102 protein-coding genes and 1 pseudogene are annotated in these 115,343 nt (G+C 35.0%); 85 read left to right on the top strand and 18 right to left on the bottom strand.

The features are described from left to right. The first annotated feature begins 489 nt into the window (after nucleotides 1–489). Entirely contained in the window at nucleotides 490–1,386 is an 897-nt protein-coding gene (gene rocF / locus NCCP28_RS19840) for an arginase (protein WP_248562964.1), read from the top strand. Nucleotides 1,387–1,510: 124 nt separating this feature from the next. Here rocF and NCCP28_RS19835 read toward each other — a convergent pair whose 3' ends face one another. Next, nucleotides 1,511–1,672 carry an aspartyl-phosphate phosphatase Spo0E family protein gene (locus tag NCCP28_RS19835; RefSeq protein ID WP_248562963.1) on the bottom strand — a complete coding sequence of 54 codons (162 nt, stop codon included), beginning with the start codon at nucleotides 1,670–1,672 and terminating at the stop codon, nucleotides 1,511–1,513. A 296-nt stretch (nucleotides 1,673–1,968) separates the two neighbouring features. On the opposite strand from NCCP28_RS19835, the gene sigW reads away from it, so the two are divergent. The 20 genes and pseudogenes from sigW to NCCP28_RS19740 all read left to right on the top strand — a co-directional run bounded on the left by sigW (nucleotide 1,969) and on the right by NCCP28_RS19740 (nucleotide 22,335). Then, entirely contained in the window at nucleotides 1,969–2,532 is a 564-nt protein-coding gene (gene sigW / locus NCCP28_RS19830) for an RNA polymerase sigma factor SigW (protein ID WP_248562962.1), read from the top strand. A 17-nt stretch (nucleotides 2,533–2,549) separates the two neighbouring features. Continuing rightward, on the top strand, nucleotides 2,550–3,200 hold the full coding sequence (locus NCCP28_RS19825; RefSeq protein WP_248562961.1) for an anti-sigma factor family protein: 651 nt from the start codon (nucleotides 2,550–2,552) through the stop codon (nucleotides 3,198–3,200). Nucleotides 3,201–3,417: 217 nt separating this feature from the next. Beyond that, nucleotides 3,418–4,239 carry a diadenylate cyclase CdaA gene (cdaA, locus tag NCCP28_RS19820; protein ID WP_248562960.1) on the top strand — a complete coding sequence of 274 codons (822 nt, stop codon included), beginning with the start codon at nucleotides 3,418–3,420 and terminating at the stop codon, nucleotides 4,237–4,239. Then, on the top strand, nucleotides 4,236–5,684 hold the full coding sequence (locus NCCP28_RS19815; protein WP_248562959.1) for a CdaR family protein: 1,449 nt from the start codon (nucleotides 4,236–4,238) through the stop codon (nucleotides 5,682–5,684). The genes cdaA and NCCP28_RS19815 overlap by 4 nt, the downstream gene beginning before the upstream one ends. Before the next feature lie 38 nt (nucleotides 5,685–5,722). Continuing rightward, nucleotides 5,723–7,075: a phosphoglucosamine mutase gene (gene glmM / locus NCCP28_RS19810; protein WP_248562958.1), complete on the top strand. Its 1,353-nt coding sequence runs from the start codon at nucleotides 5,723–5,725 to the stop codon at nucleotides 7,073–7,075. A gap of 575 nt (nucleotides 7,076–7,650) precedes the next feature. After that, nucleotides 7,651–9,453 (top strand): glutamine--fructose-6-phosphate transaminase (isomerizing), encoded by a 1,803-nt coding sequence (gene glmS / locus NCCP28_RS19805; protein WP_248562957.1) that lies wholly within the window; start codon nucleotides 7,651–7,653, stop codon nucleotides 9,451–9,453. Between the two features lie 583 nt (nucleotides 9,454–10,036). Then, nucleotides 10,037–11,098 (top strand): iron-siderophore ABC transporter substrate-binding protein, encoded by a 1,062-nt coding sequence (locus NCCP28_RS19800; RefSeq protein WP_248562956.1) that lies wholly within the window; start codon nucleotides 10,037–10,039, stop codon nucleotides 11,096–11,098. Further along, the gene (locus NCCP28_RS19795) at nucleotides 11,091–12,131 is read left to right on the top strand and encodes a FecCD family ABC transporter permease (protein ID WP_248562972.1); all 1,041 of its coding nucleotides are present in this window, start codon (nucleotides 11,091–11,093) and stop codon (nucleotides 12,129–12,131) included. Before NCCP28_RS19800 ends, NCCP28_RS19795 begins: the two co-directional genes overlap by 8 nt. Further along, entirely contained in the window at nucleotides 12,128–13,165 is a 1,038-nt protein-coding gene (locus NCCP28_RS19790; protein ID WP_248562955.1) for a FecCD family ABC transporter permease, read from the top strand. Before NCCP28_RS19795 ends, NCCP28_RS19790 begins: the two co-directional genes overlap by 4 nt. Then, a complete protein-coding gene (locus NCCP28_RS19785; RefSeq protein ID WP_248562954.1) occupies nucleotides 13,165–13,968 on the top strand; it encodes an ABC transporter ATP-binding protein in 804 nt (267 codons plus the stop codon). Before NCCP28_RS19790 ends, NCCP28_RS19785 begins: the two co-directional genes overlap by 1 nt. 466 nt (nucleotides 13,969–14,434) lie before the next feature. Then, entirely contained in the window at nucleotides 14,435–14,806 is a 372-nt protein-coding gene (locus NCCP28_RS19780) for an iron chaperone (protein WP_248562953.1), read from the top strand. Between the two features lie 11 nt (nucleotides 14,807–14,817). After that, a pseudogene (locus tag NCCP28_RS23990) lies at nucleotides 14,818–14,976 on the top strand (GntR family transcriptional regulator); the annotation flags it as partial. A 180-nt stretch (nucleotides 14,977–15,156) separates the two neighbouring features. Continuing rightward, the gene (locus NCCP28_RS23910) at nucleotides 15,157–15,363 is read left to right on the top strand and encodes a hypothetical protein (protein WP_375709432.1); all 207 of its coding nucleotides are present in this window, start codon (nucleotides 15,157–15,159) and stop codon (nucleotides 15,361–15,363) included. Nucleotides 15,364–15,553: 190 nt separating this feature from the next. Further along, nucleotides 15,554–16,900, top strand: a complete 1,347-nt coding sequence (gene brnQ, locus NCCP28_RS19770) for a branched-chain amino acid transport system II carrier protein (RefSeq protein WP_248562952.1) — start codon at nucleotides 15,554–15,556, stop codon at nucleotides 16,898–16,900. 402 nt (nucleotides 16,901–17,302) lie between these two features. Next, a complete protein-coding gene (locus NCCP28_RS19765) occupies nucleotides 17,303–18,187 on the top strand; it encodes an SDR family oxidoreductase (RefSeq protein ID WP_248562951.1) in 885 nt (294 codons plus the stop codon). A 498-nt stretch (nucleotides 18,188–18,685) separates the two neighbouring features. Then, a complete protein-coding gene (locus NCCP28_RS19760; RefSeq protein ID WP_248562950.1) occupies nucleotides 18,686–19,111 on the top strand; it encodes a DMT family transporter in 426 nt (141 codons plus the stop codon). Between the two features lie 24 nt (nucleotides 19,112–19,135). Beyond that, a complete protein-coding gene (locus NCCP28_RS19755) occupies nucleotides 19,136–19,834 on the top strand; it encodes a Crp/Fnr family transcriptional regulator (protein WP_248562949.1) in 699 nt (232 codons plus the stop codon). Nucleotides 19,835–19,857: 23 nt separating this feature from the next. After that, the gene (locus NCCP28_RS19750) at nucleotides 19,858–20,337 is read left to right on the top strand and encodes a DMT family transporter (RefSeq protein WP_248562948.1); all 480 of its coding nucleotides are present in this window, start codon (nucleotides 19,858–19,860) and stop codon (nucleotides 20,335–20,337) included. A gap of 276 nt (nucleotides 20,338–20,613) precedes the next feature. Next, the gene (locus NCCP28_RS19745) at nucleotides 20,614–20,811 is read left to right on the top strand and encodes a hypothetical protein (RefSeq protein WP_248562947.1); all 198 of its coding nucleotides are present in this window, start codon (nucleotides 20,614–20,616) and stop codon (nucleotides 20,809–20,811) included. Nucleotides 20,812–21,129: 318 nt separating this feature from the next. Then, entirely contained in the window at nucleotides 21,130–22,335 is a 1,206-nt protein-coding gene (locus NCCP28_RS19740) for an MFS transporter (RefSeq protein WP_248562946.1), read from the top strand. 313 nt (nucleotides 22,336–22,648) lie between these two features. On the opposite strand, the gene NCCP28_RS19735 is transcribed toward NCCP28_RS19740, so the two are convergent. The 3 genes from NCCP28_RS19735 to NCCP28_RS19725 form a co-directional block, all read right to left on the bottom strand. Then, nucleotides 22,649–23,263: a cupin domain-containing protein gene (locus NCCP28_RS19735; RefSeq protein WP_248562945.1), complete on the bottom strand. Its 615-nt coding sequence runs from the start codon at nucleotides 23,261–23,263 to the stop codon at nucleotides 22,649–22,651. Between the two features lie 323 nt (nucleotides 23,264–23,586). Beyond that, the gene (cysI, locus tag NCCP28_RS19730) at nucleotides 23,587–25,305 is read right to left on the bottom strand and encodes an assimilatory sulfite reductase (NADPH) hemoprotein subunit (protein ID WP_248562944.1); all 1,719 of its coding nucleotides are present in this window, start codon (nucleotides 25,303–25,305) and stop codon (nucleotides 23,587–23,589) included. A gap of 24 nt (nucleotides 25,306–25,329) precedes the next feature. Next, nucleotides 25,330–27,156 carry an assimilatory sulfite reductase (NADPH) flavoprotein subunit gene (locus tag NCCP28_RS19725; protein ID WP_248562971.1) on the bottom strand — a complete coding sequence of 609 codons (1,827 nt, stop codon included), beginning with the start codon at nucleotides 27,154–27,156 and terminating at the stop codon, nucleotides 25,330–25,332. A 320-nt stretch (nucleotides 27,157–27,476) separates the two neighbouring features. Between NCCP28_RS19725 and NCCP28_RS19720 the strand changes: the two genes are divergently transcribed. The 13 genes from NCCP28_RS19720 to NCCP28_RS19660 all read left to right on the top strand — a co-directional run bounded on the left by NCCP28_RS19720 (nucleotide 27,477) and on the right by NCCP28_RS19660 (nucleotide 42,233). Next, complete coding sequence (locus NCCP28_RS19720) at nucleotides 27,477–28,367, top strand: LysR family transcriptional regulator (protein ID WP_248562943.1); 891 nt, start codon at nucleotides 27,477–27,479, stop codon at nucleotides 28,365–28,367. 145 nt (nucleotides 28,368–28,512) lie between these two features. Then, the gene (locus tag NCCP28_RS19715) at nucleotides 28,513–29,097 is read left to right on the top strand and encodes an ECF transporter S component (RefSeq protein ID WP_248562942.1); all 585 of its coding nucleotides are present in this window, start codon (nucleotides 28,513–28,515) and stop codon (nucleotides 29,095–29,097) included. Between the two features lie 405 nt (nucleotides 29,098–29,502). Continuing rightward, on the top strand, nucleotides 29,503–30,210 hold the full coding sequence (locus NCCP28_RS19710; protein WP_248562970.1) for a phosphoadenylyl-sulfate reductase: 708 nt from the start codon (nucleotides 29,503–29,505) through the stop codon (nucleotides 30,208–30,210). Nucleotides 30,211–30,226: 16 nt separating this feature from the next. Beyond that, entirely contained in the window at nucleotides 30,227–31,303 is a 1,077-nt protein-coding gene (locus NCCP28_RS19705; protein WP_248562941.1) for a sulfate permease, read from the top strand. A gap of 68 nt (nucleotides 31,304–31,371) precedes the next feature. Next, the gene (sat, locus tag NCCP28_RS19700) at nucleotides 31,372–32,520 is read left to right on the top strand and encodes a sulfate adenylyltransferase (protein ID WP_248562940.1); all 1,149 of its coding nucleotides are present in this window, start codon (nucleotides 31,372–31,374) and stop codon (nucleotides 32,518–32,520) included. A gap of 21 nt (nucleotides 32,521–32,541) precedes the next feature. Next, nucleotides 32,542–33,150: an adenylyl-sulfate kinase gene (gene cysC / locus NCCP28_RS19695; RefSeq protein ID WP_248562939.1), complete on the top strand. Its 609-nt coding sequence runs from the start codon at nucleotides 32,542–32,544 to the stop codon at nucleotides 33,148–33,150. A gap of 134 nt (nucleotides 33,151–33,284) precedes the next feature. After that, the gene (cobA, locus tag NCCP28_RS19690; protein WP_248562938.1) at nucleotides 33,285–34,055 is read left to right on the top strand and encodes a uroporphyrinogen-III C-methyltransferase; all 771 of its coding nucleotides are present in this window, start codon (nucleotides 33,285–33,287) and stop codon (nucleotides 34,053–34,055) included. Then, nucleotides 34,055–34,813: a sirohydrochlorin chelatase gene (locus tag NCCP28_RS19685; protein ID WP_248562937.1), complete on the top strand. Its 759-nt coding sequence runs from the start codon at nucleotides 34,055–34,057 to the stop codon at nucleotides 34,811–34,813. Before cobA ends, NCCP28_RS19685 begins: the two co-directional genes overlap by 1 nt. After that, nucleotides 34,794–35,399, top strand: coding sequence for an NAD(P)-dependent oxidoreductase (locus tag NCCP28_RS19680; RefSeq protein ID WP_248562936.1), 606 nt, complete (start codon nucleotides 34,794–34,796; stop codon nucleotides 35,397–35,399). Before NCCP28_RS19685 ends, NCCP28_RS19680 begins: the two co-directional genes overlap by 20 nt. Nucleotides 35,400–35,635: 236 nt before the next feature. Further along, nucleotides 35,636–38,386, top strand: coding sequence for a hybrid sensor histidine kinase/response regulator (locus tag NCCP28_RS19675; protein WP_248562935.1), 2,751 nt, complete (start codon nucleotides 35,636–35,638; stop codon nucleotides 38,384–38,386). Next, nucleotides 38,387–39,250 (top strand): CheR family methyltransferase, encoded by an 864-nt coding sequence (locus NCCP28_RS19670; RefSeq protein WP_248562934.1) that lies wholly within the window; start codon nucleotides 38,387–38,389, stop codon nucleotides 39,248–39,250. Further along, nucleotides 39,204–41,261, top strand: coding sequence for a PAS domain S-box protein (locus NCCP28_RS19665; RefSeq protein ID WP_248562933.1), 2,058 nt, complete (start codon nucleotides 39,204–39,206; stop codon nucleotides 41,259–41,261). Before NCCP28_RS19670 ends, NCCP28_RS19665 begins: the two co-directional genes overlap by 47 nt. A 33-nt stretch (nucleotides 41,262–41,294) precedes the next feature. Further along, a complete protein-coding gene (locus NCCP28_RS19660) occupies nucleotides 41,295–42,233 on the top strand; it encodes a sugar ABC transporter substrate-binding protein (protein ID WP_248562932.1) in 939 nt (312 codons plus the stop codon). 159 nt (nucleotides 42,234–42,392) lie between these two features. Here the strand turns inward: NCCP28_RS19660 and NCCP28_RS19655 are convergent, their stop codons facing one another. Together NCCP28_RS19655 and NCCP28_RS19650 are read right to left on the bottom strand one after the other, a co-directional pair. Continuing rightward, entirely contained in the window at nucleotides 42,393–43,574 is a 1,182-nt protein-coding gene (locus NCCP28_RS19655) for a DHH family phosphoesterase (protein ID WP_248562931.1), read from the bottom strand. 133 nt (nucleotides 43,575–43,707) lie between these two features. After that, entirely contained in the window at nucleotides 43,708–45,792 is a 2,085-nt protein-coding gene (locus NCCP28_RS19650; protein ID WP_248562930.1) for a helix-turn-helix domain-containing protein, read from the bottom strand. Nucleotides 45,793–45,975: 183 nt separating this feature from the next. Between NCCP28_RS19650 and NCCP28_RS19645 the strand changes: the two genes are divergently transcribed. The 3 genes from NCCP28_RS19645 (at nucleotide 45,976) to NCCP28_RS19635 (ending at nucleotide 50,048) form a co-directional block, all read left to right on the top strand. Further along, on the top strand, nucleotides 45,976–47,214 hold the full coding sequence (locus NCCP28_RS19645; protein WP_248562929.1) for an MFS transporter: 1,239 nt from the start codon (nucleotides 45,976–45,978) through the stop codon (nucleotides 47,212–47,214). Between the two features lie 38 nt (nucleotides 47,215–47,252). Next, nucleotides 47,253–48,686 carry an amidohydrolase gene (locus NCCP28_RS19640; protein WP_248562928.1) on the top strand — a complete coding sequence of 478 codons (1,434 nt, stop codon included), beginning with the start codon at nucleotides 47,253–47,255 and terminating at the stop codon, nucleotides 48,684–48,686. A gap of 168 nt (nucleotides 48,687–48,854) precedes the next feature. Beyond that, nucleotides 48,855–50,048, top strand: a complete 1,194-nt coding sequence (locus NCCP28_RS19635) for an MFS transporter (protein WP_248562927.1) — start codon at nucleotides 48,855–48,857, stop codon at nucleotides 50,046–50,048. Nucleotides 50,049–50,129: 81 nt separating this feature from the next. On the opposite strand, the gene NCCP28_RS19630 is transcribed toward NCCP28_RS19635, so the two are convergent. From NCCP28_RS19630 to NCCP28_RS19605, 6 genes are all read right to left on the bottom strand, one after another. Beyond that, entirely contained in the window at nucleotides 50,130–50,789 is a 660-nt protein-coding gene (locus tag NCCP28_RS19630) for a DUF4352 domain-containing protein (protein WP_248562926.1), read from the bottom strand. Between the two features lie 85 nt (nucleotides 50,790–50,874). Then, complete coding sequence (locus NCCP28_RS19625; protein ID WP_248562925.1) at nucleotides 50,875–52,245, bottom strand: alkaline phosphatase; 1,371 nt, start codon at nucleotides 52,243–52,245, stop codon at nucleotides 50,875–50,877. A 189-nt stretch (nucleotides 52,246–52,434) separates the two neighbouring features. After that, entirely contained in the window at nucleotides 52,435–54,327 is a 1,893-nt protein-coding gene (gene shc, locus NCCP28_RS19620) for a squalene--hopene cyclase (protein WP_248562924.1), read from the bottom strand. A gap of 235 nt (nucleotides 54,328–54,562) precedes the next feature. Next, a complete protein-coding gene (locus NCCP28_RS19615) occupies nucleotides 54,563–56,857 on the bottom strand; it encodes a thiamine pyrophosphate-dependent enzyme (RefSeq protein ID WP_248562923.1) in 2,295 nt (764 codons plus the stop codon). Then, a complete protein-coding gene (locus tag NCCP28_RS19610) occupies nucleotides 56,857–57,873 on the bottom strand; it encodes a 2-oxoacid:acceptor oxidoreductase family protein (protein ID WP_248562922.1) in 1,017 nt (338 codons plus the stop codon). Before NCCP28_RS19610 ends, NCCP28_RS19615 begins: the two co-directional genes overlap by 1 nt. A gap of 467 nt (nucleotides 57,874–58,340) precedes the next feature. Further along, complete coding sequence (locus tag NCCP28_RS19605) at nucleotides 58,341–59,309, bottom strand: substrate-binding domain-containing protein (RefSeq protein ID WP_248562921.1); 969 nt, start codon at nucleotides 59,307–59,309, stop codon at nucleotides 58,341–58,343. A gap of 196 nt (nucleotides 59,310–59,505) precedes the next feature. Here NCCP28_RS19605 and modA point away from each other — a divergent pair, with 196 nt between their 5' ends. From modA to NCCP28_RS19510, 19 genes are all read left to right on the top strand, one after another. Beyond that, nucleotides 59,506–60,297: a molybdate ABC transporter substrate-binding protein gene (gene modA / locus NCCP28_RS19600; RefSeq protein ID WP_248562920.1), complete on the top strand. Its 792-nt coding sequence runs from the start codon at nucleotides 59,506–59,508 to the stop codon at nucleotides 60,295–60,297. 65 nt (nucleotides 60,298–60,362) lie between these two features. After that, the gene (gene modB, locus NCCP28_RS19595; protein WP_248562919.1) at nucleotides 60,363–61,040 is read left to right on the top strand and encodes a molybdate ABC transporter permease subunit; all 678 of its coding nucleotides are present in this window, start codon (nucleotides 60,363–60,365) and stop codon (nucleotides 61,038–61,040) included. Between the two features lie 24 nt (nucleotides 61,041–61,064). Then, nucleotides 61,065–61,703 carry an ATP-binding cassette domain-containing protein gene (locus tag NCCP28_RS19590; protein ID WP_248562918.1) on the top strand — a complete coding sequence of 213 codons (639 nt, stop codon included), beginning with the start codon at nucleotides 61,065–61,067 and terminating at the stop codon, nucleotides 61,701–61,703. Between the two features lie 569 nt (nucleotides 61,704–62,272). Next, nucleotides 62,273–63,649, top strand: coding sequence for a nitrogenase cofactor biosynthesis protein NifB (gene nifB, locus NCCP28_RS19585; protein ID WP_248562917.1), 1,377 nt, complete (start codon nucleotides 62,273–62,275; stop codon nucleotides 63,647–63,649). Between the two features lie 39 nt (nucleotides 63,650–63,688). Next, nucleotides 63,689–64,564, top strand: coding sequence for a nitrogenase iron protein (gene nifH, locus NCCP28_RS19580; protein WP_248562916.1), 876 nt, complete (start codon nucleotides 63,689–63,691; stop codon nucleotides 64,562–64,564). A gap of 33 nt (nucleotides 64,565–64,597) precedes the next feature. Continuing rightward, nucleotides 64,598–66,031 (top strand): nitrogenase molybdenum-iron protein alpha chain, encoded by a 1,434-nt coding sequence (gene nifD, locus NCCP28_RS19575; RefSeq protein ID WP_248562915.1) that lies wholly within the window; start codon nucleotides 64,598–64,600, stop codon nucleotides 66,029–66,031. A 20-nt stretch (nucleotides 66,032–66,051) separates the two neighbouring features. Further along, on the top strand, nucleotides 66,052–67,581 hold the full coding sequence (gene nifK, locus NCCP28_RS19570) for a nitrogenase molybdenum-iron protein subunit beta (RefSeq protein WP_248562914.1): 1,530 nt from the start codon (nucleotides 66,052–66,054) through the stop codon (nucleotides 67,579–67,581). 85 nt (nucleotides 67,582–67,666) lie between these two features. After that, a complete protein-coding gene (gene nifE / locus NCCP28_RS19565; protein ID WP_248562913.1) occupies nucleotides 67,667–69,019 on the top strand; it encodes a nitrogenase iron-molybdenum cofactor biosynthesis protein NifE in 1,353 nt (450 codons plus the stop codon). A 3-nt stretch (nucleotides 69,020–69,022) separates the two neighbouring features. Continuing rightward, on the top strand, nucleotides 69,023–70,315 hold the full coding sequence (nifN, locus tag NCCP28_RS19560; RefSeq protein WP_248562912.1) for a nitrogenase iron-molybdenum cofactor biosynthesis protein NifN: 1,293 nt from the start codon (nucleotides 69,023–69,025) through the stop codon (nucleotides 70,313–70,315). 14 nt (nucleotides 70,316–70,329) lie between these two features. Continuing rightward, nucleotides 70,330–70,719 (top strand): NifB/NifX family molybdenum-iron cluster-binding protein, encoded by a 390-nt coding sequence (locus tag NCCP28_RS19555; RefSeq protein ID WP_248562911.1) that lies wholly within the window; start codon nucleotides 70,330–70,332, stop codon nucleotides 70,717–70,719. Nucleotides 70,720–70,745: 26 nt separating this feature from the next. After that, nucleotides 70,746–71,519 carry a HesA/MoeB/ThiF family protein gene (locus tag NCCP28_RS19550; protein ID WP_248562910.1) on the top strand — a complete coding sequence of 258 codons (774 nt, stop codon included), beginning with the start codon at nucleotides 70,746–70,748 and terminating at the stop codon, nucleotides 71,517–71,519. Beyond that, on the top strand, nucleotides 71,512–71,838 hold the full coding sequence (locus NCCP28_RS19545) for a nitrogenase-stabilizing/protective protein NifW (protein WP_248562909.1): 327 nt from the start codon (nucleotides 71,512–71,514) through the stop codon (nucleotides 71,836–71,838). Before NCCP28_RS19550 ends, NCCP28_RS19545 begins: the two co-directional genes overlap by 8 nt. Beyond that, a complete protein-coding gene (locus NCCP28_RS19540) occupies nucleotides 71,838–72,149 on the top strand; it encodes a hypothetical protein (RefSeq protein ID WP_248562908.1) in 312 nt (103 codons plus the stop codon). Before NCCP28_RS19545 ends, NCCP28_RS19540 begins: the two co-directional genes overlap by 1 nt. Before the next feature lie 25 nt (nucleotides 72,150–72,174). Beyond that, nucleotides 72,175–73,299 (top strand): homocitrate synthase/isopropylmalate synthase family protein, encoded by a 1,125-nt coding sequence (locus tag NCCP28_RS19535; protein WP_248562907.1) that lies wholly within the window; start codon nucleotides 72,175–72,177, stop codon nucleotides 73,297–73,299. A 136-nt stretch (nucleotides 73,300–73,435) separates the two neighbouring features. Beyond that, entirely contained in the window at nucleotides 73,436–73,903 is a 468-nt protein-coding gene (locus NCCP28_RS19530; RefSeq protein ID WP_248562906.1) for a flavodoxin, read from the top strand. Further along, the gene (locus tag NCCP28_RS19525; RefSeq protein WP_248562905.1) at nucleotides 73,893–74,786 is read left to right on the top strand and encodes a beta propeller repeat protein; all 894 of its coding nucleotides are present in this window, start codon (nucleotides 73,893–73,895) and stop codon (nucleotides 74,784–74,786) included. The genes NCCP28_RS19530 and NCCP28_RS19525 overlap by 11 nt, the downstream gene beginning before the upstream one ends. A 17-nt stretch (nucleotides 74,787–74,803) precedes the next feature. Next, complete coding sequence (locus tag NCCP28_RS19520; RefSeq protein ID WP_248562904.1) at nucleotides 74,804–75,262, top strand: flavodoxin; 459 nt, start codon at nucleotides 74,804–74,806, stop codon at nucleotides 75,260–75,262. A 242-nt stretch (nucleotides 75,263–75,504) separates the two neighbouring features. Next, nucleotides 75,505–76,392 carry an SMP-30/gluconolactonase/LRE family protein gene (locus NCCP28_RS19515; protein WP_248562903.1) on the top strand — a complete coding sequence of 296 codons (888 nt, stop codon included), beginning with the start codon at nucleotides 75,505–75,507 and terminating at the stop codon, nucleotides 76,390–76,392. A gap of 174 nt (nucleotides 76,393–76,566) precedes the next feature. After that, the gene (locus NCCP28_RS19510) at nucleotides 76,567–77,592 is read left to right on the top strand and encodes a DUF3231 family protein (RefSeq protein ID WP_248562902.1); all 1,026 of its coding nucleotides are present in this window, start codon (nucleotides 76,567–76,569) and stop codon (nucleotides 77,590–77,592) included. Nucleotides 77,593–77,739: 147 nt separating this feature from the next. Here the strand turns inward: NCCP28_RS19510 and NCCP28_RS19505 are convergent, their stop codons facing one another. After that, the gene (locus NCCP28_RS19505) at nucleotides 77,740–78,474 is read right to left on the bottom strand and encodes a MurR/RpiR family transcriptional regulator (protein WP_248562901.1); all 735 of its coding nucleotides are present in this window, start codon (nucleotides 78,472–78,474) and stop codon (nucleotides 77,740–77,742) included. Between the two features lie 432 nt (nucleotides 78,475–78,906). On the opposite strand from NCCP28_RS19505, the gene NCCP28_RS19500 reads away from it, so the two are divergent. The 6 genes from NCCP28_RS19500 (at nucleotide 78,907) to trhO (ending at nucleotide 84,000) form a co-directional block, all read left to right on the top strand. Beyond that, nucleotides 78,907–79,209 carry a PTS sugar transporter subunit IIB gene (locus NCCP28_RS19500; RefSeq protein ID WP_248562900.1) on the top strand — a complete coding sequence of 101 codons (303 nt, stop codon included), beginning with the start codon at nucleotides 78,907–78,909 and terminating at the stop codon, nucleotides 79,207–79,209. 88 nt (nucleotides 79,210–79,297) lie between these two features. Then, the gene (locus tag NCCP28_RS19495) at nucleotides 79,298–80,641 is read left to right on the top strand and encodes a PTS sugar transporter subunit IIC (protein ID WP_248562899.1); all 1,344 of its coding nucleotides are present in this window, start codon (nucleotides 79,298–79,300) and stop codon (nucleotides 80,639–80,641) included. Nucleotides 80,642–80,653: 12 nt separating this feature from the next. After that, a complete protein-coding gene (locus NCCP28_RS19490) occupies nucleotides 80,654–80,890 on the top strand; it encodes a hypothetical protein (protein ID WP_248562898.1) in 237 nt (78 codons plus the stop codon). A gap of 141 nt (nucleotides 80,891–81,031) precedes the next feature. Next, on the top strand, nucleotides 81,032–81,931 hold the full coding sequence (locus tag NCCP28_RS19485; protein WP_248562897.1) for a DMT family transporter: 900 nt from the start codon (nucleotides 81,032–81,034) through the stop codon (nucleotides 81,929–81,931). Between the two features lie 281 nt (nucleotides 81,932–82,212). Then, the gene (locus NCCP28_RS19480) at nucleotides 82,213–82,890 is read left to right on the top strand and encodes a DUF975 family protein (protein ID WP_248562896.1); all 678 of its coding nucleotides are present in this window, start codon (nucleotides 82,213–82,215) and stop codon (nucleotides 82,888–82,890) included. 144 nt (nucleotides 82,891–83,034) lie between these two features. Beyond that, nucleotides 83,035–84,000 (top strand): oxygen-dependent tRNA uridine(34) hydroxylase TrhO, encoded by a 966-nt coding sequence (trhO, locus tag NCCP28_RS19475; protein ID WP_248562895.1) that lies wholly within the window; start codon nucleotides 83,035–83,037, stop codon nucleotides 83,998–84,000. 68 nt (nucleotides 84,001–84,068) lie between these two features. On the opposite strand, the gene NCCP28_RS19470 is transcribed toward trhO, so the two are convergent. Beyond that, the gene (locus NCCP28_RS19470; RefSeq protein WP_248562894.1) at nucleotides 84,069–84,758 is read right to left on the bottom strand and encodes a metal-dependent hydrolase; all 690 of its coding nucleotides are present in this window, start codon (nucleotides 84,756–84,758) and stop codon (nucleotides 84,069–84,071) included. A gap of 299 nt (nucleotides 84,759–85,057) precedes the next feature. Here NCCP28_RS19470 and NCCP28_RS19465 point away from each other — a divergent pair, with 299 nt between their 5' ends. From NCCP28_RS19465 to NCCP28_RS19420, 10 genes are all read left to right on the top strand, one after another. Further along, nucleotides 85,058–85,507, top strand: a complete 450-nt coding sequence (locus NCCP28_RS19465) for a hypothetical protein (protein ID WP_248562893.1) — start codon at nucleotides 85,058–85,060, stop codon at nucleotides 85,505–85,507. A 174-nt stretch (nucleotides 85,508–85,681) separates the two neighbouring features. Next, on the top strand, nucleotides 85,682–86,341 hold the full coding sequence (locus tag NCCP28_RS19460; RefSeq protein WP_248562969.1) for a sugar transferase: 660 nt from the start codon (nucleotides 85,682–85,684) through the stop codon (nucleotides 86,339–86,341). Then, on the top strand, nucleotides 86,342–87,778 hold the full coding sequence (gene tuaB / locus NCCP28_RS19455; protein ID WP_248562892.1) for a teichuronic acid biosynthesis protein TuaB: 1,437 nt from the start codon (nucleotides 86,342–86,344) through the stop codon (nucleotides 87,776–87,778). Between the two features lie 24 nt (nucleotides 87,779–87,802). Further along, nucleotides 87,803–89,038 carry a teichuronic acid biosynthesis protein TuaC gene (gene tuaC, locus NCCP28_RS19450; protein WP_248562891.1) on the top strand — a complete coding sequence of 412 codons (1,236 nt, stop codon included), beginning with the start codon at nucleotides 87,803–87,805 and terminating at the stop codon, nucleotides 89,036–89,038. A gap of 86 nt (nucleotides 89,039–89,124) precedes the next feature. Next, nucleotides 89,125–90,066 (top strand): NAD-dependent epimerase/dehydratase family protein, encoded by a 942-nt coding sequence (locus NCCP28_RS19445; RefSeq protein ID WP_248562890.1) that lies wholly within the window; start codon nucleotides 89,125–89,127, stop codon nucleotides 90,064–90,066. Between the two features lie 19 nt (nucleotides 90,067–90,085). Continuing rightward, nucleotides 90,086–91,534 carry a teichuronic acid biosynthesis protein TuaE gene (tuaE, locus tag NCCP28_RS19440; RefSeq protein WP_248562889.1) on the top strand — a complete coding sequence of 483 codons (1,449 nt, stop codon included), beginning with the start codon at nucleotides 90,086–90,088 and terminating at the stop codon, nucleotides 91,532–91,534. A 1-nt stretch (nucleotide 91,535) separates the two neighbouring features. After that, entirely contained in the window at nucleotides 91,536–92,213 is a 678-nt protein-coding gene (locus NCCP28_RS19435) for a hypothetical protein (protein ID WP_248562888.1), read from the top strand. A gap of 7 nt (nucleotides 92,214–92,220) precedes the next feature. Beyond that, complete coding sequence (gene tuaG / locus NCCP28_RS19430) at nucleotides 92,221–92,979, top strand: teichuronic acid biosynthesis protein TuaG (protein WP_375709431.1); 759 nt, start codon at nucleotides 92,221–92,223, stop codon at nucleotides 92,977–92,979. Nucleotides 92,980–93,004: 25 nt separating this feature from the next. Continuing rightward, a complete protein-coding gene (gene tuaH / locus NCCP28_RS19425) occupies nucleotides 93,005–94,168 on the top strand; it encodes a teichuronic acid biosynthesis protein TuaH (RefSeq protein WP_248562887.1) in 1,164 nt (387 codons plus the stop codon). 207 nt (nucleotides 94,169–94,375) lie between these two features. Further along, nucleotides 94,376–95,764 carry a protoporphyrinogen oxidase gene (locus NCCP28_RS19420; RefSeq protein WP_248562886.1) on the top strand — a complete coding sequence of 463 codons (1,389 nt, stop codon included), beginning with the start codon at nucleotides 94,376–94,378 and terminating at the stop codon, nucleotides 95,762–95,764. Nucleotides 95,765–95,954: 190 nt separating this feature from the next. On the opposite strand, the gene NCCP28_RS19415 is transcribed toward NCCP28_RS19420, so the two are convergent. Further along, nucleotides 95,955–96,683, bottom strand: coding sequence for a TspO/MBR family protein (locus NCCP28_RS19415; RefSeq protein ID WP_248562885.1), 729 nt, complete (start codon nucleotides 96,681–96,683; stop codon nucleotides 95,955–95,957). A 204-nt stretch (nucleotides 96,684–96,887) separates the two neighbouring features. Here NCCP28_RS19415 and NCCP28_RS19410 point away from each other — a divergent pair, with 204 nt between their 5' ends. Then, a complete protein-coding gene (locus NCCP28_RS19410; protein ID WP_248562884.1) occupies nucleotides 96,888–98,480 on the top strand; it encodes a histidine kinase N-terminal 7TM domain-containing diguanylate cyclase in 1,593 nt (530 codons plus the stop codon). Between the two features lie 86 nt (nucleotides 98,481–98,566). On the opposite strand, the gene NCCP28_RS19405 is transcribed toward NCCP28_RS19410, so the two are convergent. Continuing rightward, nucleotides 98,567–99,520 (bottom strand): ABC transporter substrate-binding protein, encoded by a 954-nt coding sequence (locus NCCP28_RS19405; RefSeq protein WP_248562883.1) that lies wholly within the window; start codon nucleotides 99,518–99,520, stop codon nucleotides 98,567–98,569. A gap of 269 nt (nucleotides 99,521–99,789) precedes the next feature. Between NCCP28_RS19405 and NCCP28_RS19400 the strand changes: the two genes are divergently transcribed. From NCCP28_RS19400 to murB, 4 genes are all read left to right on the top strand, one after another. Continuing rightward, nucleotides 99,790–100,824 carry a FecCD family ABC transporter permease gene (locus NCCP28_RS19400; RefSeq protein WP_248562882.1) on the top strand — a complete coding sequence of 345 codons (1,035 nt, stop codon included), beginning with the start codon at nucleotides 99,790–99,792 and terminating at the stop codon, nucleotides 100,822–100,824. Then, nucleotides 100,825–101,844, top strand: coding sequence for a FecCD family ABC transporter permease (locus NCCP28_RS19395; RefSeq protein WP_248562881.1), 1,020 nt, complete (start codon nucleotides 100,825–100,827; stop codon nucleotides 101,842–101,844). A gap of 14 nt (nucleotides 101,845–101,858) precedes the next feature. After that, a complete protein-coding gene (locus NCCP28_RS19390) occupies nucleotides 101,859–102,698 on the top strand; it encodes an ABC transporter ATP-binding protein (RefSeq protein WP_248562880.1) in 840 nt (279 codons plus the stop codon). Between the two features lie 284 nt (nucleotides 102,699–102,982). After that, nucleotides 102,983–103,897 carry a UDP-N-acetylmuramate dehydrogenase gene (gene murB, locus NCCP28_RS19385; RefSeq protein WP_248562879.1) on the top strand — a complete coding sequence of 305 codons (915 nt, stop codon included), beginning with the start codon at nucleotides 102,983–102,985 and terminating at the stop codon, nucleotides 103,895–103,897. 52 nt (nucleotides 103,898–103,949) lie between these two features. Here the strand turns inward: murB and NCCP28_RS19380 are convergent, their stop codons facing one another. Then, a complete protein-coding gene (locus NCCP28_RS19380) occupies nucleotides 103,950–104,573 on the bottom strand; it encodes a VanZ family protein (protein ID WP_248562967.1) in 624 nt (207 codons plus the stop codon). A 252-nt stretch (nucleotides 104,574–104,825) separates the two neighbouring features. Between NCCP28_RS19380 and NCCP28_RS19375 the strand changes: the two genes are divergently transcribed. From NCCP28_RS19375 to ilvD, 6 genes are all read left to right on the top strand, one after another. After that, nucleotides 104,826–105,725: an aldo/keto reductase gene (locus NCCP28_RS19375; RefSeq protein ID WP_248562966.1), complete on the top strand. Its 900-nt coding sequence runs from the start codon at nucleotides 104,826–104,828 to the stop codon at nucleotides 105,723–105,725. A 161-nt stretch (nucleotides 105,726–105,886) separates the two neighbouring features. Beyond that, the gene (locus NCCP28_RS19370) at nucleotides 105,887–106,477 is read left to right on the top strand and encodes a molybdenum cofactor guanylyltransferase (RefSeq protein ID WP_248562878.1); all 591 of its coding nucleotides are present in this window, start codon (nucleotides 105,887–105,889) and stop codon (nucleotides 106,475–106,477) included. 301 nt (nucleotides 106,478–106,778) lie between these two features. Then, the gene (locus tag NCCP28_RS19365; RefSeq protein ID WP_248562877.1) at nucleotides 106,779–108,041 is read left to right on the top strand and encodes a molybdopterin molybdotransferase MoeA; all 1,263 of its coding nucleotides are present in this window, start codon (nucleotides 106,779–106,781) and stop codon (nucleotides 108,039–108,041) included. Then, the gene (gene mobB, locus NCCP28_RS19360) at nucleotides 108,038–108,511 is read left to right on the top strand and encodes a molybdopterin-guanine dinucleotide biosynthesis protein B (protein ID WP_248562876.1); all 474 of its coding nucleotides are present in this window, start codon (nucleotides 108,038–108,040) and stop codon (nucleotides 108,509–108,511) included. Before NCCP28_RS19365 ends, mobB begins: the two co-directional genes overlap by 4 nt. Before the next feature lie 158 nt (nucleotides 108,512–108,669). Then, nucleotides 108,670–109,803 carry an alpha-hydroxy acid oxidase gene (locus NCCP28_RS19355; RefSeq protein WP_248562875.1) on the top strand — a complete coding sequence of 378 codons (1,134 nt, stop codon included), beginning with the start codon at nucleotides 108,670–108,672 and terminating at the stop codon, nucleotides 109,801–109,803. Between the two features lie 372 nt (nucleotides 109,804–110,175). After that, the gene (gene ilvD / locus NCCP28_RS19350) at nucleotides 110,176–111,852 is read left to right on the top strand and encodes a dihydroxy-acid dehydratase (protein WP_248562874.1); all 1,677 of its coding nucleotides are present in this window, start codon (nucleotides 110,176–110,178) and stop codon (nucleotides 111,850–111,852) included. Between the two features lie 58 nt (nucleotides 111,853–111,910). Here the strand turns inward: ilvD and NCCP28_RS19345 are convergent, their stop codons facing one another. Beyond that, complete coding sequence (locus NCCP28_RS19345; RefSeq protein WP_375709430.1) at nucleotides 111,911–112,936, bottom strand: AI-2E family transporter; 1,026 nt, start codon at nucleotides 112,934–112,936, stop codon at nucleotides 111,911–111,913. Nucleotides 112,937–113,271: 335 nt separating this feature from the next. On the opposite strand from NCCP28_RS19345, the gene NCCP28_RS19340 reads away from it, so the two are divergent. Both NCCP28_RS19340 and NCCP28_RS19335 read left to right on the top strand, forming a co-directional pair. Continuing rightward, nucleotides 113,272–113,664, top strand: a complete 393-nt coding sequence (locus tag NCCP28_RS19340; RefSeq protein ID WP_248562873.1) for a MerR family transcriptional regulator — start codon at nucleotides 113,272–113,274, stop codon at nucleotides 113,662–113,664. A 44-nt stretch (nucleotides 113,665–113,708) separates the two neighbouring features. Then, on the top strand, nucleotides 113,709–115,010 hold the full coding sequence (locus NCCP28_RS19335; RefSeq protein WP_248562872.1) for a hemolysin family protein: 1,302 nt from the start codon (nucleotides 113,709–113,711) through the stop codon (nucleotides 115,008–115,010). The last annotated feature ends 333 nt before the right edge of the window (nucleotides 115,011–115,343 follow it).

Here is a 115,343-nt window from a genome sequence, read left to right as displayed (position 1 = left end):
AAGATTAAATAATTATACTGCTTTTCGACATGGTTTTTAACCTTTCTGTCACCAATTGTGCAGATAGAAACAGGTTGCTTTTCTATTGTTTTATGAGTTGAACCATAGTTTTATCAAATCTTTTTTGCAACTATTTTGCTGAGTTATATTTAAAAATTTTAAATGGATATATACTCAGTTGTAGAAGTGGAAATATGAGCAAAAAGAAATAAATATCATTTTTACATTAGTTAGGTGATGGTGCCATTAGCTACAAGATGTTAAGTCTAAACTTTAATTGCGGAAGTTGAGATATGCACTTTAACTTATAAAAGATAAAGGTTCTTTTTAACTAAAAATGTGAATATGAACAAATAAGAGGCAATTTAAAAACTGATGAAAAATCTTACAGGAAATTTGCGTGTATAATAAGATGAAATGTTGAGTAGAGTCAATTTAATGAAAGAAGGTACAATTGAAGGAAATAATTGTATAGTGAGGATGGTCTGGATGAAGAAGATATCTATAATCGGAATGCCGATGGATCTTGGGCAAATGCGAAGAGGAGTAGATATGGGGCCTAGTGCTATTCGTTATGCTGGTATTAATGAAAGATTAACGAGTTTATTTCATTTTGTTGAAGACTTGGGAGATATAACAGTTGGAAGGCCAGAATTATCAATAGACAAAGAGAATAATCTTCGAAACCTTGATTTAATAGCAGAAAAAAGCGAATTGCTAGCTAATGTGGTGAAAAAGGTTGTAGAGGCAGGTTCATTCCCATTAGTGCTAGGGGGAGATCATAGTATCGCTATAGGGTCTTTAGCAGGTGTTTGCAAACATTATCAAAAACTAGGTGTAATTTGGTATGATGCCCATGGAGATTTGAATACCGCTGAGACTTCCCCCTCTGGTAATATACATGGTATGCCTTTAGCAGCTAGTTTAGGTCTTGGGCATAAGCTACTAACAAATGTAGGGGGATACTGTCCAAAAGTAAAGCCGGAGAATATCGTCCTAATTGGAGCAAGGGCGCTTGATGAAGGTGAAAAAATATTAATTAAAAATAAGGGAATAAAAGTATACACTATGCATGAAATTGATCGTTTAGGCATGACTAAAGTGATGGAAGAGACGATAGGGTATTTAAAAGAGAAAACAGATGGGGTGCATTTATCTTTAGATTTAGATAGTTTAGATCCTCATGATGCACCTGGAGTTGGCACACCTGTTACTGGTGGAATAAGCTATCGTGAAAGTCATCTGGCGATGGAAATGCTGGCAGAAGCTAATATTATCACCTCTGCAGAGTTTGTAGAAGTGAACCCAATTCTTGATGAAAAAAACAAAACAGCTGCTTTAGCTGTTGCTTTAATGGGTTCATTATTTGGCGAGAAGCTGCTATAGGGAAATGGGAAGCCTCTTTATAAAAATAAGAATGTACATTCATATAAGATTAATTATTTGACTATTCCTATATGAATGTAAATTCCGAAAATAAAATGGATGTTTTCAGATTTATATAGCTATATTATATTTTTGCGCGCAGGAGATTTTCATATTTATTCAATAGCTCATCTAGCCTTATGCTTATGTCAATTACTTTTGGATGGGAAAATGATGTATGTTTTGCAAGATAGACCATTTCCTTTCGGTGTTCCTCTATATCCTTTAATAAATTTTTTTCGAACATATTCTTCCCCCTCCTATCAATGAAAGAAAATCCGCTGTTTTTTCTTGATTTTAGCATAATATTACTTTTTTTTTAACCAGTATTAAAAATTTTAAACATAGTGAACATGAATTTGTTAAAATAATAATAAATCTAAAATGAAAAACTTCTATATTTATTTGTATTCTTCCCTTTTATTAGGATGAAAATAACAAGTTAAAAAATAAATACATATAAAGATTAAATAAAAAAGATGAAACCTTTTCCGCTATCGATACGTAATATCGATTAGCCGCATTTAGAGCGGGGGTAAATAGATGGAAGCATTAGTAAAAAAAAGGATTAAGCAAGTATTAAAAGGTGATCAGAACGCATTTGGGGAAATAATTGAGCTTTATAAAGATAGAGTATTCCAGATCTGCTATAGAATGCTTGGGAATCGCCATGAGGCAGAAGATATGGCACAGGAAGCCTTTATTCGCGCATATGTTAATATAAACAGATTTAATATAGAATTGAAGTTTTCGACATGGCTATATCGAATAGCAACTAATTTGTGTATAGATCGGATAAGGAAAAAGAAGCCAGATTATTATTTGGATGCAGAGGTTCCAGGTACAGAAGGGCTAAATATGTATTCGCAAATACCAGCAAATACAAAATTGCCAGAAGAAGATGTCGAGAGCCTAGAATTGCAGACTATGATTCAACAAGAAATCTCAAAGTTGCCAGAAAAGTATCGAGCCGTTATAGTATTAAAATATATCGAAGAACTTTCTTTGAATGAGATAAGCGAAATATTAGAGCTTCCCTTAGGGACAGTAAAGACGAGAATTCACAGAGGAAGAGAAGCATTAAGAAAACAATTACGGTATGTCTGATAAAGAAGGTGAAATATTTGACTTGTCCAACAAGAATTATAGAATATATGCATGAATATTTGGACGAAGAAATAGATGTCAATCATAGAGAAGAGTTGAAAAAGCATTTAAAGGAATGTGAAGAATGCGCTATTCATTTTCATCAATTAAAGAAAACTATTGCATTGGTGCAAAGTACTTCCCATATACAAGCGCCAGCTAGTTTTACCGAAAATGTTATGGCGATGCTGCCAAAAGAGCAAAAAAGGGCAACCTTTAAAAGGTGGATAAGGCATCATCCTCTCGTGGCGGCAGCTTCTTTGTTTATGCTTTTAATGGTATCTAGCCTATTATCTGTATGGAATGAAGATCACCAATTCTCCGTTTCTAAACAGGAGGATATTATAGTAGAAGGTGATACAGCTATTGTGCCAGAAGGTAAGGTAATAAAAGGTGATATTGTTGTTCGTAATGGCAATATAGAGATACAGGGACAAGTTGATGGCAATGTTACAGTAATCAATGGCGAAAAATACATGGCATCAGCAAGCCAGGTAACTGGAGAGATTAAAGAAGTAAATGAAGTATTTGAATGGGTCTGGTTTTATATGAAAAAGACAGTGAATGATACCATTAGTGTATTTCATAAGGATGACGTGAAGGAAGAAAATAGTCTCCCTGCATATTAATTGTAGGGAGTTTTTCTTTATGAAATAATAAAAAGTGAAATATGTTTTTTCTATAGAAGATAGACGTATAATAAGATGAGGAATGACATTTTTATAAGGATTATTCGACTGGTAAGATGTCTAGATTGGTGTTAAAACAGAAAATGATATAATATGATAATGGTAGGTTAAAGCTAAAAAACTACATTGGAAATATATATACTTTGGAGGAAGGAAAATGTCGTTTGCAGATTTCCCTTTTTTAAAATATTTAGCGAATACAGTAGACATTCTCCTTGTGTGGTATGTCATATATAAAATTATTATGGTAATAAGGGGCACTAAGGCTGTACAAGTATTAAAAGGAATATTTGTTATCCTTATTGTGAAATTATTAAGTGATTATTTACATTTACAAACATTAAGCTGGATGATGGAGCAGGTTATTCTTTGGGGAGCCTTGGCTATTATCATTATCTTTCAGCCGGAATTAAGACGCGCTCTTGAACAATTAGGAAGAGGGAAGTTCTTTTCTAGGAGTGGCATGCAAGAAGAGGAGCGGCAGGAGCATATTATTGAATCCATTGTCAAGGCAGTTGACTATATGGCTAAGCGACGAATAGGGGCACTTATATCTTTAGAAAGAGAAACAGGGATGAGCGACTATATTGAAACAGGCATACCCTTAGATTCTAAAATCTCCTCTGAGCTATTAATTAATATTTTTATTCCAAATACTCCTTTGCATGATGGAGCAGTTATTATTCAAAGGGCAAGTATTGCAGCAGCAGCATGCTACCTTCCTTTATCAGAGAGTCCTTTTATTTCGAAGGAGCTAGGAACAAGGCACCGCGCGGCTTTAGGGATTAGCGAGGTGACTGACAGCATAACCATTGTTGTGTCAGAAGAAACTGGTGCAATATCTTTAACAAAAAACGGAGAGTTACATCGGGATTTAAAGTTAGATGCATTCAGGGAACTGTTGTCTAGCGCAATCATTATACCTTCTACCAAACAAGCTTCCTCTACTATGTGGGGCTGGAAGGGGAAGAAAAAATGAATAAATTTTTTGATCGAATTGTGGAAAATAATTGGTTTATGAAGATTATCGCATTTGCACTTGCACTTTTATTGTTTATATCTGTATATGATAAAAACGAAGATAGCAGCGATATAAATGTTCCTGGAAATGATGCTACAGAAGTAGTAAAGGATATTCCGGTAAAAGTATACTATGATACGAAGAATGTAGTGGTAGCAGGTGTTCCTAAAACAGTGGATGTAACGTTAAAGGGACCAAAAAGCCATGTGCAAGTTGCAAAACAGTCAAAGGACTTTGAAGTGTATGTAAACTTGGCAAATGCAGATATTGGCGAAAAAAAAGTAAAGCTGCAAGTTAAAGACTTGTCTGATAAACTAGAAGCCGAGGTTAATCCTAGTACAGTTAAAGTGACAGTCAAAGAAAAGGTGACTAAAGAATTTAATGTGGAAGCAGAGTTTAGCAATAATTCTATTGCTTCCGGTTATGCGGCAGGCTCAGCTGAATTAGATTCTAATACGGTTAAAATAACTGGCGCAAAAGATGAGATAGATAAAATTGCTTATGTGAAGGCAAATGTTGAAATAGATGGGTCCACAACAGAAACGATTGAGCAGGAAGCTGAAATTTCAGTATTAGACAGCAGTTTAAATAAGTTGGATGTACAGGTAGAACCAGAAACAGTGAAAGTGACGATCCCTGTTAAAAGGGTAAGCAAAAAGGTTCCAATTAATATTGTAAAAAAAGGCTCCCTTCCTAAAAATGTTATATTAGAATCAATTACTTTGGATAAGGAAGAGGCTACAATTACTGGTTCGGAAAGTGTGTTAAAAGATGTTGACAGCACACGAGTAGAAGTAGAGTTAAGCAAAATAACAAAAGATCAAACTTTATCTTTGCCTGTTATTATCTCTAATGGTGTAAAAACAGTTGATCCAGAGCTAGTAAATGTTAATGTAAAGGTAAATATAAAGGAAGAGGAATCGAACGAGCAAGAGAATGAAAAATCTGCTGATAATGGTAACTCAAATACCGAAGAGACAGATCAATCTGAAGAAGATGGGTCAAGTAATACAACGGATGAAACAAGTGATGCAAATGATAACACAACTGATGAGTCAAACGATGATACTGCAATAGATGATAATGAGGCAGAGGAAGCTACTAGCAGTGAACAAACTAGTGCAAAAACATTGGAGAGTGTGCCGATTAGTATAAAAGGCCTTGATGCTGAGCTTTTAGGAGATATGAAGACTCCTTCAAATGGGAATACAGATATAGAAGTAACAGCAAAAGAATCTATACTCAAAAATGTTACAAAATCTAGTTTTACTTTATATATAGATGTTAGCAACTTGGGCGAAGGTGAACATGAAGTTAACATAAAAGCCAATGGTCCAAACGATGTAGAATGGAGTTTAGCGAATAAAGTAGCCACTATCGCTATTACAAAGAAGGATTCTTAATTTAGGGTTTATCATAGTTAGAAGGAGCGATTATTTAAATGGGTAAATATTTCGGGACGGACGGAGTACGAGGAATTGCAAACAGTGAACTAACACCAGAAATTGCGTTTAAGCTTGGGAGATGTGGTGGTTTTGTATTAACGAAAGATCATGATCGGCCCAAAGTATTAATTGGCCGCGATACCCGCATTTCTGGACATATGCTAGAAGGTGCACTTGTTGCAGGGTTATTATCAATTGGAGCTGAGGTAATGCGCTTAGGAGTTATTTCAACGCCCGGTGTATCCTATTTGACTAAGGTGTTGGGAGCACAAGCGGGTGTAATGATTTCAGCTTCGCACAACCCTGTGAGTGATAATGGCATTAAGTTCTTTGGACCAGATGGATTTAAACTTTCTGATGATCAAGAATTGGAAATTGAAAGTCTTATTGATCAGGAACAAGATAATCTACCAAGACCAGTAGGCGGGAACTTAGGTCAAGTGAATGATTATTTTGAAGGCGGACAAAAATATCTGCAATTTTTAAAACAAACGGTAGACGAAGATTTCACCGGCATTCATATTGCTTTAGACTGTGCACATGGTGCAACCTCATCTTTAGCAATGCACTTATTTGCAGATTTGGATGCTGACATCTCCACAATGGGTGCTTCACCTAATGGATTAAATATTAATGATGGAGTTGGCTCTACTCATCCAGAGGCATTAGCAGCATTTGTGAAACAAAAAGAAGCAGATGTAGGCCTTGCTTTTGATGGGGACGGAGATCGGTTGATTGCTGTAGATGAAAATGGCCAAATTGTTGATGGCGACCAAATTATGTATATATGTGCAAAGTATATGAAAGAAACAAATCGTTTAAAACATAATACGGTGGTTTCGACGGTTATGAGCAACCTAGGTTTTTATAAGGCTTTAGAGTCACATCAGATAGCAAGTATACCAACAGCAGTTGGAGATAGATATGTTGTAGAAGAAATGAGGAAAAAGGGCTTTAACTTAGGTGGAGAACAATCAGGACATATTATTTTCCTTGATTACAACACAACTGGAGACGGTTTATTAACAGGTCTGCAGCTGGTTAATATTATGAAAGCGACAAAAAAGACACTTTCAGAACTTGCTGGAGAAATGAAAAAATTCCCGCAAAAATTAGTTAATATTAAAGTTACAGATAAATATCATGTGGCAGATAATGATAAAGTAAAAGAAGTAATTGCGAAAGTCGAGCAAGAAATGAATGGAAACGGCAGAATTTTAGTTCGACCTTCTGGAACCGAACCACTAGTGCGCGTAATGGCAGAAGCGCCAACCGAAGACCTGTGCTTAGCCTATGTAAACATTATCTCAGAAGTAGTAGAGAAGGAAATGGGCTTAAAAGACAAGTGATTGTATAAAAAGGCTGATGTTTGCTTAAAAATGCTTATGGCTAGTACTTTCTTTTTTAGAATATGATGGCAAGCACGAAAAAAGCACTTTTGCATACAGTAGAGGGTGAAGGGAATTCTATCAAGAAGATTTCCATCACCCTGTTTTTTATTAAAAAGAGAAGGGGGAATATGTCCGTAGAGGCAAAGTAGTCTTATTTTATGTCCCGTTTAGATAGTATTTGACGGATGCTTTCTATGTGATGTATGATTAACTTGCTTTTGTAAAAAAGCTCTATTTTAAAAAAAAGGGGGATAGAAAGAAACATAAATAAATAAATAAATAAAGCGCCTGGACTAGTAATGGACGAAACGAAAACTAGTTGACGAGGAGGAGGTTTATCGATTTTTCGGCGGATGCCTCCCGGTTGTATTAGCCAATCGAAAGTTCTTCTTTAAAACATTAAGGTAACTTAATGCACAAAGAGAAGGGCATGCTAATAATGACGCAAGCATAAAACTATATCAGAGATAGGGGAGCAAGTTTGTCCCCAGAAAATGTGACTTCTTGCTCCCCTAGAACGGAGGAAAAGAAGAATGTGTGGAATAGTTGGATATATAGGAAATAATGATGCGAAAGAGATTTTGTTAAAAGGCTTAGAAAAGCTTGAATATAGAGGATATGATTCTGCTGGTATTGCAGTAAGCAATGAAGAAGGCGTACATGTATTTAAGGAAAAAGGCCGTATTGCTGATTTGCGCAAGATAGTGGATGACGAAGTTTTTGCACCAACTGGAATTGGCCATACACGCTGGGCAACACATGGTGTTCCAAGCCAAGTAAATGCACATCCACATAAAAGCGCATCAGGCCGCTTTACCATTGTGCATAATGGTGTAATTGAAAACTACGATTTATTGAAAAAGGAATATTTGCCAAATCAAGAATTAAAAAGTGATACGGATACAGAAGTAGTTGTACAATTAATTGAGCATTTTGTTGAAAATGGCATGAATATCAAAGCGGCATTTGTGCAAACATTAAAATTATTAAAAGGTTCTTATGCGATTGCTTTATTAGATGATCAAAATAAAGAGGTTATTTATGTAGCAAAAAATAAAAGTCCATTATTAGTTGGCTTGGGGGATAGCTTCAATGTTGTTGCAAGTGATGCAATGGCTATGCTGCAAGTTACTAATAAATATGTGGAACTGGTGGATAAAGAAATCGTTATTGTTGAAAAAAGTGGCATCAGTATTGAAACATTGGATGGAGAAGTTATTTCCCGGGAAGCATACACAGCAGAATTGGATGCTAGTGATATTGAAAAGGGAACATACCCTCATTATATGTTAAAAGAAATTGATGAACAGCCTTTGGCAATCCGCAAAATTATTCAAGAATATCAAGGTCAAGATGGCAAACTTACAATTGATTCAGCAATTGTAGAAGCGGTAAAAAATGCAGACCGATTGTATATTATTGCTGCGGGAACTAGTTATCATGCTGGACTTCTAGGCAAACAGTTTATTGAAAAATCAGCTAAAATTCCTGTAGAAGTACATGTTGCAAGCGAGTTTGGCTACAATATGCCATTGCTTTCAGAAAAACCGTTGTTTATCTTTATTACGCAAAGTGGAGAAACAGCTGACAGCAGAGCCGTGCTTGTGCATGTAAAGGAATTGGGCTATCCAACCCTTACGATTACAAATGTGCCTGGTTCCACTTTATCCCGTGAAGCAGATCATACGCTATTGCTGTATGCTGGCCCAGAAATTGCAGTTGCCTCAACTAAAGCATACACAGCGCAAATGGCTGTTCTTTCTATCCTTGCAGATGTAACAGCGAAAAGCAAAGGCTATGAGCCGGAATTTGATTTGATTCATGAGCTGGGAATTATTGCGAATGCAATGGAAGTTATCTTTGAAGAAAAAGAAGATATCGAAAAAATTGCATCAGAATATTTAGCGACAACACGCAATGCATTTTTTATTGGCCGCGGAATTGACTTCTATGTTGGCTTAGAAGGATCTTTAAAGTTAAAAGAAATCTCTTATATTCAAGCAGAAGGTTTTGCAGGTGGCGAATTAAAGCATGGCACAATTGCTTTAATTGAAGATGGAACACCTATTATCGCATTAGCAACACAAGAAAGTGTTAACTTAAGCATTCGCGGAAATGTGAAAGAAGTAGTTGCCCGTGGAGCAAACCCTTGCATCATTTCCATGAAGGGTCTGGAAATGGAAGGCGACCGCTTTATCGTTCCAGCAGTGCATGAAATGTTAACACCCCTTATCTCTGTAGTACCCTTGCAATTAATTGCCTACTACGCAGCACTTCATAGAGGCTGTGATGTAGATAAACCACGCAACTTGGCTAAGTCAGTTACAGTGGAATAAGCTATTTGGTTTAATATACAGTTTTTGTAGATTTGAAATAAAGTCGAGCAGCATTTCCCCTTTAGATAGGATTATCTAAAGGGTTTTTTTATATTCAAAAGAGTGAGAACAGCTAAATTTGATAAATGGATTAGTGAAGGTCAAGGGGGCAGGCATTGATATAGATTATACGCCTTGTCTGCATATTCAAGATGTCTCTTTGAAAGGTAGCTTAAGAGATTACTCTCCATTTATCTAATGGCTGACGGCGCAGCATTCCCCCTTTAATTCTGGATGTTCATTTTAAAAGGGCTTATAACTCGTTTAAAACTCATCAAACAAATCATGTGCCATATCCGACAGAGGAAAACATAATTTATTAGAAAATGCATCCTATTTTATCCGACAGATAACTTTATTAAAATAGCAGAAATAAGGAAGTTCTCTACATAGTTCTTCCCCAAAAATGCGTAAGAGCCATTCTTCGATCTTTATTGACAGAAAAATTAAAAACAAGTATTATATTTGAGAATGATAATCATTAGTTATTATAGTTATTCAGAATTAATTAAAACTATACTTTGTAACAAGAGAGGGCTTACATATGCGTAGAAAAAGAAAAATGTCATTTATGCTAATGTTACTATTTTCAGTTGTGGCAATCCTATCAATAGTAGGTTGTTCAAATCAGTCAGAATCTGATGAAACAAAATCTGCTTCTTCAAAAACAGATTCTAAAACAGCAAATTCCGAATATCCAATCAAAATTAAACATGCTTTAGGGGAAACAGTCATTGAAAGTAAACCAAAACGCGTAGTTACGATTCAATGGGGAAATCAGGATGTTGCTTTAGCTCTTAATGTTGTTCCTGTAGGTTTTTCAGCAGCCAATTTTGGTGTGCAAGATGATAGTGGTCTTTTACCATGGACAGCAGAAAAATTAAAGGAACTTGATGTAAAGAATCCTAATGTTTTCCATGATACAGATGGTCTTGATTTTGAAGCTATTTCAGATGCGAAACCAGATGTCATTCTTGCTGCTTACTCTGGTATCACACAAGAAGATTATGATACGCTTTCTAAAATTGCTCCTGTTGTTGCATATCCAAAAGCAGCTTGGGCAACAACATGGCGCGAACAAGTTGAATTGAGTGCAACAGGTATGGGCATGAAAAAAGAAGGCGAACAGCTAATTAAAGATACCGAAGATATGATAAAAGAAAAATTAAGCAAATATCCTCAAATCAAAGGAAAAAAAGTTGTTTGGGTGAATTTCTCAGCGAAAGATTTATCTAAGCTACATATTTATACACCAATTGATGCACGTGTTTCATTCTTAGGAGAATTAGGCTTGGAGTATCCAGAAAGTGTTACAGAACAAATTAAAGATCCTAACAGTTATTCTCTAGAATTAAGTGCTGAAAATGTTGAGGCTCTTTATGATGCTGATGTAATTGTTGGATATGGTGACGATGATTTATATAAAACCATTAAAGAAGATCCATTACTTGGAAAAATCCCTGCTGTTAAAAGAGGTTCAGTAGCATTTATCGCAAGTGATACACCTTTAGTTGCTGCGGGAACACCAACACCGCTTTCAATCGCCTATACGATTGATGATTACTTAGAGTTAATAGGCGGAGCTATTGATAAGATCGATGAGTAGTTTCTCTGCTTCAAAACATAAGCAACTAGAATTGCATATGCCAAGAAATTTTAATCTTATAATTATCATTTCTATTATTTTATTAATTGCATGTATAGTAGCCTCGCTTTCTTTAGGTGCTCGTGTAGTAAGTTTCCAGGAATTAATAGATGGTTTATTTAATCCGAATAAAGATTCCTATGGTGCAAATGTAGTACGTAAACGACTTTCACGAACCATTTTCAGCTTATTTTGCGGGGCGGCATTAGGCGTAGCTGGAGCATTGATGCAAGCTGTTACTCGAAATCCACTTGCGGACCCTAGCATACTAGGTGTTAATACTGGTTCTGCATTATTTGTCGTTTGCGGACTTGCATTCTGGAACATTAGTACGGCTAATCAATATATTTGGTTAGCATTAATAGGAGCAGCATTAACTGCGGCATTCGTATTTGGAATTGGTTCGATGGGAAGAGGTGGAGCTACGCCAATTAAATTAGTTTTAGCTGGAGCTGCTACAAGTGCAGCTCTTTCATCTCTTGTCACAGCTATTATGATTCCCAATTCTTACGCAATGGATCAATTCAGATTTTGGCAAGTAGGAAGCGTTGGTTCTGCCACTTGGAATTCAATCACAACATTTCTTCCTTTTTTAATTATTGGAATTTTGATAGCATTTATTACGGCTCCATCTCTTAATGCTCTTGCATTAGGAGATGAGGTTGCGTCAGGACTTGGTGTTTGCCCAGGGTTTTTACGACTTGGAGCGGCCGTTGGAGGTGTTGTCTTGTGTGGAGCAGCTACTGCATTAGCAGGTCCCATTGGATTTATTGGCCTTTTGTCTACACATCTGATGCGTCTTATTCTTGGTTCTGATTTGCGATTTGTAATCCCTATGTCCGCAATTGCAGGAGCTATTATTTTAACATTATCTGATGTACTGGGAAGACTCATTGCTAATCCTGGAGAACTTGAAGTTGGTGTAGTCACAGCGTTTATAGGTGCACCAATACTTATCATATTAGCTAAGAAATCGAAAGTGCGGTCATTATGAAAAATCAATCTGCTGAAGTTAAATTTATTATGACAGGCATGCGGCAAAGGCGTCGGCGTTGGGTACTTGTTACGTGCTTACTTACGATACTAGCTGGTATCCTTTGCTGTGCTATGCTTTTGCTGGGGAACACAATCTACCCTATTCAAGAGGTCATTCGATCACTTTCAGGGGAACAAATTGCAGGTGTTTCTTTTGCAGTAAATACAATACGTTTTCCAAGAATGTTAGCGGGGCTTTTTTCAGGTTTCGCTTTCGGTATTGCAGGATACATTTTTCAAACAATGTTGCGAAATCCACTTGCGAATCCAAACGTATTAGGCATTACATCTGGTTCAAGTGTTGCAGCTGTTGTATGTATCACTGTGTTTCATACAAGCAACACAATTGTTTCTATTGCTTCGATTATTGGGGGGCTTATTACCGTATTCGTTATGTATTTACTATCTCGAGGAAAATCTTTTTCAATTGGCCGATTAATTCTTATTGGAATAGGGATACAAGCTATGCTTGATGCGGCAATATCCTATCTTCTATTAGTTGGCGCACAACAAGATATTCCAGCAGCACTTAGATGGCTTAACGGTAGCCTCAATGGCTCTCAAATAGAAGAATTGCCTCCATTGATGATAACGGTTATAATCTTTACCCCCATTGTTATCCTATTAGGAAAAGATTTAAATATGTTAGAACTTGGTGAGCAAATGGCCTCTTCTCTTGGTGTTGCTACAGATAAGACAAGAATATTGCTTATTGTAAGTTCTGTCTTAATGATTGCCATTGCTACAGCTACAACGGGTCCGATTGCCTTTGTCTCTTTTCTTGCAGGACCAATTGCTAATAGATTAGCTGGTATTAGCTTCTCGAATATTCTGCCAGCAGGTCTTGTAGGTGCTAACTTAGTTTTAGTAGCAGATTTAATTGGACAATTTGCTTTTGAATATAGGTTCCCTGTAGGCATCATAACTGGATTACTTGGAGCACCATATTTAATCTTTTTATTAATCCGAATGAATCGAAAGGGAGAATTATAATGGAAACAACACATAGTTTTCGAGCCGAAAAGGTCATATCGGGATATGATAATAAAACGATTATACACGGTGTTGAACTTGAAATACCAAGCAATAAAATAAGCGTTATTATTGGAGCGAATGGCTGTGGGAAATCTACGCTTCTAAAAACGTTAGCCAAACTTATTAAACCTTCGTCTGGAGAAATCACGCTTGATGGAAAAGCAATTAGCAAAATTCCACCGAAGCAATTGGCTCGAATTCTAGGCATTTTACCTCAATCCCCGGTTGTTCCAGAAGGAATAACAGTAACAGATTTAATTGGCCGAGGAAGATTCCCTCACCAATCTTTACTAGGAGGATGGTCGAAAAAGGATTATGAAGCTGTTGCTGAGGCGATGGAAATTATGAATATCACTGAATTTGCAAATCATGATATTGATGAGCTGTCAGGCGGTCAAAGGCAACGTGTTTGGATTGCTATGGCGCTAGCGCAGCAAACGGATATTTTATTTCTTGATGAGCCGACAACTTTTCTCGATATCACTTATCAAGTGGAAATTTTAGATTTGCTGACAGACCTTAATCGAAAATACGGTACGACAATTGTTATGGTTCTTCATGATATCAATCTATCAGCGCGTTATGCAGATTATATTTTTGCACTTCAAAAAGGAAAACTTGTAGGGGAGGGAGAGCCATCAGATATTATTACAAGCACATTAGTAAAAGAGATTTTTGGACTTGATTGCATCGTGATTAATGACCCGATTTCAGCTACCCCTTTAGTGGTGCCAAAAGGCAGATATCACGTTAAAGCGTAGATTCTAAATACAATAATCTTAAAATCATCATAATTTTATGAATAAAAATCTTCAAGCTTGAAAGGGGGTATGAAAATACTTAACAACAAACTTGGAGTTTTTTTATGGGCATAAGATGTCGTTTTTAAATAAAGATATGCCATTTTGTATAAAGTCACAATGAAATACGGGGAAGAAAATTACAGAAATACTAATTCAATCCATCTTTTTATAAAAATCAAATCTATTCCAAAAATAAACCCACGTATTTTAATCATTTTTCTTTAAAAATGCGGGGGTTTTCTCTAATGTAAGATCAGCTTTCATAGCATTCTTTTAATCAAACTTTACTCCAAAGCAACATTTGTGTAGAGTTGAAATAAAGTTTAACCGTTTTGAAAAAAGATTAACTATTTTTAAAAAAAGTTGCACCGTTTCACCCTGTTGGATATGATTACACATAATTTTTATTTTAGGAGAGAATGATATGGAAGTTTTTGCAGAGTATTTAGCGCATATTGATAACCCGCAACATCGAGATCGAACGGAAGAAGTTTTAGCTTGGGTCACCAGGGAATTTACCAATTTAAAGCCAAAAATTGCGTGGAATCAGCCTATGTTTACCGATCATGGCACATTTATTATTGGTTTTAGCGTAGCGAAACATCATTTGGCTGTTGCTCCTGAAAGTGCAGGGATTATTCATTTTTCTGAGGAAATTGTGCAGGCTGGCTATGATCATACCAAACAGTTGGTACGTATCCAGTGGGATAGCCCAGTTAATTTCTCATTGCTTGAGAGAATGATTGAGTTTAATATTTTGGATAAGGCAGACTGTTCAACTTTTTGGCGGAAATAAAAAGAAGAATTATGGAAAAAGAATACTTCACTGATTCTTCCATTCCAGATGAAATTTCACTGGCTAAAGAATTTGCTTGCAGCCGAATGACCATGAAAAAGATTTTAGATGTACTTGTTATGGAAGGAGTGCTTTATCGTAAGCGGGGACACAGAACATTTATTGTAAAATAAAAAATAGAAAGCAAAATAGTTTTATACGAAGTGTTGATGAAGAACCCTATGTTTTGGAAGATACATATATGCCGAATGATTTAATCAGTGGCCTTACAGAGGAATCCTTCACTTTTCTATATACCAACAATTACTACTTTTGCAAAGGAAAACTATTTTACTGTTTATAAATAAGAAATAAAAGGAAGAAAGGACTTTTCACAAGTCCTTCCATTTCAGCTTATTAGCATCACTAAAGGGGAAGGGATTTTAAATGTTAATGATGAATTGTATCCAATACATAAAGGAACTCATTTTATTCTTCCAAGCAAGGTGAAGGAGTTTTCTATTGATGGAGATGTAACAGCAATTGTTTCACATCTGTCAAAGGTATTGGGTGAATAATTACTCTGTGAAAACACGATGAAAATTTTTACTTTTTCATCGTATTTTTTATGGGGAAATTAGCTATATATTGTTTTTTGAATTTAATATGTATTCAGAAAAACAATATATTAAAAAAATATATTGTATACATGCTCTTTTTTCTGTATTATCAAATTTATATGTCAATTTTGATAAGGAGTAGTAGACTATGCAGCAGAGAGTTTCTTTTTCAACGTATGCACTTATTGGAACCATGTTGTTTGGCATGTTTTTTGGTGCGGGCAATTTAATTTTTCCAATTCAGCTTGGCCAATTAGCAGGAACAAACTTTTGGTCTGCTTTAATTGGATTTTTAGTAACAGCAATTGGTCTTCCCTTTTTAGGAATACTTGCCATAGGATTATCAGGAAGCAACGGATTACGGGAACTATCTAATCGCGTGCATCCGGTATTTGGGTTAATATTTTCTTTGGGGCTTTATTTAACAATAGGACCTTTTTTTGCCATCCCTCGCACAGCTACAGTTCCATTTGTAGTGGGATTGCAGCCATTTGTATCAGCAGAGCATATTACTTTTATGCTTGCGGCTTTTAGTTTTGTTTTCTTTTTATTGGTATATTATTTTTCTCTTAACCCGGCAAAAATTATGGATTATATCGGCAAGTACTTAACACCAGCTTTCCTTGTCTTTTTATTTGTGTTGATTATTACGAGTATTATCAATCCAATGGGAAGTTTTAAAGAGCCAATTGGAGATTATGCAAATAACTCTTTTATGAATGGCTTTAAAGAGGGATACAATACGATGGACGCCCTTGCATCCCTCGCTTTTGGCATTGTGGTAATCAATGCTATAAAAAATCAAGGAATAACCAATGTCAAAGATATTGCAAAAACGACTTGGAAATCTGGGGTTTTTGCGATGCTTTTAATGATGATTATTTATGGGTTCATTACTTATATGGGAGCTGCAAGTGTACAGGCTATTGGTACATTTGATAATGGAGGGCTGATATTTGCAGCAGTAGCGAAACATTATTTCGGTTCCTTTGGCGGAATATTGCTTGCTATTATTATCGTGCTTGCTTGTTTAAAAACTAGTATTGGCTTAATCACATCCTGCAGTGAATTTTTTCATGAAGTATTTCCGAAAATTAGCTATAAGGGTTTTGTTTTTATCCTTTGTTTCGTTTCTTTCTTATTTGCTAATTTAGGTTTAGATAATATTATTCAATTCGCTGTTCCTGTTTTAATGTTTCTTTATCCATTAGCGATTGTTCTAATCTTTTTAGCATTAGGATCTCCGCTTTTTAAAGGAAAAAGAAGTGTTTATGCAACAGCTATGTTTTTCACATTTTTAGTAAGTATGCTTGATGGTTATCAAGCATTAATCGGCAGTATTCCAGCTGCAAAGCTTGCAATTTTTGATCAAATTGGAGCTTTCTATAAAAGTACGCTTCCATTCTATGAATTGGGGCTTGGCTGGATACTTCCAGCGATAATTGGTGTAGTGATAGGGTCTATGCTTAGCTTTAAGAAACGCTCTATAACATAATATAGCTAAATCACTGCCTCTTTAGTTTTTTGCTAAAGAGGCCATTTTTATCTCGCATTAACGGGCTTTTGACCCTTACCTTAAGATGATGAGAGAAAAGGAGAAATCTAGGTGGGGGAAAAACTGTCCGTAAAAGTCTGATTGGTTTATCTAACAATCAGTGGCAGATGAAAAACTCTCATTACAAATATGCTGGAAAAAGTAATGTTCCAGATAAGTCAGTAAATTTAACTTTCCCAGAATAATATACAATCTATAAAAGACTGCAGAAAAAATCTGATTTTTTTCTGCAGTCTTTTTTGGTTTATCAAAAATAGAAAGGGGAAAACAAAAAAAGAATCTTAAGTAAACAGAAAATGAGATCTAAATGAATGCCATTCTACTTACAAAAGGAGAGATAAAATGACTCAACCAAAAACTCCATTAACCCAGCATTATAGCGGGGAGTATCCTAAACAATATCAAGAACCCCCAGCTATTCAAGGAAAAATGGAGCCTGTCCCAGACTGTGGAGAAAAAACCTATAAAGGTACAGGCAAATTAAAAGGGAGAAAAGCGCTGATAACTGGCGGCGATTCAGGGATTGGACGTGCAGCAGCTATTGCTTATGCTAGAGAAGGAGCCGATATTGTTTTAAACTATTTGCCGGAAGAACAGCCAGATGCAGAAGAAGTAAAGCAATTAATTGAAGCAGAGGGTCGCAAGGCTGTGCTTATCCCTGGCGATTTAAGTGATGAGGCTTTTTGCAAAGACCTTGTAGACAAGGCGTATGCTGAACTGGATGGATTAGATGTGCTTGCACTAGTTGCCGGAAAACAGCAGGCGGTAGAAGATATTGCAGACCTTACAACAGAGCAGATTCGCAAAACATTTGAGGTAAATGTTTTTTCTTTATATTGGATAGTGAAAGCAGCTATGCCTTACTTACCAGAAGGGGCATCTATCATCACCACAACTTCTGTTCAAGGCTATAATCCAAGTCCTAATCTACTTGATTATGCAGCAACTAAATTTGCGATAACTGGATTTACGCGAGGATTGGCAAAACAAGTAGCTTCAAAAGGCATTCGGGTAAATTCTGTTGCTCCAGGACCTATTTGGACACCGCTGCAGATTTCTGGGGGACAACCTAGTGATGTTATTCCAACATTTGGACAAGAAACACCATTAAAGCGTGGCGGCCAGCCTGTGGAGCTATCAAGTGTGTATGTGTTCTTAGCTTCAACAGAATCTAGCTATGTAACAGCACAGGTGTATGGGGTTACTGGTGGAATAGAGTTAGCATAAAGCAGGATTTAGCCTTTCTGTTTTTGCTGTATCTTCAAGCTTTTTTATTGAATAGTTTCAGACTATTTTCAAACGCTCATTTTCCATTAGCCTGAACAGTTAGCAGAATAAATGTTGTCTATACTTTGAGGCATGTTTTAGTTTCTAAAACATGCCTTTTAATTTTGGATAAGTTAAATTGTATATTAATAATTGAATAAAATGGAAAAGGAACTTTCTATAACCACTATCTATCTGTTGTGGATTTTTTCTTTTAAATACATAGACCATACTTATAATACAAATAATTAGTAAAGCTATATTATTGAGATTAAAAAAGCTATTTACTATCACCTCCTTATTTTGCTGAAAAAATCATAACTTTTTATTTAATTGAAAAATTTGATAAGGTCCTTTAATAAAACCTTAATCTTAAATATGGTTTTAGGACATATGTCCTTTTCCATTTATAAGCCTTTATTATTTAATAGAAAAGAAGTCGGATTTGGAGAGTGTAAAATGAAGGGAAGTATATTTGCAGTATTAGGGGGAGCTTTTATTACTATTCAAGGTGTTGCCAACACAGCCATTAGTGAAAGTATTGGCACATGGCAAGCTGCAGCACTTACACAATTAACGGGATTTATTGCAGCATTATTAGTATTATTGGTTATAAAAGATGGCAAGTGGACGCAAATAAAGCGTGTAAAGCCATTGTACCTATTTGGCGGGACTTTTGCGGCTATCGTTATTTTTAGTAATGTAAAAGGAATACAGTTGATTGGAGTTACCCTTACCATTGCTGTTTTGTTAATTGCCCAGTTAGGCATCACATTTTTAGTGGATGGAAAAGGCTGGTTTGGCGTAAAGAAACAAAAAATGGCGTTACCTCAATTTTTAGGCATTGCTATGATGATAGCTGGTGTATTAATATTAAGCTTTTAAAAAATGGAACAATATGACCTTTAGGTGGGAAAAATGAAAAATAAGGAAATTATAAATAATTATTTAAGAAAATATAAAATAGAGTCGGTTTTTCCCGAGGAAGTGCAGCACTTATTATCTTTAGTTAGTTTTGTTGAAGGAGAAGTGATTTGTTCTCAAGGACAATTGGCTGAAAATTTATATATTTTAGTAGAAGGAAAAATTAAAGTATACACCACTTCAGCAGAAGGAAGAACATTAATCTTGTCCTTTAAAAACCCTGTTGAAATAATTGGAGATATTGAATATATAAGAGGGATTGATATTATTAATACGGTTGAGGCAGTTTCAGCTGTTTCAATGATTAGCATCTCGTATGTAGTGCTCAAAAAATACGCGAAAGATTATGCGCCGCTATTAAATTTTCTTCTTGATATCATTACAAAAAAGTTTCAGTTGAAAAATAGTTCTTTAACCTTTAATCTTTTTTATTCTGTTGAAGTAAGGCTGGCTAGTTATCTATTATCTGTCTCTTCACAAGAAACGGACTTCCCAGAGGAAGATAAGGGGAGCATTGTCTATATAAGAGATGCAGCAAATTTAATTGGCACAAGTTATCGTCATGTGAATCGTGTTATCCAAAAGTTTTTGGCAGATGGACTGATTGAAAGACAAAAAGGATTTATTTATGTGAAAAACCGAGAAGGGCTAAAACAAATAGCTGGAGATAATATATATGAATAAATAAAACATTAGGAGATATAAACATGATTATTGGAATAGTTTTATCCATAATTGCAGGTTCCCTTGTAGGTTTGCAAAATATCTTTAACAGTAAAGTAAATGAGCACACAGGCTCTTGGACAACAACAACTATCGTTTTGGGCATGGGCTTTTTAGCTTCTTTCACAATTGGTTTTATAGCAGAAGGAAAGCAGCTGTTTTCTTTAGAAAATATGCAAGTATGGTATTGGTTCAGCGGATTAATTGGAGTAGGCGTTGTTACATGTGTAACAAAAGGAGTTAGGCTTTTAGGACCAACTTATGCTATATCTATTGTTTTAATTTCACAGTTAGCATTTGCTTTGCTGCTAGATTCAATGGGATGGATGGGATTAGAGAAAGTTCCCTTTACTTCTAAGCAATTAGTTGGTGTCCTTATTTTAGCTGGAGGAGTCTTTTTGTTCAAATTTGGAGGCAATGGTGCCTTTATTTTTGCCAAAAAACGAACAGAGCAATCTGAGTGAAAGAGCATCCCTATAGATATAAAAAATGAGGAAATTTTAAAATTCTACTTTGGGAGGAACGGAAATCCGCCTAATTATTTTTGGCGATGCAGGCAGCCTATTTGTTGAACCTTATAAAAAGGTTTGGCTTGCTGCCGTATTAGCCAGCATTTTTTCACATTGACGCATAAGAATCATTATGGTAAAATTTGATTAATTAATCAAATAAAAAAATGAATGATCAATTATAATGGAATCTAATTATTGGGGAAAAGAAAGGAAGCAGGTGACAAATAGATGAAATGGTTAGAAAAACTTTTAAATTGGATGTTAGTGATAGGATTACTATTATTGGCAGGAAGAATAATTACGGCAGTATGCATGTTTTTTAACGTTTCCTTTACAAGTTTTTTTAAAGATTATAGTATTATTTCAATTATTATTTTGCTTATTGGTTTATTAGGTACACAAGTGATGAAAACTAATAAGCAATAATTGTTGAAAAACCATTATTTTACTATTTTTTCTGCACCATTACTTGAAATGTATAAAAAAACATTGTATGATGAGACTACACAAAATGAAAGGGTGACCATGGGGCGATGATCTACTAATCTTGTTTTAAAAATACATTCGAAAAAAATCGAAGTCATTTTTGAATAGGATTAGTCTATACTTTCTTAGAAAAAAGGTAATCATAACCCTACTGCTGTTTTGCATTGGGCCCTTTTTAAGCGGTTTGAGAAATCCTATCCAATTATGACGGATAGGATTTTTTATTGTCTAATAAAGAGAGAAAAAGGGGAGAAACCTATGACAAAAGAACAAAAAAGAAAACTGTTCATATTAATGATTAATATGTTTATTGCGATAGGCAGCTTTGGGATTGTTATTCCCATTTTGCCCCAGTATTTAATGTCTATCAATCAAGGGGGAACAGCAGCTGGGCTAATGGTGGCTATTTTTGCCGGTGCTCAGCTAGTGTTTTCTCCCATAGCTGGGAAGTGGACCGATCAATATGGACGCAGAAAAATGATTATTTACGGTTTGGCTGGATTAACAGCTTCCATGTTTATCTTTTATATATTTGATAATATTTGGTGGCTTTATGTTTCGCGAGTTGTTGGCGGTGTGGGAGCCGCTTTATTAGTCCCTGCAATATTTGCATATGTGGCTGATATTACAACAATTGATCAAAGAGCAAGGGGGAATAGTCTTGTGTCGGCAGCTATGTCATTAGGCATAGTAATTGGCCCAGGCATAGGCGGTTTTTTAACAAAGTTTGGATTGAAGGCCCCTTTTTTAATTTCAGCTTTGGTATCCTTAGTTGCGGTTATCTTTTCTATTATTATCTTAGAAGAAAGCCAAAAGGCAGGAGCTCAAGGAGGAACGCATGCACTAGATAATGAGTCTATGGCAAAAAAGATGGTGCGTTCTGTTAAAATGCCTTATTTTATCCCACTTGTCATTACACTTGTGATGAGTTTTGGATTAATGGCATATGAATCAGTTTTAGGTCTTTTTGTAGATAATCAATATGGAGCAACACCTCAAGAAATTGCTGTAATGATTACCGCAACCGGAATCATTAGTGTTATTGTTCAGCTTTTTGTGGTAGATCGAATTGTTGGGCGTATTGGTGAAGCAAATGTTTTAATATTATTTTTGGGAGTTGCAGCTGTTGGCTTTATGCTGTCATTATTGGCATCAAGTTATGGAGTGTTTTTTGGTGTCACTCTTTTAATATTTCTTGCAACATCTATTCTTAGGCCAGTGCTTAACACACTTATTTCGAAGCTTGCAGATAATGAACAAGGCTTTGCGATGGGGATGAATAATGCCTATATGAGTATCGGGAATGTTCTTGGTCCTTTGCTTGCCGGCATCATTTATGATGTGAATATTATGTATCCTTTTGTCTTGGGGCTTGTTCTGATTACATTAACATTGTTTGGATCAATTGCTTGGCAAAAACGAATGTCTAAAAAGAATCAGAAAATCAATATAGCAGAATCATAATATAAGGTAGAAATAGTAATAGATTATCTTAGATTTGTTTTTCTTATCGTTAGCAAATAAAAGGAATTATGCTGGGAGTTATAGCATAATTCCTTTTATTGTGGATTTATTTAAAAATGAGCCTATTTTAATTCTTCCTAAAATCGCTGTTTGCTCATTTCCCTTATAAAATCATTGGCAAAAGCTGCTTTTTACTTTCCGAAGCTTATCATTATCTCTAATAAAAGGCTCAAGTTGATTTTTTTGTTTTCGTTTTTTTTCATAAAATTCCTTTTGTTTTATATAAATTTATTTATGAAAGGGCAGATAATCTTTAATTATTAGGTTGGGAGTAATAAGAAGTTTGATATGGATGCACAGGCTGATATGTCATTGGATGCTGGTTATAATAGCTTCTTCTAGTCTGGTCACACCCGGCAGGAGGTCCTAAAATGACGGAATCATAAATAGGTTCAACTGCTTTTTTATAATAATTCTCTTGTATACAATAAGCCCTATTTAGAACATCTGCAGGTATAAAACGTAGAAAGTCTGATCCATATACAATATCCGGTGTGGGCTGATCAAAGATAGTGAGGATATGGGTATTGTTTTGAAGTGCGATAATCCAGTGAAACCATCCCTTTGGAAATTGAGATACTTGCCCTGGTTTGAGATGGTAAGTAAGCAATTTTTGTGTAAATGGATTGAAGACAGATGTTAGTGCTTCGCCACTGATTACAAATACTAGCTCTGTAACATTTGTGTGCCAATGAGGCTGAATAATAATGCCTTGGCTTAAATGAACATTAAAAAAACCCGTTTGAATATTTGGAAGTTGTTCGGAAAAAAGTTGAGTGATATAGTTGTTTGAATCCCGTTTATAATTAACCACTTTAGTGGAATCACCAAAAAGTTGATAAGATGGGGATTGCTTATCGTGTTTCATGCTGTCTCCTCCTTATAAATAAGTTGAAATAGAAAACTAAAGCAATAAAAAATGCTGGATAGTCGTTTCATGGTAAATATACACAGGATAAGTTTGGACTATGATTAAAAGGAAGGAGAACTGTTAGTTAATTTTGGGAAAAATAGGAGCTCGAAATGAACAATTAGACTTTTACTGTCCAGCAATGGAGGATAAATGACAAGTTAATGAGTAAATATGTTTAAGCTTAAATGAGAGTAAGATGTTTGTTATTGTTAGACTAAAAAACCTCCCTTTGTGGAGTGGACCACTCTACAAAGGGAGGCTTGAGGAGTTTTTATTAATTAATCATGAAAATTAGTACCATCAGTAACGGCTTTAACAACACCTGCGCGGATAACAAAATCTCCAAAGTGTTCACCTTCAAGACGTTCTTTTGCGAAGCGAGGAAGAAGAGCGCGCAATTCATTTAGAATGTCTTCTTCGCCAACATTTTCTCTGTAAAGTTTGCTTAAGCGGCTGCCGTCATATGCAGCGCCTAGATACATATTATATTTCCCAGGAGATTTTCCGATAAAAGCAATTTCTCCGAGGGCATGGCGCGCGCATCCGTTTGGACAGCCTGTCATGCGAATAGTAATTTCTTCATCACGAAGACCATTCTCATTAACAATCTCTTCAATTTTTGTGATTAATGTTGGCAAGTATCTTTCAGCTTCTGCCATTGCTAAACCGCAAGTTGGAAGAGAAGCACAAGCGATAGAGCTGCGGCGAAGCGCTGAATGGTGTTGACCATCTGTTAGGCCATATTGATCCATTAAATCACTAATTTTTTTCTTTTTCTGGCTGGAAATATTGGCGATTACTAAGTTTTGATTACCTGTTAAGCGGAAGTCGCCGTTATGGATTTTTGCAATTTCACGTAAGCCTGTTTTTAATTGATAGCCTTTGTAGTCAGCAACACGGCCGCCTTCAACAAATAATGTGAAGTGCCATTTTCCATTAATTCCTTTTATCCAGCCGTAGCGATCTGTATTATGTTCAAATTTATAAGATTTAGCTTCTTCTAGTTTCCAGCCTAAACGATTTTCTAATTCTTCTACTACATTTTCTAAACCTAGGCGGTCAACTGTGTATTTAAAACGAGCATTTTTACGAACTGAACGATTACCATAGTCTCGTTGAATGGTAATGACTTTTTCAGCTAATTCCAATATCTTATCTGGTGTACAGAATCCGATTACTTTAGCTAATTGAGGATAGGTAGCTTTATCCCCATGTGTCATTCCCATTCCTCCTCCAATTGCCACATTGAATCCGATAAGTTTGTCTTCTTCAACAATTGCAATAAGACCTAAATCTTGAGAGAAAACATCGATATCATTGGCTGGAGGTAAAGCGATGCCGATTTTGAATTTTCTTGGTAAATAAAGAGGTCCATACATTGGTTCTACTTCTTCTTGTTCAGGAGTAGAAAGAACTTTTTCTTCATCTAGCCATAATTCATGATACGCTCTTGTGCGCGGCAACAAATAATCACTTAATTTTTTAGACCATTCAAAAACCTCTGCATGCAACTGAGATTGATATGGATTTGGATTGCACATAACATTGCGGTTTACGTCTCCGCATGCTGCGATAGTATCTAAAAGAGAAGCATGAATTTCTTGAATAGTTTTTTTCATATTCCATTTAAGGATTCCATGCATTTGGAATGCTTGTCTTGTTGATAGTTTTAATGTTTGGTTTCCGTACTTTTCAGCCAGCGCATCCATAACCAGCCATTGCTCAGGTGTTGAGACACCTCCTGGCGTACGTACGCGCAGCATAAACTGGTAGGCAGGTTCTAACTTTTGTTTTTGGCGCTCGTTGCGCAAGTCTCTATCATCTTGCAAATAGCTGCCATGGAATTTCATTAGGCGATTATCGTCTTCTGAGATGCCGGAGCTAAGGGGTTCAAGCATCGACTCGTGTAATGTTCCGCGAAGGTAGTTGCTCTCCTCTTTAATGCGCTCTACATCACTTGGCGATCCTTCTGGTGCTTTTAATATTGGGTTAACCATTTGAAAAACTCCTTTCGGTAGAAATCAGTAAACATCTCGCTGATAACGTTTTGTCTGCTGCATGGAGGCAATGTATTCTTCTGCTTTTTCTCTGCTTAAGTTGCCTTCTTTTTCAACAATATCAATAAGGGTTTTATGAACATCGTGGGCCATATGTTTTTCATCTCCACAGATGTAAACAACTGCTCCTTCTTCTAGCCAACTAAATAATTCTTTACTATTTTCAAGCATACGGTGTTGAACGTATACTTTTTTCTCACTATCACGTGAAAAAGCAACATCCATTTTTGTCAGAACATCATCTTTGATAAGGTTTTGCCATTCTGTTTGATAAAGGAAGTCAGTAACAAAATGTTGATCACCAAAGAATAACCATGATTTTCCTTGTGCGCCTAGTTCTTCTCTTTCTTGCATAAACGCGCGGAATGGTGCAATACCTGTGCCAGGTCCGACCATAATGATTGGTGTCTCTGGATTTTCAGGAAGCTTAAAGTTTTGGTTATGCTGAATATAGATTGGCAATGTGTCTCCTGGCTGAAGGCGATCAGCACAAAGAATGGAGCAAACTCCTTCTCTATCTCTGTTATTTGATTCGTAGCGCACAGCTCCTATCGTTAAATGCACTTCATCTGGATTAGCCGAATAACTGCTTGCAATTGAATAAAGACGTGCTGGTATTTTTCTAAGAATATTGACAAAGTCTTGTGCAGAGGCGCTAAAAGTTCCAAAGTCTTGCACTAAATCGAGCAGGTCCCGACCATAGATATATGCTTTAAGCTTATCAACGTTTTCCGTAGAAACAAGTTCTAAAAGCTCTTTATTGCTTGATAGCTTTGCAGCTTGCTCAAGCAAAGGTTTTGTTAAAACAGTTATTTCAAAATTAGAGATAAGCGCATCTCTTAGTGAACGAACATCTCCTTGTTTATTAACTGTTACAATCTCTTCAGGAGAAAAGTTTAATGCTTCTAAAAGTATGTCCACAAGGTTAGGATTATTTTCCGGATAAATGCCAAGCGCATCTCCAGGCTGATAAGTTAAATTAGATCCCTCAAGGGATAATTCAATATGAAGAGTTTGTTTATCAGAACCTCTGCCATTTAAATTAATAATATCAAGAACTTCTGCTTTAAACGGATTAGTTCTTGAATATACCGATTCAGCAGCAGGAGCACTGCTTTCATTTGTTTGCAAACCTGGATTCTCAACTGTTGCTACGCTAAGTTGAGCCAGTACATCATTAAACCATTCTTCGCTTGGCTCATCATAATCTAGATCACAATCTACACGATTCGTTATTCGAGTAGCGCCAAGTTCTTCTAAACGCTGATCAAATTCCTTTCCTGTTTCACAGAAGAATTCGTAGGAACTGTCTCCTAAAGATAAAACGGAAAAGTTAAGCTCATCTAGTTTTGGAGCACGTTTGCCATGCAGGAATTCATGAAAAGTTATCGCATTGTCAGGTGGATCTCCTTCTCCATGTGTGCTGACAACAATAAGTAGATTTTTAATCTTTTTCAAATTATTTGGTTTAAAGTCATTCATGGAAGAGACGGTTACATTAAAACCTTTTTCTGTTAAAGCTTTTCCTTTACTTTCAGCAATGCCTTGTGCAGTGCCTGTTTGTGATCCATAAAGGATAGTAATTTCTTTAGAGATTGCTTTTGCGTTAGCCTCATTAGCTTGAGAGCTTGCCGTTGCCTGTGTTTCGTTTTCTGCTACCATTGAGCTTTGTGCTGCTGTTAGATAGCCGCTTAGCCAAATTTTTTGTGTTGCTGTTAAATTTGGAAGCAATTGATTGAGTAGTTCAACTTGTTCTTGATTAAATGGACTGTTTGTTACTTGAAGCTGCAACATGATCACCTCACAAAAGATATAGACAATATAAGCATCTTATCCCGCAACTTGCAGGAGCAAAGCAAATAAGAACATTAATAGTTAAATAAAGAAACGTCCGATTTTTCTCAACATTTATTTTATAATGAAAATGGGAATATGTCATTAATATTTTAATTAATCCAATCAGACAAATCGGAATTAAAGGTCTTAAAAAATAAGTTTCTTTATTATAAAAAAATTATTATTATAATGTACTTTACTGGAAGAATTAGAATTAGTAAAATACATATAATTTATCATAACTATAAAAAAAATTAATAGTTAGGGGAGATAGTATGCAATACGATGCTTTGAAAACATTTGTCACTCTTGTTGAAGTGAAAAATTTCACAAAAACAGCAGAAAAACTCCTTATGTCTCAGCCAAGTGTAAGCTTACATATTAAAAACCTAGAAAGAGATTTCCAAACAAAGTTATTCGAACGCTCCCCTAAGTCATTAAAAATTACTCCAACTGGTGAGCTGTTATACGACTGTGCACTGCAAATGATTTCTATTTATGAACAAACACGGCAAAGTATTTTAGAACATCATCATTCTATTAAGGGAGAATTAAAGATTGGAGCAAGCTTTACTATTGGGGAATATATTTTGCCAACAATATTATTGGATCTGCAGAATAAATATCCAAGTTTAAAGTTAGAGGTAGTAATTGGTAATACAGAAGAAATTGTTCAATTAGTTCGTCTTTTTCAAGTTGATATTGGATTAATTGAAGGACAGACGAATGAAAAAGATTTATCTGTGCATGCTTTTATGGAAGACGAGTTATTTATGGTTTCCTCTAACTGTCATAGATTGGCCAAGAAGGGGAAAGTGGAGATATCCGATTTGCAAAATGAGTATTGGATAACACGAGAGGTTGGTTCTGGAACTAGAGAATATTTAGATCATGTTCTAAGGTCCAATGGTTTAAAGGCAAAATCATTTCTGACTATCAGCAGCAACCAAGGGATTAAAGAAACCCTTATAAGGGGAAAAGGGCTCTCCCTTTTATCTCATAGTGTTATTGAAAGGGATGTTCAACAAAAAAGCCTTTCCATTGTAAAGCTGAAAAACCAATCATTTATTCGCACACTGTCTTATGTGTATTCCCCGATCATGAAGGATAAAAAGAATGTGAAAATATTTATAGAAGCATTATCCGAAGTGTATACAAATAAATGAGAAATGAATAATTAGCAAGGGAGAAAAATTTTTCTGACTTCATTTTCTATTTATAGTAGAATAACAATGGTAATTTTTAATAACGGCTTCATTTATGAAACAAAATCAATTAATTTATGATGGCCTTAGCAAAAGGAGTATCCAGATGAAAAAAAAGAATAAAACTTTTCGCCTTGCTTTATTAGGAATGTTTTCAGCAATTATCGTTCTGCAAACAACAATCCCGCTTCTTGGTTTGATTCCAATTGGACCACTTAGTTTAACAGTGATTCAAGTTACTGTTATTATTGCAGCTATTGTATTAGGTCCTCGTGACGGAGCAATTATTGGAGGAGTATGGGGAATTATTACTTTTGTACGAGCCTATACTTTTCCAACAAGCCCTATTGCGCCTATTATTTTTACAAATCCATTTATTTCTGTTTTGCCGCGCATATTAATAGGTATAGTAGCAGGATATATTTACCACAAGGCGCTGAAAAGTAAAATGAACGATACAGGAGCTATGAGCATTGCCGGGGTAGCCGGGTCATTAACGAACACTGTGCTAGTATTAGGACTAATTTATTTATTTTACCGCAAACCATACGCTAACTATATGGAAATGGATGTTAGCCAGCTATTGCCAGCCTTGCTTGGTATTGTTGGAACAAATGGTGTGACAGAAGCAATCCTTTCAGGTATACTTGTTCCAATTATCGCAAAACCATTATTAAAAACACGAAAATAGCAGTTCCATTAAAAAAAGTAATTTCCGCTTAAAAACAGGAAATTTTTTCATGTGTTTTTCATAAGCTACTTTATATAGAATAAAAAATAGGAGATCTTCTCTTATTTTTTAATCAAATCAATTCCGACTAAACAACTAGTAAAACTTATTGACAATAATAGCAATTGTGATAAAATTTAGAAAAAACAATGCTTTTCAAGAGCGACACAGGAAATTGGCCCTATGGCCTCCAACAGCTTGTAAATGATGCAGGGTGCTAAAATTAACAAATGTTTATCTTTCCAAGTCGGGAAGTTTTTTTTATGATTCAGCATGAGGGACAAATTGCTTGTAATAAAAGAGCAATGTTATTATGTCAAATAGTAGTTTTTTGATAAAGGAAGGGAGCATTGTAAATTGGGGCAAATATTAACATATGAAACTATCGATGATTTGAAAGAAATTCCTTTTTCAATAGATAATGACACAAAAGGTGCACTAGAAGTAATAAAATGGGCATATGACACGTATGGCGATCAAATAGTTTATGCATGCAGCTTTGGAATTGAAGGTATTGTGCTAATAGATTTAATATCTAAAGTAAAAAAGGATGCCAAGATTGTCTTTTTAGATACAGATGTTCATTTTCAAGAAACATATGAATTAATTGACAAAGTAAAAGATAAGTATCCAGATCTGCAAATAGAAATGAAAAAACCAGAATTAACACTGGAAGAACAAGCAGAACAATATGGGGATGAGCTTTGGAAAACAGCTCCAAATAAATGTTGTGAAATTCGCAAAGTCACTCCATTAAATGAGGTTCTTTCAGGATCGATTGCTTGGCTTTCTGGTTTGAGAAGAGAACAGTCTGAAACAAGAAAAAATACACAGTTTATCAATAAAGACAATAAATTCAAATCTGTTAAAGTCTGCCCGCTTATTCATTGGACGTGGAAAGATGTATGGAGATATGCCCATAAACAACAGTTGGATTACAATGTATTGCATGACAGAGGGTATCCGAGCATTGGCTGCAAAACATGTACACAAGCGGCCATTAATATGGATGATTTAAGATCAGGAAGATGGTCTGGCAAAGGGAAAACAGAATGTGGTCTACATTTACAATGATTCGAGGACTTGAAAAATGATCTTAATCTTAGCAGGCATCATGTCACTATTTTTTGCAATGAATATCGGAGCTAGCGGCGCTGCGGCGAGTATGGGAGTAGCATACGGATCCGGCGCCATCCCAAATAAAAGAATAGCACTTCTTATTTGTGCAATAGCTATCTTTTTAGGTGCTGTAATAGGGGGAAGTGAAGTAGTTAAAACAATTGGAGAGGGATTAATTCCTAGTTCTCTTTTAAATGCAGAAATTGTTTTGATTATATTATCCTCTGCTGCGATAGCATTATTTATAGCAAATTTAATGGGAATTCCTCTTTCTACTAGTGAAATAACGGTAGGAAGTGTAGTTGGGGTAGGAGTTGCCTACAAAAGCCTTTTTGCAGGGCACATTTTATGGATAGTTCTGTTTTGGCTGCTCGTTCCTTTAGTTGCATTTGGAATAGCTTTTTTTGCAGGCAAACTGATGAATAAGTATGAGCAAAAACTAAAATGGCTTCAAGTTGGCAAAAATGAAAAATATTTATCTGTTTTTGTCATAATTGTTGGTTTTCTTGAGGCATTTTCTGCCGGCATGAATAACGTAGCAAATGCTATTGGCCCGTTAGTTGGGGCAGAATTAATTCCTATTAAGACAGGAATAATTGTTGGCGGGTTTTTTATTGCCATTGGTGCTTTTCTTTTAGGTGGAAGAGTATTGCAGACAAACGGAAAAAAAATCGTCCGTTTCAGCAAATTAGAAGGCGGCGTTATTTCTGGAACTGGATCAACTCTTGTTATCATCTCTTCCATATATGGATTGCCAGTACCTTTAACACAAGTTACGAGTACGGCTATTATGGGAATTGGCGTAGCAAAGAATGGGATAGGCATGTTGAAAAAACAAGTGATTAACCGTATATTAAAAGTATGGGTTGTTTCTCCAGTATTATCTCTAGTTATTTCTTATGGGCTAGTGCAGCTATTTATTGAATCAGATTTCTTTAATGTATTTATACTACTTAGTGTAGTAGTAGCTACGTTAGGTTTAATCAGTTTAGTGAAATCAATTAGAGAAGACAGCAGATCCGTGTATGAAGAAGGTGGCGGAATCTAATCAATTTCGACTGTAATTCATAGTAAAACACTATAAATACTTAATAATAATAAATGAGGTGTAGAGAAATGGCATTGAGCAAACCACATGGCGGTACATTAATTAATTTATGGGAACCTGAATATAAGTTTAACGGTTCAGAAAAAGAATTGGAAATCGATGTAATAGCACTTAGTGATTTGGAACTGATTGGGAATGGCGCTTATAGCCCATTAACAGGATTTTTAACAAGAAAAGACTATGAATCCGTTGTGGAAAACATGCGTTTAGCAGATGGGACAGTTTGGAGTATTCCCATTACATTGCCTGTTACGGAAGAAAGCATAAAAGGAATTGAAACAAAGGATACAGTAAAGCTTACATTTAATGGTGAAGTTTATGGTGTCCTTCAAGTAGAAGATATTTATGTGCCTGATAAAATTACAGAAGCTACTTCTGTTTATAGAACAGATGATATGGAACACCCTGGGGTAAAGAAAATGTTTGAAAGAGGAAATGTTTATCTTGGTGGTTCTATTAAATTAACTAAAAAAGTGGAGAAAACAGAATTCACTAGCTACTATTTAGATCCACAAGAAACAAGAGCTGTTTTTCAAGAAAAAGGCTGGAAAACAGTGGTTGGTTTTCAGACAAGAAACCCTGTTCACCGCGCACATGAATATATCCAAAAAAGTGCTTTAGAAATAGTAGATGGCTTATTTTTAAATCCTCTTGTTGGAGAAACAAAATCAGATGATATTCCAGCAGATGTACGTATGGAAAGCTATCAAGTATTGCTGAAAAATTATTATCCAGAAGATCGTGTATTCTTGGCAGTATTCCCTGCTGCAATGAGATATGCTGGACCAAGAGAAGCAATTTTTCATGCTATGGTAAGAAAAAATTATGGCTGTACTCACTTTATTGTTGGTCGTGACCATGCTGGAGTAGGAAACTATTATGGCACATATGATGCACAAAAAATATTTGACAACTTTACAGCAGAAGAGTTAGGGATTAATTTATTATTCTTTGAACATAGCTTCTATTGCAAAAAATGTGAGAACATGGCATCAACAAAAACATGTCCACATGGCAGTGAACATCATGAAATACTATCTGGCACTAAAGTTCGTCAATTATTAAGAGCTGGAGAAATTCCACCAAGCACATTTAGCCGCAAAGAAGTCGTTGAAGTATTAATCAAAGGATTGAAAAACCAACAAGTTCATTCTTAAAAGCAATGGGGGACAACCAAAGTGGGGAAAAGTACAAATATCACATGGCATGATCAAACAGTGACGAAACAGCAAAGAAGAGAAAAAAATAAACATCATAGCTGCGTTCTTTGGTTTACAGGTCTGTCTGGTTCTGGTAAATCTACTGTGGCAAATGCGGTAGCAAAACGCTTATTTGATGATCGGATTAATAGTTATGTTTTAGATGGAGATAATATTCGTTTTGGCATCAATAAAGATTTAGGATTTTCTGAAGAAGATCGCAAGGAAAATATTAGACGAATTGGCGAAGTCAGCAAATTATTTGTTGATAGTGGACAAGTGGTATTAACTGCATTTATTTCTCCTTTTAGAGAAGATCGCGATAAAGTAAGAGAATTGCTAACTGAAGATGAATTTATTGAAATTTATATAAAATGCTCTCTTGAAGCATGTGAAGCAAGAGATCCAAAGGGACTTTATGAAAAGGCGCGTCAAGGAATCATTAAAGATTTCACAGGCATCAGTTCTCCATATGAAGAGCCAAATAATCCCGAGATCGTTGTGGATACGGAAGAAAATTCCATTGAGGAATGTGTAGAATTAATTGTAAACTACTTAAAAGATAGAAACTTTTATATTGCTGAATAATTGTTAGAATAAGGGAACTGTTTACTACTGAGCAGTAGAGAGATATTAATTTCGCTGCTAAAAGGAGGCAGTTCCTTTGTTTATAGGATGAAAAAAGAAAAAGAGAAAAAAGGGAAGAGATAGGAGGGGGAGTTATGGGGAAAGTATATTTGGTTGGAGCAGGTCCTGGTGATCCAGATTTAATTACAGTAAAAGGCTTAAAGTGCATTAAGCTTGCAGATGTCATTTTATATGATCGTCTTGTCAATAAAGAATTGTTGGAGTACGCAAAACCAAAGGCAGAGCTTATCTACTGCGGCAAGCTTCCAAATCACCATATCATGAAACAGGAATTAATTAATCAACTACTTGTTAAGCATGCGAAAAAAGGGAAAATCGTTACGAGGTTAAAGGGAGGAGATCCTTTCGTTTTTGGGAGAGGCGGAGAAGAAGCAGAAGAATTAGCCAAAAATCAAATTCCTTTTGAAGTTGTTCCTGGAATTACAGCAGGTATTGCAGCACCTAGCTATGCGGGAATTCCTGTTACCCATAGAGATTATGGATCTTCCTTTGCTTTTGTTACAGGGCATACTAAAGAGGGAGAAGATGATATAAAATGGGAAGCACTTGCATCCATTGATACACTTGCCATTTATATGGGAGTGAAAAATCTGCCCTCTATTCAAGAACAACTATTGAGGCACGGTAAAAAACCTTCAACACCAGTTGCTTTAATTAATTGGGGAACGACGACTGTACAGAAAACAGTTGTAACGAACCTTTCTGATGTGATAGAAGATGCCCAAAAGGAAAAGATAGCAAATCCATGTATGATTATTGTAGGAGAAGTAGTGCGCATGAGGGAGAAAATCAGCTGGTTCGAAGAATCTTTTCTTGAAACTTTACCGAAAGAAGTGGTTTTATAATGGAGGCCGTTTTATATATATGTCATGGAAGCCGAATAAAAGAAGCAAGTGATCAGGCCATCTCCTTTATAAAAAGGTGTATGGAAAATGAGGAGTTTCCTATTCAGGAGTATTCTTTTTTAGAACTGTCCGAGCCTACGATTGAACAAGCCTTTTTTCAATGCATAAAAAAAGGAGCTACTGTCATTCATGTTATTCCTGTTCTTTTATTAACGGCCGCTCATGCTAAAATAGATATACCAGAAGTATTGGGGAAATTATCCGAAGAATATCCGGAAATTGAAATTCGTTATGGACGTCCAATTGGAGTCCATAAAAAGATGATAGAGATTGTTGTAGAAAAGATAAAAAAATCTTCTCTATTGGATAAAAAGGATTTATTAGTGCTATTAGTTGGCAGAGGGAGCAGCGATCCGGAAGTAAAACAAGATTTAGGAGATATCGCGGCATTAGTAGAAGCTCAATTACCCGGGATTTCTGTTAAAGACTGTTATTTAACTGCAGCAGAACCAAGTTTTATAGAAGGAATAGAGTATGCTAACTCCTCTTCTTATCAAAACATTTTAGTTATTCCATATTTGCTTTTTACAGGAATTTTGATGAAATCTATGAAGAAAACAATAAAAGAGCTTGCCGATTCTGATAAAATATACGAATTAGCTCCTTATTTAGGATATCATCCTTTTATAGCAGATATTTTAAACGAAAGATTAAAAGAAGTTGCAAAGGAAGACGTATATGTATCCATTAAACATTAATATGAGGGGCAAGGAATGCGTAATAATAGGCGGCGGAAAAATAGCCTATCGCAAAACATCCCCTCTTATTAGTGGCGGGGCAATGGTAACCATCATAAGTCCTGAAGTTTGTTCGGAAATTGAGAATCTGGCTTTAGAAGGGAAGGTTAAGCTAAAAAAAAGACACCCTTTAGAGGATGATTTTCAATCTGCCTTTTATGTTATTGCAGCAACAAATAATGAGAAGGTAAATGCTGAAATTACAACCAAGTTGGAGAAAACAAAACTGGTCCTTAATGCTTCATCTGTAGATAAAGGAAATTGTCATGTTCCTGCAAGTTTTAAAAAAGGAAAGCTGTTGTTAACAGTTTCGACAAGTGGGGCCAGTCCTATGCTCGCTAAAAAGATAAGAGATCAATGGTCTGCTCTTTATGACGATAACTTTGAACACTATGTAGATTTTTTATATGAGGCAAGAGAACAAATAAAGCAGCTAAATATACCGTCTGCTCGTAAAAAATATTTGCTGCAAGAAATAATCGATGAAAAATATTTAGATTCCATAGAGAATAGACAATTTTTTCTCATCAGTCTTAAAAACTTTTAACTCGTTTTAAGTTAAAAGTTTTTTGTGTTTTTTAATATGAAATATACAGAATATTCTTTGGTATTATACTAACATTATATTGAATGATTTGTATTCTCTGTAATATAATTTTGGTAAGAAATATCTCGTTTTTAATAAAGATAATAAAAAAGAGAACTAAATACAAACTATCTTAAAACTCTTTGATTCTAACTTTTTATGCTCATTAGAATCTTGTATGTGGAAAGGGAGGTTAAATGAAATTTAGTACAAAGCTTTATGGTGGATTAGGAATTATATTTATTTTAATAATGATTCTTATTGCAGTACTTATGAGTATGTTAAAACAACAAAATGTTAAAATGCACGTTATCGTAAATGAATTATCTGAGAGAATTAGAGTTACTGCAATTATTAAAAATGAAATAAACAATATGAGCAGAGAAGCAATGGAAATTTCAATAAACCCTTCTGAAAAAGCACTGCTAGATACTTTAAATGATTGGGAAGAGTCTAGAACAAACATTGCCTCATCTTTAGGGGCGCTAAAGGAAATGGATAAAAGGAAGCAGACACAGGAATTGATTATGAAGTTTTCTACCATTTTTCAAACATATGAAGAAGATGGACAGGAACTTATCTATAAATATAAAAGGAATATGGGGCAAGAGTCAGATGTTATAAAAGCGCTACCAAGCAATCAAGATAAGGAACGGCTTTTGCAAATTGTCAATATACTCTCTACTTTGCAAGAACAGGAAATGAAAGATGAGCTTTTCCGAACACAAGGGACATATAATATAGCAGTCAAAATTATATATATTTATGTTTTTATCGGTATTTTTTTGAGTGTTGCTATAGCAATTTGGATTATAAAAGGAATGACCAGAAACCTTTACCGTGTCGCTTCAGTGATGTCTAGCGTTGCATATAATCAAGGAACGGAATTTCCGAGAGTTTCTATAAAGACCAAAGATGAAATCGGAAGGATTGCAGAGGCATATAATGAAATGGCAATAGCTTTAGAGCAACATTCACAGCAAGAAAAAGAACTAAAGATAAAAGCTGAGGAACAGAGTTGGCATGATTCTAAACTTGCAGAAATCACGTCTGCTTTTCCATGTGCAGAAGACTTTAATTCTTTAGCCAATTTATTTATCAACCAAGTAACTCCGACGATAGAAGCTCAATATGGTGTATTTTATATTAAGGAAGGTACAGGAGAGCTGCAGCGTTTAGAAAAAGTTGCTTCCTATGGTTTTGCTGAGAATGCTAGTACGAATAAACAAAGTTTTCTTTTAGGAGAAAAATTGATAGGGCAATGTGCTTTAGAAAATAGACCGATTAACCTTACTCATATACCAGATGATTATATTAAGTTAGAATCAGGGTTAGGCAGTGCTGCTCCTAGAAATATTTATATTCTTCCCATTGAATTTGAAGGAGAAGTATTAGGAGTCATAGAAGTTGCCTCACTTAAAGTATTCAGTCTAATACAACAAAAGTTATTAAAAATGATAATTGGGCATTTAGGCATTACTATTAATAGTATTAGAAATCGCATGCAAGTAAAAAAACTTCTGGAAGAATCCCAAGCGCTGACAGAAGAACTGCAAAGCCAATCAGAAGAGCTGCAAGCGCAGCAGGAAGAACTGATTGCTATTAATGAAGAGCTGGAAGTACAGTATAAAACATCGGAACAGAAAAATGAAGAGTTAGAAAAACTTAGTGTGATATTAGAGGAAAAGGCTCACCAGCTTGTGCTTAGTTCCCAGTATAAAACAGAATTTCTTGCAAATATGTCCCATGAACTTAGAACGCCTCTAAACAGCATGCTAATACTTGCTCAAATGCTGCTGGAAAAGGCAAATGATAATCTTACATTAAAACAATTGGAATATTTGCAGACGATAAATTCATCTGGTAATGATCTGCTGCATCTAATAAATGAGATATTAGATTTAGCAAAAATAGAGACAGGGAAAATAGATATAATTGAAGGAGAAGTAAGGCTAGAATCTATTAAAGAGTTTGCAGAGAAACAATTTTGCCATTTAGCCGAAAAAAAGGGCCTTGAGTTTAAAGTGGCGTTACATAAGGATCTATCTCCTTTTATATATACAGATGAGCACCGTCTGAAACAAATAATCTCTAATTTATTGGCTAATGCCTTTAAATTTACTACTAAAGGCAGTGTTACATTATATATTGAAGAAGTGGGCTATTCTATTCCGGATAATAGTAAAGTATTGGAGGCGGCAGATTCGGCCATTACTTTTACTGTGAAAGATACAGGAATAGGCATTCCAAAAGAGAAGCAGAACTTTATATTTGGCGCATTTCATCAGGCTGATGGGACCACTAGCCGCAAATATGGAGGAACTGGGCTGGGATTGTCTATATGCAAAGAAATCTCTAACTTGCTTGGAGGGGCTATTCGTGTAGAGAGTGAGGAGGGAAGAGGGAGTTCGTTTATACTTTATTTACCGTATAAATCAAAAAGCCAATCTAAACCTATATTTTCATCACAAAAAGAAATAGCGGTCAGCGGGGAAAATACAGAAAGTTTTATGATGGAGGCAAAAGATTTTCTTTTTAATAAAGAAATAGAAAATGAATCTGTTTTATTAGTTAAAGGAAAAAAAATCCTGATTGTGGATGACGATATGAGAAATATTTTTTCACTTTCTGCTGTATTAGAAGATTATGAAATGGAAGTGCTATTTGCGGAAAATGGCCGAGAAGGCTTGGAAGTATTGATGGCAAATCAGGATATTGACCTTATCTTAATGGATATTATGATGCCGGAAATGGATGGCTTTGAAACCATGACGAAAATCAGAAGTATGCCAGAGTTTCAAAATCTTCCTATTATAGCCTTAACAGCAAAAGCGATGAAACATAACCGAGAGCAGTGTATAGAGGCAGGAGCATCTGATTATATAAGCAAACCAATAAATATAAAGCAATTATACTCTTTAATTCAAGTATGGCTTTATAGAAGTTAGGTGGGAAAAGATATTACCGAATATTTTAATAAACAAGCAGTAGAAAATAATGATCTGGAAAAAATTGAAATTGAATTATTATTAGAAGGCATTTACCGATACTATGGATATGATTTTCGAAACTATGCCTTTCCTTTTCTTAAAAGAAGAATTATGTATCGAATAGGGGCAGAAAACTTATCCAGTATTTCAGCATTGCAGGAGAAAGTATTTCAAAATTCTATAATGATGAAGAAGTTATTGTCAGATTTTTCTATCTCTGTAACAGAAATGTTTCGAGATCCAGAGTTTTTTTTGACGCTTCGAAAAAAAATTATTCCGATAATAAGAAATTATCCTTTTATACGAATATGGCATGTCGGATGTGCTTCAGGTGAAGAAGTTTATTCTATGGCCATCATGCTAAGCGAGGAAGGAATATTAAATAAAACAAGGATTTATGCAACAGACATAAATAATATTGCTTTGGAAAAGGCAAAGCTGGGAAGTTTTCCCCTAGAAAAAATGCAGTTATATACAAAAAATTATATAAAAGCCGGCGGGACAAATGAATTTTCTGAGTATTATGCAGTCAAAAATAATGCAGCAGAATTTCGTCCCTTTTTAAAGGAAAATGTGTTGTTTACACAACATAACTTAACTACAGATCAAACATTTAATGATTTTCATATTATTATATGCAGAAATGTTATGATCTATTTTAATAAAAGTCTCCAAAATGATGTTCATCAATTACTATATAATAGTCTAGTACTTTCAGGTTTTCTTGGTTTGGGTAAAAGGGAAGAGGTGAGATATACAGATTATGCAGGAAATTATGAAGAATACGATACCAGTGAAAAGATATACCGAAAAATCAACTAATTCTAATGTAGCAGAAGTTATGCATATCTTAATGGTTGATGACCTGAAAGAAAACCTGCTTGCTCTTGAGGCAGTTTTAAGTGCACCTAATATTCACTTAGTCAGCGCCAAATCAGGAGAAGAAGCATTAAAGAGAATACTGCAATATGATTTTGCAGTAATTCTTCTTGATGTTCAAATGCCTGGGATAAATGGCTTTGAAACAGCGAGACTAATAAAAGAGAGAAAAAAATCAAGAAATATTCCTATTATTTTTATTACGGCTATAAGCCAAGATGTAGATCATATTACACAAGGTTATGAAGTGGGAGCAATAGATTATATTGTTAAACCTTTTAATCCAGAAGCTTTAAGAAGCAAGGTAGAACAATTTGTCAATATCTATAAAAATCACACAAGAAGCCTAAAAAAAATCGAAAGAGAAAGTTCTATTGAAAGAGAAAAGATAAATCTTGAGTTAAACGTTACAAAAGTAAATTTGCACAAACACGAAGCTTTATCAAAAGTGATACAAGATACGCTGCAAGATACTATTGTAACATTTAATGAAGAAGGTTATATTTTATCGGTAAATCCAATGGCTGAAAAGATGTTTGGCTACAAGGATTCAGAATTAATTGGAACACATATAGCAATTCTCCTTGATTCCACAGGGGAAATTGAAAAAGATAAAACGGCAAATGCATTACATTATTTTATGAACAAATCTTCTGTTGGAAAAATAGTTGAAATTATCGCAAAACGTAAAGATAATGATACTTTTCCTGCAGATATTCATATTGGGGATGCCATGCTGGAAGATTATCATATTTTTGTCTGCACTATTCGCGATATTACAGAGCGGAAAGAAATGGAGAAAATTAAAGAAGCCTATTTGGATAAATTAGAGCAAATGGTGGAAGAGCGGACCCTTGATTTATTATTGGTTAATGATAAGTTAACAAAAGAAATGAAGGAGCGAAATAAGGTAGCGGATGACCTGTTATTGTCAGAAGGTCGCTTTAAACAAATTTTTGAAGCAAGTCCCTGTCAGATGGCAATTTTCTCTATACAAGAGGGGAATTTTATTGCGGTAAATAATAACTGGGCAATTCATACTGGCTATAATCTCGATGAATTAAATAATGCGAATTGTCAGTGGGGAATTTTTCAAGAAGATAAGGAAGAATTCAGACAGATTGTCGGAAATGAATGGATTACGCCAATGAACAATAAAAAGGTAACATACAAAACGAAGGATAAATCAATAAGGTATGCTCTATTGTCGACAGAAACAATTATGATTGAGAACAGAAATTGTGTTCTAATTGCCTTAAACGATATTACGGAAAGAATACGTATGGAAAAGGAAATATATAAGTTAGATAGATTAAATTTAGTAGGAGAAATGGCAGCAGGAATTGCCCATGAGATTCGCAATCCTATGACGACTGTTCACGGTTTTTTGCAAATGGGTAAATTAAATAACCAGCAGTTATCAGTGGAACATTTGGATTTAATGATAGATGAGTTAGACAGAGCAAATAAAATTATTAAGGAATTTCTAACCTTAGCTAAAAATAAGACGAGTGACAGAAAAATTCAATCCCTCAATGATATTATTGAAATCATTTATCCCCTCTTAAATGCAGAAGCTCTTTTATCTGGCAAGCGGGTATTGCTTCAATTAGAAAAGTGTCCGATGTTATACCTAGATGAAAAAGAAATTCGTCAACTCTTATTAAATATTGCTCTAAATGGTTTAGAATCAATGGCTAATGAAGGGGTTTTAACGATTAAAACTTATATCGAACAAGAAAATGTAATTCTACAAATTTGCGATACCGGTAAAGGAATAGGAGATGATGTTTTAGATAAAATAGGAACTCCATTTTTTACAACAAAGGATAATGGCACAGGATTAGGATTGGCTGTGTGCTATAGTATTGCAGAGCGACATAATGCGAAGATAAAAATTGATACAAGCAATAAAGGAACTATATTTTCTATTTGTTTTGCTTTAGAAAAGTAAGATGAAAGTTTTATTAGGATAGGAGAATAGCAGTTGAAAAAAAAATGGTTCATTTTATTGATCTGTTTTGTTTTTTTAGGTGGATTATGCAGTTATATAATATTAGAAATAAATCAAAAAAAAACGAAGATAGCAGTAGTGCTAAAAGGTACAAAGGCAGATTATTGGCGTATATTATCAGCTGGCATAGAAAAAGCATTTGATAATTACGGAGCAGAGGGAGAGTTTTTGGCAACAGACAATACAGAGGGGGATCAGCTTGATATTCTGAAAAAGGTATTAAAAGAAAAACCAGACGCATTAATATTTTCTCCTGAAAATCCTAAGCAGTCTATTCCGATATTAGAGGAGTATAAAAAAAATGATATTCCTGTTTTCCTTGTTGATACAAATCTAGATTGGGCAGATAAAACTTCCTTTATTGGAACAGACAATAACAAGTTAGGAGAAAAAGCAGGTGAATTGCTTGCCGCCATGTCTCAGCCGACAGATAAAGTATTGCTTATTGGGTTTATTTCACAGGATAACGTAAGTGAAGATAGAATAAAAGGAGCAAAGGAAGCTTTAAGTAATGCAGGTATTCATACAATTATCAAAGAAGTAGTGAGAAATAAAGAAATGAATATGGAGCTGACGAAAATTGTAGAAGCAAATCCAAAAGTAAAGGGAATATTTGCTGTGGATGATGATACAGCTCTCCAAATTATGAACATATTAAAGAAAAAGAATTGGAATATTCCAGTAGTAGGAGCTGACGGAATAGTAAAAATGGTGGAAAATATTGAAAACGGCACGCTGCAAGCTACTATTGCCCAAAATCCTTATGATATGGGGTTTATTAGCGCAGAGAATGCGCTGAAAGTAATAAATGGGGGGAAAGTAAAAAAAGAGATTGATAGCGATGTAGATATTATTACAATAGATAACGCAAAAAGTAAAATAGATTTTCTGGAAAAGTTAATACAGAATTAAAATAAAATGAAGAGAAATTTAAATAAATATAGCTATATTTATTACTAGTACTTCAAAATGGCTGTAATGATGGGAAGTTTCCATTATTTTAGGCCTTCCTTCAGTTCGTTAGGAATAAATTTAGATCCATTCTGAAGTACTAGTTATTGTTAAGGATGATTAATTTTTTTTCTTTACATATCCCATTAAATAATTAATAAATTTATAATCTTTTGCCAACCATGCACCATGATTTCGTTTTAGGTAGCTTTCTCCTTCTAGGAAGGTAGAGAACGTTACTGGCAATTGTTTTTTCTTCTGCTCAATAACCCATTCTTTATTATTTAAAGGGTATAGATAAAAGTGTTCCTCTGCTTTATTTTCATATATGGAACCTAATAGAGATTCCTTTATGTTATATGTATTTTTTCTTGCATCTTCCCTTACAGGTTCAAGTGAGAAAGTATTTAAGACAAAATCTTTGTAGGCCTCCGCAGTTAAAGTGCATCCAGATGCTTTTGCATGTCCGCCACCGCCATATTTTCCAGCAATTTGTGAAACATCGACTGTATCATGGATTGTTCGAAAACCTACTTTTTTTCCACCCATATTTAAAATGGCAATATAATCTAAATGAGGGTATTCCTTGCCAAGCTCATTTCCCAATTCCGAATGATAAGATTCTGCATAAACGATACCAGCGAAAAATCCATTAATTTCTGTTTGTACAAGCTCTCTTCGTTTGCGGCGGATATAGCGCTCGATTTTAGTGTCTTCAAGCTCTAATAGTTTTTCCTCAAATTCATCAAAATAAAAGTGATTGCTATTTTTGAGTCGGTCAATCATTTTTTCTTCAAATTCACTCATAGAGATAAGAAAAAATAAGGCATTTAGCTTTTTAGCCTGTTGGTTATCATTTTTCTCCCAATCCCATGTGTCATATTGTCTGACAAGTTCTACAAATTCTGCAATGCAATTGGAAGGCTCAAGAAGATTATGCTGAATAAGATATTCGTAAAATAATGATGTTGCCGAAGTTAAGTGCCCATCTGCATCCTCCACAGATACATATCCCCATTCATGGTCATTGAAATGCAGTGCCGTTTTATGGTGATCAATTAATTGGATTTTCCCCCCTTTTTTATAAAATGCTTCTAGTTTTTTTCTGTTCTCTTCATTAACTGAAAGATCTGTGATAAATAAAAAAAGATGTTCTGTTTCATGCTGAAGAAATTTCTCTACTTCTTGATTTAAGCTGGAAATGGAATTATAGCGGACTTCTACTTGGTCTGCAAAAGCAAGCTTAGCGAGAATACCACAGCCTATTCCATCTAAATCATTATGTGATAATAGTTTGTACATTTTTTTCACCTCTGCCCAATAGTATAATCTAATATGAAAAAAATAGAACAGATTGTTGCATATTTATTTACTTATTTTTATATTTGGTGAATAGTTAGCGGTTCTAAATCATAAATCATCCCTATGGAATTTTTTAATAGGTTTCACTTAAATGACATGCTAATAGCAGTGTAAGCCAGTCATTAGGATCATCAAGATTTACGGAAAGAATCTCCTCAATTTTTTTGATGCGGTGATAAAGGGTATTTGGATGAATATGTAATCGTTCTGCTGTTATGGAAGTGGAACGGTTTGCTGCAATATAGGTTTTTAGTGTTGTTTCTAAATCACTAGCTAGCGCCTTTGGGGTTTGCAGCGGTGATAGTACTTCTTGAATAAATAATTTTATGTCCTTAGGTTGCTGATTTAGAAATAATCGGTTGATTCCAATATTTTCATACTTTAAGAGGCCAGATAAATTACGACTGTTAAGATAAAGTAAGGATTTATTTGCTTCTTCTGCACTTTTAGAAATGTTTTCCAATCCTGTATAAAGCCCTCCCACTCCACCGATAACAACTTTAGGATAGTTATTTTTCCACCAGTTTATAGATGTTTTTAACTTTTTTATAATAAGTTCCCTGCTTTCTTCGTTAGTCACGTTGATAATTATAGTTACTTTATCGTGAAATCCAAATATCAGGTTTTCTGAGGAACCTATTTCTTTGCTAATAGAAGCAATTAAACGTCTTAAATAGGTTTCGTGCTTTTGGGTAGTATGTGTAGATTCTTTAAGTTGAAGAACTGAAACAAATAATGGCTTTTCAGGTGAAAGGCCAAATTTTTTGGATTTTTCGATTAGCAAAACGGGTTCTTTATATTGAATAAGTTCATTAAAGAATTCATAGCTTTTTTTATAGTGCATATCCGTGGCAGAATAAGTATTAACCATCTTTAAAGCAACCAAAGCTCCACCTTGCTCTAATATTACTGTATCTAGAGTTTGCAGTGGGCGACTTAGCTTAACGATAAAGAGGCCAATAGGAATGCCTTCGTTTATGATTGGATAAAGGTGATATTTATTTTCGTTTATAGTGGTGTCTAATGGTTCGATGTGATTTTCCCAACCTTTAGGCAATTGAGCTTCCTCAAATTTAAAAGGAGCTAAATTTGAATGGGGATACCATTCATTTTGAGTTAAATCGTACAGAAATACAGGCGATTTTATCATCCGTTCGACTGTTTTCGAAACTTTGACTAAATTTGTATCATTTAAGGAAAGTTTAGTAAAAGCTTCGTGGATTTCGTTGCGTTTTACAAGATAATCATTTGTTTGCCGGAGCTCTGAGAATAATCTTGCATTTGTAATGGCAATGGCAGCTTGATCAGCGAAACCTTGAAGCCGACGCAGATCCTCCTTGCTTAAGGGACGCTTTTTCTTAAATTGATGAACAATCATCACGCCAAGTTTCGTTTGATTCATGCTGACAGGCACAGCCATTGAGGTCTGATTAATAGTTGTTTCCAAATTTGCGATAGCACTCATTAAAGAGGAATAGTTCTTTGGTTTTAAGTTGCTGATGGCCTCATTCGCTTGTGCTGAGTTATAAATGCGTCCTTGTCCACTATCAAAAACCTTCCCTGCTATTCCTTCTCCTATACTAGTTTTAAAATCATAAATGGATGGTCCCATTCCAATGCTTGCTTTTGGAACAAGTTTTTGTGACTCAGGATCATAGAGGGTCAAAAAGCCACGATCAACTGCTGGAATAACAGACAAAACATTTTTCATAATGTTGTCTAACAGCTGATTTAAATCAAGCATGGAGGTGAGCGATCGCAAACCCTCTAGCCAAGCATCATGCTCTTGCCATTGTTTGGCTAATTTTCTGCTTAGTAGCCTATAGCGAATTTGCATAACAAAATAGTTCGAATCATCCTCTGAGAGTGGTCTATCTGTACGAACGAAAGATCTTACCTTTATTGCTTCAGGATCATCTGTTTCAAATATGTACATCTGACTGTTGGTTTTATAATCATAGAAGGTTATATATGCATGGTAATCTTTTCCTTCTATCTGATTCCATGGCAAGTGATGAAAAAGCTGTTCATTTTCTGCTGATAGATCATTTGTCTCCTCCAACAAAATCCAACTCATATAAGAATCTAATGTCCAGACATAAAAAGTGAATTGATTAAACCTTTTATTGAGAAAAAAATCTTTAGTATTTTGTGACATAATCTAGTCTCCTTTTGTTATAAAAACTAACAAAAATCACTATTAATTATGCCACCGATTGGAGGAATACACAATGGAATTTTGAATACATTGTATATTCTGATAATGACTTTACATGCGATGTTAATTAAAATTTAATTATCTTGAATTTCAAGCTAATAAGTGAAGGGGAGTGATGGTGTAATGAAGGGAAATTCTGAAGCATCAAATAGTAGAATGCTCTTGACGGTACTTTTTTTTGGATGGATTGTCTCCTATATCGATCGGACAACAATTAGTCTTGCGATTGTGCAAATAGGAACAGATTTATCTTTAGATGCGTCAAAGTTAGGAATAGTTTTGAGCGCTTTTTTTATGGGATATGCTTTTATGCAAATACCTGGTGGCTTTCTTGCAGACCGTTTTGGTTCTCGTAGAGTTATTGTTATTGCTGTTTTAGTTTGGTCTGTATTTACAGCGTTAACAGGCTTAGCTTGGTCACTTTCTTCCTTAATTCTTATCCGTTTTTTATTTGGTATTGGAGAAGGGGGATACCCGGCTGCAAGTACAAAGGCAATATCAGATTATTTTCCAATGGATAAACGGACAAAGGCACAATCGACGATGATGTCTTCTAATGCATTAGGCGGCGCTCTTGCCCCGATTATTTGTGCACCATTGCTGGTTGCATTAGGATGGCGACATGTTTTTTGGGTGGTATCCCTTTTAGGTATTGTTGTTATTGTTTGGTTTCTGCTAGCTACTAGACAAAAAGGGCAATACTCTAATTCAGAACAGAAATATAAGCCTACAAAAGAGGAATATAGTGAGCTTCTTCGCAAGGCTTATTTATGGAAAGTAGTATTAATTTTTTTCTTTGTAAATATAACCAATTGGGGTTTATCTTCTTGGATGCCTTCCTATTTGATTCAAGCAATGGGAATAGATCTTAAATCGGTAGGGTTGCTTAGCGCCATTCCATCCTTTTTTATGGCGTTAGGGATGATTATTAGTGGAAGAGTCATTAATAGAATTGGAAATTATGCAAAATATGGCGTTGTTGCTGGGGTATTACTGGTAGGAGGGCTATTATATTTGACAGCACTTTCCTCTAGTGTTATTCAAGTCATCATCTATCAAAGTATTGCATTTACTTTTATGTCTTTTATTATGACCTTTATTTTCACATTGCCGCATCGAATGATAAAGCAAAAAGTAGTGGGAACAGCATTTGGGGTTTTAAACTTTGGTGGACAAGCAGCAGGAATTTTATCTCCAATGATTATGGGTGCGCTTATCTCTGCATCTGGTGGATCTTATAAAAGTGCATTTTTATTTTTAACGACATGTTGCCTAATTGCTGCAATCATTGCTTGCTTATTGCCTTCACCTAAAAGAAGTAGCATGCTTCAAAAAGATTTAACAGGAGATATAGTTGGATAGTTTTTTTCTGAAAATTCACAAAGACTGAGGGTGTTTATATGGGAAAACAAGAAATTATAAGCTGGATTGACGAAAACAAATTATTTTTTGAGGATATGGCTAAAAAAATATGGGGAAATCCAGAGGTAGGCTATACAGAAAGTTTCGCATCTGAACTGCAAATTAAAGCACTAGAGAAGGCTGGTTTTCGCCTAACTACAGGATTGGGGGATATAAGTACAGCTTTTGTTGCAGAATACGGGGAAGGCAAACCTATAATTGGGATATTAGGAGAATTTGATGCACTTCCTGGTTTATCTCAACAAGTAAGCACAACGTATAAACCAGTTGTGCCAAATGGGCCTGGCCATGGCTGTGGCCATAACTTACTAGGAACAGCAGGTGTGGAAGCAGTCCTTGCGCTTAAGGAACAGATGGAAGCAGAAATGCTTACAGGAACTATTCGTTATTATGGATGCCCTGCAGAGGAGCTTTTGTCAGGAAAAACATATATGGCGCGCGCAGGTGTGTTTGATGATATAGATTGTTCTTTAACCTGGCATCCTGGGACCTTTAATATGACGACTAATTCTAGCATGCAGGCATTAACAGGAATAGAATTTTATTTTTCAGGAAGAACAGCTCATGCAGGAGCAGCACCACATCTTGGCCGAAGTGCATTAGATGCAGTAGAGCTTATGAATGTAGGAGCGAATTATTTGCGTGAGCATGTTCCAGATGGCAGCAGGATACAGTATCAAATTACAAATGGAGGCTTGGCTCCTAATATTGTGCCGGACAAGGCGAGTGTTTATTATTTCTTGCGTGGAGCGAACAGAAGACAAGTGGGAGAAATAACGGAGCGATTAATAAAAGTGGCTCAAGGTGCTGCAATGATGACAGAAACAACAGTGAAATGGGAAATTAAAGCTGGCTGCTATGATACGCTGCCTAATAAAGCACTAAATGAGCTAATGTTTAATCAGGCGAGCAAAGCAGGGAAAATGGAATTTACCCAAATGGAAGAACGATTTGCAGAAGAGCTTTGCCAAACGCTAGATTCCTCCTTATTAGAAGATGCTAAGAAAAATAAATTTGGTCTTAATGGGGAAAAGGCTCTTGATCCAGAGTTTTATCATATTACAAAAATGTATGGAATGACGATGGGAGGATCATCGGATGTCGGAGATGTATCCTGGATTGCTCCGATGGGACAAATTATGACAACATGCGCTCCATTAGGAGTACAATTTCATACATGGCAGGCAACAGCTTCCTTTGGGTCATCCATTGGGATAAAGGGAATGCATCATGCTGCAAAGATAATGGCATTAGCTTCGTATGACTTGCTTTTAAATCAAGATGGAGCACTTGAAAAAGCCAAAAGTGAATTTGTCAAAAATACAAGTGGAATTACCTATGAACCAGGTATTCCAGTTGATATACATCCACCTATGCAGAAAACAGATACAGCCGCAGTATCGGCTATTTAATTAGATTATTACTAAATAAAGATAAAAGGGCAAAAGCGTCATCTTAGTTGATGGCGTTTTTTCTTTCTATAATTTCATCTCTTTTTTGACAATTAGCAGGAAAGCCCTTTTTTTATAGAAAGATAAGGTATGATAAAAAGAGAAATTAGTGATGGATAAAGAGGAGGGATGTTAACCTTGACTCGGAAAAAAGATATGTATATTTATATTATCGCGTTTTTTGCTGTATCATTAAATTTGCGAATTGGCATTACCTCCATTTCTCCTGTTTTAGAAATAATTCGGCATGATTTGCATTTAAGCAATTTTATTGTCAGTTTTTTACCTTCCATTCCTGTTTTATGTATGGGTATATTTGCATTGTTTACAGGATATGTAACTGAAAAATGGGGGGCAGAAAAGGCTATTGCTGGCTGTTTGCTTCTAATAGGGGGAGCGACCTTTATAAGAGGCATAGCTTATTATACATGGGTTTTACTTATTACTTCTTTACTAATCGGCATAGGAATTGCACTTGCAGGATCATTATTGTCGGGAGTTATTAAAAAAAAATATCCGTCTAAGATTGGTGTAATGATTGGTATATACTCGGTTGGAATGGGATTGGGAGCATCATTAAGTGCAGGATTAACAATTGACCTGCAGCAATTATTCAACCAATCATGGAATCATGCTCTTGCTGTGTGGGGAATATTGGCTATTTTGGCTTTTCTTTTGTGGTCATATGCAATAAAGGGAGGAAAAGAGCAGAAGGAAACCTTAAATGTTGCAGTTAAACTCCCATTTAAAAATAAAAAGGCATGGGCCATTACCATCTTTTTCGGAATTCAATCAGGAATATTTTATTCTGCCACCACATGGATTGCTTCTATAGCACAAAGTATGGGCTTTACCGGTAAGGAGGCAGGAACGATTGTAACCGTTTTGGCGTTTATTCAAATGACCTGCTCATTTTTTGTCCCCATATTGGTGGATTATTTGCAAAATAGAAATTTATTTATATATATTAGTGCGTTCTTAACATTTATTGGCTTATTGCTGCTTGCCTTTGGGTTAGCTTCACCTTGGATTTCTGCAATTTTAATTGGAGTAGGAATCGGCGGGCTGTTTCCTATTGCTTTAATGCTGCCATTAAATAAAACAGAAACAGCAGAAGATGCAAGTGCATGGACAGCTCTTATGCAGCTGGGGGGATATCTTTTAGGGGGGATTCTTCCTATTGTGTTAGGACTGATTCGTGATGTAGCCAATACTGATACACACGTGTTTTTAGTATTAGTATTGCTTAGCCTTATGCTTATTCCTTTATCCTTGTATATTGGCAGGGACAAAAAAAGTACCGAAATGGCTCATGCTTCATAAAAAGAAACAGGCTGCGTAAAAATGACTAACAAGCATTAGCTGATAAACAGTCATTTTTATGCAGCCTGATAATACTCGATTTTAAAAGGATAGGTCTATGCTTTTTGCATCAGCAAGCTTTATATGTTTTTCATTAAATACATCGCTTGTCTTAATTTTTACTGAGTTTATATTAGATTTTTTCAAAATGAATCCGAGTGCCCCTTTTCTTGTTTCATTTGGCTTTAAGGGATTATTTACGTTTTCTAAATAGATATCTTGATCCCAAGTAATTTGTTCTCCTATATCTGTTTTTAGGTATGCAGTGGGTGCAAAATAGCGTATTTCGTCAGAAGTGTTTTTAACTTCAACCAAAAATTTAATAAAGGTGAATTGTTCATCATGTGTATAGCTGTGATAAAAATCTGTCAGGCTGTAATCTGGTTTATAGTCAATCAGTTTTGCTTCCAGGATTTTTAATTCGACGGCTTCTGTTTTATGTAAATTATTTACATTTGTTATTTTTTTTAATGTAGCTTCCCCTTTATTGCTGCGAATAGTTTGTCCGGGCATTACTAAAGTGCGATCATCAATTACTTGGGGGTTGGCAGGATAATCTTTATAGTAAGCTGGAGTAGTTGTTTTTGCAGAATTGCTTTTTGCTGAAGAGACTTCTGAAAGTAAGTAATTATCTTCTTTATAAGAAGAACACCCAGATAGTAAAAACAAACAGATAAAAATTAAAGTTAGCATTTTTTTCATCCTATATACCTCCTAAAAATAGAAAAGGAAGTCTTCTTAAGGAAATGTTAAAAAGACTTCCTGCCCATTTATGATTATTTCTCTATTATTTATCTTTTATAGTGACTTTCGCACCCATCAATTGGAAAAGAAGTTTTGCATGATCGGTATTATCCTTTTGTCCGGCAAAAAGATCACTTTTGGGTCCATATGCATATACAGGCACATCTTCACCAGTATGTCCGCCAGTTGTCCAGCCAGTGTTTGATCGAGTATTAAAAATGTCTTCAATAGCATTATCGATAGTTGTAAAATTTTTGCTGTCGGCAGCATCTTGGACAGATTGTATTTCCTTTTTCGTCAAAGAAAGTGCAATGTATTTTTTGAGAGTCTTTTCTACATTTTCTCCTTTGAGAATTTGTTCAGCTATAAAGTCAGGCGTTTTTTTGGCAGCTTTTATTGGTTCTGCATGCCAGTTATAATCTCCGTTAGCTGCAATAGAGAATCCCCCGGTAGAGTGATCTGCTGTAGCGACAACTAATGTATTTTTATCTTTTTGAGCAAATTCTATTGCTGCTTTATAGGCTTTTTCAAAGTCCTCCATTTCACTCATAGCCCCAACAATGTCATTATCATGGCCAGCCCAATCGATTTGGCTTCCTTCTACCATTAAGAAAAATCCTTTTTTATTCTCTTTTAAACGGTTGATTGCTGATTTTGTCATTTCCTCTAATGAAGGAGTATTTTTATTGCGGTCTATCATTTTTGGCAAGCCAGCATCTGCAAATAAACCGATTACTTGATTATCTTTATTATTTAATAAGCTATTGCGATTATCCACATAACTGAAGCCATCCTTTTTAAACTCTTTTATTAGATTTCGATCTGCACGGATAAATAAGTTTTTTCCGCCCCCTAATAAAACGTCTATTTTATGTTTGCCCAAGATACGTTCATCAAAATAATCATCAGCTATACTATTCATATTTTTTCTGCTAATATCATGTGCTCCAAATGCAGCAGGTGTTGCATGAGTAATCTCTGAAGTTGCTACGAGACCAGTAGATTTTCCCTTTTCTTTTGCTGCTTCCAATACTGTTTTAACAGCTGATTCATCATTATCTACTGCTATAGCATTATTGTAAGTTTTGATGCCAGCAGACATAGCCGTAGCAGCAGAGGCTGAATCTGTAACATTTTGAGCAGGATCTTCTGGATAGGTCATTTGTTGTCCTACTAAATAAGAGTCAAAATAAGTTTTTTCGGCGATTTTTGTTTTAGGATTATCTTTGAGATAACGATATGCAGAAGTATAGGAGACTCCCATTCCGTCACCAATTAGAAAAATAATATTTTTTGGTTGTTTAGCTTGTCCTTTTGCTTCGGCAAAAGAAGGCGGCATGGCTAAACTTGAAAATGATAAAGATGAAATAACCGCAATTGGCAAAAACCTTTTTTTCCATGATTTTAGTAACATTTTATCCCTCCAAAATATGTATTACTTGTTATATTATCTAGGAAGGATATTAATAGAATTTAAAGAAAAGGTTTAAAGAGAGTAAATATTTTTAATTTATTGTAAATTTAAAATCAGTAAATAGGAGAAAAAGAAAGCGTGTAAAGGGAATTAGCCATACTAACTCCCTTTAATAGCAAAGAATATGTGCTATAGATTTTCTGATATATTTTTATAGAAGTGAGAGAGCGCAAGTAAGGGGAAAATTTTATTATAGCTTTCATAATAAATATAAAATTGTGTAGGCAAACCAATTCCTGTTGGATAAAGAATGCTTTTTTGTTCCTTGTTTTTCTTTAGCAAATAGTTGATGCCTTTTATCACAGTGTCACTTTTTCCTTCTCCTGCAGCAATCAATGCATCGACGGCCCATGCTGTTTGAGAATCAGTACTAAAAGATAGGGGAATATAGCGGAGTTTTTCGCAGCTTTGGCAAGATTCTCCCCAGCCTCCGTCCTCCCGTTGAATAGTTTTTAGCCACTGAATGGCTTTTTTTATGCTTTTATCCTTTTGATTTATACCAACTGCTCTTAATCCTGTAATTGCGGCCCAAGTTCCATAAATATAGCAGACGCCCCAGCGACCGTACCAAGAGCCATCCTTATTTTGATTAGAGTATAGCCAATTGATTCCTCTTTTAACTTTGGAATGAGAATGATTAAAATCGGCAAAGTTTCCAAGGAACTCTAATATGCGGCCAGTTAAATCTGCTGTAGAAGGATCGACAGCGGCATCTTTGGCGTTTTCAATAGGAACATATTGAAGTAATTCCCAATTGGTGTTTTTTTCAAAAGCTCCCCAGCCCCCATCCCTGTTTTGCATGGACAGTAAATAATTAACGCCCGTTTTCCAAGCATAATAGACTGAGTGATTATTAGCGGCTGTTGGTTTTAATGCGCGTAATACTGCAGATGTATCATCATTATCAGGATTATTTGTATTAATGGCGGAAAACCCCCACCCTCCAGGAAGTGTATGTGGATTATGAATAGACCAATCTGCTTTTTTTGTATGCTGTTTATCCAGAAGATAGGTGACCGCATTCTTTATTGTTTTCGAGTCGCTAGGAAGTTGAGCTTCTTGCAGGCTGTAGCAGATTAATGCAGTATCCCAAATAGTAGAAGTAGAATTTTCAAGATGTGTATTATTTTCATTGCTTTTAATAAGAGAAAAAAGACCAGAAATCGCTTTTTTAATCATTATAGAGTTCTTATTGTAGCCCTGGGCTAATAAGCCATATATCATAAAAAAAGTTGCGCTAGCATAACTGTATAATGTTCCATCTTCTTCTATACGATCCAATATATATTTTTCTGCATATATATAGCCAAGGTTATGCATATAAACAGGGAGTGCGCCTGCTTTTTTTATTTCTTTCCAAAAAAAAGACAGGGGAGATCGGTTATCTTCTAATTCCAATAGTGGTAGAGAATAGTTGGGGTTATTTGGAAAAAGGTCTTTTAAATTTGGTGTATTATCATTGGTTATTGTATATTTTTTATTGGAAACAATCAGCATCGGAATGAAATGAATGCGAGCATAAGAGCTAAATTGAAAGAAATTAATAGGCTGATAAGTTGGAAGAAGCAAAAAAGTCATAGGAATATAAATCATATTAGACCAGGGATACATACCATTTACTGATAACATCCAGCGAATCATAAAATGGCACTTTTCCAATCCGCCGTGTGCTATAATATACGATCTGGCTTGCTGCATTTTCTTATCTTCCTTTTTGCAATAACCGGAATATAAAAGAGCAGTGTAGGCAATTACTGTTGAAGAAAGATTTCCATTCGTTTCGTCTTTATAGGCCTTCCAATATCCTTTATTCGTTTGCGTTTTTTTTAAAGTATTCACTAATTTAACAATGGTCTCTTCATAATCTGTTATATTTAATGCTCTGCAGGTAATAATAAAAAAGGCATCTGTCATTAAGCTTCCTTGAAAAAGAAATCTCCAAGAACCATCTATATGCTGAAGCTGAATTAGTTCTTCTTTTCTTTGAGAAATATCCTTTTGAATGGTTTTTAAATTAACCAATCTAACACCTCCAGAGGGCTATTACAGGATGAACTTGAAAAAAAGCACCTCCAAATAATAGTTATTCCATATATAGATATGCAAATGCAGAAGATATTCATGTATAGAATCGTATCTGTTATTACTTTTATTGAATAATTAAGGGACGATATGCCGATTTTCTTCTATATGCAAAGAGGGTAGAAACATGTCAGGAATGCAACATTGTTTCTACCCTCTTAAGCATAATTTTTTTTTATAAATAAGGATTTTCATTTTTCATTTTTAACTTTGTCCAACGTTTTTCCACTTCACTAGTAAAATCAATTAGCATTTCTTTATTTTCTTCTTTTAGTAGATGTTTTGTTTTTCCCATAAACTTTAACCATTCTGTCAAAGGGGTTTTTTTATCTTTTTCTTCCGGATTATAGGTTATGGCAGTCAGCCCATTTTCTACTTCGTATAAAGGGAAGAAGCAGGAATTTACAGCAGCTTCTACTACTTTTGTTCCAAAACGATCCTCTGTTTTCCAATTTGCTGGACAAGTTATTAGCAATTTTCCATAAACAGTCCCGACATTTTGAGCATACCATTGCGCTTTAGCTGCTTTTTTGATTAAATCTTGTGGAAAGGCCTCAGATCCTGTAAATACATAAGGCATATTGGTAGCAGCCATAATTTGGGCTGTATCTTTATGATGAAATGCTTTTCCTTTTTGTGCACGGCCCACGTTGCTTGTACTAGTCATATGACCAATTGGAGTAGAGTAGGACATTTGCGAACCTGTATTCATATAACCCTCATTATCATATTCTAACATGATTAGATTATGGTTTCTTAAAGCAGTGCCGATAGCGGAACCCATCCCAATATCCATTCCTCCATCTCCTGTCACCATAATAAAGGTTGTGTTTTCTGCAATTTGAATTTCTCCTCTTTTTTGCAGTTCTAAAAGTGCTTCAACAGTCCCTGATAATGTTGCTGGTCCATTTTGGAACAAATTATGCATCATTGTTTGTCTGTGGGAAGTATGAGGATAGGCTGTTGTGACAACATATGCACAACCTGTTTGAAATAAGACGACAATATCTCCTTCTATACCTTTGAAAAATAATTCTAGGCCACTTAAAATGCCGCATCCAGGACATGCGCCATGACCTGGAGCAAAGCGATTTGGTTTGCTGGTCAGGGCACGCAATGGAGGCACTTTTACTTTTAGTGAGTTAACCTCTTCGTTTGAAGATATCTCTATTAAACCAGAATTATATACATCTCCATATTGTGGTTCCATAATAGGTTTGATTTTGTTTTCTTCTGTTCCTATATATTGGCCATAATAATCAAATGGTTTTTCTGCAAGACCATTGTCCAAAGCCTCGAGTGCCATGTTGAAAAATGCTTCTGCATCATCAGCATAAAAGTCCTTGCCTCCCAATCCAAATACTCTGCTTAGCACAATAGTATGGTTGTTAGGATCTTCTTGAATAGCAGACTTTACTTCATGAGTTAAATTAGGGCCGTTTCCGCCATATGAATCCGCTCTCTCTCCGATTAAAAGAGATTTGACACTTTGCAAAGCTTTTCTAATTTCTCCAGAAGGAAATGGGCGAATTATATTTGGGCTTATTATACCGGCTTTAATCCCTTGTTTTCGTAATCGATCTACTGCATCTTTAGCAGTTTCTGCTGCCGAGTTCAATAAGAATAAGGCCACTTCTGCATCCTCCATTTTATATAAATCGACTAATGGATAAGAGCGCCCAGAAATCTGTTCGAATTGTTTGGAAATTTCATTGTAGATATCTTTAGCTGCGTACATTGCCTGTGATTGCTGGTAATGATTGTTCAGTAAATCATCCCCATTCATATGGGCGCCGATTGTAATCGGTTTTTTGGAATCTCGAATAGCTGGATATTCGGTCGGACAAGGACCTACAAATTCTTGTACAACTTTCCTATCTTCAAAGTAATGTACTTTTCTTTTTTGATGAGAAGTAAAAAAACCATCGTAAGCGACAATTACTGGTAAACGGACCTTTGCATGTTCTGCAATTTTTAATGCCATAATATTCATGTCATAAACTGCCTGAGGAGTTCTTGCGGTAATGATAACCCAACCGGTATTTAATGCATAATACAAATCAGAATGATCTCCTCTAATATCCAAGGGCCCGCTTATAGACCGGGTAACTAGATTCAGAACCATTGGATAACGAGTTCCAGATTGTACCGGCATTTGTTCAAGCATATACATAAAACCATTTGCACTAGTTGCATTGATAACACGTGCTCCTGTTGCTGATGCCCCGTAGCAAATGCCGGCAGATCCATGCTCGCCATCAGCAGGTATTAATTTAATATCATGTTCCCCTCTTGTTTTCATTTGATCGAGATATTGTGCTACTTCAGTGGAGGGAGTGATAGGGAAATAGCCCATTATGTGATAGTTTATTTGGGCTGCAGCCATTGCAGCCATTTCATTTCCCGACTCAAAAGTGGTTAATTGAACAGGCGCATTTTTGATGAGCAAATCATTTTCTAAAATGGACATTATAAACAACCCCCTGTAGTAACATAAGGAAATTCTTGTTTTACTTGCTCTGCTTCTGCAAATTGTTCTGTTTCCCGAATACCGCTTAGAGCGCTTGTTGGGCATGCCTCTACACATTTTAGGCAACCTTTGCAATATTGATAGTCAATTCCTTTAAGAGACATGATAGTGCGTCCTCGCTTATTTACTTTTTTATCCCATACAAAACAAAGGTCTGGACAAACGGCGTCACACGAGGCACAGCTTATGCAGCTTTCTTTGTCGAATTTTGGGATGAAGCCTTGGCGTGATCCGCTTAAGTCTTTTATTAGACTATTGCCCTGTGCCAATATAACGCCGCCTATTTGTTGTGTGTTATAGCCAAGTAGAGAGCGGGGTCTTGAAAATGCTATGGTACGGGCATTCGCAGTTGTTTCATACGTTTTAAATTTCACTTCATTGTAGCCTCTATCAAATGTGCGGATATTTGCTTCTACTAAATGCGGATATTTTTTTTCGAACGTTTTTGTTATTACTTTACGCAGTGCCTCCGGATCAAGAAAATCACATATGCGAAATAATGCTCCCAGCATTGCTGTATTAACGCGTGTTTTTTCTTTTACTGCAATTTGAAGTGCGTCAACTATAGCTAATTTTCCATATTTTAGATTCAAATCGTTTTTTACTGAGTCAAAGTCTCTTGCTGTGTTGACAAGGACAATTCCATTTGGATTTAGGCCGCTGATTACATCAACTGATTTGTATAAGGCTTCATGAAAAATGCCAATAACATGAGGCTCTTCAATTGGACTATGCGCTCTGATTTCCGTTTCAGGATCACAGAAGCGAATAAAGCTTTTTACAGGTGAGCCCTTTTTTTCAGAACCATATGAGGAAAAGTTGGATCCATTAAGTCCAAGGCCAAGCACCCCTGACTCTGCCAGCATTTTTCCTGCTAGGTTTGCTCCTAGTCCACCGATAGATTCTAATCGAATTTCATAAAAGCCAAGCTCATTTTTGGTTGGTAAGATAGACAAAAAAATTCCCCCCTCGTAGAATTGTTAACTTAAGTTTAAGTAATTTTTTTAGCTTTACGCCAAATAGACAGAAAATTTAAAAAACATCATAGTTGTTATTCTAAAGGATAAGTCTTCCTAAATCTGTGACAAATATCGTAACTTTCTAAGAAGAAGGGAGGATGGCATAGGAAAATCTCTAAAAAATAAGTCTTTATATAAAAAGGCTGTTTTTTCAAAGTTTATTGCTTTCAGCACAAGAAAATGGGAAAGAAATGCGCATATACCTAGACTCCTGCGGGAAAAGCGAAAAGGGGGAGATCTTGTAGAAGAGCAGTGACGAGAAGGCTTGATGCTCAACTGGGGAAAGCGATGTGTATGCAGGATCCGGATTTAAAAAGCAACCATTTATATGAAAACAGCCTATAAAAAAACTGTTTTGATAAATGAAACTGCTTAGAGCAATTTAGATTCATCAAAACAATTTTTTATTGTTCATAAACAATTTTCCCTGTACTTGTAACATCGTAGCCAATAGCTTGTAATTCTTCTTTTAGCTGCTGAGAGTTCAGTAGAATGGATAGAAGCTTGATAAGCTCATAATTTTGTTCCGTTTTTAGAATAACCAGATCATAGTCCTCTTTGATTAGGGGGATGAAATCGATGCCTTTGGAATAATGAGAAGCTCTTTCTATACCTATTCCAGCATCTGCTTTTCCTTGAGTTATAATAGCGGCAACGCTGTAGTGGCTTGTACATTCATATTGGTATCCATTAACACTATTTTTATTAATTTTATTAATTCTCAGTTGTTCATCCAATAAAACGCGGGCACCAGATCCTATTTCTCTATTGACTATTTTTATATCACTGCGATCTAAATGGGACCAAGTTCTAATATTTTTGGGATTGCCTTTTTCTACATATAAACCAGCTTGCCTTGTTATAAAGCGGATAACAATATAAGAGTGGCTTACTAAAAGTTTTTTTACATAAGGAATATTATAGCTGTTTGTTTCCCCATCATATAAGTGAGTGCTAACAATATCTGCATCACCCTTATACATAGCCAGCAATCCATTCAGGCTCCCTATATAGGAACGAAGAGGACGATATGATTTGCTTGTTTGCTCGATATGTTTTGCGAGGATGTCCAAACAATTATCTTGTCCGCTGATAATAATGGGACGATGCTTCATCTTAGTAAATGGATCAAAAATATGATTTTGCTGCGGATTCGTAACTCTGATTTGAGTAGGCATCTGTTCCGCTGCATTTTTTGATATTTCCATGGAGCCTTTTTTAAATGCTTCTAGATCAGCAGCATCAATACGCATTTGGCGCCCCACCCTAAATGCTTTAAGCTCTCCCTTTTTTATCAAGTCATAGACGGTTAATTTTGAAACTTTTAAAATCTCAGCAATTTCTTCTGTAGTAAAGGATTCACCTGTGTTCATTCCATAATCCTCCGAAAAAAATCTATTTTTTTTTATTTTACCATTTACTAACACATCAATCACATTTATAATCACGTTAACTAATTATAAATAAGTATAACTAGTTATTTATGAATAAAAATAAATAATTATTTGATAAAATTAGTTATATTAAGTTATGTTTAGTTATAAATAAAAATTAATCGGGGGAATTTTTATGAAGAAAAAAGTTTTTGCACTATTATTGACTGTGTTGTTTGCCGTTGCTTTGATTGGATGCGGAAATCAGGAAAATGCCTCAAAACAAAAGAATAAAAAAGAAGAAATAGAGTTGAAAGTTTCTGCTGCAGCCAGTTTAACAGATGCAATGAGTGATTTACAAAAAGCATTCCAGAAAGAATATTCAGGGGTTAAGTTTACAAATAATTTCGGCAGTTCTGGCACTTTAGCACAGCAGATTGAGCAAGGCGCACCTGCAGATATTTTTTTATCGGCTGATCAAAAGTGGATGGATGCATTAGCTGAAAAGAAAATGATTGCAGAAGATACGAGAAAAGATTTTTCTGGGAATAAGATTGTATTAATTGCAGGGAAGGGCAGTGACATTAAAATTGATTCCTTTGAAAAATTAACTGATAAAATTGGACAGATTGCCATTGGGGATCCAGAAAGCGTACCCGCAGGATCATATACAAAAGAAGCATTAGAAAAGATAGGGAAGTGGAAAAAATTAGAAAAACATTTTGTTTATGGAAGTGATGTTGCACAAACGCTGAAATATGTAGAGTCGGGTAATACAGATATTGGATTTGTGTATTCAAGTGACGCTCTTTTGTCCGATAAAGTCAAAGTATTAGCAGAAGCAGATCCAACATGGCATAAATCAATCGTTTATCCAGGTGCTGTACTGAAAGATACGAAAAACTTTGATGAGGCAAAGGCTTTTATTGAATTTTTGAATACGGATGAAGCACAAAAGATATTAAGAAATTATGGATTTTCTAAATAAAGTGATATAAAAAGACTGATTACTTTTAAAGCAAAGGGATGGAAAACAAGGAGTTAATAAAAGATATGAATTATACACCTCTTATTTTATCGCTGAAAATTGCTAGTATAGCTACATGCATTGTTTTTATTTTAGGAATTATTTTAGCATTATTTATAGCGAGAAATGAATTTTTTGGGAAAAGTATCGTAGAAGGAATTATTCTATTGCCTTTAGTATTGCCGCCAACAGTTGTTGGGTTTTCTTTATTATTCCTTTTTGGGAAAAACGGGGCAATAGGAAAATTCTTGCTAGATTGGTTTGACCTCCAAATTGTATTCACCTGGATAGGTGCAGTTATAGCCTCCATTATTGTATCGTTTCCCCTAATGTATCAAAGTGCTTCTGCAGCTTTTCAAAATTATGATAAAAATTTAGAAAATGCAGCCAAGATAATGGGAGCTTCTAAATGGAGGGTTTTTTGGACAATATCATTCCCTCTTGCTTGGCCTGGTTTATTGGCGGGTTTAGTATTAACTTTTGCCAGATCATTAGGAGAGTTCGGGGCAACTTTAATGATCGCAGGTTTTATTCCAGGAAAAACAGATACAATACCTTTAACCATCTATTTTGCAGTTCAATCTGGAAATTCACAGGTTGCTACATATTGGGTAATTATTTTAATTATTCTTGGATTTTGTGCGATTATTTGGGTTAATTGGTGGAGTAAACGCAATTTATTAAGATATAAAAGTGAAAAGTAAAAAATGTGAAGAAAGGAGACAAAAATGCTTGCCATCAAGATAAAAAAAAATCTTCCGCATTTTACAATTGATGTGGAATTAAAAGCGAATAATAAGATAGTCATTCTGTTTGGACCATCGGGTTCCGGGAAAACAACCATACTAAATTGTATTGCAGGGCTTGATACTCCTCATGAAGGATATATTCAATTAAATCAAAAGACCTTTTATCAAACAAATAGAAAATCAGTGAAAATCCAACAAAGAAAAGTAGGCTACTTATTTCAAGATTTTGCATTATTTCCGCATATGACAGTGGAGAAGAATATTCAATATGGAATGAAAAGCCAAGAGCTGATGAATAGATTAGTGCAGAGTGTAGGGATTGAGCATCTCTTAAAAAAATACCCTAAACAAATATCTGGGGGAGAAAAGCAGAGGGTAGCATTAGCGAGAGCGTTAGCAACAGAACCGGATATCCTTTTGCTTGATGAACCATTTTCGAGTCTTGATCAAGAAACAAAAGAAGAGTGCTATGCAGAATTGTTAAGACTTCATGAACTCTGGGACATACCAATAATCATGGTTACACATGATTATGGAGAGGCAAAAAGACTGGGAAATCATATTATCCACTTAAAAAAAGGCAAGATTGTTAATAGAGAGAAATTATATGCAGGATGATTTTATTGAACAAATGAACCTTATCGTTTTTGTTAGAGACTTGCTCTTATCAGCCTATTGAAAAATTGCTGATGAGAGTTTTTTTGATATGTTCATTACACTGTTGATTTGCCTTTATCAAAGCAAAAAACCTTCCACTGCAAAAGTCAGATTGCTTTAAAATACTTGATAATTTAAAAGTTGTGCTCTAATCAAGGAATCAATAATATAAAAAAACCTCTTTTTCCTTCCCCATACAGAAGTAATTTTTATTTTTGAAATATAGCAGACAAAAAATGGTTAATTTTTTGCGGAACCTTTTTTTGTTACAACTTTTTGAATAAAACAATTATTTGAAATCGATTACAAAAAATAGCGCGTTAAATTTTCTGACAATTCTGTTGATTTGAAATTCGACAATAAATATTATCGGAGTATCAACAAAAAGAAATTCCAATTAATTACATTAATAATATTGATGTGTTGGAAACTCTCAAGTTGAACGAAGAACAAAGGAGTGTTGCCAAAATAAAAACTAGCAACTATGCATTCGTGCATAAGAATAACCTTATTTTGGGGAGGGAGAGAGTGTGAAGACGATTAATCAGGATTTGGAGGATCGAATTGCCCGCCACCCTTGCTATAGTGAGGATGCTCATCACTATTTTGCGCGTATGCATGTGCCTGTAGCACCTGCCTGCAATATTCAATGTAATTATTGCAGCCGTAAGTTTGACTGTGCAAACGAAAGTAGACCGGGTGTAGTAAGTGAAGTGTTAAAACCAGAAGAAGCAGTAAAAAAAGTATTGGTTGTCGCAGGAGAAATAAAGCAGACATCCGTTGTGGGAATTGCAGGACCTGGAGATCCTTTAGCTAATCCTGAAAAAACCTTCGAAACATTTAGAGGAGTTGCAAAAAAAGCGCCTGATCTAAAATTGTGTTTGAGTACAAATGGTCTTCGTCTATTAGAATTTGTGGATCAAATACATGAATTAAATATTGATCATGTAACGATTACAATTAATGCGGTAAATCCGTTAGTTGGAAAGCATGTTTATTCCTGGATATTTTACGAAGGCAAGCGCTATAAGGGAATAGAAGCAGCGGAGATTCTTATTAATAATCAATTAAAAGGATTGGAAGCCTTAACGGAGCGAGGAATTTTATGCAAAGTTAATTCTGTCCTTATTCCAGGAATTAATGATCATCACATGGAGGAAATTTCAAAGGCGGTAAAAGATAGAGGCGCATTTGTCCATAATATTATGCCGCTCATTGTCACACCAGATACCGTTTTTGAAAAAAGTGGCATGAGAAATCCAACGGCTAAGGAAGTGCAGCAAATTCAAGAAAAATGCTCTGGTAGTTTAAAAATGATGAAGCATTGCAGACAATGCCGAGCAGATGCAGTTGGTTTATTAGGAGAAGATAGAAGTTCAGAATTTACAAAAGAAAAAATAATGAATACTCCTGTGCATTATGATTCAGAAGAAAGAAAAAAATATCAAGAAAAATTGGACTTGAAGATTCAGGAAAATAAAAAGAAAAAACAGGAGAAATTCGCCAAAATTAGAGCAGAAGCATCTTCTGCAATTCATGAAATCCGCATAGCAGTAACAACACGGGGAAATGCAAGGGTAAACTTGCATTTTGGACATGCAAAGGAATTTTTAATTTTTGATGTTCATAAAGAAGTTATTAAGTTTGTAGGAGTAAGAAAGGTTCAATCTTATTGTGTAGGTAAAATTAACTGTGGAACAAATAAAAAGCCGATTTTAGCAGAAACAGCAACAATCTTAAAGGACTGTCAAATGTTATTGTGTTCAGGAATCGGCGAAGCGCCGCAAAAGTATCTATTAGAGAGAGGAATTGTACCATTTATTAAGTCTGGAAATATAGAAGAACTTCTTTATGAAAGCAGTAAATTCTATCAGTATATGAATTCGTCTGAACCAATATTTATTTGAAAATGAAAAAGTTTAATATTTTAATGAGGGGGAAATAAAATGCGTCAAATAGCTTTCTATGGAAAAGGTGGAATTGGTAAATCAACTACATCACAAAATACATTAGCACAACTTGCTACTAAATTTGGACAAAAAATTATGATAGTAGGATGTGATCCAAAGGCGGATTCTACTCGCTTAATTTTAAATACAAAAGCACAAAGTACAGTGTTAGAGCTTGCGGCAAAAATGGGAACTGTAGAAGATTTAGAATTAGATGATGTTTTAGATACAGGGTTTGGAGATATATTATGCGTAGAATCTGGGGGGCCAGAGCCAGGAGTAGGATGTGCAGGACGCGGTATCATCACTTCTATTAATTTTTTGGAGGAAGAGGGGGCATATGAAGGATTAGATTTTGTTTCTTATGATGTATTAGGGGATGTAGTTTGTGGTGGATTTGCCATGCCAATCCGTGAAAATAAGGCACAAGAAATTTACATTGTATGTTCAGGTGAAATGATGGCCATGTATGCTGCCAATAATATTGCCCGGGGCATTTTAAAGTATGCAAATAGCGGCGGTGTTCGCTTAGGGGGCTTAATTTGCAATAGCCGTAATACAGACCGTGAAGCAGAACTTATTTCAGAATTAGCTCGCCGCTTAAATACACAAATGATTCATTTTGTTCCAAGAAATAATGTTGTACAGCATGCTGAGCTGCGCAAGATGACAGTTGCTCAATATAAACCAGAGGATGAACAAGCGAAAGAATATGAGATTTTAGCACAAAAAATCCTTGATAATAAAATGCTGACTGTACCAACTCCAATTGAAATGGAAGAATTGGAAGAACTATTAATGGAATATGGAGTTATTGAGGATGATGAGGCGCAAATTAAAAAATTAGAAGAAAAAGAAGCTTCTGCAAAATAAATAATACTTTCTAAAAAAGTGAGGTGAATTCTATTGAGTACAAAAGAAATTACTGATAGAAAACAAATATTGGAAGAATTACTAGAAGTATATCCTGAAAGAACAAAAAAATTCAAGAAAAAACATTTTCAAGTAGTAGAAGAAGAGAATATTGAAAGTGGAAAATGCTCGGTAAAATCGAATATAAAATCACGTCCAGGTGTTATGACTATCCGCGGTTGTGCTTATGCAGGATCAAAAGGGGTTGTATGGGGACCAATTAAAGATATGATCCATATAAGTCATGGTCCGGTAGGTTGTGGACAATATAGCTGGGGTACACGAAGAAATTATGCAAACGGTACTTTAGGAATTGATAATTTTACAGTAATGCAAGTAACAAGTGATTTTCAAGAGAGAGATATTGTTTTTGGAGGAGATAAAAAGTTAGAGGCTTTATGTAAAGAAGTAAAGGAAATGTTCCCATTAGCAAAAGGAATATCTATTCAATCAGAGTGTCCTGTAGGGTTAATCGGAGATGATATAGAAGCTGTTGGCAAAAAAATGACCAAAGAGCTTGGGATACCTGTAATACCGGTTCGTTGCGAAGGATTCCGGGGAGTAAGCCAGTCTTTAGGTCATCATATTGCTAATGATACCATACGTGACCATGTTATGGGAACTAGGGATCTTGCAGAATCGGGTCCATATGATGTAGCAATCATAGGAGACTATAATATTGGGGGAGACGCTTGGGCATCTCGTATTTTACTAGAGGAGATAGGTTTGCGGGTAATTGCTCAGTGGTCTGGAGATGGTTCAATTAATGAATTAGGAATCACACATAAATCTAAGCTTAATTTAATCCATTGCTATCGTTCCATGAACTATATGGCTAAAACAATGGAAAAGGAATATGGAATTCCTTGGATGGAATATAATTTTTTTGGTCCAACAAAAACAATTGAAAGCTTGCGGGCTATTGCGGCTCATTTTGATGAAACAATACAGGCGAATGCAGAAAGAGTAATTGCTGCATATAAAGCTGAAATGGATGAAGTCATTGAAAAGTATCGTCCTCGTTTAGAAGGAAAAAAGGTAATGCTTATCATAGGGGGGCTGCGTGCAAGACATACCATAGGAGCATATGAAGATCTTGGAATGGAAATTGTTGCTACCGGTTATGAATTTGCACATAAAGATGACTATGAAAAAACAATTGTGGAGCTAAAAGAAGGTACGGTTCTATATGATGATCCAGGTGCATTTGATGTAGAGTTTTTATCAGACAAACTGGATATTGATTTAATGGGTGCAGGTGTTAAAGAAAAATATGTTTATCACAAATTAGGTATACCTTTTAGACAAATGCATTCTTGGGATTATAGTGGCCCATATCATGGCTTTGATGGATTTAAAGTTTTTGCACAGGATATGGATACTGCAATTAATAGTCCAGTGTGGAATTTAATGGAATCACCATTTTAAGGAGAAAAGGAGGGGGAAAAGTGACAAAAAAATTAGATATTAAAGACCATAATACATTGTTCCAAGCAGAAAAATACCAAAGGCAAGCTGAAGGGAAAAAAGTTTTTGAAGCGGCATGTTCTGTACAAGAGGTAGAGGATACGGTAGAACTTTTAAAAACGGAAGAATATAAAGAAAAGAATTTCAATCGAGAGGCAGCTACAATTAATCCAGTTAAAGCTTGCCAACCGTTAGGAGCAGTTCTTGCTTCATTGGGGTTTGAAGGAACCCTGCCATTTGTACATGGTTCACAAGGATGTGTAGCTTATTTCCGAAGTCATTTTGCTCGTCACTTTAAAGAACCTATACCTGCAGTATCTTCTTCTATGACAGAAGATGGCGCAGTATTTGGAGGAATGAGAAATCTAATAGAAGGACTAGAAAACAGTACGGCATTGTACAAACCAAAGATGATAGCAGTTAGTACTACCTGTATGGCAGAAGTTATTGGAGATGACTTAAGTGCCTTTATAGAAAATGCACGGATTGAAGGAGCAATTGGCCAGGAATTTCCTGTTCCATTTGCAAATACTCCTAGTTTTGTAGGCTCTCATATAACAGGTTATGATTCTATGATGCGCTCAATCTTAGCGTATTTATCAGAAAAAAATGGGGATTTATCTTATAAAATACCGTCAGATAAAGTAAATATTATTGCTGGTTTTGATACTTATACAGGAAACTTTTCAGAATTAAAAAGAATACTTGAATTAATGGGTGTAGACTATACATTCTTAGGAGATCATGGTGACAATTTAGATTCACCTGCTAATGGAGAATATAATTATTATTATGGAGGAACTAAATTAGGTGATGTAGCACAAGCACATAATGCTAATGGTACTCTTCTTCTTCAAAAGTATTCTACTAAGAAAGTGACTAAATATATTAATAAAAAGTGGAAGCAAGATACAATTGCGATGTCCACACCTCTTGGCATAAAAAATACAGACCAATTGTTAAAAAATATTAAAGATTTGACTGCAAAAGAAATTCCACAAGTGCTAAAAGACGAGCGTGGACGTGTTGTAGATGCGCTAACTGATTCTCATCCATATTTGCATGGTAAACGAGTGGCAATGGCAGGAGATCCGGATTTATTACTGGGGCTTATCTCGTTTTGTCTAGAGGTTGGCATTGAACCTGTCCATATTGTTTGCACAAATGGAGATAAAAAATTCCAAGAAGAGGCTGAAGCACTTTTGAAGGCAAGCCCATATGGCATAGAAGGAAAAGTCCATAACGGCAAAGATTTATGGCATATGCGTTCTTTATTATTAACAGAACCTGTGGATTTTGCAATGGGAAGTACACATATGAAATATTGTGCAAAAGATGCTGGAATTCCATTAGTTCGTGTTGGTTTTCCGATTTTTGATCGCCATCATATGCATCGCTATCCGATTATTGGGTATCAAGGAACATTAAATTTATTAACGTTAATTGTAAATACTATTTTACAACAATTAGATGAGGAAGCTCCAGACCACAGCTTTGATACCGTTAGATAAGCACAAAAAATTAAAAAGAGGAAAAATTCAAGTCAGTGTTGGGGTTATCTCTTCACTGACTAGTGATTTAAAAGGTGGTGGAGATGTGAAAAATTATGTAGTGGAGGCAATGCAAGAACCTGCATGTGAGCATAGTTTAAAGAATAATAACTATAAAGGCTGTGCTAAGCCTAAACCTGGAGAAGCGGCAGGTGGCTGTTCCTTTGATGGAGCGCAAATTGCTTTATTGCCAATTGCAGATGTGGCACATCTCGTTCACGGCCCAATTGCTTGCGGAGGAAATAGTTGGGAAGGAAGAGGAAGTCTTAGTTCAGGTTCTAATCTACACCGTTATGGGCTAACCACAAATTTAAATGAACAGCAGATTATATTTGGTGGTGAAAAGCAATTAAGAGATGCTATCCGTGGAATAGCAGATAGATTTAATCCACCTGCAATTTTTGTCTATTCGACTTGTATTACAGCATTAATTGGAGTTGATTTTGATGCAGTTTGCCGAAGTGAAACAGAAAAACTGGGTATTTCTATTATTCCAGTAAATAGTCCTGGATTTGTAGGAAGTAAAAATCTGGGAAATCGTCTTGCTGGAGAAGCATTATTAGATTATGTGATTGGTACAGCATTACCGCCGTTTGAATCAAAGTGGGATATCAATTTAATTGGTGAATATAATATCGCCGGGGAAATATGGGATATCAAGGAACTATTGAATCAAGTAGGAATTAATATCCTATCTAAAATTACAGGTGATGGCAGGTTTAATGAAGTTCGCTGGGCGCATAGAGCTAAGCTTAATATGGTAGTATGCAGCAGAGCTTTAATTAATATGGCAAGAAAAATGGAAGAAAGGTACGATATTCCTTATTTTGAAGGTTCTTTTTATGGAGCTAAAGAAACAACATTATCTTTACAAACAATTGCTCAACTATTAAATGATGCGGAGCTAATAGGCAGAGTCCATGCCTTTACTAGTCAAGAAGAAAAAAAGTTGGATAAGGAACTCGAAGCTTATCGAAAAAAATTAAAAGGGAAACGTGCTGTTCTCTATACGGGGGGAGTCAAAAGCTGGTCTATCATTTCAGCGCTTCAAGAACTCGGTATTGATGTTGTAGGAGTTGGAACAAATAAAAGTACAAATGAAGATATTACAAGAATAAGAGAACGTGTAGGCGAAGATGTGGAATTAATAGAATCTGGTGGAGCAAAAAAAATATTGCAGACCTTTAGAAAAGAAAAAGGAGATATCATGATAGCTGGTGGTCGTAATATGTATGTTGCTTTAAAGGAGTGTATTCCATTTATTGATATTAATCAAGAGAGAAATCATGCTTATGCAGGATATAAAGGATTAAAAAATTTGGCGGAACAATTAGTTAATTCTTTAGAGAATCCCGTCTGGCGAATGGTGAAACTTCAGCCTCCATGGAAGGAGAAGTAAGAGATGGTTATATATAAAACAGATAAAGAATTGACCATTAATCCATTAAAAGTCAGCCAGACATTAGGAGGAGTATTAGCATTACAAGGTTTTTATCAGGCTATTCCTCTTGTACACGGTTCACAAGGTTGTGCAGCGTTTATAAAAGCATTAATGACCCAGCATTATCAAGAGCCTATAGCCATTCAAACTACAGCACTTCAAGAAATGAATATTATTTTTGGAGCTGAGCAAAGCATGATACAGGCACTCAAGGTCATATTAGAGAAGCATAACCCTGATGTTGTAGCTGTATTAAGTACAGGCTTAACAGAAACAGCGGGTGATGACTTAATAGGAAATGTGAATAACTATATAAAAATGATAGATAAGGAGTCTGGTTGTTTTATTTTCCCTGTTTCCTTGCCAGATTTTGAGGGTTCTTTAGAGTCAGGCTATAGACATACTGTTGAAGCGATGATAAAGCAATTGCTGAAAAAAGAGAAAGATTACATTTCGAATCAAAAAATAAAAAATCAAATCAATTTTTTGCCTGGTTCTCATTTAACGCCAGGGGATGTAATGGAAATTAAACGAATTCTTCATTCTTTTGGATTCACTGTCATAACTGTACCTGATTTATCTACATCATTAGCAGGAAAACATCATGCTTTAGGATATTCGCCTCTAACTCAAGGAGGAATTGCCTATAGCCAATCCAAGCAATTAATATCTTCAGAGTATACGATTGCAGTAGGATCTAGCATGGAAGGTGCTGCAAAAATGATGGAGGAAGGTGCTGGAATACCGTTTCAAGTATTTAAAAATTTATCTGGACTAAAAGCAAATGATGAATTTTTTTCTTTTTTACAAGTTATTAGCAAATGCCCTGCTTCCTCCTTTTATCAGTGGGAAAGAGATGTTCTAATTGATTGTTTATTAGATGCTCATTTTAATTTTTTAGGAAAGAAATTAGTGCTGGCTTTAGAACCAGACCATCTTTATTCACTGGTTTCCTTATGCAGGGAATTGGGGCTGAAATTCGATGGATTGGTAACCTCATTTTCTACCGATATTTTATCTGAGATAGATGACGAAATTATTATTGGAGATTTAGATGATTTAGAGAAAATGGCAACAAGTGCTGATTTATGGATTAGCAATTCCCATGGGGAGCAAGGGGCAAATCGGTTGAATATTCCTTTTATGCCTGCCGGATTCCCTATTTTTCATCAATTAGGAAATTCGTTAGCAACTAGTGTAGGTTACAGAGGTACTACGGAAACAATCATTAAATTGGGGAATTTATTAAAGTAAGGGAAGTGGGAAACGTGATAAAAGTGGCATTTTCAACGGCAGACGGGGAGTCAATAAATACGCATTTCGGCTATTCTGATGCATTTGATATATATGAAATGACAAAAGAAAAATACGAAAAGCTTGCTACGAGAGTGATAATCAATGAGGAAAATAATAATGAAAGTGATCGAATAGAAGAAAGGCTCAATCTGATAATCGACTGTACTCTATTATTTATAACACAAATAGGACCAACTGCAGCGGCACGTATCACAAGAAATAAAATTATGCCAGTTAAGGTTACAGAGGATACTTTGATTAAAGAACAATTAGACAAGCTTTTAAAAATGATTCAAACTAATCCACCCCTTTGGCTTGTGAAAGCAATGAATGACCGAACAAAAGAGGAAGAACATATATAGAGCTAATAGATTAGGAGGGAGAAGATATGAGTCCTTCGATTATAGAGAACAAGAATATGGATGAATATGATCGATATAGCAGACAATTAAAGCTTTTAGGAACAGAGGGGCAACAAAAGTTAAAAAATGCAGCTGTTTTTATTGCTGGCATTGGTGGCTTAGGTGGAACAGCGGCTCTCTATTTAGCTGCTGCAGGAATAGGGAAATTATTAATAGCTCATGAGGGGCATATTGTTTTGCCAGATTTAAATAGACAAATTTTAATGGACAGCAAAAAAATAGGGGAAGAACGAATACCTTGTGCGGTAGAAAGTTTAAAAAAGATTAATCCTGAAGTAGAAATTGAAGCATATTCTCAAAGAATAAATTATGAAACCTCTTATCCATTAGTAAGTGCAGCGGATGTAGTGATAGATGCACGCTATGATTTCCCTGAAAGATATGCATTAAATAAATTATGTGTAGATATAGGAAAACCGATGATAGAAGCAGCCATGTCAGGGTTTGAAATTTTACTTACAGCAATAAAACCTAATGAAACAGCTTGCCTAGCTTGCATTTTCCCAGAAAGAGATAAAAAATGGGAGCCCCTTGGATTTCCCGTTTTAGGTGCAACTTCAGGTATAGCTGGATGTATGGCAGCATTGGAGGCTATTAAAATTTTAACTGGAATAGGAGAACCATATTACAATAAATTATATCATTTTGATTCATTGAATTTTCAATCTGCGGCATTTTCCTTAAAACGTAATCCGTCGTGTAAACATTGTGCCGATAAAGGGGAGGTAGCACATGCCTAAAAAAAAATTAAAAGATTTATGTGATGCAGAAGATTTTTTTGATTATTATCATGTGCCCTATCATTCGGAAATATTAAATCTTTCTAGAGTACATATACTGAAGAGTTTTCAAAATCTACTGCAAAAAGAAGGTTGTTTTGATGCTGATTCTTCAGACAATGAGGTGTGGAATATTCAAAGGGCATTATTATTTCGGGCATATCATGAATTTGTAAAACCAACTCCAGCAAGGCAAAAATTTTTCCCCACCTTTTATGAAAGGAACGGAACTTTTTATGCTTTTGATCAAATAAATAATAAAGGAGTTGAGAAGAAGTAATGTTATTTACGGAGGAAGCAGCAGAGGAATTGTTAGAATATATAGATAATAAGGGGCTTGACATGAAAGGCATTCGAATTGTAGCAGTTTCGATTGAAGAAAATATACATTACCAAATATATTGGGAAAAGGAACAACTCCCTGATGATGAGGTGTTTATACAAAATGGATTAAAAATATTTTTGGATTTTAAAACAAAGGCAGCATTAAAAGAAAAGATGATCTTTTATACAGAAAGGGAGGGGAAAAAAGGATTATTTATCATGAAGTCTGTTTCAGATTGTTCTACTTGTTCAACAGTCTGCTTTTAAAGATTTACTAGAAAGGAGGAGGAAAGTGGACAGTATTAAATTTTGTGATACTACATTAAGAGATGGGGAGCAGGCAGCGGGAATAATCTTTTCTAATGAAGAAAAAAGAAAAATAGCAAAATTATTGGCTAAGGCTGGTATAGAGCAGGCGGAAATTGGAATTCCAGCGATGGGAAAAGCAGAACAGCAGGCAATTTACTCGATTGTGGAAATGAATTTGCCTATACAATTAATAACTTGGAATCGTGCTGTTAAAAAAGATATCGATGCTTCCAGGGAAGCTGGCGCAAACTGGGTGCATATTTCGATACCTATTTCTGATATTCATCTGTATCATAAATTAAGATTAAATAGAAATGAAATTAAATTGCTTATTCAAGATATAGTAGCATACGCACAGGCATTTGATCTGCTTGTTTCAGTTGGCTTTGAGGATGCTTCCAGAGCAAGCCTCTCCTTTTTAATCGATTTAATAAACAGCCTTTATAGAGAAGGCGTAAAAAGGTTTCGATATGCAGATACTGTATCGGTGCTTAACCCGATGTTGGCACAGATAAATATTCAAAGAATAATTAAAGAATGTCCAGCAGATATAGAATTAGAAATTCATTGTCATAATGATTTCGGATTGGCATCTGCCAATACACTTTCTGCTTTATTTGCTGGTGCAAAATGGGCCAGTACGACAATTTTTGGCATAGGAGAAAGAGCTGGAAATGCCTCTTTAGAGGAAGTGGCGATGGGATGGCGTCATCTTTACAATGGAAAAATAAATGTAAAAACAGAGTATTTTCATAGATTGGCAGAATTAGTTAGTGTTGCATCGGGTCTGAAAATTCCTGAGAATAAGGCAATTATTGGTTCTAGGGTTTATACACATGAATCGGGCATTCATGTTGATGGTTTGATTAAATATTTGGAAACCTATCAAACCTTTGATCCAAAGGAAGTAGGAAGAGCGCATCACTTTATAATAGGAAAACATTCAGGTATCAGTTCAATTGTCCATTTGCTTAAACAAGAAGGTATTGATATAGATAAACAACAGGGGCAAAAATTAATAGATTATGTAAGAGAAGTAACAAGTGAAACGAAACGAGTAATAGAGGTAGGCGATTTAAAGAAATTAATAGGAGGCTTTCATACATAAAAGGATGACGAATTGTCATCCTTTTTGTTATGTTCCTATAAAAAATAAATATTAAGTTAGTTATTGACATTGATAATCATTATCATTTATAGTCTTTATATAAATAATATAAATTCTCCATTATAGAGGTGTTTTTATGAAGGTATTGATAGGTTTTGCCAGTATGTCCGGAAATACAGAAGAAATTATGCTTATTCTTAAAGAAATATTAGAAGAGAAAAATTGTCATGTTGAGGTAATGGAAATGGATACAATAGCAGTTTCTTCGCTGACAACATATAATTTGCTTTTATTAGGAAGCTATACATGGGGTGATGGTGATTTGCCTTATGAAATAGAAGATTTTTATGAGGAATTAGAAACGATTACGTTGGAAGGGGTCTCTGCTGCTTGTTTTGGATCAGGTGATACAGATTATCCTGAATTTTGCAGGGCAATAGAATTGATATCTGATAAGTTAAAAGAAAGAGGAGCAGATGTTTTTAAGGATTTATTAAAAATGGAGCTAAGCCCTGATACGGATGAAGCAGTAGAGGAGTGTAAACAATTTGCTCATTCTGTTTATAATTGGGCTAAATTGAAGGAAGAAACGGATGTTTACTAAAGGCGCTACTGCTGTTGCAAGCTTATCAACAGGTTCTTTTATTCTTTCAATAAAAGAGAGGGGGATATATTCCTTTACCAATGGAGAATGGAAGCTAGAGTATCCACTTTCTTATTCCATTTATCATTTTAAAGTAATTGGCAACTATTTATTTGGGGTAGGAGAACATGGGACAATCATTCGATATAATCAAAAAAATGACAGTTGGGCAGAATCAGCTTTTCCAACTTCCCAAAGATTATGGGGAATTACAGGAAATGATTCCGGACTGATAGTGACACATGCAGGTTCATATTTAATTATTTCAGAAAATTTCGGAAAAACATGGACGACGGTACAGCCTTTTCAACATTTACAAAAAAGGCCTATTATTCGTTCATTGGCTATAGAGGAAAATACTATTTATATAGGAACACAAATCCACAAAGAAAGTGGGGGATTATGGGAATATAATTTGGATGCAAACTCGTTAATAAGGATTAAAGAAGAGACTGTCATGATGATATCTGCTATTTATATAGATAAACAAATGATTTGCATTGCAAAAGGATCTTGCTCAACATTTAATGGATGTGTGGAAGTGAATAAAAAGATTGGAAAAACCTTATCTAATTGGACAAGGTTTGCACAGACAATAAATGAGCATGCTTTTTTAGATGTATTCATTTCTGATGGAAAGATATTTGCTTGTTCTAGTAAAGATAACTATGGCTATTCAAGAGTTTATTACGGAGATTCTTTAAAAAATGAAATAATACCCTTTGATACTATCCGAGGCCATTGTTTTCGGGGAGTATATGTAAATGAAGATTTTATGTTTGCAGGTTCTGAAGAAAGTAAATGGATTCAGCTCAAATCAAATAATAAGAAAAAAGTACATTAAAGGGGAGGGAGATTTTTGTGAAAATAGCTGTCATTTATGCAACTATGTCTGGAAATACGGAGGCGATTGCTGATTGTATTGTAGAAGGATTACATAGAGAAAATTATTCAGCAGAAATAATGGAAATACCGGATATCTATAAGGTGGATCAGCTTAGGAATTATGATCTTGTATATTTAGGGCTGTATACATGGGGGGATGGTGATTTTCCAGATGAGTGTCTCGACATGGTAGAGAATTTACAGGATGAGCGATGGGACGGCAAGCACTTTGCTTTATTTGGATCAGGCGACAGAAGTTATGAATACTTCTGTGGAGCATTAGATAGGTTAAAGGAGATTCTAATACACCGCGGAGCAATTGTTGTAGCAGAACCTCTTCGAATAGAAATGGCGCCAGATAAAGAAGAGGAAGAGGAGATTGCCCGATATGTCAGGGGAACATTGCAAGAAGCAAAAATAAGCAAAAAGGTGTAAGTTGAAACAGAGATTATGCTGCCGCTGCAAATATTTGATCTCTTCGTCCTGTCTTTTTTTGTGATGAGTATTACCTAAAAAAAGGCAATACTGCTCCTCAAAACAAGGGAGTTCCTAAGGTATTTAAATTTTTCCCATAATTTATCTCTTCATTAATTAATGAAGAGGTTTTCTTTTTATGGGAGAGGATATAGTGTGAATACGATGAATACTATATGGAAAAGAAAAGGAGTTGTGGGAAAATGACAGGAAAAATCGAATTATTAGTAGATGCAAAAGCAGAGCTAGGGGAAGGGCCATGTTGGGATAGGAGAACAGGAATGCTTTACTGGGTGGATATTGAAGGGAAAAAGGTGTGTGCATTTAATCCAGCAACAGGTAAAAATAGAGAAATAGTGCTGAATCAACAAGTCAGTGCTGTTGTTCCCACTTTAAATAAGGATAAGCTAATTGTGGCGATGGAAAAGGGCCTGTTTTATTTGCAAGAACGAACAGAAGAGCTTCAATTAATAACAGAAGTAGAGAAGAATTTGCCTGATAATAGAACAAATGATGGGAAATGTGATGCATATGGAAGGTTTTGGATTGGCACCATGAGCAAAAAGGAAGAGAAAGAACAAGGAGCGCTGTATTGTCTGGATACGAATGGAGAACTTACTAAGAAATTAGACAATATTAGCACGTCCAACGGTTTAGCATGGGATAAAACTAATAACTATATGTATTATATTGATACACCAACGCAAAAGGTGCTTCGTTATGACTTCGCTCTTGATACAGCTATATTAGGAAAAGCAGTGGAAGTGATTGATTTTTCTAATGAAGATGGGTTTCCTGACGGTATGACGATAGATCAAGAGGGAATGCTTTGGATTGCACATTGGGGCGGTTCGAAGGTATCTAGGTGGAATCCTAATACAAACATGAAATTAGAAGATATCGAACTGCCAGTTTTAAACGTTACCTCTTGCACGTTTGGAGGGGAAAACTTGCAAGAGTTGTATATTACAACAGCAAGAACGGGTATGAATGAGGAGCAGTTGGAGAAGTATCCATTATCAGGTGGATTGTTTAAAGTAACGACAACAGTAGCAGGTATGCAAACTGCTTTTTTAGCAGAGAGTATATAAAAAATACCGTAAAATGGTTTTGTTTGCTAGTTAACCTTTTTCGCAATATCCTCCACTAAAATCAACCGATTTTTCATGTGAATAAGTACCTTTTCTCCGCATCACTTAAGGGATATTTATAAAAAACATGTAAATACTAATAAAAGATGATTATTTTTAGTGGGGGTTTTATTTATGCATAATTCAAATGTAAAGCTTACTTCATCGGAGATAGCCTGTATTTGGACTTCTTATATGAATAACAGCATGTCTGTATGTATATTAAGTCATATGAAAAAACATATAGAAGATTCAGAAATAAAAGCAATTGTTGATCTGGCTTTAACTATTTCTATAAAGCAAATGGATCATCTTGCTACCATATTTAAGAAGGATACATATGAAAAACCCTACGGATTTTCCAAAAACGATGTAAATTTAGAGGCTCCTGGGTTATTTACAGATACTTTTTGCTTGTTTTATATAAATCATATGGCAAAGGCAGGTCTTCTAGCATTTAGCGGATTTCTTTCTATGAGTGTGCGGGAAGATATTATTGAAATATTCACAAATGGACTGGCGGATACTTCTAGATTATTTGAAAAAAGTACCAGTTTGCTTATAAATAAGGGAGTAATAGTCCGTTCTCCCTATATTCTTGTACCGAAAACAAAAGATTATGTAGATAGTAATAGCTATTTAAGCGGATTTCATTTCTTTCATAAAAAACGTCCGCTGAACTCTATTGAAATTTCCCATTTATTTATGAATACACAAACGAATAATATAGGCTCTAAAATTAGTTTGGCGTTTGCCCAAACGTCTGCCAACAAAGATGTACAGCAATTTATGATGCAAGGAAAGGAAATAGCCCAAAAACATATAAAAATTTTTATGAATATATTATTGGAAGAGAATTTGCAAAGTCCAATGTCAGCTGATATAGCAATAACAGACTCTACTATACCAACTTTTTCAGATAAACTGATGATGTTTCATATGAGTTTATTAAGTGCAGCTGGAATAGGAAATTACTCAACAGCAGCAGGGGCAAGTCAAAGAAGCGATTTGGCCATAAACTATGAACGTTTATCCCTTGAAATAGCCCAATATGCTAAAGGAGGGGCAGATCTTATGATCAAAAATAGTTGGTTAGAACAACCGCCGGGAATGATAGATCGCTCAATATTAGTGGAAAATAAAAATAGCAAATTTAACTAAAGAGATGCTTGAGATGAAATAAACAATTTTACTGCAATATAGTGTTAGCAGGCTGCTGAAATAGTTCTCAAATAAAAGTTCAGGCTGAATGGGCGATTGTAAGTTTCAATGAAAGATTACAATCGCTTTTGATTAGCAGAATAAGTGTTATGTTTTATTATTTAGTTTACCTTTTATTTTGTGAGCGCTTTCTTCCAGGATGTACATAACAGGTATTTGGGAAGTTATACTATTTTCACCTAAATAGGTTTCTGCTATATAATAGGCAATATTAATATCAGAAATTTTCGCCAGCTTGCAGTTTTTACTGTTAGTGATGCTGATAATATGGGTTCCTTCTGCTTTTAGCTGATGAGCTAAGTTTAAAGTGAAATCAGTTTCTCCAGATACCGATAAAATAATGGAGATGCTGTTTTTTAATTCTTTGCTATTAATGGGGTAAAAAGGATCCTTTATAGAGGAAGAAAATTTGCCTAAGCTAGAAAAATACCTGGCCCCATACTCCGCTAAAATGCCTGAACTGCCAATTCCAATAAAAAGGATTTTATTTGCTTGTAATACTAAATCTGCAACTTGATTGAGTGCATTTTCAAAATTTCCATTAATAGTCCGTTCCATAAATTCAGAAAGATAATATCGAGGTGATTTTATATGATCTTGTGTATGATGATCTAGGTAAAGTTTGAGCTTTACTTTGAATTCGGAGAAACCTTCGCAATTTAATTTTTTACAGAAGCGCAAAATACTTGAGGTAGAAACATGTGTCTCATTTGCAAGTTCTCTAATCCTCATATAAATAACCTTGTCACTGTTTTTGGTAATATAGTTATAGAGAAGCATATCTAGTTCATTAAAGGTTTGCACCATTTCCGCAGTAAACATGTTGTTTTCTCCCTCCCCTATTTTCAAAGATATATTTATAAAGAGATTAATCTGATGTTAACATGAAAAGATATAAAACAACTTGTTTCCTTTTTGTGACAAATTTCTTTAAGTAGGATAAAAATCAAAAAAGGGAAGTTTTATTGATTTAATTATGAAAGCGTATACAATTAGAGTGTGAGAAATAAATAGGCACTGTTAAAGAAATCGGTTGATTTTTGGGTAGGGAAAATTTCCCTTCAGCTGCTTGCGAGAAGGCGTGAATAACATTTGTTTTCACGAATAAGCTAAAATCCCTTTATTACCATATTCATTAACATGGCCAAAAATCAAAGGGGGAATAGAGAAAAAATAATTCATCTCAACATTGTTAATATAGCATAAAACAGCAGTTTTTTCTAATTTATAAGTATCTTAGGAGGAGGAGTTTTGATGAAAAAAATATTATTAGTCTGTGCAGCAGGCATGTCGACAAGCCTATTAGTAAATAAAATGAAAGATGCAGCAAAAGAAAAGGGGATAGAGTTAGAGATATTTGCTTTGCCAGTTTCAGAATGTCAAAGGGTGGCTAATGAAGTGGATATTGTGCTTTTAGGGCCTCAAGTAAGATATCAAAAACCACAAGTAGAGGAAATTATTGGGGGAAGAGTGCCTGTCGAAGTTATTGATATGCGGGATTATGGCATGATGAATGGAAAAGCGGTACTAGAAAAGGCGATGAATTTGCTTTCTTAGCAAGAGAGATGAAGTATATGGAAATTTATATTATGCAATAGATGCCAGCAAAGCAAGGATAATCAAACATTATCTAGGAGGAGTATATATGGGGTTTATGGCAATGTTTGAAAAGTTTGCAGAGAAGACATTAGTTCCTGTTGCAGCAAAACTGAATTCCCAACGCCATATTGTCGCTATTAGAGATGCATTTATTTTATCTTTTCCTATTACATTGGCAGGTTCACTTATCGTATTATTAAATTTTGCAATTTTAGCACCTGATGGTTTTATTGCAAAAATTTTATTTTTGCATAAGTTATTCCCAAATTTAGCTGATTTGCAATCTGTATTTTCTCCAGTTTTAAATGGTTCTACTAATATTCTTTCCATGTTTATTGTCTTTTTAGTTGCGCGTAATATGGCTATTTCACTAAAGGCAGATGAGTTATTAAGCGGTTTGACAGCATTATCCACTTTCTTTATTATTTATCCCCCATATAAAGTCGTAGATGGAGCGAGCTTTTTAACTACTCAGTGGGTTGGTGCTCAAGGACTATTTGTTGCACTTATCGTTGGATTGCTTGTAGGAGAGGTTTTCAGTAGATTATCAAAATCAAAGAAATTGCAAATTAATATGCCGGCATCTGTTCCGCCAGCGGTATCTCGATCCTTTAAAGTATTGTTCCCAATTATTATTATTACAGTACTTTTTGCTATTGCTAATGCTATTATTAATGTGTTTTATCCAAAAGGTTTGCATGAGTTTATTTATGCGGTCATTCAAACACCATTAAAGCATCTAGGTACAAATATATTTTCCCTGGTGATTCTTGCTATAGTTTCTAATTTATTATGGGTATTTGGTATCCATGGACCAAATACAATTGCAGCTATTCGTGAAGCTATGTTTGCAGAAGCAAATTTGGAAAATTTAAACTATGTAGCACAGCATGGAAGTGCTTGGGGTGCTCCTTATCCAGTAACTTGGGCTATCAATGATGCTTTTGCCAATTATGGTGGTTCTGGAATGACTTTAGGGTTATTGATTGCTATTTTTCTTGTAGCTAGAAGACAGGATTATCGTGATATAGGAAAGCTATCTCTTGCACCAGGATTATTTAATATTAATGAACCCGTAATATTTGGATTGCCGGTAGTGCTTAACCCAATTTTAATATTGCCATTTATGATTGTTCCAGCGATAAATATTTTGATTGGTTATGCTGCAATTGTAACAGGGCTTATCCCTCCAATAGCTTACGCTGTACCTTGGACAACGCCTGGTCCGTTAATTGCTTTTCTAGGGACGGGCGGAAACTGGCTTGCTTTAATTCTTGGTTTTGTTTGTTTAGCAGTTTCTACACTTATTTATTTGCCATTTGTAATCGCAGCAAATAAGGCGGCTAGCAGTACTGTCAGCAGTAAAGGTAATTCTGATATCTCTATATAAGGATGTTTGGAAATGAATAAGTACAAAATTCAATTTTTATGTGGCCAGATTAATTATGTTCATCAGTTTTTTCTAGATTATCAAGATGATAAGATAACGACAGTAGTAAAAAAACTGGAAAAAATCAAAGCAGATATTCAAGTTCAAACAAAACTTTCTGAAGAAGAAGCAATCGAGCATATAAAAACTATTTTTGCAAAATCTAAGTATGGGTCGGCCTTACATTATGCTGTGCAATTAAAAAAATAACAGTAATAAGAGAATCTTACTTGCAGGCAGGGTTCTCTTTTTATTTCAATTATTTAGATTTTCAGAGAATAATGATAAGATACTTATAGAGTATTAGATTAATAAAATAGAAGAATTACTTTTGGGTAGGGAGATAATGGAATGCCATATTTGTTGCTGCTGTTAACGAGCTTTTTGTTTGGGGGGAATTTTGTTCTTGGAAAATCTCTGGTAGGCCATGCCTCGCCCATGACTTTAACAAGTCTGAGATGGATTATTGGAGTGTTGGCACTGATTCCAATTGTATGGTGGAAAGAAAAAAGACTATATCCGCCAAAAGAAGCAATACTGCCATTGATTTTAATGGGAGCGACTGGGGTCTTTATTTTTAACCTTTTACAGTTTTTTGCATTAGAGAAAACATCTGCAACAAATGTAGGGTTAATTTCAACGTTAAATACGATTTCTATTGCTGTATGCTCATTTCTTTTTTTAAAGGAAAAGATTAATATTCTACAAATGGGATCGATTTTTTTATCTTTTTCAGGAGTTTTATTAGTACTGACAAAAGGCAATCTTTTTTCCTTAGTATCCTTTCAGTTTAATATAGGGGATTTATATATGATTGGTGCAGTGTGTATTTGGGGAATATATTCTATCTGCAGCAAATGGGCAATGAGCTATGATGTAAGTCCGCTGATGTCCACTTTATATTCTGGATTATTTGGAATCATGATGATGTTGCCTTTTAATTTTGCTGATTTTGAAATTATTAATGTAAATAGAAACTTTATTCAATCCATTATATATTTAGGAATAGTTTCAACAGTGGTATGTATGGTATTGTGGAATATCGGTGTTCAGAAATTAGGTGCAACAACAAGCGGAGTTTTTTTAAATTTCAACCCGATTTTCACTGCGATTTTGGCTTTTTTATTTTTAGGAGAGAAGATGACTTGGATACAGGGCATTGGCAGTGCAGTGGTGATAGCAGGTTGTTATCTTTTTACATATTTTCACAGGATGCAAATAAAAATTAATTCTAACCTTCAAAATCCCTAAAGAGAATACTTAATAAAGTGAAACTTCAATCAGTGGGGGTTTTACTGTCTGTTACTGCCGGATAAAAAGAAACAAGGTTTGTAAATGAAAGGTTCTGTTGGTTGCAGCGAGAGGGGTCTCTCTTTGTTTTTTTTCACTTCAATCAATAAAATGCTAAAATCACTAATGAGCTTTAACATAGCCAAACTTAAAAGGGCTTGGAATAATTATTAAAAATGAAAAATAAGTATAGAAGGTAAGGGTAAGGTATATTCACTCACCATAGAAGGAGGAGTTGCAATTTGAGCATTTCGGCATTAAAAAAAGAAGCAAGGTTATCGTTAAAAGGATATTGGGGCATTGGGGTAGCAGTGACATTTATAGTATTTCTTATCAATGCAGGTTTGCCTCTCGTTTTTGAAATCCCTTTAAGCGGCGGTTTTACTAATTGGGTTATGCAAAACTCAGATCAAACCCCAGTTGCGGCATCCATTGTAAGCTTATTGATAAGCATTATTTTAATCCCCTTAGGAATAGGCGTCATATGGTTTTACGTAAATTTAGTAAGAGGAAGTTTGCCAAAGTTAGAAGAAATATTTTTTGTCTATAAAGATTGGAAAGTCTTTTTAAAGCTGATATGGGTATCTATTGTGCAAGGGATTTTTATATTTTTATGGTCTTTATTATTGCTTATTCCAGGAATTATAAAAGGATTAGCCTATTCACAAACACTTTACCTATTAAAAGATCATCCTGAATATACTGTTTTAGAAGCAATAACGGAAAGCAGAAAAAGAATGGTCGGATACAAGTGGAAGTATTTTTTGCTGCAACTTAGTTTTATTGGTTGGGGAATATTGTGTTTAATCTCCTTAGGAATTGGTTTTTTATGGTTGGTGCCTTATTACAGTGCAACTATGGCAGCATTTTATAATGAAATTATCGCTGATAAAAAGGATGAAGAAAAAGAACTTCTTTAATCTGAAGAAAAGACGGATATCCATACAAGGATTATCCGTCTTTTTAGTATATTTTGTAAAATGAGGCAATGGATTTTTCCTATTGCTATATTTGTTGTATGATTAACCTAGTGCAAAAAAAGTATAGAATAGGATGTTGGAATTATGGAGAAACAAGCATATAGAGTGTTGCTTTATTATAAATATGTAATAATTGAAAATCCAGAAGAGTTTACAATGGAGCATTTAGCTTTTTGTAAAGAATTAGGACTATTAGGGAGAATTTTAGTTTCCAAGGAAGGGATTAATGGAACTGTTTCAGGAACACTTGAGCAGACAGAAAAGTATATGGAGGCATTAAGAGAAGATCCTCGTTTTTATGATATGATCTTTAAAATAGATGAGGCAGAAGGTCATGCCTTTAAAAAAATGCATGTAAAGCATAAAAAAGAGCTAGTGAATCTAAGTTTAGAGAAAGATATTGATCCATTACAATTAACAGGAAAACATTTAAAGCCAATAGAATTTTTTGAGCAGCTGCAGAATCCAGACACTGTGGTAATTGATGCCCGAAATGATTATGAGTTTGATTTAGGGCATTTTCGAGGAGCCATTAAGCCAGAAATAGAAACATTTCGCGAATTGCCACAATGGATTCAAGAAAACAGAGAGATGCTGGAAGGCAAAAAAATCTTAACTTATTGTACAGGTGGAGTACGCTGCGAAAAATTCTCAGGATGGTTAATAAGAGAAGGATTTGAAGATGTATCACAGTTAGATGGCGGAATTGTAACTTATGGAAAAGATCCAGAAGTACAAGGAAAACTATGGGACGGGCAATGCTATGTTTTTGATGAAAGAATTAGTGTACCAGTAAACAAGGTGGAACATGTTGTGGTTGGAAAAGATATTTTTACAGGCGAGCCTTGTGAACGGTATGTTAACTGTGCAAATCCAGAATGCAATAGAAAAATGCTTTGTTCACCGGAAAATGAGGAGAAATATATGAAAAGCTGCAGTCATGAGTGTCGTACACATCCATGGAATCTATATGTGAAAGCAAATAATATGACTCCAGAAGAGGTAGCAAAGAGAGTCGCTGAATTAGAAGAAGAAAGCAATGCAATTTAAAAAGGTTGGATGCTTTTCCACTGTTATTAGGCGGAAAAGCCCCAACCTTTTTGTTGTAAATGACTGTTTTAAATCTCGATAGCTTCTCCAATATGAAGCACTTTACCTTCTAATCCATACTCCCTTAGTTTGCTGACGAATGCTTCCCCGTCTTGTTGAATGACAGGGAATGTATTGTAGTGGATAGGAATAATGAGTTTGGCATTATACCATTTTGCAGCCTGCAAAGCATCTTCTGGCCCCATGGTAAAATGATCGCCAATTGGAATAAAAGCAATATCGATCGAATGTCTTTCTCCAATCATTTTCATATCACTGAAAAGCCCTGTATCACCAGCATGGAGGATCGTTTTGCCTTCTGCTTCAATAATAAAGCCGCCTGGCATTCCACCATATAAAATCTGCTGATTCTCTTCATCAATAATTCCAGAACTATGAAAAGCATGTGTCATTTTTGCTGTTGCAAATTCTAAATTGAGTGTACCACCTATATTCATGCCAATGGTTTTTGTTCCTTTCCATGACATATAGGCAGCTAATTCTGGATTTGCAATAACTGGAGCATTATTTGCTTTTGCAATTGGGGCAGCATCTAAAATATGATCCATATGGGCATGAGTCAATAACACCGCATCTACTTTAATATCTTCTGCCTTTATTGTCGCAGCATCATTTCCGCTAATAAATGGATCGATAATTAGGGATTTGCCGTTAGTGGAAATTTCAATTGCTGATTGTCCATGATAAGTAATTTTCATAAAAGGTCATCTCCTTCATTATTAAAAGTCATCGTTCTGCGTTTTAAAGACTATTACAATATACCCTTGGAGCCTTCACCTTAATCTAGTTAAATAAACTTTCACCTTCCATTCTATCTTTATGAGGGATTATTTTTAAAAAATAGAGGCTTAGATTAAAGAGGCATTTTTTATTTGAGTAGAGGCAGCTTGCAAAAAAATATATTTAATCAGCATGAAAATAAAGAGAATGGAAGGTATATATGCAGCAAGAAGTGAATAAATAAGTAGTAAATATTTTTAATGAAGGGAGAAGATGGATGGAATGGACAAAAGTTCCGCTAAATTATGCTATTATGATTGAACAGATCAGAAATCAGGGGTATTTTAATCGAGAAATTTTGAAAGCGCTTCAAAAAAGAGATAAAATCTTTTTAGCCAATTGTGGAAGAGGACTGCCAGATTGGGATACTTTGATTAACTATTATCAGAACAATCCACAGAAAATAGAACAAGTAATAGCAGGAAAATATGAAATCGCTTTTTTAACAAAAGGAACGTTAAAAAAATGGCTTCGCCTGAAATTTCATTTAGCAGAAAGAATGGATTATATAGATGTCGGCACCATTTTAATGAATATACTTCTTCCCAATGAAGATTTTATAATGCTCAAAAACATGCTTGCGAAAAATTGGGAAATAAGCAATATCGAAAAAGTAGATAGCCAGGTAAAGTTTAATATTGTATTAGCAAACAAACTTGAACAGTAATTATAGAGTTGTTGAAAAGTGGTCATTTATTAATGATCGCTTTTTTTGTGAATTTATAATATTTACAAACATTTACTATTCCTTCATTTTTTCTCAACGTTCACTACATAAATTCAGAATATACTAATAAACAAGGTTGGCCACTACATTAATCATATCTACGAGGTGAGCATGATGAGCGGGGATAAGAGATTTAATATTTTTCATGAATATTCCATTATTCAGGGATCTCAGGTTTTGATTTCTAAACAAGTTGAATATTACTTATGGGTGAAAAGAATACTAGATTTTCTTTTAGCATCAATTGGCATAATTATTGCAGCTCCTATTGTTGTATTATTTGCGGTTTTAATTGTGATGGAAACACCAGGATCGCCCTTTTATATGCAACAAAGAGTAGGAAGAAAGGGAGAGTATTTTTATTTAATCAAGCTCCGTTCTATGAGATTAGATGCAGAAAAAGATGGTGCAAAATGGGCAGAGACAAATGATCCTAGAGTCACTAAAATAGGGAACTTTATCCGTAAAACAAGGATTGATGAACTGCCGCAGCTGCTTTGTGTTTTAAAAGGAGACATGTCTATTATTGGACCAAGACCAGAAAGACCATGTTTTACAGCCAAGTTTGATAAAGAAATAGCTGGATTTTCTAATAGATTGGCAGTAAAACCAGGCTTAACTGGATGGGCACAAGTTAATGGCGGATATAATATTACGCCAAAAGAAAAGCTGAAATATGATCTAGAGTACATATCTAATTTGAAGTTTTCTTTGGAAATGAAAATTTTGGCTAAAACCGTAAAAGTCATTTTAACAGGAGAAGGTGCTCGTTGATTGATTCCGATAAAGGCACAAATTATAAAGGGTGCTAAATGGTCTAGTTTTTCTACCATTATTATTACTATTACACAAATCATTCAGTTTTTGCTCCTTGGAAAGAGTTTAACTGTCCAAGAGTTTGGAATGGTTGGCATGTTTACAATGATGATTATTTTTTCGCAGATTATTTTAGACCTTGGAATAGGCTCTGCTGTTATTCAAAAGGAACAGTTGAGCAATAGACAACTATCCACATTATTTTGGATGAATATATTTCTTGGGATTTTCCTTTTTGTTGCTTTACAGCTTGGTAGCCCTTTAATTGCATCTTTTTTTCATGAAATGGAATTAATTAATGGGATACGTTTATTAGCTTGGTTGTTTTTAATGGCCCCCATTGGCCAACAAGCACAATATTTACTGCAGAAAGAGTTGCGATTCCAGACAATTGGAAAAATCGAAACAATATCTGTACTCATTAGCTTTCTGCTGCTTTTTGTTTTCTTGTTTAAGAGTAGTGTAGAGCCCATTATCGCTTATGTAGCATCACAAGTTATTTTGTATTCCTTAAAAGGTTTTTTATATTATGTGTGCTACAGAAAGATATGGAAACCAGCACTTATTTTTGATTTGAGCTGCTGCAAAGAGATTTTTTCATTCGGGGTATATCAATTGTTGTCTAGGCTTGTTAATCGAATCGGAGGAAATTTAGACGTCATTTTAATAGGAAAATTTATGGGGATGGAAGCACTAGGAATTTATAGTCTTGTCTCTCAAATTGTGACAATCCCTGTTTTGAAAATTAATCCTATTATCACTAGGGTTGCTTTTCCTGTATTTTCGAAAGTACAGCATGATAATGCTCAATTAACAGAAGGTTTTATATATATGACGAAAATGATTGCATTTATTACTTTTCCTTTGTTGATTGGTTTACTGGCCCTTTCTGATTTATTGATTGCATTAATGTTTGGAAAAGAGTGGATGAATGCTGTACCTATTTTAAAAATAATGCTTGTAGTAGGGATTTTGCGAGTATTGATGAATCCAAATGGGAGTATCATTCTTGCAAAAGGAAAAGCAAATCTAGCATTTTATTGGGATGCTATTTTTATGGTCATATATGGAATTGCCTTATTTTTAGCTGTTCTATCAGAGCATTTAATAGTAGTTGCATGGACATATGCTGCAGTTAGTCTCATTAATTTTATATTAGGAAGATGGCTGTTAGAAAGGCTGATTAATTTAAAATGGACCATTTATATGAAAAGCATTTTTACTCCTTTTTTATTAGCAATTTTTATTACGCTGGTAGCTTTTTTTATTAAAACTATCACAAGTTTTTATCTTTCCAACGCTATTGTGCTATCGCTCGCTATCGCAATAAGTGCGATCGTATATTTTCTGCTTTTAAAAAGTTTTCTTCCTAATAAAAAAGGAACATCTTTTTAAATTAAATGAAAGGAGAGAATGAGGATGAAAGTTTTATGGGTTACAAGTGCATATCCAAGCGATAAACAGCCAGGTAACGGAGTATTTCATGAAACACAAGTACAGGAATTAAAAAAACAGGGTATAGAGGTGACTGTTATTTGTCCAGTTCCGTATCATTCGCCAATTCTGCGTTTATTAAAAAAGAGGTATCAGCTAACTCCCAAATTCTCTGTATATGAAAGAAATGGGATAACCGTTTATAGTCCCCAATATACAGCTTATCCTGGGCAGCTTAGATGGTCACAGCCTGACCAAAGAATAGCGAAGGCAGTTTTAAATGCTATTAAAGAAAACAATCTGACATTTGATTTGCTTCATGCTCATTTTGCGATGCCATCAGGAGGAGCTTGCAGAAGGGTAGCTAAGGAGATAAAAAAGCCCTGGGTATTGACGCTGCATGGCAGTGATGTTCATATTTATCCAAGCTTTAGCAAAGGAGCAGAAAAAATTTTCTGCAAGACAGTTTTATCAGCAGATAAGGTAATTGCAGTGGGAAAAAACTTGGCAGATAAAGTGAAAGATAAGACAGGAAGAGATAGTATTGTGTTGCCTATAGGAATTGATTTAAGCAGATTTAGCCATCCCCTGATTTCGAAAAGGCATGTGAAAAAGCAGCTCAATCTTCCAGAAGATAAGAAAATCATAATTTTTGTAGGAAGATTAGTAAAAGAAAAAGGAATATATGAATTAGCAGAAAGTCTTGCTTATCTGCCTAAAGATACAGTTGTTTTCTTTATCGGCGATGGCCCAGAAGGAGAAGGTTTAAAGCAGCATCCTATGTACAACAAGCAATTGTTTTTATTAGGGCAGATGGAAAATGAAAGGATAGTAGATTATATGTATGCCAGCGATATCTTTGCATTGCCTTCTTATTCTGAAGGTATGCCAACCGTTATTATCGAAGCAATTTCACTGAAAATACCCGTTGTTTGTACAAGGGTGGGCGGTGTTCCTGATTTATTTGGAAAATATAAGGATGAATTAATTGAGCCGAAATCAGTAAAAAGCTTGGCAGTAAGATTAAATGAATATTTAACAAAACAAGAAGTGGCTAGTACATTATGTGAAGAGCTATATGAACATGTACAAAAACATTACGGGGCAAAAAAAAATGCAGAGCAGCTAATAGATCACTATATATCCTTGGTTTCGCCTGGAGAAAAAGAAACCCGAGGATTAGAAGAGCAATCGATTATTACAAGATCGGCTATGCTCTAATATTGGATTTTTAATAAGGAAATGGGACCTTTGCAAATGCTGAAAAATGTTAAGAAAAAGATAGGAATATTAGGAGGATGAAAAAAATGAGCAAAGTGATTGTGACAGGTGGAGCAGGATTTATTGGATCACATATTGCAGAAGAATTAGTTCAAGCAGGATATGAAGTCATTGTCATAGATAACTTTTCAACAGGCCATTACTCCAATATAGCGCATCTTCCTATAGAGATTTATGAATATGATATTACTGATCCTGCCATTATTGATTTTATTGCAGGACTTAAGCCGGCGTATATTATTCATCAGGCAGCACAAGTAAGTGTAGCTGAATCTGTTTATGATATTTTGCATGATGAAAATGTCAATGTAAAGGGTTCCCTTCATATTATTAAAGCGGCAGTCAAAGCTTCTGTACAAAAACTAGTATTTGCATCATCTGCGGCTGTTTATGGCAATCCATTGGAGCTGCCTGTGACGGTGGTGCACCCAACCTTGCCAGAGTCGCCATATGGATTGACAAAATTAACAGTAGAGAAGTATTTAAAAATGGCCAATAAGTTTTATCAGTTGTCTTATGGGATCCTTCGATACAGCAATGTGTATGGTCCAAGGCAGGATGCAAAGGGAGAAGGCGGAGTTGTTTCTATTTTTTCTGAAAAAATCCAAACCAATAATCTTTTGCATATTTATGGAGATGGTGAACAAACAAGAGACTTTATTTATGTAAAGGATGTAGCGAGGGCAAATATTAAAGCCTTAGAGATAACAGAAAATCTTTGTGTGAACATTTCCTCTAACACAAAGATTACCATTAATGATTTATGGAGAAAAATGAAAAAAGCGGCCGATATAGAGGGGCTAGAGATTAAGTATGAAAAAGAAAGAGCTGGTGATATTCGCCACAGCATTCTTTGCAATCAACAGGCAATACAGCTGTTAAATTGGATGCCAGAGACACAGTTAGATAATGGGTTAAAAGAGACCCTTTTGTTTGCTGCTAATAATCTTTTGCAACAATTAAAGTGATAGAAAGGAAATAAAAGGAATGGAAAGCAATCGATTGGCACGTCAGGCGATAGGTACATCCGTTTTCCTATATACAATAATATTTTTTTCATTTCTATTATTGCAATTGGATATTAAATGGGTTTTTATACTATCCATCATATGGGGTGCGCTGATTTTAATGACCTTTTATCCAATATTTTCAATAACAGAATCGATAAAAGGTTTGATGTATTTATTAGTAGCTGCGACCTTTCTTAATCAATCGGTATTCAGCATAAACATTGATTTTTTTCAATTGTTTTTGTATCGATTGCTGCTACTCGCCACAGCTGCTCTTTATTTTTTTTATGGAGTGAAGAGAAAATGGATCATAAAGGATATTTATCATTTTCCATTAAAGGGAGTGTGGCTGTTTTTCTGTAGTTGGCTTGTTTATGGATGTATATCTATTCTTTGGGCGAAATCTTTTGCAGCGGCTATTAAATATATGCTGTTGCTGGCAGTTGGTATACTTTTTGTTTATTTGGCTAATGTGATTTTAACAAGAATATCTCATCTTTTGATTATGTATGGAATTTGGCTAGGGATGACCTCTATTTTACTAATGCTAGGGTTAATTAATTATTATGGACATATTCAATTGCCTAGTTCTGGTCTTTTTGGAGGGGAGGCATATAAACAATCTTATCCCACAGCTGTATTTTTTAATCAAAACGACTTTGCTGCTTTTTTATCTATTTCTTTATTTTTTTATCTTGCAGCGGCTAAAAATTGCAGCAAAAAATGGAGCAGAAATAGTGCATTGCTTCTTTCCTGTATATCTTTGTATCTAATTTATTTAACAGAATCTAGAGCAAGTATTTTAGCGATAATAGTTGGGATAATTTTTTATATTTTTATCCTTGCAAATAAAAAAATAAAAACCATAATCCTGACCTTTTTAATTGTTAGCGGCATCGCGGGTGTTTTTATTGCACTGCCGAAAATAACTTATACAATCCATCAATGGACTATTATGTCTTCGATATATGAACAAAATAACGCGCTGCCGTCTAATCTTGCTCGAATGAATTTATTAAAAAATACTTTTTATTATGTTACGGATACATATGGATTAGGTGTTGGAGCAGGTAATATTCCTTATTATCTGGAGAGATATGCCATTTTTCCAACAGGCGGGGTATTCCAAGTGCATAATTGGTTAGCTGAAATAGCTGGCAATTTCGGCATTTTCATTTTATTAGGCTATATAGGAATGTTTTTTTACTTAAGTCTATCTTTGTACAGAATTTATACAGAATTTCATCATCCAACATATAAAATGCTGATTGAAAGCTGCCTTGTTGGAATGATCGTATTTTTAGTTTCGAGTATTAGTCCAAGTTCTGTTATTAATCTGTATTTCCATTGGGTTTTCTTAGGATTTGTTACCTCTACTGTAGCTGTCTTTAAACAAATGAGACAAAAAGGGATAAGGAGCTTCTGAAATGAAGGAATTTTATAGAAGAGCAGCAGCCCGCATAAAAAGAAGATGGTGGGTTTGCGCAGCTATTATTCTAATTTTAGGAATAATTGGACCGGTGATGCCTTTTGGGAAGGAAGAACAAAGTTATTCTGCAGAAGCAGCAGTAAAGCTAGGAAGCTATGAAAATAATTCTTTTAATGATCCGAAGCAAGTAATACAACTGCTGACAAGCGCAGCTTTTTATGATGATTACTTGGAGAAAGATTGGTTTGCGGAAAATAGCAATTCTTTAACCATCAAAAATGCTAGCGATAATACAATTTATTTTATCTATACAGGGCCTTCAAAAGCAGAAGCAGCACAATCATTAAAAAAAATAACTACAGCCTTTTTAGCTGTAGATAATACTCAATTTAACCTAAAAAGAAAGATTATTCAAAAGAATATCGATGCGTTAGAAGCATTGGAAACAAGTTCAGATACCTCCATAGATAAACAGCGTTTTTTATATGAATTAGAAACGAGTCAGCTTGCAATTAAGCCTGCTACATTAGTAAAGGATGTTTCACTTATAGAAAATGCTAGAACATTAACAACTAAAGAACTGGCCATAGTAGGGGTAATTTTAGGCGTGATGTTTAGTATCTTAATGATAGTGGCTCCAGAATATATAAGAAATTACCCCCAGATAACGAGGTGAGTGGTTTATGGCCTATATGAAGGATCATATATCTATTATTATGCCAGCCTATAATGCTAGAAAGTATATTAGGGAAAGCATTTTATCTGTTTTAGATCAAACATACCCTAACTGGGAATTGATTATTGTAGACGATTGTTCAACAGATGAAACACCACAGCTATTAAGGGATATGGAAAAAAGAGATGCTAGAATCCGAGTGTTTTATGAAAAAGAAAACAAAGGAGCAGCTGTTGCGAGAAATAAAGCACTGCAGCAGGCAAGGGGGCAGTTTATTGCCTTTTTGGACAGTGACGATTGCTGGAAAAGAAATAAACTTGCAGTGCAGATTGCTTTTATGAAGCAATATGACGTCGCTTTTACTTTTACAGCCTATGAGTATATTTCAAAAGAAGGAATTCCTTTAAGAAAAAAGGTAAGTGCGCCGATAGAAGTAACTTATCAGGATTTGCTAAAAAATACGATTGTAGGCTGTTTAACTGTGATGATTAATAGAGAACAAACAGGCGATATACAGATGCCTGCTATTCGTACGAGACAAGACCTGGCTACATGGCTTAGCATTTTAAAAAAAGGCTACAAAGCTTTCGGAATAAATGAAGTACTTGCGGAATACAGAGTAGGAAATGACTCGATTTCCGCTAATAAATGGAAAGCAGCTCAAAAAACATGGTTTGTTTATAGAGAAATAGAAAGACTGAATTTGCTTAAGGCGACATGGTGTTTTTCTCACTATGCCTTTTATGCAGTTAGGAAAAGATTATAAAGCGAAACGAAATTAGGTGAATAGATTGAAAAGTATTTACGTAATTGTGGCAACAAATGAATGGGGAGAAGACATGCTTCGTTATCGAAGACATCGTTTAGCAGAATTTTTGCAGCATCAGCAAAACACCGAAGAAGTGATTTGGTTATGTCCTACATCTAGCTCAGAAACTGGAGACATGGAAAAACTGCCTAATGATATTCTACAGTGGCCGATAGCGGATGTTGGAGAAAATAAGATATTCCGATTTAGTCGATTTTTGCCTATTTTTTATAAAAAAAAAATGAAAACACTGCTAGCTTATTTATTTAGCAAAAAGGAAAAGTATCAGTTCCATCTTTGGTATACATATCCAGCTTATTCTGATTTAGCGGAGTTGTTTCCATGGAATAAAATTATCTATGATTGCAGCGATTTATGGTCTGCCCCAATAAATGGAGCTTCTTCCATCATTTCAACTGCTAGACAAAAACTTATCTATTCCAGTGAAGAGAAGATTATACAAAAAGCTGATGATATCGTATGTTCTTCCTTGTATTTATATGAAAAAATAGTAGAGCGTGTGCCAGAGAAAAAACAGAAAATTTATACCTACGAAAATGGTGTGGAATTTGATTTGTTCCAAACGCAAGAAAAAGCGAGTGGGTTGCTTCCCTTGCATGTAAAAGGACCAGTGTTTGGCTATATTGGAGGGATAAAATCGAAACTTGACTTTGAATTAATCCATCAGGTTGCCAAACAAAAAAAAGAATGGTTCTTTTTATTTATTGGCCCAGACAGTACAAGTCAATGCAATGATTTTCAACAATTGATTAAAGAAAAGAATGTATTATGGATTGGAAGTGTTCCTCCCCATCTTGTTCCAATGTATATGAATACAATTGATATAGGAATTATGCCATATAAGCCATCTTATTATAATAAAGCCATTTTTCCCCTTAAACTATTTGAATTCCTTGCAGCGGGAAAAGGTGTGATAGGAGTTAATTTACCATCAACTATTCAGTATAAAGAGATTGGCATATATAGTTATATGGAAGGAAAGGACAGCAAAGCATTTATTCAAGAATGTGAGAAGATGGTTAATCAGCTAAACAACCCTTTATTAATAAAAAGAAGAATAGACCTCGCTCAAAAACAAGACTGGAATAGCATCTTTTCGGTTATGGTAGAGCAAATAGCGAAATAGAGCAATCTTTAGATGATTGCTTTTTTTTATTGTTTTCTCCAAGTATCGGTTATTTTGTATGCAGACAACAATACGCTATAATAGCTTCAGTTATATAGTAATGACTTTTATTGTGCATCTGTGAACAAATAGACATAATTATAGACAGTAAAACCAGGAAGAAAATGAGATAATGGCCATATAATAATTAAATCTGAGGTGGATTCATTGAAAAGAATCATCGTTGTAGGTGGAGGGATAACGGGGTTATCTACCATGTATTATCTACAAAAAATAAAAATAGAAAATCAATTGGACCTAGAACTTGTACTAATAGAGGGAAATGAGAATCTCGGCGGCAAAATCCATTCTGTTGCTAAAGGGAATTTTATCATGGAAACAGGTGCAGACTCTATTGTTGCAAGAAATAAAAATGTATTGCCCTTTGTAAAAGAACTAAATCTTGAAGATGAGCTTTGCTATAATGCAACAGGAATATCCTATATTCATACAAAAGAAAACCTGCTGCAAATCCCAAAAGATTCAATTTTTGGAATACCAATGAGCGTTGAATCATTGTTTTCTAGCGAGCTTGTTTCATTAAAAGGAAAAATAGAAGCGTTAAAAGATATTTTTAAAAAGAATAAAAACTTTACAAAAGAAACATCTATTGGAGAGTTTTTGGAATATTTTTTTGGAAAAGAACTAGTAGAAAAACAGATAGCTCCCGTGCTTGCTGGTGTTTACTCGGGAAGTCTGGATTCATTGAGCATGGCTTCTACCTTGCCCTATCTGCTGGACTATAAAGAAGAATACGGAAGTGTTATACAAGGTTTAGCTAAAAATAAAAGCGTGTTCCAATCTGCAGCCAATAAAAAATTTATATCCTTTAAAAATGGATTGTCCACGATTATAGATCGATTAGAAGAAGTATTAGAAGAAGTAACGATACTAAAAGGGACTAAAGTAAATAAAATTGATAAAGCAAATGGAACATATACATTAGCATTTGGAAATGATGAAATGCTAGAAGCAGATTTTATCATTTTGTCCACTCCTCATGATGTTTCGCAGCGACTATTAAATAATCAAGAACTTGATCAGAGTTTTGATAAATTGGAGAACTCCTCTAATATTACTATGTATTTAGCATATGATATTCAAGATGAAATTCTGCCGAAAGATGGAACTGGATTTATTGTTGCCAAGGATAGTGATTTGACTTGTGATGCTTGTACATGGACAAGCAGGAAGTGGGAGCATACATCGAAAAAGAATCAACTCTTATTAAGAGTGTTTTACAAAAAATCCAATCCAGCATTTGATCGCTTGAATAGCCTTACAGAAGAAGAATTAGTCGAGGTAGCGGTAGAAGATATAAAAAAAAGTTTAGGAATTGATGAAAAGCCTAAAAGTTTTGAGGTTACGAAATGGAATAATTTAATGCCGGTTTATTCTTTGCATCATAAGGAAGCAGTGGATAGTCTTACAGTTAAACTAAATTCTCTGTATCCTAATATAATCTTGGCAGGCTGCTCCTATTATGGTGTGGGGATAGCTGCGTGCATTGCAAATGGAGAAGAAACAGCAAAAAGACTGCTGCAAAATATACAGTAGGATGAAAATAGTTAGGCGTCTAACCATTTAGAATGTAGAAAAACTCCTAGAAATGGGAAGTTTTCTACATTCTTTTGTTTTAGATGCAATTAAACTTGCCTGTTGATTTCAATTTCAGAATTTTCGACTTCCATTCCGAATGAAAAATGGTCGGAGATAAAAATATATGCTTAACCATTTTTAGCGAATGTTAAGTTTGGGTTGTTCGTCTTTTTAGACCTAAGGTGGCACTAATTAATATAAAAGCCAATACATAGGTTGTAAAAGCAATAGGAACGTGATTCTCTCCATTTTTAATGCCTATAGCAATAAATGACCAGACGATGACGAGGGGGAAAATCCAATCATGCTGAATGATTCGAAATCCAATGCCTATTATGGTGGCAAGCAATAATAAAAGAATGGTCCATAAATTATCAGAAAGAGAAAATTGCTCCCAAGAAATATATTTTAAGTAATAACTGATATTAACAATAGCTGCAACAGTTATCCATCCTAAATAAATAGAAATATGAGCATATGCTAAAAAGTGGGCCGTAACCTTTTTGCTTTTTTTATATAAAAGAAATAAAGTAATCCATAAAAAAAGAATAACTAATACAGAAAAGAAAAAGAGCTCATAATGCCAGACAATAATCCAGCAACTATTTAATATACAGCTTACTACAAATAAGAAACTGGTTTCTGTGTATTCAGGAGAATTTCGTTTGCTTTTAGTGAACCCTCTTAAAATCCATACTCCTACTAATATATATATGAATCCCCAAATCATAAATGCATAAGAAGCTGGTGTGATAAGAACATTTAGTTTATTAGATATGTCGGCCGTTGTCTGGCCGTTTAAGGGAAGGATATTTGCTAGTGCGTTAATTAGAACCATAGTAAGAAAGAAAATTAGATGGATGAATAACTGTTTCATGTTTTTCCTCCCAGTTTTAGATAATGATAAATAGGTAACACTTTATTACTTTTCCCAATAGAAAAACTATTAAACAGCCAGCAAGTAGCGAATGGAATAGGAAAATATAACTATTTTAAAAATCTAGTAAGGCTTGTTTGGCCGTATTATAATAAAAAGAAGAATTATTTGTATATTCGCATATGATGAATGGGGCATTGACATATGGATCAGTTTTTACAATCTTATATTGCTTTAATGTGCACTGCGGGTGTACTTCAAGTAATTTTAGCAATTATTGCTTTTCATAATAGACAGGTCTTTGAAGGAACAAAAACATTTGTCTGGCTATCTGTATTTTCTGCTATTTATTCATTTGGACATGCTATCGAATTAACAAGCACAACGATTGATGGGATTATGTTTTGGGTTGTTTTTCAATACTTAGGCATGCCCTTTTCTGCACCTGCAACGCTTATTCTTGTGCTGCAATATATAAATCTAGATAAATTAGTGAATAAGAAAACATTGATTTTGTTTTACTTCATCCCTGCCATTTCTTTTTTGCTTATTTCTACAAATCATCTTCATCATTTGTTTTATAAAACAGTTGGGATAAAATATGTTATGGGTGCTCCTTTATTGGATATGACGGTAGGGCAATGGTATGTTGTCCATGGAAGCTATACTTTTGGAACATTATTTATTGGAGCAGTTTTGCTTATTTGGTATTGGACACAAACGAAATCAAAGCATTGGAAACAAGTGATTACATTAATAATAGGAATTCTTTCTCCAATCACAGCATCATTTTTGTATTTAATGGGACTGACACCAAGAGGCATCGACCCTGTTCCCATTGTGATGCTATTTACTTCCATGCTCTATTTATGGGCGATTCTATCTACTCATTGGCTAAAGGTGGCTCCGATAGCGAAGGAGAATATTTTTGAAAGTATGAGTGACGGGGTTATTGTGGTTGATTTGTTAAACAAAGTCGTTGATTTCAACTCAATAGCAGGTGAATTATACACATCATTAAAAGACGGAATCAATTTAAATGAACTAAAAGGTTTAGATAAAAAACTTGGCTCTTTACTAATAAATAAGAGCAGCGATCCTATTACAGCAGAAACAGCTATTCATTTGCATAACGAGTTAAAGCATTTTCAAGTAAAAATTTCTCCTGTATTAAAGCATAGTGGAGAAAGAGTAGGAAATATTATTGTTTTTATGGATATTACAGAGAGAGCTAGACTGCAACTTCAATTAAAAGAATTAGCTTATAAAGATAGTTTAACAGGAATATATAATCGAAGTTATTTTTATAAAAAAGCCGAAAAGTTGACTATTGCTTCTATAGAATTAGGAGAAGTGGTTTCTTTCATTTTATTTGATATCGACCATTTTAAAAATATTAATGATAATTATGGCCATGCTTATGGAGATGAAGCAATTAAACATGTCGTATCAATAGCGAAGGAAGCTCTGGGGGATAAGGGGATAGTTGGCCGTTATGGCGGAGAAGAATTTATGATTTGTATGCCGGGTTTCTCCGCAGAAAATGTGGAGATTTTTGCTAACAGGCTTCGGGCTGATATAGAAGAAAAAGCATTAACTATAGGAATGGATACAATTAAGATTACAGCAAGCTTAGGAATTACTGTGCTCAAAAGTAAAGATGCATTCTATACGGTGGATGAATTGATAGCAAAAGCAGATAGAGCATTGTACAGAGCTAAAAATAATGGCAGAAATGCAGTCTGTATAGAAGAGGATGATCAAATAAGAGATTGCCTTTTCTTGTCATCCAAATAATATCTTTTGAAAGGAAACTCACATATTTATAATAAAAAACACCGAAGAACTGAGGTTCTTCGGTGTTTTTGTAAATGAAAGAGTTATTATTTAGTTAATGCTTCTACTGTTTCATCGATAGTCTTTTCATTGGCAATATATCCAGTAATTGTCCAGTTGCTTGGATCTTTCATTTGATGAACATTTCCAGCTTTGACTGCAGGAAGTCCTTTCCAGACAGAGCTAGCTTGTAATGTTTTTAATCCTGTTTCTGTCTCTTTACCGACAAGGATGATATGGTCTGCATCAAGTTCTGCAATTTTTTCAAGAGAAATTGCATTCCAAGAGGCTTCGGCAGCAGGAAGACTTGCAACAAATTCAGGCGCTTTAATTCCTAAATCGCCGTATACTACATTGCCGCTATGACGATCTTGCTCTACTAAATAGTAAGCATCGCCAATTACCCAAAGAATAGCAACCGTTTCATCACCAATAGCATCATGAATAGCTGTTTTTGCTTCTGCTGCTTTCTTATCATATTCTGCTAGCTTTTCTGTTGCGATATCTTCTTTATCTACTATTTTGGCAACGGATGTTAATGCTTTGCGCCAATCTTTGTTATCTTCTTCTGTTAAAACAAAAGGAGTAGTCACTTTTTTGTATTTTTCAATATCTCCATCTGGAACAGCAGATGGAGAGCTGAATATTAGAAGGTCAGGATTTGCATTAACAACTTGCTCAATAGGCAGATTCCATTCAATCTTAGGAACATCTTTTAGTTGCGGCTGAAGATATTGAATAACGGAATCCCCAATTGCCCATTGGTATGCCGGTGTAACTCCCAGTGTCAGTAGAGCATCCTCAGAATATGGAGCGACAATTTTAGTTAATTTTGCTGGGATTGTTACATCGCCATTTGCATCTTGAACAACTCTTTCTTTATTTTCTGATTCTTTTTTATCGGAAGCAGTATCATTATTGTTACTGCAAGCACTTACAAATAATAAAATTAATAATGTGACAAAAAGCGATAGATAGCGATATTTCGGACTTTTAAACATCATGTTCCTCCTAGGTAGTCATATTAATGATAATGATAATCATTTAAAAAAATTATGTCAACAATATTTTAATTTAATAAAGAATAGTTGGTAATATAGTGAACAGTATTGATGTAATTACTTTTTAAATTTATAATAAAATAAATGAAAATCATTATCAGAGATGAAAGATTTTAAATTTATTTTTTCCATACATTTTAGTATGTATTTTTTTATGAATATGTAAACATTAAGTTTTATCTATTTATATGATTAGGAAGGATTGCAAGATGGCTGAAGTGGATCAGAGTAGAACAATAGGAAATAAAGAAAAAAATAGATATAAAATTATTTTGCTTATTTTAAGTTGTGTGGTTTTAATTTTTTTGTTGGCAGTATCTATTTCTGTGGGGGCTGCCGATATTCACTTATCTACTGTTTGGAATGCTGTACTTCAATTTGATTCCAATATACAGGCACATCAAATTATTCAGGAAATCCGCCTGCCGCGTTCAATTGGGGCATGTTTGATTGGAGCTTGTTTAGCAGTATCGGGAGCAATTCTGCAAGCTCTTACAAGAAATCCTCTTGCAGATTCCTCTATTATGGGAGTAACAAGCGGTGCAGCTTTGGCATTAATTATCGTATTAGTTTTTTTTCCGGCATTATCAATGGGAGAACAAAGTCTAGCATCTTTTGTGGGAGCTGGTTTTGGTGTATTAATCGTATTCGGCATTGGGGCTTTTTCAAAGGGGAGCGTTTCGCCAGCCAAACTAGCATTAGCGGGAGTAGCTGTCAGCAGTTTGTTTCAGGCAATCACAACTGCTATTGCTCTGCATTTTGATATGGCCAAAAATATGGGCTTTTGGTATGCAGGCGGATTAAACAAAGTGAATTGGTCTGGAGTGCATATTCTCTTTATTGTTTGTATGGCAGGCATTGCAGCGGCAATATTGATTTCAAAAGCTTTGACTATTCTTAGCTTGGGAGAAGATGTATCAAAAGGTTTAGGACAAAACACACTAATTATTAAAGCAATCGGTTTTGTTATTACATTATTTTTAACGGGCGCTGCTGTTTCTGTTGCAGGGCCAATCGGTTTTATTGGCCTAGTGGTGCCTCATATTACACGTTTTTTAATTGGTCCAGATTATCGATGGGTTATCCCCTTTTCAGCTATTTTTGGTGCTATCCTTCTCGTGCTGTCTGATACTGCTGCAAGAATGGTTAATGCTCCTTTTGAAACTCCTGCAGGTGTGATAACGGCTATAGTGGGAGTACCTTTCTTCTTGTATCTGGCAAGAGGTGAAAGGAGGAGAGCGTAAATGGCTACAAAGAAACACTCTACACAAAAGTTTATAGGGATTACTTTAATATTTGTTTTTTTATTGTTTATATTATTTTTTGTCAGTTTAAATATGGGACTAGTAAAAATAGCCCCAAATGCTGTATTGCAAACATTAATAGGAAATGGAACGGAACGAGATAAGCTTGTATTGCTGGAATTCCGCTTGCCAAGAATGGTGTTAGCAATAATGATAGGAGCAGGTTTAGCCTTTTCGGGAAGCATTTTACAAGTTATCTCTAAGAATGAGTTGGCAGATCCGGGGATTATTGGCATTAATGCCGGGGCAGGATTTGCTGTAGTATTATTTATTTTTGTTGTGCAAGGGTCGATGTCTGGGTTAGCAGCAATAAATCTTTGGCTGCTGCCTTTGTTTTCTTTTTTAGGAGCAGTGCTTGCTGCTGCAATTATTTATATTTTGGCGTGGAAAAAAGGCATAAATCCGATTAGGCTAGTTCTAGTTGGAATTGGTGTTAACTCAGGATTTGCTGCTGCAATTGCGATTATGCAGTTTAAAATGAACCCACAAGATTTTATGAAAGCTGCTGTATGGATATCAGGTGATATTTGGGGAGCAAGCTGGAATTTTGTTATGGTTATTTTGCCATGGATGGTTTTGCTGGTTATATATGCCTTATATAAGTCACATACGCTAAATCAACTAAGTTTAGGAGATCAAGTGGCGACAGGTCTTGGCGTTCAATTGGAACGGGAACGATTAAAAGTGCTATTCGCTGCTGTTGCAATTGCTGGTTTATGCGTTTCAGCAGGTGGCGGTATATCTTTTTTGGGGCTTGTAGCACCCCATATTGCCCGTAAGATAATGGGGCCGAAACATCAGTATGTATTGCCATTTTCAGCCCTTATAGGTGCATTTGTTCTTTTACTTGCTGATACAATTGGGCAAAATGCACTCGCTCCAACCCAGATTTCTGTAGGAATTGTGGTGGCGATTCTTAGTGCGCCTTATTTTATTTACTTATTAATGAAAACGAACTGAAGGAGTGACAGGTTTTGAGCATACTTTCCACTGAACATTTAAAAATTGGCTATGAGGATAAGATTATAGTGGAAGATTTAAGTTTTACCATTCAATCTGGGAAAATTACAACGATTATCGGACCAAATGGTTGTGGGAAGTCGACTATCCTGAAAACTTTAGCAAGGATACACAAAGCAAAATCAGGTTATGTTTATTTGGATGGGAAATTAATACACAAAATTCCTACTAAACAAATCGCTCAAAAAATGGCAGTGCTGCCCCAGTCGCCAGAAGCACCCTCTGGATTGACGGTTTTTGATTTAATTTCATATGGGCGTTCTCCTCATCAAAAGGGCCTGGCGAGATTAAGTGACAGAGATAAGGAAGTAATTGAATGGGCTCTAGAAGTAACTGGATTAGCAGAGCTGCGAAATCAAGAAGTGGATACATTATCAGGCGGCCAACGGCAAAGAGCGTGGATTGCTATGGCGATTGCGCAAGAGACGGAGCTTTTGCTTTTGGATGAGCCGACTACCTATTTAGATATGGCGCATCAATTAGAAGTATTAAAATTATTGAAAAAGTTAAATGAAGAAGAAAATAGAACAATCGTTATGGTTATTCACGATTTAAATCATGCTGCCAGATTCTCTGATCGTATGGTCGCAATGAATAAGGGAAGATTGATGAAAGAAGGAACAGCAGAAGAAGTGATGACTGCTGAAGTATTAAAGGATGTTTTTCATATTGATGCAGTGATTGTGCAGGATTCAAGAACGAATAAACCTGTTTGCTTATCCTATGATTTAGTTGAATCAGAAAAAAAGATAGCTAATAAAGAGGAAACTGCTCAAGAAACTGTACTTGTATAAGGGGACCATATAAATAATCAATGGGATAAAATGACTGTTGGCAGGGAACTTTTGGAGAAAATCAATAGTAATTTTAACCGGGCATGTAGGACAAGTCAGTTTCATTATTTTCTTAAGTATTGTGAGACATTAACTGGGCATGAAATCAGAAATAAAACATATATTTGTGTTACAGATATTAAAAGTTCATATAAATTTGTTATTCTGTATCGTACCTATTTATAATAATGGTATACAATAATTAAGATAGTATCGAAAGAAATATGCATAGAAGGTTGAGATTGATGATAAAAAATAAATTAACTAAAAATTTTGTGGAGTTTTTGTCAGAAGAAAATGTAAAAGTAAATGAACCTTTAAATAAATACACTTATACGAAGATTGGCGGAAAGGCAGACTTTCTTTTATTTCCGACCTCCTTTCAGCAATTGCAGCAAGCATATCAGTATGCCCTTCAGGAAAATCTTCCTATCACTATTCTAGGCAATGGCTCAAATGTGCTAATAAAGGATGGCGGAATTCGCGGAGTGGTGTTTAATTTAACAAAGTTAACCGATATTTCATTAAATCAAAATAAGATTAATGCACAATGTGGTGCTGCAATCATTGACACTTCTCAATTCGCTTTAAAGCATCGTTTAACAGGATTAGAATTTGCATGTGGAATTCCAGGTTCTGTCGGCGGCGCTATATATATGAATGCAGGTGCTTATGGGGGAGAAGTGGCGGATGTTTTAGAAAGTGCAAAAGTGCTGACAAAAACGGGAGAGATTATGCTGCTTTCCAAAGATGAATTAGAATTAGGATACAGAACAAGTAATGTTCCAAAAAATGGTTATATTGTGCTGGAAGCAATATTTTCGTTAAAAGAGGGCCAATATGAAGAAATTAAAGCGAAAATGGATGAATTAACATTTTTGAGAGAATCAAAGCAGCCTCTTGAATATCCATCATGTGGAAGTGTATTTAAAAGACCGCCAAATCATTTTGCTGGAAAATTAATTCAAGACAGCGGTCTTCAAGGAACAAAGATTGGTGGAGCACAGGTTTCAACAAAACATGCAGGATTTATTGTAAATGTCGAAAATGCCACAGCAACAGACTATCTTAGCTTGATACAGCATGTTCAAAAAATAGTGAAAGACAAATATGATGTGGATTTAGAGACAGAAGTTAGGGTTATTGGGGAAGAATCGTAAGCGAAATCAATACTGAACCAATAAAAAGGAGCTGCTAAAAGGTAGCTCCTTTTTAATTTGAAAAATAGATAATAATCGTTTTGCTTTTATTGATTATTATTTTGATGACAAAATAGAGAAAGTAGCCAATGATTGAACCTAATATGTTCAATATAAAATCGTCAATATCTGCTGCACGATCAATAGTGAAAAAGTATTGTGTCAATTCAATAGTCAAGGACGAGAGTGTGGCAATAATGATTGTAATAGCCATTTGAAATCGTTTTTTATATATAGCTGGAAAAAGAAGGCCAAAAGGAACAAATAATAGAATATTTCCAAGTGTATACAGCATCCAGAAGATGGGCGGCTTGTACTTATATTGGTATAAAATTTGAACATAAGGAATTAGATTGACATTGCCTTTATTTCCAGGTGGGAAAAAATGAAACGGATTTAATGTTACATATAAAACAGTCAACAAGTATAAGAAAAAAAGATTTACTATTATTTCTCTCCCTGTATGGTAATTTCGGTATTTCTTATGCTTATGTATACGATAGTAAATCCAAAAGGGAACAGTCATTAAGAGAATAATTGGAAAGTTAAGAGAGAGTGGTATATCACTTTTAATCCAGATTAGAAAAAGTAGACCAATAAATATAATTGAATACAGCAGTTTTTTCATCATATTCACATTCAAACAAAAATTCCTTTCCATTAGTATCTATATTATATATATATGAAGATTATTTGAAAAGTAGAAGGAAAGAGAAGCGTAATGCTTTACTAATAGTCATTATTTTCTCATAATAGTGATGCAGACATTAGAAGATTGTAACAGATAAGTGTTTATGCTAACAATGTTTCTGTATCAGTAATCTAGTTTTTATTATGAAGATGGGAGTGTATCTATTTGAGTACAAAAGTTCAAATTGGCAGAACATCAATGCAAGTAACAAAACTAGGGTATGGGGCTAATTCAGTCGGCGGTCATAATTTATTCCTTAATGTTAATGATGATACAGGGAAAGAAGTTGTAAGGGAAGCACTAGATAATGGCATTGATTTTTTTGATACAGCATTCATTTATGGACTTGGAAGGTCAGAAGAATTAATTGGTGAAGTTTTAAAAGACAGAGGAAACCGAGATAAAGTAATGCTTGCAAGTAAAGCAGCACATAAGCTTGTTAATGGTGAAATTGTAAAGGATAATAGTCGGGAATTTCTTAGAGATTCTGTAGAAAAAAGTTTAAAGAGGCTGCGGACAGACTTTATAGATTTGTTTTATGTGCATTATCCAGATGGGAAAACGCCTCTTGCTGAAGTAGCGGGCACTTTAAAAGAGCTGAAGGACGAGGGGAAAATTGGAGCGGTAGGAGCTTCTAACTTAAGCGAAGATCAATTGCAGCAGTTTAATCAAGATGGCTATTTAGATGTGTATCAAGGAGAGTATTCACTTTTGAAAAGAGAGGCAGAGCATTTTTATCTGCCATATGCAGTAGAGCATAATATTAGTTTTATACCGTACTTCCCGCTAGCATCAGGACTTTTAACAGGAAAGTTTACAAAAGAGGCAACTTTTACCGATATCCGCAAAAAGGATCCTTTATTCCAAGGAGAAACATTCTTGCGCAATATTGAAAAAGTTAATCAGTTAAAAGTGTTAGCAGAAGAAAAAAATGCGGAAGCAACTCATCTAGCATTAGCATGGCTATTAGTTCAGCCAGGTGTCGATGTTATCATTCCTGGAGCAAAATCTGTGGGCCAGCTGAAAAGTAATGTAAAAACATTGGATATTCAATTAACGGCAGATGAAATAGAGAAAATTAATCATATATTTTCATAATAGTAAAAGCCTGATTGAAGTTTCATTTTGTTGCAGCCAGGCTTCTTTTGCTAAATAATCATAAAAGGAATGGAGAAACTGGCGCAACTATTCTATAAAAAAGAAGTATATATCTATTTAATAATGGGGAGTTATTATTTGCATTTTCCTGAGGTGAATAAATGGAGTCAAAAAATAAAGTAGTAGGCATTATATTAGCAGGGGGGCAGTCCAAGCGGTATGGAGAGCCAAAAGCTTTTGCTTTAAAAAGGGGGAAATATTTTTATCAATATGCATTGCATGCACTGCAGCAGTGTATAGAACAAACAATCATTATTGCACATCCAACACTAATCAAAAAGTTTAGTTCCTTGGAAAAGGCAGTAGTCATAGAGGATGATAAAAGATATCGAGGATTTGGCCCAATGGCAGGTCTTTTTTCTGCCATGGAAGCTGAAGAGGCAGTCTGGTATATTGTTTTGCCGATTGATACTCCCTTTATTACTCCATCTACGATAAACAAATTGCTTGCAGCGGCAGAAGAAGGGTATGAAGCAATTATTCCCCTTATAGATGGCAGAGATCAACCCCTTATTGCTATGTATCACCAAAAAACGAAAACAAAGATAGAAGAATTGTTGAAAAAGAAGAACCTATCTATGCATGGATTGCTTCAGCAGATTTCTGTAAAATATGTGGAAGGTTTGGATGAAAGAGAATTTATTAATATTAATAAAAAAAGTGATTATATAAAATATATAAGACAGGAATAAAGGAGTATCCCATAAGTCTATTTTTCGGCTGTTGGATACTCCTTTTTCTGTTTAGGAATGCTTCTATATCAATATTTTGATTTTAAATTTCAATGGATGTGATTTTTTTAGAGGATGCTCCTTTATATCCAACAAAAAATGCAGTCTTTTGTCTCTTCACAGTTTTATGTTCATGATTGCCAAAAACAATAACTAGCATTTTTTTAGAGAAACCTAAAAATTTATTATTTAAAATTTTCTAAAAAGATATTAAGATGATAGTTAATATGATTTTCATGAATATAATTAGGAGGATATCTTGGTGGCGTCTTTTCGAAAACCAATCCATATAGAAGCAGTAATAGAACAAATTTGGAAATATCAAAGAAATGGAGAAAATGAAACCATTGAACTAAAGGATGCTTTAGGGAGGTTTTTGGGAGAAGCTATTATAGCTACAACCGATATCCCAAGGTTTAATAAATCGCCATATGATGGTTTTGCACTGCGGGCAATAGATATAAAAGAAGCAACTAGAGAAAATATGGTGGAGTTAAAGGTTATTGATCACATTGGAGCAGGAATGATAAGCGAAAAAAAAGTAAAGCCGTTTGAAGCGATTCGCATTATGACAGGTGCGCAAATTCCAGAAGGCTGTGATGCTGTAATGATGCTTGAATTAGCAAAAGAAATTACAAAAGATGGAGCAGTCTATATTCAAGTGAAAAAAAGCTTAAAGAAAGGAGAAAACATTTCCTTTAAAGGAGAAGATATTGTTAATGGAACGAAATTATTAGAAGCGGGAGTGAAAGTAAATCCTGGCATACAATCTTTATTAGCAACATTTGGCTATAGTCAAGTAAAAGTAAAACGCCAACCAGTTATTGGGGTTTTTGCTACTGGAAGTGAGTTATTAGATGTAGAAGATCATCTAGTTCCTGGAAAAATCCGCAATAGCAATAGCTATATGCTTTGTGGACAAATTGAAAGAAGTGGTGGAAAGGCGCGCCATTATGGATTGATTCCAGATAGTTTAGAAGAGGTATACCACTCTATTAATATGGCGATAGATGAAGTCGATATTCTTGTAACAACTGGCGGGGTTTCAGTTGGTGATTTTGATTATATGCCGATTATTTATGAAAAGCTACATGCAAATATTTTATGCAATAAAATTGCGATGAGGCCAGGAAGTGTGACTACTATAGCTGAAGTAAATGGCAAATTGTTATTTGGATTATCCGGTAATCCATCTGCTTGCTATGTCGGTTTTGAAATTTTTTTGCGTCCTATTATTCGAGACATGCTCGGCAGCAAGAAGCCATTTGCAAAAAAAGTTAAAGCTGTTTTAGGAATAGATTTTCCAAAGGCTAATCCGTTTACTCGCTTTGTCCGCAGTAAACTATATTTTCAAAATGCAAAGCTAATCGTTAAGCCAGTTGGTTTAGATAAATCTGGTGTAATTTACTCTCTTGCTTTTGCGGATTGTTTGCTTGTTTTGCCTGGAGGCTCAAGAGCGTTTCAAGCAGGGATGGAAGTGGATGTGCTTCTGTTGGAAGATCAGGAAGGAGGGGCAGAATATTGATTTTTCAATTTGTTGGCTATAAAAATAGTGGGAAAACTACGGCGATGGAAGCAGTTGCGCGAGAATTAGCAGAAAAAGGATGGAAGGCAATTGCTTTAAAGCATCATGGGCATGGCGGTATTCCAGACAATTGGTCAAAAGATTCAGTGAAGCATAGAAAAGCAGGAGCAATTGCCAGTGTTGTGGAAGGAGATGGCATCCTGCAAATGGAAATAGCACGGGAAAACTGGAATGTTAAAAGTATAGAGGAATTCCTATCATTTTTTTCATATGATGTGCTTTTAGTAGAGGGATATAAGGATGAGGATTTTCCTAAAGCTGTTTTTTTGCGTCAAGAAGAAGAAAAGAGGCATCAATTAACTGAACTTACCAATATACAATTTATAGTGCCTTATTACCATAACTTGCAGGAAAAAGAATGTTATATAAATGAGATTGTTCAGTGGATTGGGCAAAAGATGAAGGTATAAAAAGAAAATTTTTACTTTTGAGTCAATGTTGATTTTTAGAAGATGCAAAAATAACCGTCATTAAGAAATCGTTTTATCGATCATATGCATACAAGCATTTTAAGTTTTAAAATTAATAAGTGTCATATATCTTAACAAGAAGAGAAGGGGAATAGAGCATGAGTACAAAAAGTTTTACAACTATAAATAAGGATACAAAAGATTTGCCAATTTTTATAGAGGAATGGGAAGAAAAGGCAAAAGAAAAAATGGAGAAGGGACCCTTTGATTATATAAGAAGCGGCGCAGGAGATGAAGAAACATTGCGGCTGAACCGGAGTGTTTTTCAGAAATGGTCGATACTGCCTAGAGTGTTAAGGGATGTTTCTTTAAGTTCTACTAAAGTTACTTTATATGGAAACCAATTATCATTCCCATTATTATTATCTCCTGTAGGTTATCAAGGATTAGCAGATAAAGATGGAGAAAAAGCAGCGGCAAGAGCAGCTGCAAAAGCAGGAATCCCTTATATTGCAAGTACAGTTTCCACCTATTCCCTTGAAGAGATAGCCAGTGCTGCTCCAGAAGGAAACAATTGGTTTCAATTATATTGGTCACAAAATAGAGAAGTATCTGCAAGCATGGTTAAAAGAGCAGAAAAGGCTGGATTTCGTGCCATTGTTGTAACAGTTGATACAGGGGTATTAGGCTGGAGGAAAAGTGACTATAAAAATGGATTTGTTCCATTAATGGAGTGTCTGGGTGATGCCAATTATCGTAATGATCCAGCTTTTCAAAAGAGTGTTCAAGAATGGAACGATGAAAATATTGTTGCAGCAATTATGAATAATATCCTGCACCCTGATTTAAATTGGGAGGACGTACTGTTTTTAAGAGAGCATACGACATTGCCAATTATTTTAAAAGGAATTCTTCATCCAAAAGATGCTAAAAAGGCTGTCGATTTAGGATTTGACGGCATTATTATTTCAAATCATGGCGGTAGACAGCTAGATGGAGCCATTAGTAGTTTAGATGCTTTGCAGCTTGTTGCTAGTGTTGTGAATAAGCAAATTCCTCTAATTATGGATGGGGGAATACGCAGTGGAGCAGATATGTATAAAGCAATTGCCTTGGGAGCAGATGCAGTAGCAATTGGGCGCCCGTTTATTTATGGTTTGGCAGTATCTGGGGAGCTTGGTGTCTCCTCCATAATAAATAATTTGCAAAAAGAGTTTGAATTAACATTAGCTCTTTCAGGAGAGGTATCTGTACAGGATATAACCGTTGACCATTTATTTAGGCAGGATTAACAGCTAATGTATGCAGCATAGAAAAATAGAATGAAAGCATACAAGGGAAAGACATAAAAAGAATGTCTTTCTTTTAGTTTATAGAGAAGAGTAGAAATTAGATTATCATTATTTGCAAATAGTTTAGATTCATTCCTATTATACAAAATATTTAAAAGATTAGAGAGAAAAAAGAAAAGTGTGAAATGATAGATAACATGTTAAGTTAAAAAAAATAACATGTATAGTGTTTTTTTTTGATAGACAGATAAAATTATATTCCAAGAGAGAAAAAAGAAAAGAATATTCCCATTTTTTAATTAATAGTGTTACAATATAAAAAAGTTTCAATATACTGATTTTTTGTTTTAGTCGAAAAACGGAGGGGTAAAAGTGGCTGGTTTAAGAAGTGATATGATAAAAAAAGGTTTTGATAGAGCACCGCATAGAAGTTTATTGCGGGCTGCTGGAGTAAAGGAAGAGGATTTTGGAAAACCGTTTATTGCGGTTGTTAATTCTTATATAGATATAGTTCCAGGACATGTACATTTGCAAGAGTTCGGGAAAATTGTAAAAGATGCAATTCGCGAAGCAGGCGGAGTACCATTTGAGATGAATACAATTGGTGTAGATGATGGCATTGCAATGGGGCATATCGGAATGAGATACTCTTTGCCTAGCCGAGAAATTATTGCAGACTCCATCGAGACTGTAGTTGCAGCGCACTGGTTTGATGGCATGGTTTGTATTCCAAACTGCGATAAGATTACACCAGGAATGATGATGGCTTCTCTAAGATTGAATATTCCTACTATTTTTGTCAGCGGAGGACCAATGAAGGCCGGCGTAACAAGTGATGGCAGAAAAATTTCTTTATCATCAGTATTTGAAGGCGTTGGCGCATACCAGGCGGGCAAGATTGATGATAAGGGGCTAAAGGAATTGGAACAGTTTGGCTGTCCAACATGTGGTTCATGTTCCGGTATGTTTACTGCTAATTCAATGAATTGCCTTGCTGAAGCATTAGGACTTGCTCTTCCAGGAAATGGGACCATCCTTGCTGTTGCACCAGAGAGAAAAGAATTTGTTAAAAAGTCAGCGAAACAATTAATGAATCTAATTAAAGAAGATATAAAACCAAGAGATATCGTAACAGAAAAGGCGATTGATAACGCCTTTGCATTAGATATGGCGCTGGGAGGTTCGACAAATACTGTTCTTCATACATTGGCGTTAGCGCATGAAGCAGGTGTGGAATATCCGCTAGAAAGAATTAATGAAGTAGCAGAGCGTGTTCCTCATCTTGCGAAATTAGCGCCGGCTTCTGATGTGCATATTGAAGATTTGCATGAAGCTGGAGGAGTTTCTGCAGCTCTGAATGAATTGTCGAAAAAAGAAGGTGCTTTGCATCTAGATACAATAACTGTATCAGGCAGAACACTAGGAGAGAATATTGCTGGATGTGAAGTAAGAGACCATAATGTAATTCGTCCAATAACAGATCCTCATTCGGAAAAAGGCGGACTTGCTGTTCTTTTCGGAAATTTGGCTCCAAACGGCGCGATTATTAAAACAGGTGGAGTGCAAAATGGCATTACCCGCCATGAGGGACCAGCGATTGTATTTGATTCACAAGAAGAATCATTAGAAGGCATCTCTTCAGGAAAAGTAAAGGCAGGACATGTAGTAGTTATTCGTTATGAAGGTCCAAAAGGCGGACCAGGAATGCCTGAGATGCTGGCTCCAACTTCTCAAATTGTCGGGATGGGGCTTGGGCCAAAAGTAGCATTAGTAACAGATGGACGTTTCTCTGGTGCATCAAGAGGACTATCAATTGGACATGCATCACCAGAAGCTGCAGAAGGTGGCCCGTTAGCATTTGTAGAAGATGGCGATCATATTGTTATTGATATTGAAAACCGTACAATGGATGTAAAAGTTGACGAGGAAGAATGGGAGAAAAGAAAAGCGAACTGGAAAGAGTTTGAACCAAAAGTAAAATCAGGCTATTTAGCTCGTTATTCTAAATTAGTAACATCTGCAAGCACAGGCGGTGTTTTAAAAATCTAAAAAAAGGTGTGTTGATAGTTGGGAGATCCAATCTATCAACACACCTTTTTTATAAAGTTTAATTATCCTCATGGTCTTCTAAAGGTTCTATACTTTTTACTTGCAGAATATCAAGAAGGAAGACAAATACAGGAATCCCGATAATTAATCCCCAAACACCGAAAAAGTGTTCGGAAAAAATTAGGACAATAAATGTGAAAAATACAGGCAAATCTGTTTTGGAAGACATTAGTTTTGGGTTTAATATATATGCTTCTATTGCATGTATTACACATACAAATATGATGATAATGATTACATATACGTAGCCGCCGATTGTATAGCCGATAGTCAGTAGGGGAACAAGAGAAATAATAACTCCTGCTACTGGGATAAGTCCTAGTACAAAGACTAAAATGGACAAGCCAAGCAATTGAGGGAAATCAAGAATCCATAAACCGATAGTTGTTAAAATACAGTTTACTAAAGCAATAATTACCTGTGCTTCTAGTACTTTTCCGAAGGTTAAAACGAATTTTTTTCCGAAAAATTCTATTTCATTGTAAAATGCAGCAATCTTGCTGCTTTTAAAATTTTCTTTGTATTTAATTAGGCGAGGCTTCTCCAGTAAAAAGAAGAAACTTAAGATAATGGCAAGCATAAATTGTATGCCAAGGGAACTGATATCTGTGAAGTATTTAACTACAAAACCAAGACCTTGTTCCAGATAACTATTGATGTCCCGTTCTTTAATCACATTAACAATGTAATTTAGGACAGCATTATCATGTGGCCTTGTATAAAAATCAACAAGCTGCCTAATTAACGAAGTAATTTCTTCTATTAACATTGGCAAATACTTTACAAAGCTATAGGATAATAATCCAACCGTTATTACATAAAGCAAGCTAACGATAATATTACGTTTAACGGAGATTCGTTTTGAAATGATTTTTTCAAGTCGGTCCATTAAAAAGGAAAGAATAAATGTAAACAGCATAAGGTTGATCATACTTCTTAAAATATAAATGCCGAAAATGATTAGTGAAAAAATAGCTACTCGCTTCCAGCCTTTATTTATCATTATTTTGTTCAATAATTCCACAATCTGTTCCCCTATCTTTTTATAATTATCTCTATAATATCTATTCTACCTTAAAATGAAGCTATAAATAACTAAAAAGGTAAAGAAATCATGTTTGTTTTTATTATTTCCTGTATTTTCAAAAACTTTTCTTGGAAATATGTAATAATTTTGGTTTTGAACATGTTTTTTTCGTTAATATATAAAATAAATAATTCAATGATGCTGCTACATAACAAGGGAGATGTCTCGATATCTATTTTGGTAAGAGTTTTTCCTTGAATGTTTTTTAGTTATGTTTGTATAATTAGTGTATAAAACTAAAACGTTACGGTTAGGAGTGGGACCATGGGGATGTGAAATTAAAAATTGGGGAATTAGCAAAAATAACAGAAGTAACAAAAAGAACCATTGATTATTATACAAACCTTGGTCTGCTCAAAGCGCAACGTTCTGCTGCTAATTATCGGTATTATGATGAAAATGCTATAAGTCAAATTAAGTATATAGAAGAATGTAAAAGGAATAGATTGTCGTTAGAACAAATTAAGGAACGTCTTCATAATAATAAAATGGATAATGTTGATATGAATCATCTAAAGGAAAAACTGGAAAACTTAGATAAAGAAATCAAAGGTATTTTGCAGTCATTTGAAGGTGATAATCAACATAAAAAAGGGGAGATGCGAAATACTATTTCCCATGAAAGTATTTCGTTGATTCAAACATTGTTGCTTCTTTTAAGTTAAGTTTTTTACTTATTCAGGAGGTGTAAGCCTTTTTAGGCTACTTATTGGAAATTTTTAATTTAATTTTATTTGCCGTATTAATAGCATTAACCGGATTTTTTGTTGCAACAGAGTTTGCGATTGTAAAAGTCAGGAGTTCAAGAATCGATCAGCTAGTTGCAGAAGGGAAAAAAGGCGCCTTAGCTGCAAAAAGAGTTACATCACATTTAGATGAATATTTGTCTGCATGTCAGTTGGGAATTACTGTTACTGCATTAGGTTTAGGGTGGATAGGAGAACCAACTGTGGAAGCATTATTAGAGCCGCTATTCCATAAATGGGAGATATCTGGATCTGTTTCCAGTATTTTATCCTTTGCGATTGCCTTTATTTCTGTCACATTTATCCATGTTGTAGTTGGGGAACTAGCTCCTAAAACTGTGGCAATTCAAAAAGCAGAAATGATTACATTGGCATTTTCACCACCTATTATTTGGTTTTATCGTCTTTTATATCCATTTATCTGGATATTGAATGGATCTGCAAGATTATTGACAGGTATGTTTGGATTAAAGCCGGCTTCTGAACATGAGTTGGCGCACTCAGAGGAAGAGTTGCGAATATTAATGTCAGAAAGCTATAAAAGCGGAGAAATTAATAAAAATGAATTGAAGTATGTAAATAATATCTTTGAATTTGATGAAAGAATTGCTAAAGAAATCATGGTTCCTAGAACGGAAATGGTGACTATTAATATCAACAGCACATTTGATGAAATTATGGATACATTAGAAGAGGAAAACTATACAAGGTATCCAGTGGTAAATGGTGATAAGGATAATGTGCTTGGTTTAATTAATATACGTGAGTTTTTAACAGCAAAAATTCAAAATAAGGAATTTATTCAATTAGAGGAATATATGAAGCCTATTATTCGGGTTATTGAGACTATTCCAATACGTGAGCTATTAGTAAAAATGCAAAAAGAGCGAACGCATATGGCAATCCTTTTAGATGAATATGGTGGAACTTCTGGTATTGTAACAGCTGAAGACATACTGGAAGAAATTGTTGGAGATATCCGCGATGAATTTGATGATGATGAAATAGCAGAGATACGCAAGTTAAATGAGAATCATTTTATTCTAAACGGAAAAGTATTAATTTCAGAAGTAAATGATCTTCTTGGTATTCATTTATCAGAAGATGAAGTGGACACAATAGGTGGATGGTTTCTGACGAACAATTTTGAAGCAGTTGAAGGCGACGAGATTGAAGAGGAAGGTTATATATTTAAAATCAAAAGTATAGATGAACACCATATACACTTTATTGAAGTAATGAAATCAAAAACGAAAGTTATGTAAAAGGGGGATATCCTCCTTTTTTTTTGCATTTTTTCTTGGAATGAAGGAATTCTAATATAGGAAGGGAGAAGGTAGAGGAAAATAAATTATTTTTAAATATAAAGAATATTGAGAAAGAACTATTCTATTTAATTTTGTCAACATTGTGTCAGTCAAAGTTATACTTACTTTAAATTGTGAAATTTATGGAACCGCTTTAGTATAAGTGTATGAAATATGAGGGGTGAAATTAATATGTCAAACGAGAATAAAAGTGATATTCGCGTTAAAATACAACGTTTTGGCAGTCATTTAAGTGGAATGATTATGCCAAATATAGGAGCATTTATTGCA

Origin of the sequence: Niallia sp. NCCP-28 (assembly GCF_023168165.1) — a bacterium.
In the GTDB taxonomy this organism is placed as follows: domain Bacteria; phylum Bacillota; class Bacilli; order Bacillales; family Cytobacillaceae; genus Niallia.
The sequence above is the reverse complement of the archived record's forward strand: the minus strand, read 5'-3'. Positions and strand labels throughout refer to the sequence as shown.

Bases quoted from the DNA above. Each gene is read 5' to 3' on its own strand.
- rocF (WP_248562964.1), top strand. From the start codon at position 490: ATGAAGAAGATATCTATAATCGGAATGCCGATGGATCTTGGGCAAATG.
- NCCP28_RS19835 (WP_248562963.1), bottom strand. From the start codon at position 1,672: ATGTTCGAAAAAAATTTATTAAAGGATATAGAGGAACACCGAAAGGAA.
- sigW (WP_248562962.1), top strand. From the start codon at position 1,969: ATGGAAGCATTAGTAAAAAAAAGGATTAAGCAAGTATTAAAAGGTGAT.
- cdaA (WP_248562960.1), top strand. From the start codon at position 3,418: ATGTCGTTTGCAGATTTCCCTTTTTTAAAATATTTAGCGAATACAGTA.
- NCCP28_RS19815 (WP_248562959.1), top strand. From the start codon at position 4,236: ATGAATAAATTTTTTGATCGAATTGTGGAAAATAATTGGTTTATGAAG.
- glmM (WP_248562958.1), top strand. From the start codon at position 5,723: ATGGGTAAATATTTCGGGACGGACGGAGTACGAGGAATTGCAAACAGT.
- glmS (WP_248562957.1), top strand. From the start codon at position 7,651: ATGTGTGGAATAGTTGGATATATAGGAAATAATGATGCGAAAGAGATT.
- NCCP28_RS19800 (WP_248562956.1), top strand. From the start codon at position 10,037: ATGCGTAGAAAAAGAAAAATGTCATTTATGCTAATGTTACTATTTTCA.
- NCCP28_RS19795 (WP_248562972.1), top strand. From the start codon at position 11,091: ATGAGTAGTTTCTCTGCTTCAAAACATAAGCAACTAGAATTGCATATG.
- NCCP28_RS19790 (WP_248562955.1), top strand. From the start codon at position 12,128: ATGAAAAATCAATCTGCTGAAGTTAAATTTATTATGACAGGCATGCGG.
- NCCP28_RS19785 (WP_248562954.1), top strand. From the start codon at position 13,165: ATGGAAACAACACATAGTTTTCGAGCCGAAAAGGTCATATCGGGATAT.
- NCCP28_RS19780 (WP_248562953.1), top strand. From the start codon at position 14,435: ATGGAAGTTTTTGCAGAGTATTTAGCGCATATTGATAACCCGCAACAT.
- brnQ (WP_248562952.1), top strand. From the start codon at position 15,554: ATGCAGCAGAGAGTTTCTTTTTCAACGTATGCACTTATTGGAACCATG.
- NCCP28_RS19765 (WP_248562951.1), top strand. From the start codon at position 17,303: ATGACTCAACCAAAAACTCCATTAACCCAGCATTATAGCGGGGAGTAT.
- NCCP28_RS19760 (WP_248562950.1), top strand. From the start codon at position 18,686: ATGAAGGGAAGTATATTTGCAGTATTAGGGGGAGCTTTTATTACTATT.
- NCCP28_RS19750 (WP_248562948.1), top strand. From the start codon at position 19,858: ATGATTATTGGAATAGTTTTATCCATAATTGCAGGTTCCCTTGTAGGT.
- NCCP28_RS19745 (WP_248562947.1), top strand. From the start codon at position 20,614: ATGAAATGGTTAGAAAAACTTTTAAATTGGATGTTAGTGATAGGATTA.
- NCCP28_RS19740 (WP_248562946.1), top strand. From the start codon at position 21,130: ATGACAAAAGAACAAAAAAGAAAACTGTTCATATTAATGATTAATATG.
- NCCP28_RS19735 (WP_248562945.1), bottom strand. From the start codon at position 23,263: ATGAAACACGATAAGCAATCCCCATCTTATCAACTTTTTGGTGATTCC.
- cysI (WP_248562944.1), bottom strand. From the start codon at position 25,305: ATGGTTAACCCAATATTAAAAGCACCAGAAGGATCGCCAAGTGATGTA.
- NCCP28_RS19720 (WP_248562943.1), top strand. From the start codon at position 27,477: ATGCAATACGATGCTTTGAAAACATTTGTCACTCTTGTTGAAGTGAAA.
- NCCP28_RS19715 (WP_248562942.1), top strand. From the start codon at position 28,513: ATGAAAAAAAAGAATAAAACTTTTCGCCTTGCTTTATTAGGAATGTTT.
- NCCP28_RS19705 (WP_248562941.1), top strand. From the start codon at position 30,227: ATGATCTTAATCTTAGCAGGCATCATGTCACTATTTTTTGCAATGAAT.
- sat (WP_248562940.1), top strand. From the start codon at position 31,372: ATGGCATTGAGCAAACCACATGGCGGTACATTAATTAATTTATGGGAA.
- cobA (WP_248562938.1), top strand. From the start codon at position 33,285: ATGGGGAAAGTATATTTGGTTGGAGCAGGTCCTGGTGATCCAGATTTA.
- NCCP28_RS19685 (WP_248562937.1), top strand. From the start codon at position 34,055: ATGGAGGCCGTTTTATATATATGTCATGGAAGCCGAATAAAAGAAGCA.
- NCCP28_RS19680 (WP_248562936.1), top strand. From the start codon at position 34,794: ATGTATCCATTAAACATTAATATGAGGGGCAAGGAATGCGTAATAATA.
- NCCP28_RS19675 (WP_248562935.1), top strand. From the start codon at position 35,636: ATGAAATTTAGTACAAAGCTTTATGGTGGATTAGGAATTATATTTATT.
- NCCP28_RS19665 (WP_248562933.1), top strand. From the start codon at position 39,204: ATGAAGAATACGATACCAGTGAAAAGATATACCGAAAAATCAACTAAT.
- NCCP28_RS19655 (WP_248562931.1), bottom strand. From the start codon at position 43,574: ATGTACAAACTATTATCACATAATGATTTAGATGGAATAGGCTGTGGT.
- NCCP28_RS19650 (WP_248562930.1), bottom strand. From the start codon at position 45,792: ATGTCACAAAATACTAAAGATTTTTTTCTCAATAAAAGGTTTAATCAA.
- NCCP28_RS19645 (WP_248562929.1), top strand. From the start codon at position 45,976: ATGAAGGGAAATTCTGAAGCATCAAATAGTAGAATGCTCTTGACGGTA.
- NCCP28_RS19640 (WP_248562928.1), top strand. From the start codon at position 47,253: ATGGGAAAACAAGAAATTATAAGCTGGATTGACGAAAACAAATTATTT.
- NCCP28_RS19635 (WP_248562927.1), top strand. From the start codon at position 48,855: ATGTTAACCTTGACTCGGAAAAAAGATATGTATATTTATATTATCGCG.
- NCCP28_RS19630 (WP_248562926.1), bottom strand. From the start codon at position 50,789: ATGAAAAAAATGCTAACTTTAATTTTTATCTGTTTGTTTTTACTATCT.
- NCCP28_RS19625 (WP_248562925.1), bottom strand. From the start codon at position 52,245: ATGTTACTAAAATCATGGAAAAAAAGGTTTTTGCCAATTGCGGTTATT.
- NCCP28_RS19615 (WP_248562923.1), bottom strand. From the start codon at position 56,857: ATGTCCATTTTAGAAAATGATTTGCTCATCAAAAATGCGCCTGTTCAA.
- NCCP28_RS19605 (WP_248562921.1), bottom strand. From the start codon at position 59,309: ATGAACACAGGTGAATCCTTTACTACAGAAGAAATTGCTGAGATTTTA.
- modA (WP_248562920.1), top strand. From the start codon at position 59,506: ATGAAGAAAAAAGTTTTTGCACTATTATTGACTGTGTTGTTTGCCGTT.
- modB (WP_248562919.1), top strand. From the start codon at position 60,363: ATGAATTATACACCTCTTATTTTATCGCTGAAAATTGCTAGTATAGCT.
- NCCP28_RS19590 (WP_248562918.1), top strand. From the start codon at position 61,065: ATGCTTGCCATCAAGATAAAAAAAAATCTTCCGCATTTTACAATTGAT.
- nifH (WP_248562916.1), top strand. From the start codon at position 63,689: ATGCGTCAAATAGCTTTCTATGGAAAAGGTGGAATTGGTAAATCAACT.
- nifN (WP_248562912.1), top strand. From the start codon at position 69,023: ATGGTTATATATAAAACAGATAAAGAATTGACCATTAATCCATTAAAA.
- NCCP28_RS19550 (WP_248562910.1), top strand. From the start codon at position 70,746: ATGAGTCCTTCGATTATAGAGAACAAGAATATGGATGAATATGATCGA.
- NCCP28_RS19545 (WP_248562909.1), top strand. From the start codon at position 71,512: ATGCCTAAAAAAAAATTAAAAGATTTATGTGATGCAGAAGATTTTTTT.
- NCCP28_RS19540 (WP_248562908.1), top strand. From the start codon at position 71,838: ATGTTATTTACGGAGGAAGCAGCAGAGGAATTGTTAGAATATATAGAT.
- NCCP28_RS19530 (WP_248562906.1), top strand. From the start codon at position 73,436: ATGAAGGTATTGATAGGTTTTGCCAGTATGTCCGGAAATACAGAAGAA.
- NCCP28_RS19525 (WP_248562905.1), top strand. From the start codon at position 73,893: ATGTTTACTAAAGGCGCTACTGCTGTTGCAAGCTTATCAACAGGTTCT.
- NCCP28_RS19515 (WP_248562903.1), top strand. From the start codon at position 75,505: ATGACAGGAAAAATCGAATTATTAGTAGATGCAAAAGCAGAGCTAGGG.
- NCCP28_RS19510 (WP_248562902.1), top strand. From the start codon at position 76,567: ATGCATAATTCAAATGTAAAGCTTACTTCATCGGAGATAGCCTGTATT.
- NCCP28_RS19505 (WP_248562901.1), bottom strand. From the start codon at position 78,474: ATGTTTACTGCGGAAATGGTGCAAACCTTTAATGAACTAGATATGCTT.
- NCCP28_RS19500 (WP_248562900.1), top strand. From the start codon at position 78,907: ATGAAAAAAATATTATTAGTCTGTGCAGCAGGCATGTCGACAAGCCTA.
- NCCP28_RS19495 (WP_248562899.1), top strand. From the start codon at position 79,298: ATGGGGTTTATGGCAATGTTTGAAAAGTTTGCAGAGAAGACATTAGTT.
- NCCP28_RS19490 (WP_248562898.1), top strand. From the start codon at position 80,654: ATGAATAAGTACAAAATTCAATTTTTATGTGGCCAGATTAATTATGTT.
- NCCP28_RS19485 (WP_248562897.1), top strand. From the start codon at position 81,032: ATGCCATATTTGTTGCTGCTGTTAACGAGCTTTTTGTTTGGGGGGAAT.
- trhO (WP_248562895.1), top strand. From the start codon at position 83,035: ATGGAGAAACAAGCATATAGAGTGTTGCTTTATTATAAATATGTAATA.
- NCCP28_RS19470 (WP_248562894.1), bottom strand. From the start codon at position 84,758: ATGAAAATTACTTATCATGGACAATCAGCAATTGAAATTTCCACTAAC.
- NCCP28_RS19465 (WP_248562893.1), top strand. From the start codon at position 85,058: ATGGAATGGACAAAAGTTCCGCTAAATTATGCTATTATGATTGAACAG.
- NCCP28_RS19460 (WP_248562969.1), top strand. From the start codon at position 85,682: ATGAGCGGGGATAAGAGATTTAATATTTTTCATGAATATTCCATTATT.
- tuaC (WP_248562891.1), top strand. From the start codon at position 87,803: ATGAAAGTTTTATGGGTTACAAGTGCATATCCAAGCGATAAACAGCCA.
- NCCP28_RS19445 (WP_248562890.1), top strand. From the start codon at position 89,125: ATGAGCAAAGTGATTGTGACAGGTGGAGCAGGATTTATTGGATCACAT.
- tuaE (WP_248562889.1), top strand. From the start codon at position 90,086: ATGGAAAGCAATCGATTGGCACGTCAGGCGATAGGTACATCCGTTTTC.
- NCCP28_RS19435 (WP_248562888.1), top strand. From the start codon at position 91,536: ATGAAGGAATTTTATAGAAGAGCAGCAGCCCGCATAAAAAGAAGATGG.
- tuaG (WP_375709431.1), top strand. From the start codon at position 92,221: ATGGCCTATATGAAGGATCATATATCTATTATTATGCCAGCCTATAAT.
- NCCP28_RS19415 (WP_248562885.1), bottom strand. From the start codon at position 96,683: ATGAAACAGTTATTCATCCATCTAATTTTCTTTCTTACTATGGTTCTA.
- NCCP28_RS19410 (WP_248562884.1), top strand. From the start codon at position 96,888: ATGGATCAGTTTTTACAATCTTATATTGCTTTAATGTGCACTGCGGGT.
- NCCP28_RS19405 (WP_248562883.1), bottom strand. From the start codon at position 99,520: ATGTTTAAAAGTCCGAAATATCGCTATCTATCGCTTTTTGTCACATTA.
- NCCP28_RS19400 (WP_248562882.1), top strand. From the start codon at position 99,790: ATGGCTGAAGTGGATCAGAGTAGAACAATAGGAAATAAAGAAAAAAAT.
- NCCP28_RS19395 (WP_248562881.1), top strand. From the start codon at position 100,825: ATGGCTACAAAGAAACACTCTACACAAAAGTTTATAGGGATTACTTTA.
- murB (WP_248562879.1), top strand. From the start codon at position 102,983: ATGATAAAAAATAAATTAACTAAAAATTTTGTGGAGTTTTTGTCAGAA.
- NCCP28_RS19375 (WP_248562966.1), top strand. From the start codon at position 104,826: ATGCAAGTAACAAAACTAGGGTATGGGGCTAATTCAGTCGGCGGTCAT.
- NCCP28_RS19370 (WP_248562878.1), top strand. From the start codon at position 105,887: ATGGAGTCAAAAAATAAAGTAGTAGGCATTATATTAGCAGGGGGGCAG.
- NCCP28_RS19355 (WP_248562875.1), top strand. From the start codon at position 108,670: ATGAGTACAAAAAGTTTTACAACTATAAATAAGGATACAAAAGATTTG.